The sequence below is a fragment of the Acinetobacter portensis genome (genome assembly GCF_023158935.1).
GTDB lineage: Bacteria > Pseudomonadota > Gammaproteobacteria > Pseudomonadales > Moraxellaceae > Acinetobacter > Acinetobacter faecalis.
The window spans coordinates 1,381,629-1,496,971 of the sequence record NZ_CP096120.1; the positions used below are offsets into that span (position 1 = coordinate 1,381,629).

General features: G+C 36.2%; 119 protein-coding genes, 1 other RNA gene and 3 pseudogenes (2 of these 123 cut by a window edge). 42 read left to right on the forward strand and 81 right to left on the reverse strand.

The annotated features are described in order from the left end of the window. The 5 genes from MZO21_RS06855 to tkt all read right to left on the reverse strand — a co-directional run. Positions 1-454 carry the 5' portion of a hypothetical protein gene (locus MZO21_RS06855; protein WP_154773622.1) on the reverse strand. Its footprint begins 41 nt before the window's first position, so only the first 454 of its 495 coding nucleotides appear in the window; its start codon is at positions 452-454; the stop codon falls past the left edge of the window. Positions 455-530: 76 nt separating this feature from the next. Further along, positions 531-1,739 (reverse strand): tryptophan synthase subunit beta, encoded by a 1,209-nt coding sequence (gene trpB / locus MZO21_RS06860; RefSeq protein WP_154773623.1) that lies wholly within the window; start codon positions 1,737-1,739, stop codon positions 531-533. 108 nt (positions 1,740-1,847) lie between these two features. Then, a complete protein-coding gene (locus MZO21_RS06865; RefSeq protein ID WP_248103828.1) occupies positions 1,848-3,035 on the reverse strand; it encodes a vWA domain-containing protein in 1,188 nt (395 codons plus the stop codon). A 178-nt stretch (positions 3,036-3,213) separates the two neighbouring features. Next, entirely contained in the window at positions 3,214-3,429 is a 216-nt protein-coding gene (locus tag MZO21_RS06870) for a hypothetical protein (protein ID WP_154773625.1), read from the reverse strand. Positions 3,430-3,548: 119 nt separating this feature from the next. Further along, the gene (gene tkt / locus MZO21_RS06875) at positions 3,549-5,537 is read right to left on the reverse strand and encodes a transketolase (RefSeq protein ID WP_248103831.1); all 1,989 of its coding nucleotides are present in this window, start codon (positions 5,535-5,537) and stop codon (positions 3,549-3,551) included. A 395-nt stretch (positions 5,538-5,932) separates the two neighbouring features. Between tkt and metK the strand changes: the two genes are divergently transcribed. Continuing rightward, entirely contained in the window at positions 5,933-7,099 is a 1,167-nt protein-coding gene (metK, locus tag MZO21_RS06880) for a methionine adenosyltransferase (RefSeq protein WP_154773627.1), read from the forward strand. 58 nt (positions 7,100-7,157) lie between these two features. Here the strand turns inward: metK and MZO21_RS06885 are convergent, their stop codons facing one another. Next, entirely contained in the window at positions 7,158-7,397 is a 240-nt protein-coding gene (locus MZO21_RS06885) for a hypothetical protein (RefSeq protein WP_154773628.1), read from the reverse strand. A 183-nt stretch (positions 7,398-7,580) separates the two neighbouring features. Here MZO21_RS06885 and MZO21_RS06890 point away from each other — a divergent pair, with 183 nt between their 5' ends. Then, positions 7,581-7,769, forward strand: a complete 189-nt coding sequence (locus MZO21_RS06890) for a hypothetical protein (RefSeq protein ID WP_154773741.1) — start codon at positions 7,581-7,583, stop codon at positions 7,767-7,769. On the opposite strand, the gene MZO21_RS06895 is transcribed toward MZO21_RS06890, so the two are convergent. After that, positions 7,766-8,401, reverse strand: a complete 636-nt coding sequence (locus MZO21_RS06895; protein ID WP_154773742.1) for a LysE family transporter — start codon at positions 8,399-8,401, stop codon at positions 7,766-7,768. The two genes, MZO21_RS06890 and MZO21_RS06895, sit on opposite strands and share 4 nt — an antisense overlap. A gap of 126 nt (positions 8,402-8,527) precedes the next feature. Then, positions 8,528-9,100: an FxsA family protein gene (locus tag MZO21_RS06900; RefSeq protein ID WP_154773743.1), complete on the reverse strand. Its 573-nt coding sequence runs from the start codon at positions 9,098-9,100 to the stop codon at positions 8,528-8,530. A gap of 360 nt (positions 9,101-9,460) precedes the next feature. On the opposite strand from MZO21_RS06900, the gene ruvC reads away from it, so the two are divergent. Together ruvC and MZO21_RS06910 are read left to right on the forward strand one after the other, a co-directional pair. Beyond that, the gene (gene ruvC / locus MZO21_RS06905; RefSeq protein ID WP_154773744.1) at positions 9,461-10,009 is read left to right on the forward strand and encodes a crossover junction endodeoxyribonuclease RuvC; all 549 of its coding nucleotides are present in this window, start codon (positions 9,461-9,463) and stop codon (positions 10,007-10,009) included. 148 nt (positions 10,010-10,157) lie between these two features. Continuing rightward, positions 10,158-10,697: a hypothetical protein gene (locus MZO21_RS06910; RefSeq protein WP_154773745.1), complete on the forward strand. Its 540-nt coding sequence runs from the start codon at positions 10,158-10,160 to the stop codon at positions 10,695-10,697. Between the two features lie 49 nt (positions 10,698-10,746). Here the strand turns inward: MZO21_RS06910 and MZO21_RS06915 are convergent, their stop codons facing one another. From MZO21_RS06915 to MZO21_RS06925, 3 genes are all read right to left on the reverse strand, one after another. After that, on the reverse strand, positions 10,747-11,955 hold the full coding sequence (locus tag MZO21_RS06915) for an IS256 family transposase (RefSeq protein WP_032028744.1): 1,209 nt from the start codon (positions 11,953-11,955) through the stop codon (positions 10,747-10,749). Positions 11,956-12,050: 95 nt separating this feature from the next. After that, complete coding sequence (locus MZO21_RS06920) at positions 12,051-12,383, reverse strand: hypothetical protein (protein ID WP_154773746.1); 333 nt, start codon at positions 12,381-12,383, stop codon at positions 12,051-12,053. A gap of 54 nt (positions 12,384-12,437) precedes the next feature. After that, positions 12,438-13,898, reverse strand: coding sequence for an NAD(P)H-hydrate dehydratase (locus MZO21_RS06925; RefSeq protein WP_154773747.1), 1,461 nt, complete (start codon positions 13,896-13,898; stop codon positions 12,438-12,440). A gap of 22 nt (positions 13,899-13,920) precedes the next feature. On the opposite strand from MZO21_RS06925, the gene queG reads away from it, so the two are divergent. Continuing rightward, positions 13,921-15,018: a tRNA epoxyqueuosine(34) reductase QueG gene (gene queG / locus MZO21_RS06930; RefSeq protein ID WP_248104142.1), complete on the forward strand. Its 1,098-nt coding sequence runs from the start codon at positions 13,921-13,923 to the stop codon at positions 15,016-15,018. Positions 15,019-15,323: 305 nt separating this feature from the next. Beyond that, entirely contained in the window at positions 15,324-16,313 is a 990-nt protein-coding gene (bioB, locus tag MZO21_RS06935) for a biotin synthase BioB (RefSeq protein ID WP_154773749.1), read from the forward strand. A 257-nt stretch (positions 16,314-16,570) separates the two neighbouring features. On the opposite strand, the pseudogene tnpC reads toward bioB, so the two are convergent. Beyond that, a pseudogene (tnpC, locus tag MZO21_RS06940) lies at positions 16,571-18,049 on the reverse strand (IS66 family transposase); the annotation flags it as partial. Positions 18,050-18,083: 34 nt separating this feature from the next. Here tnpC and MZO21_RS06945 point away from each other — a divergent pair. After that, the gene (locus MZO21_RS06945; RefSeq protein WP_087547287.1) at positions 18,084-18,389 is read left to right on the forward strand and encodes an IS630 transposase-related protein; all 306 of its coding nucleotides are present in this window, start codon (positions 18,084-18,086) and stop codon (positions 18,387-18,389) included. A 47-nt stretch (positions 18,390-18,436) separates the two neighbouring features. Further along, positions 18,437-18,922 (forward strand): transposase, encoded by a 486-nt coding sequence (locus MZO21_RS06950; protein WP_248129653.1) that lies wholly within the window; start codon positions 18,437-18,439, stop codon positions 18,920-18,922. Here the strand turns inward: MZO21_RS06950 and MZO21_RS15135 are convergent, their stop codons facing one another. The 3 genes from MZO21_RS15135 to MZO21_RS06965 form a co-directional block, all read right to left on the reverse strand. After that, positions 18,923-19,075: a hypothetical protein gene (locus MZO21_RS15135; protein ID WP_348984807.1), complete on the reverse strand. Its 153-nt coding sequence runs from the start codon at positions 19,073-19,075 to the stop codon at positions 18,923-18,925. Positions 19,076-19,149: 74 nt separating this feature from the next. Further along, positions 19,150-19,485 carry an IS66 family insertion sequence element accessory protein TnpB gene (gene tnpB, locus MZO21_RS06960; RefSeq protein WP_092689880.1) on the reverse strand — a complete coding sequence of 112 codons (336 nt, stop codon included), beginning with the start codon at positions 19,483-19,485 and terminating at the stop codon, positions 19,150-19,152. Next, a complete protein-coding gene (locus MZO21_RS06965; RefSeq protein WP_248129628.1) occupies positions 19,482-19,943 on the reverse strand; it encodes a transposase in 462 nt (153 codons plus the stop codon). Before MZO21_RS06965 ends, tnpB begins: the two co-directional genes overlap by 4 nt. 94 nt (positions 19,944-20,037) lie before the next feature. Between MZO21_RS06965 and MZO21_RS06970 the strand changes: the two genes are divergently transcribed. After that, positions 20,038-20,718, forward strand: a complete 681-nt coding sequence (locus MZO21_RS06970; protein ID WP_248129629.1) for a hypothetical protein — start codon at positions 20,038-20,040, stop codon at positions 20,716-20,718. A 71-nt stretch (positions 20,719-20,789) separates the two neighbouring features. Here MZO21_RS06970 and MZO21_RS06975 read toward each other — a convergent pair whose 3' ends face one another. From MZO21_RS06975 to MZO21_RS07005, 7 genes are all read right to left on the reverse strand, one after another. Further along, the gene (locus MZO21_RS06975; RefSeq protein WP_154773686.1) at positions 20,790-21,641 is read right to left on the reverse strand and encodes an AAA family ATPase; all 852 of its coding nucleotides are present in this window, start codon (positions 21,639-21,641) and stop codon (positions 20,790-20,792) included. A 22-nt stretch (positions 21,642-21,663) separates the two neighbouring features. Continuing rightward, positions 21,664-22,047 carry a hypothetical protein gene (locus tag MZO21_RS06980; RefSeq protein WP_154773685.1) on the reverse strand — a complete coding sequence of 128 codons (384 nt, stop codon included), beginning with the start codon at positions 22,045-22,047 and terminating at the stop codon, positions 21,664-21,666. A 20-nt stretch (positions 22,048-22,067) separates the two neighbouring features. Next, a complete protein-coding gene (locus MZO21_RS06985) occupies positions 22,068-22,376 on the reverse strand; it encodes a YcgL domain-containing protein (protein ID WP_154773684.1) in 309 nt (102 codons plus the stop codon). A gap of 129 nt (positions 22,377-22,505) precedes the next feature. Then, positions 22,506-23,648 (reverse strand): ribonuclease D, encoded by a 1,143-nt coding sequence (locus MZO21_RS06990; RefSeq protein ID WP_248103879.1) that lies wholly within the window; start codon positions 23,646-23,648, stop codon positions 22,506-22,508. Between the two features lie 213 nt (positions 23,649-23,861). Continuing rightward, positions 23,862-24,458, reverse strand: coding sequence for a recombination mediator RecR (gene recR / locus MZO21_RS06995; protein ID WP_248103882.1), 597 nt, complete (start codon positions 24,456-24,458; stop codon positions 23,862-23,864). A 12-nt stretch (positions 24,459-24,470) separates the two neighbouring features. Then, a complete protein-coding gene (locus MZO21_RS07000) occupies positions 24,471-24,800 on the reverse strand; it encodes a YbaB/EbfC family nucleoid-associated protein (protein ID WP_154773682.1) in 330 nt (109 codons plus the stop codon). Positions 24,801-24,819: 19 nt separating this feature from the next. Continuing rightward, positions 24,820-26,007: an O-succinylhomoserine sulfhydrylase gene (locus tag MZO21_RS07005; protein ID WP_248103885.1), complete on the reverse strand. Its 1,188-nt coding sequence runs from the start codon at positions 26,005-26,007 to the stop codon at positions 24,820-24,822. Positions 26,008-26,146: 139 nt separating this feature from the next. Between MZO21_RS07005 and MZO21_RS07010 the strand changes: the two genes are divergently transcribed. From MZO21_RS07010 to MZO21_RS07030, 5 genes are all read left to right on the forward strand, one after another. Beyond that, entirely contained in the window at positions 26,147-27,238 is a 1,092-nt protein-coding gene (locus MZO21_RS07010) for an alpha/beta fold hydrolase (protein WP_248103893.1), read from the forward strand. A gap of 9 nt (positions 27,239-27,247) precedes the next feature. Next, positions 27,248-28,120, forward strand: a complete 873-nt coding sequence (locus tag MZO21_RS07015; protein WP_154773679.1) for an NAD(P)-dependent oxidoreductase — start codon at positions 27,248-27,250, stop codon at positions 28,118-28,120. Between the two features lie 78 nt (positions 28,121-28,198). Next, on the forward strand, positions 28,199-28,468 hold the full coding sequence (locus MZO21_RS07020; RefSeq protein WP_154773678.1) for a YARHG domain-containing protein: 270 nt from the start codon (positions 28,199-28,201) through the stop codon (positions 28,466-28,468). A gap of 32 nt (positions 28,469-28,500) precedes the next feature. Continuing rightward, positions 28,501-28,914: an HIT family protein gene (locus tag MZO21_RS07025; protein ID WP_154773677.1), complete on the forward strand. Its 414-nt coding sequence runs from the start codon at positions 28,501-28,503 to the stop codon at positions 28,912-28,914. A gap of 261 nt (positions 28,915-29,175) precedes the next feature. Next, a complete protein-coding gene (locus MZO21_RS07030; RefSeq protein ID WP_248103888.1) occupies positions 29,176-30,270 on the forward strand; it encodes a porin in 1,095 nt (364 codons plus the stop codon). Between the two features lie 61 nt (positions 30,271-30,331). Here MZO21_RS07030 and MZO21_RS07035 read toward each other — a convergent pair whose 3' ends face one another. Next, entirely contained in the window at positions 30,332-30,925 is a 594-nt protein-coding gene (locus MZO21_RS07035; protein WP_248103890.1) for a YidB family protein, read from the reverse strand. 101 nt (positions 30,926-31,026) lie between these two features. Next, positions 31,027-31,497: a DUF6231 family protein gene (locus MZO21_RS07040; protein ID WP_154773674.1), complete on the reverse strand. Its 471-nt coding sequence runs from the start codon at positions 31,495-31,497 to the stop codon at positions 31,027-31,029. Between the two features lie 32 nt (positions 31,498-31,529). Between MZO21_RS07040 and MZO21_RS07045 the strand changes: the two genes are divergently transcribed. After that, on the forward strand, positions 31,530-32,402 hold the full coding sequence (locus tag MZO21_RS07045; protein WP_154773673.1) for a DUF2797 domain-containing protein: 873 nt from the start codon (positions 31,530-31,532) through the stop codon (positions 32,400-32,402). A gap of 486 nt (positions 32,403-32,888) precedes the next feature. Continuing rightward, positions 32,889-34,151 (forward strand): annotated as a pseudogene (locus MZO21_RS07050) (OprD family outer membrane porin). On the opposite strand, the gene MZO21_RS07055 reads toward MZO21_RS07050, so the two are convergent. The 4 genes from MZO21_RS07055 to MZO21_RS07070 form a co-directional block, all read right to left on the reverse strand. After that, entirely contained in the window at positions 34,148-34,633 is a 486-nt protein-coding gene (locus MZO21_RS07055) for a transposase (RefSeq protein WP_227557093.1), read from the reverse strand. The pseudogene MZO21_RS07050 and the gene MZO21_RS07055 sit on opposite strands and share 4 nt — an antisense overlap. 47 nt (positions 34,634-34,680) lie before the next feature. Then, the gene (locus MZO21_RS07060) at positions 34,681-34,986 is read right to left on the reverse strand and encodes an IS630 transposase-related protein (RefSeq protein WP_087547287.1); all 306 of its coding nucleotides are present in this window, start codon (positions 34,984-34,986) and stop codon (positions 34,681-34,683) included. Positions 34,987-35,149: 163 nt separating this feature from the next. After that, positions 35,150-37,024 (reverse strand): SurA N-terminal domain-containing protein, encoded by a 1,875-nt coding sequence (locus MZO21_RS07065; RefSeq protein WP_248102612.1) that lies wholly within the window; start codon positions 37,022-37,024, stop codon positions 35,150-35,152. 129 nt (positions 37,025-37,153) lie between these two features. Next, a complete protein-coding gene (locus MZO21_RS07070) occupies positions 37,154-37,426 on the reverse strand; it encodes an HU family DNA-binding protein (protein WP_152873538.1) in 273 nt (90 codons plus the stop codon). 821 nt (positions 37,427-38,247) lie between these two features. Between MZO21_RS07070 and MZO21_RS07075 the strand changes: the two genes are divergently transcribed. From MZO21_RS07075 to fdx, 8 genes are all read left to right on the forward strand, one after another. Beyond that, complete coding sequence (locus MZO21_RS07075) at positions 38,248-38,892, forward strand: hypothetical protein (RefSeq protein ID WP_154772902.1); 645 nt, start codon at positions 38,248-38,250, stop codon at positions 38,890-38,892. A gap of 113 nt (positions 38,893-39,005) precedes the next feature. Then, positions 39,006-39,479, forward strand: coding sequence for an Rrf2 family transcriptional regulator (locus tag MZO21_RS07080; RefSeq protein ID WP_154772903.1), 474 nt, complete (start codon positions 39,006-39,008; stop codon positions 39,477-39,479). 1 nt (position 39,480) lies between these two features. After that, the gene (locus tag MZO21_RS07085; RefSeq protein ID WP_154772904.1) at positions 39,481-40,698 is read left to right on the forward strand and encodes an IscS subfamily cysteine desulfurase; all 1,218 of its coding nucleotides are present in this window, start codon (positions 39,481-39,483) and stop codon (positions 40,696-40,698) included. 101 nt (positions 40,699-40,799) lie between these two features. Then, positions 40,800-41,186 (forward strand): Fe-S cluster assembly scaffold IscU, encoded by a 387-nt coding sequence (gene iscU, locus MZO21_RS07090; protein ID WP_154772905.1) that lies wholly within the window; start codon positions 40,800-40,802, stop codon positions 41,184-41,186. Positions 41,187-41,223: 37 nt separating this feature from the next. Continuing rightward, positions 41,224-41,544, forward strand: coding sequence for an iron-sulfur cluster assembly protein IscA (gene iscA / locus MZO21_RS07095; protein ID WP_154772906.1), 321 nt, complete (start codon positions 41,224-41,226; stop codon positions 41,542-41,544). A 98-nt stretch (positions 41,545-41,642) separates the two neighbouring features. Further along, positions 41,643-42,158, forward strand: coding sequence for a Fe-S protein assembly co-chaperone HscB (gene hscB / locus MZO21_RS07100; RefSeq protein ID WP_154772907.1), 516 nt, complete (start codon positions 41,643-41,645; stop codon positions 42,156-42,158). Positions 42,159-42,235: 77 nt separating this feature from the next. Further along, a complete protein-coding gene (gene hscA / locus MZO21_RS07105) occupies positions 42,236-44,095 on the forward strand; it encodes a Fe-S protein assembly chaperone HscA (RefSeq protein ID WP_154772908.1) in 1,860 nt (619 codons plus the stop codon). Between the two features lie 15 nt (positions 44,096-44,110). Beyond that, positions 44,111-44,449, forward strand: coding sequence for an ISC system 2Fe-2S type ferredoxin (gene fdx, locus MZO21_RS07110; protein ID WP_154772909.1), 339 nt, complete (start codon positions 44,111-44,113; stop codon positions 44,447-44,449). A 64-nt stretch (positions 44,450-44,513) separates the two neighbouring features. Here the strand turns inward: fdx and MZO21_RS07115 are convergent, their stop codons facing one another. The 6 genes from MZO21_RS07115 to MZO21_RS07140 all read right to left on the reverse strand — a co-directional run bounded on the left by MZO21_RS07115 (position 44,514) and on the right by MZO21_RS07140 (position 51,983). After that, complete coding sequence (locus MZO21_RS07115) at positions 44,514-45,962, reverse strand: adenylate/guanylate cyclase domain-containing protein (protein WP_154772910.1); 1,449 nt, start codon at positions 45,960-45,962, stop codon at positions 44,514-44,516. 56 nt (positions 45,963-46,018) lie between these two features. Then, entirely contained in the window at positions 46,019-46,453 is a 435-nt protein-coding gene (locus MZO21_RS07120) for an HIT domain-containing protein (protein WP_154772940.1), read from the reverse strand. A gap of 213 nt (positions 46,454-46,666) precedes the next feature. Next, positions 46,667-50,131 carry a transcription-repair coupling factor gene (mfd, locus tag MZO21_RS07125; RefSeq protein WP_248102615.1) on the reverse strand — a complete coding sequence of 1,155 codons (3,465 nt, stop codon included), beginning with the start codon at positions 50,129-50,131 and terminating at the stop codon, positions 46,667-46,669. Positions 50,132-50,267: 136 nt separating this feature from the next. Then, positions 50,268-50,624 carry a hypothetical protein gene (locus MZO21_RS07130; protein WP_248102618.1) on the reverse strand — a complete coding sequence of 119 codons (357 nt, stop codon included), beginning with the start codon at positions 50,622-50,624 and terminating at the stop codon, positions 50,268-50,270. Positions 50,625-50,792: 168 nt separating this feature from the next. Then, positions 50,793-51,305, reverse strand: coding sequence for a ribonuclease E activity regulator RraA (gene rraA, locus MZO21_RS07135; RefSeq protein WP_248102621.1), 513 nt, complete (start codon positions 51,303-51,305; stop codon positions 50,793-50,795). Positions 51,306-51,317: 12 nt separating this feature from the next. Continuing rightward, complete coding sequence (locus MZO21_RS07140) at positions 51,318-51,983, reverse strand: nucleoside-diphosphate sugar epimerase (protein ID WP_248102624.1); 666 nt, start codon at positions 51,981-51,983, stop codon at positions 51,318-51,320. 215 nt (positions 51,984-52,198) lie between these two features. Here MZO21_RS07140 and rpsT point away from each other — a divergent pair, with 215 nt between their 5' ends. Continuing rightward, positions 52,199-52,465 carry a 30S ribosomal protein S20 gene (rpsT, locus tag MZO21_RS07145; RefSeq protein ID WP_004696602.1) on the forward strand — a complete coding sequence of 89 codons (267 nt, stop codon included), beginning with the start codon at positions 52,199-52,201 and terminating at the stop codon, positions 52,463-52,465. Positions 52,466-52,655: 190 nt separating this feature from the next. Continuing rightward, positions 52,656-53,096, forward strand: coding sequence for a hypothetical protein (locus MZO21_RS07150; RefSeq protein WP_154772914.1), 441 nt, complete (start codon positions 52,656-52,658; stop codon positions 53,094-53,096). A gap of 42 nt (positions 53,097-53,138) precedes the next feature. On the opposite strand, the gene MZO21_RS07155 is transcribed toward MZO21_RS07150, so the two are convergent. Continuing rightward, complete coding sequence (locus MZO21_RS07155; RefSeq protein WP_154772915.1) at positions 53,139-53,888, reverse strand: histidine phosphatase family protein; 750 nt, start codon at positions 53,886-53,888, stop codon at positions 53,139-53,141. Positions 53,889-53,939: 51 nt separating this feature from the next. Then, positions 53,940-54,791 carry a 3'(2'),5'-bisphosphate nucleotidase CysQ family protein gene (locus tag MZO21_RS07160; protein WP_248102627.1) on the reverse strand — a complete coding sequence of 284 codons (852 nt, stop codon included), beginning with the start codon at positions 54,789-54,791 and terminating at the stop codon, positions 53,940-53,942. A gap of 15 nt (positions 54,792-54,806) precedes the next feature. Here MZO21_RS07160 and MZO21_RS07165 point away from each other — a divergent pair, with 15 nt between their 5' ends. From MZO21_RS07165 to MZO21_RS07180, 4 genes are all read left to right on the forward strand, one after another. Further along, positions 54,807-55,493, forward strand: coding sequence for an HAD-IA family hydrolase (locus tag MZO21_RS07165; RefSeq protein ID WP_248102630.1), 687 nt, complete (start codon positions 54,807-54,809; stop codon positions 55,491-55,493). Next, positions 55,486-55,926 (forward strand): RNA-binding S4 domain-containing protein, encoded by a 441-nt coding sequence (locus tag MZO21_RS07170; protein WP_154772918.1) that lies wholly within the window; start codon positions 55,486-55,488, stop codon positions 55,924-55,926. Before MZO21_RS07165 ends, MZO21_RS07170 begins: the two co-directional genes overlap by 8 nt. A 144-nt stretch (positions 55,927-56,070) precedes the next feature. Then, on the forward strand, positions 56,071-57,111 hold the full coding sequence (gene recA / locus MZO21_RS07175) for a recombinase RecA (protein WP_248102633.1): 1,041 nt from the start codon (positions 56,071-56,073) through the stop codon (positions 57,109-57,111). 102 nt (positions 57,112-57,213) lie between these two features. Continuing rightward, entirely contained in the window at positions 57,214-57,828 is a 615-nt protein-coding gene (locus MZO21_RS07180; RefSeq protein WP_248102636.1) for a regulatory protein RecX, read from the forward strand. Between the two features lie 64 nt (positions 57,829-57,892). Here the strand turns inward: MZO21_RS07180 and ffs are convergent. Continuing rightward, an RNA gene (ffs, locus tag MZO21_RS07185) (signal recognition particle sRNA small type) lies at positions 57,893-57,989 on the reverse strand. 279 nt (positions 57,990-58,268) lie between these two features. Between ffs and MZO21_RS07190 the strand changes: the two are divergent. Continuing rightward, positions 58,269-59,079 (forward strand): annotated as a pseudogene (locus MZO21_RS07190) (YbgF trimerization domain-containing protein). Between the two features lie 46 nt (positions 59,080-59,125). On the opposite strand, the gene lpxA reads toward MZO21_RS07190, so the two are convergent. The 12 genes from lpxA to rimO form a co-directional block, all read right to left on the reverse strand. Beyond that, the gene (gene lpxA, locus MZO21_RS07195) at positions 59,126-59,914 is read right to left on the reverse strand and encodes an acyl-ACP--UDP-N-acetylglucosamine O-acyltransferase (protein ID WP_248102639.1); all 789 of its coding nucleotides are present in this window, start codon (positions 59,912-59,914) and stop codon (positions 59,126-59,128) included. Positions 59,915-59,916: 2 nt separating this feature from the next. Then, positions 59,917-60,396 carry a 3-hydroxyacyl-ACP dehydratase FabZ gene (gene fabZ, locus MZO21_RS07200; RefSeq protein ID WP_248102663.1) on the reverse strand — a complete coding sequence of 160 codons (480 nt, stop codon included), beginning with the start codon at positions 60,394-60,396 and terminating at the stop codon, positions 59,917-59,919. Between the two features lie 5 nt (positions 60,397-60,401). Further along, complete coding sequence (gene lpxD, locus MZO21_RS07205) at positions 60,402-61,475, reverse strand: UDP-3-O-(3-hydroxymyristoyl)glucosamine N-acyltransferase (protein WP_248102642.1); 1,074 nt, start codon at positions 61,473-61,475, stop codon at positions 60,402-60,404. 3 nt (positions 61,476-61,478) lie between these two features. After that, positions 61,479-61,964, reverse strand: a complete 486-nt coding sequence (locus MZO21_RS07210) for an OmpH family outer membrane protein (protein ID WP_248102645.1) — start codon at positions 61,962-61,964, stop codon at positions 61,479-61,481. 39 nt (positions 61,965-62,003) lie between these two features. Beyond that, on the reverse strand, positions 62,004-64,430 hold the full coding sequence (gene bamA, locus MZO21_RS07215; RefSeq protein ID WP_248102648.1) for an outer membrane protein assembly factor BamA: 2,427 nt from the start codon (positions 64,428-64,430) through the stop codon (positions 62,004-62,006). Positions 64,431-64,468: 38 nt separating this feature from the next. After that, the gene (gene rseP / locus MZO21_RS07220) at positions 64,469-65,824 is read right to left on the reverse strand and encodes an RIP metalloprotease RseP (protein ID WP_154772925.1); all 1,356 of its coding nucleotides are present in this window, start codon (positions 65,822-65,824) and stop codon (positions 64,469-64,471) included. A gap of 12 nt (positions 65,825-65,836) precedes the next feature. Then, positions 65,837-67,027, reverse strand: a complete 1,191-nt coding sequence (gene ispC / locus MZO21_RS07225; protein WP_248102651.1) for a 1-deoxy-D-xylulose-5-phosphate reductoisomerase — start codon at positions 67,025-67,027, stop codon at positions 65,837-65,839. Beyond that, positions 67,028-67,852, reverse strand: coding sequence for a phosphatidate cytidylyltransferase (locus MZO21_RS07230; RefSeq protein ID WP_248102654.1), 825 nt, complete (start codon positions 67,850-67,852; stop codon positions 67,028-67,030). A gap of 3 nt (positions 67,853-67,855) precedes the next feature. After that, positions 67,856-68,608, reverse strand: coding sequence for a polyprenyl diphosphate synthase (uppS, locus tag MZO21_RS07235; protein ID WP_248102657.1), 753 nt, complete (start codon positions 68,606-68,608; stop codon positions 67,856-67,858). A gap of 4 nt (positions 68,609-68,612) precedes the next feature. Continuing rightward, positions 68,613-69,167 carry a ribosome recycling factor gene (gene frr / locus MZO21_RS07240; RefSeq protein ID WP_154772929.1) on the reverse strand — a complete coding sequence of 185 codons (555 nt, stop codon included), beginning with the start codon at positions 69,165-69,167 and terminating at the stop codon, positions 68,613-68,615. A 79-nt stretch (positions 69,168-69,246) separates the two neighbouring features. After that, on the reverse strand, positions 69,247-69,975 hold the full coding sequence (gene pyrH, locus MZO21_RS07245; protein ID WP_154772943.1) for a UMP kinase: 729 nt from the start codon (positions 69,973-69,975) through the stop codon (positions 69,247-69,249). A 48-nt stretch (positions 69,976-70,023) separates the two neighbouring features. Then, complete coding sequence (gene rimO, locus MZO21_RS07250) at positions 70,024-71,367, reverse strand: 30S ribosomal protein S12 methylthiotransferase RimO (RefSeq protein WP_154772930.1); 1,344 nt, start codon at positions 71,365-71,367, stop codon at positions 70,024-70,026. A 348-nt stretch (positions 71,368-71,715) separates the two neighbouring features. Here rimO and glnL point away from each other — a divergent pair, with 348 nt between their 5' ends. Together glnL and glnG are read left to right on the forward strand one after the other, a co-directional pair. After that, complete coding sequence (gene glnL, locus MZO21_RS07255) at positions 71,716-72,825, forward strand: nitrogen regulation protein NR(II) (RefSeq protein ID WP_154772931.1); 1,110 nt, start codon at positions 71,716-71,718, stop codon at positions 72,823-72,825. Next, positions 72,812-74,293: a nitrogen regulation protein NR(I) gene (gene glnG / locus MZO21_RS07260; protein ID WP_154772932.1), complete on the forward strand. Its 1,482-nt coding sequence runs from the start codon at positions 72,812-72,814 to the stop codon at positions 74,291-74,293. Before glnL ends, glnG begins: the two co-directional genes overlap by 14 nt. Before the next feature lie 76 nt (positions 74,294-74,369). On the opposite strand, the gene MZO21_RS07265 is transcribed toward glnG, so the two are convergent. The 3 genes from MZO21_RS07265 to MZO21_RS07275 all read right to left on the reverse strand — a co-directional run bounded on the left by MZO21_RS07265 (position 74,370) and on the right by MZO21_RS07275 (position 76,637). Continuing rightward, positions 74,370-74,699, reverse strand: a complete 330-nt coding sequence (locus MZO21_RS07265) for a hypothetical protein (RefSeq protein ID WP_154772933.1) — start codon at positions 74,697-74,699, stop codon at positions 74,370-74,372. 56 nt (positions 74,700-74,755) lie between these two features. Then, the gene (locus tag MZO21_RS07270; RefSeq protein WP_248102660.1) at positions 74,756-75,364 is read right to left on the reverse strand and encodes a carbonic anhydrase; all 609 of its coding nucleotides are present in this window, start codon (positions 75,362-75,364) and stop codon (positions 74,756-74,758) included. Positions 75,365-75,546: 182 nt separating this feature from the next. Further along, positions 75,547-76,637, reverse strand: a protein-coding gene (locus tag MZO21_RS07275; RefSeq protein ID WP_085940648.1) for an IS4-like element ISAba1 family transposase whose coding sequence is annotated in 2 segments (ribosomal slippage) — positions 75,547-76,097 and positions 76,097-76,637 — 1,092 coding nt in all. Because the reading frame shifts where the segments join, the coding sequence is not laid out codon by codon here. Positions 76,638-76,778: 141 nt separating this feature from the next. Here MZO21_RS07275 and MZO21_RS07280 point away from each other — a divergent pair. Then, a complete protein-coding gene (locus MZO21_RS07280) occupies positions 76,779-77,678 on the forward strand; it encodes a LysR substrate-binding domain-containing protein (protein ID WP_154772935.1) in 900 nt (299 codons plus the stop codon). Between the two features lie 85 nt (positions 77,679-77,763). On the opposite strand, the gene map is transcribed toward MZO21_RS07280, so the two are convergent. Next, the gene (map, locus tag MZO21_RS07285; protein WP_248104161.1) at positions 77,764-78,558 is read right to left on the reverse strand and encodes a type I methionyl aminopeptidase; all 795 of its coding nucleotides are present in this window, start codon (positions 78,556-78,558) and stop codon (positions 77,764-77,766) included. Between the two features lie 343 nt (positions 78,559-78,901). Between map and brnQ the strand changes: the two genes are divergently transcribed. The 4 genes from brnQ (at position 78,902) to MZO21_RS07305 (ending at position 83,298) form a co-directional block, all read left to right on the forward strand. After that, positions 78,902-80,194, forward strand: coding sequence for a branched-chain amino acid transport system II carrier protein (gene brnQ, locus MZO21_RS07290; RefSeq protein WP_248104163.1), 1,293 nt, complete (start codon positions 78,902-78,904; stop codon positions 80,192-80,194). Positions 80,195-80,572: 378 nt separating this feature from the next. Then, a complete protein-coding gene (locus MZO21_RS07295; RefSeq protein ID WP_154772938.1) occupies positions 80,573-80,812 on the forward strand; it encodes a hypothetical protein in 240 nt (79 codons plus the stop codon). Positions 80,813-81,000: 188 nt separating this feature from the next. Then, complete coding sequence (locus MZO21_RS07300; protein WP_248104165.1) at positions 81,001-81,873, forward strand: alpha/beta hydrolase family protein; 873 nt, start codon at positions 81,001-81,003, stop codon at positions 81,871-81,873. A 120-nt stretch (positions 81,874-81,993) separates the two neighbouring features. After that, positions 81,994-83,298 (forward strand): IS4 family transposase, encoded by a 1,305-nt coding sequence (locus tag MZO21_RS07305; RefSeq protein ID WP_248104251.1) that lies wholly within the window; start codon positions 81,994-81,996, stop codon positions 83,296-83,298. A 45-nt stretch (positions 83,299-83,343) separates the two neighbouring features. Here MZO21_RS07305 and MZO21_RS07310 read toward each other — a convergent pair whose 3' ends face one another. Continuing rightward, a complete protein-coding gene (locus MZO21_RS07310; protein ID WP_154772822.1) occupies positions 83,344-84,867 on the reverse strand; it encodes a TerC family protein in 1,524 nt (507 codons plus the stop codon). Positions 84,868-85,281: 414 nt separating this feature from the next. Between MZO21_RS07310 and MZO21_RS07315 the strand changes: the two genes are divergently transcribed. Beyond that, positions 85,282-85,746: a MarR family winged helix-turn-helix transcriptional regulator gene (locus tag MZO21_RS07315; protein ID WP_154772821.1), complete on the forward strand. Its 465-nt coding sequence runs from the start codon at positions 85,282-85,284 to the stop codon at positions 85,744-85,746. A gap of 124 nt (positions 85,747-85,870) precedes the next feature. Here MZO21_RS07315 and MZO21_RS07320 read toward each other — a convergent pair whose 3' ends face one another. The 3 genes from MZO21_RS07320 to MZO21_RS07330 all read right to left on the reverse strand — a co-directional run bounded on the left by MZO21_RS07320 (position 85,871) and on the right by MZO21_RS07330 (position 90,625). Further along, a complete protein-coding gene (locus MZO21_RS07320; RefSeq protein WP_154772820.1) occupies positions 85,871-88,033 on the reverse strand; it encodes a malate synthase G in 2,163 nt (720 codons plus the stop codon). Between the two features lie 378 nt (positions 88,034-88,411). Then, a complete protein-coding gene (gene zapE, locus MZO21_RS07325) occupies positions 88,412-89,533 on the reverse strand; it encodes a cell division protein ZapE (RefSeq protein WP_154772819.1) in 1,122 nt (373 codons plus the stop codon). Between the two features lie 87 nt (positions 89,534-89,620). Beyond that, positions 89,621-90,625 (reverse strand): AraC family transcriptional regulator, encoded by a 1,005-nt coding sequence (locus tag MZO21_RS07330; protein ID WP_154772818.1) that lies wholly within the window; start codon positions 90,623-90,625, stop codon positions 89,621-89,623. Between the two features lie 164 nt (positions 90,626-90,789). Here MZO21_RS07330 and MZO21_RS07335 point away from each other — a divergent pair, with 164 nt between their 5' ends. After that, positions 90,790-92,256: a flavin-containing monooxygenase gene (locus MZO21_RS07335; protein ID WP_321088449.1), complete on the forward strand. Its 1,467-nt coding sequence runs from the start codon at positions 90,790-90,792 to the stop codon at positions 92,254-92,256. 74 nt (positions 92,257-92,330) lie between these two features. Next, positions 92,331-93,239, forward strand: coding sequence for a lysine exporter LysO family protein (locus tag MZO21_RS07340; protein ID WP_248103030.1), 909 nt, complete (start codon positions 92,331-92,333; stop codon positions 93,237-93,239). Positions 93,240-93,327: 88 nt separating this feature from the next. Here the strand turns inward: MZO21_RS07340 and pyrF are convergent, their stop codons facing one another. From pyrF to MZO21_RS07460, 24 genes are all read right to left on the reverse strand, one after another. Then, positions 93,328-94,008, reverse strand: coding sequence for an orotidine-5'-phosphate decarboxylase (gene pyrF, locus MZO21_RS07345; protein ID WP_154772816.1), 681 nt, complete (start codon positions 94,006-94,008; stop codon positions 93,328-93,330). Positions 94,009-94,240: 232 nt separating this feature from the next. Continuing rightward, positions 94,241-94,603 (reverse strand): LapA family protein, encoded by a 363-nt coding sequence (locus tag MZO21_RS07350; protein WP_154772815.1) that lies wholly within the window; start codon positions 94,601-94,603, stop codon positions 94,241-94,243. Between the two features lie 20 nt (positions 94,604-94,623). Then, positions 94,624-94,926 (reverse strand): integration host factor subunit beta, encoded by a 303-nt coding sequence (locus MZO21_RS07355; RefSeq protein WP_154772814.1) that lies wholly within the window; start codon positions 94,924-94,926, stop codon positions 94,624-94,626. Between the two features lie 160 nt (positions 94,927-95,086). Next, positions 95,087-96,763: a 30S ribosomal protein S1 gene (gene rpsA / locus MZO21_RS07360; RefSeq protein WP_154772813.1), complete on the reverse strand. Its 1,677-nt coding sequence runs from the start codon at positions 96,761-96,763 to the stop codon at positions 95,087-95,089. Positions 96,764-96,873: 110 nt separating this feature from the next. Further along, positions 96,874-97,557: a (d)CMP kinase gene (gene cmk, locus MZO21_RS07365; protein WP_154772812.1), complete on the reverse strand. Its 684-nt coding sequence runs from the start codon at positions 97,555-97,557 to the stop codon at positions 96,874-96,876. An 18-nt stretch (positions 97,558-97,575) separates the two neighbouring features. Beyond that, the gene (locus tag MZO21_RS07370) at positions 97,576-98,007 is read right to left on the reverse strand and encodes an SRPBCC family protein (RefSeq protein WP_154772811.1); all 432 of its coding nucleotides are present in this window, start codon (positions 98,005-98,007) and stop codon (positions 97,576-97,578) included. Positions 98,008-98,063: 56 nt separating this feature from the next. After that, on the reverse strand, positions 98,064-98,573 hold the full coding sequence (gene tadA / locus MZO21_RS07375) for a tRNA adenosine(34) deaminase TadA (RefSeq protein WP_248103033.1): 510 nt from the start codon (positions 98,571-98,573) through the stop codon (positions 98,064-98,066). A gap of 3 nt (positions 98,574-98,576) precedes the next feature. Beyond that, positions 98,577-99,701: an enoyl-CoA hydratase/isomerase family protein gene (locus MZO21_RS07380; RefSeq protein ID WP_154772809.1), complete on the reverse strand. Its 1,125-nt coding sequence runs from the start codon at positions 99,699-99,701 to the stop codon at positions 98,577-98,579. Beyond that, complete coding sequence (ung, locus tag MZO21_RS07385) at positions 99,698-100,411, reverse strand: uracil-DNA glycosylase (RefSeq protein ID WP_154772808.1); 714 nt, start codon at positions 100,409-100,411, stop codon at positions 99,698-99,700. The genes MZO21_RS07380 and ung overlap by 4 nt, the downstream gene beginning before the upstream one ends. 45 nt (positions 100,412-100,456) lie before the next feature. Continuing rightward, on the reverse strand, positions 100,457-101,053 hold the full coding sequence (locus MZO21_RS07390; RefSeq protein WP_154772807.1) for a 6-pyruvoyl trahydropterin synthase family protein: 597 nt from the start codon (positions 101,051-101,053) through the stop codon (positions 100,457-100,459). A gap of 337 nt (positions 101,054-101,390) precedes the next feature. Then, on the reverse strand, positions 101,391-102,005 hold the full coding sequence (locus MZO21_RS07395) for a TetR/AcrR family transcriptional regulator (protein ID WP_154772806.1): 615 nt from the start codon (positions 102,003-102,005) through the stop codon (positions 101,391-101,393). Between the two features lie 48 nt (positions 102,006-102,053). Beyond that, positions 102,054-102,827 carry a TatD family hydrolase gene (locus MZO21_RS07400; RefSeq protein ID WP_171501277.1) on the reverse strand — a complete coding sequence of 258 codons (774 nt, stop codon included), beginning with the start codon at positions 102,825-102,827 and terminating at the stop codon, positions 102,054-102,056. Between the two features lie 24 nt (positions 102,828-102,851). Next, the gene (locus MZO21_RS07405; RefSeq protein ID WP_248103036.1) at positions 102,852-103,190 is read right to left on the reverse strand and encodes a PilZ domain-containing protein; all 339 of its coding nucleotides are present in this window, start codon (positions 103,188-103,190) and stop codon (positions 102,852-102,854) included. Between the two features lie 9 nt (positions 103,191-103,199). Further along, a complete protein-coding gene (locus tag MZO21_RS07410; protein WP_154772804.1) occupies positions 103,200-104,180 on the reverse strand; it encodes a DNA polymerase III subunit delta' in 981 nt (326 codons plus the stop codon). A 14-nt stretch (positions 104,181-104,194) separates the two neighbouring features. Further along, positions 104,195-104,956: a 3-deoxy-manno-octulosonate cytidylyltransferase gene (kdsB, locus tag MZO21_RS07415; protein ID WP_154772803.1), complete on the reverse strand. Its 762-nt coding sequence runs from the start codon at positions 104,954-104,956 to the stop codon at positions 104,195-104,197. Between the two features lie 9 nt (positions 104,957-104,965). Next, the gene (lpxK, locus tag MZO21_RS07420; RefSeq protein WP_154772802.1) at positions 104,966-105,970 is read right to left on the reverse strand and encodes a tetraacyldisaccharide 4'-kinase; all 1,005 of its coding nucleotides are present in this window, start codon (positions 105,968-105,970) and stop codon (positions 104,966-104,968) included. A 5-nt stretch (positions 105,971-105,975) separates the two neighbouring features. Next, entirely contained in the window at positions 105,976-107,700 is a 1,725-nt protein-coding gene (gene msbA / locus MZO21_RS07425) for a lipid A export permease/ATP-binding protein MsbA (protein WP_248103039.1), read from the reverse strand. Next, positions 107,700-108,122 carry an ExbD/TolR family protein gene (locus tag MZO21_RS07430; protein WP_154772801.1) on the reverse strand — a complete coding sequence of 141 codons (423 nt, stop codon included), beginning with the start codon at positions 108,120-108,122 and terminating at the stop codon, positions 107,700-107,702. The genes msbA and MZO21_RS07430 overlap by 1 nt, the downstream gene beginning before the upstream one ends. A 9-nt stretch (positions 108,123-108,131) precedes the next feature. Next, positions 108,132-108,764 carry a MotA/TolQ/ExbB proton channel family protein gene (locus MZO21_RS07435; protein ID WP_154772800.1) on the reverse strand — a complete coding sequence of 211 codons (633 nt, stop codon included), beginning with the start codon at positions 108,762-108,764 and terminating at the stop codon, positions 108,132-108,134. Positions 108,765-108,795: 31 nt separating this feature from the next. Beyond that, on the reverse strand, positions 108,796-109,683 hold the full coding sequence (locus MZO21_RS07440) for a ParB/RepB/Spo0J family partition protein (RefSeq protein WP_154772799.1): 888 nt from the start codon (positions 109,681-109,683) through the stop codon (positions 108,796-108,798). Next, positions 109,680-110,462, reverse strand: a complete 783-nt coding sequence (locus tag MZO21_RS07445; protein ID WP_154772798.1) for a ParA family protein — start codon at positions 110,460-110,462, stop codon at positions 109,680-109,682. Before MZO21_RS07445 ends, MZO21_RS07440 begins: the two co-directional genes overlap by 4 nt. A 24-nt stretch (positions 110,463-110,486) precedes the next feature. Continuing rightward, positions 110,487-111,119 (reverse strand): 16S rRNA (guanine(527)-N(7))-methyltransferase RsmG, encoded by a 633-nt coding sequence (gene rsmG, locus MZO21_RS07450; protein WP_154772797.1) that lies wholly within the window; start codon positions 111,117-111,119, stop codon positions 110,487-110,489. 85 nt (positions 111,120-111,204) lie between these two features. After that, positions 111,205-111,894, reverse strand: coding sequence for an N-acetylmuramate alpha-1-phosphate uridylyltransferase MurU (gene murU, locus MZO21_RS07455; protein WP_248103042.1), 690 nt, complete (start codon positions 111,892-111,894; stop codon positions 111,205-111,207). Further along, positions 111,895-112,908: an aminoglycoside phosphotransferase family protein gene (locus MZO21_RS07460; RefSeq protein ID WP_154772795.1), complete on the reverse strand. Its 1,014-nt coding sequence runs from the start codon at positions 112,906-112,908 to the stop codon at positions 111,895-111,897. It abuts the gene before it with no gap. A gap of 121 nt (positions 112,909-113,029) precedes the next feature. Here MZO21_RS07460 and MZO21_RS07465 point away from each other — a divergent pair, with 121 nt between their 5' ends. Beyond that, positions 113,030-115,343 carry the 5' portion of an LPS-assembly protein LptD gene (locus tag MZO21_RS07465; RefSeq protein ID WP_154772794.1) on the forward strand. 122 nt of this gene lie beyond the right edge of the window, so only the first 2,314 of its 2,436 coding nucleotides appear in the window; it begins with the start codon at positions 113,030-113,032; the stop codon falls past the right edge of the window.

The window sequence follows — 115,343 nt, forward strand, 5'->3', positions numbered from 1 at the left end:
TTTCTTCTATTTTTTTATTACTTTCAAAGCGAATCCATTTATTCCCATCCCATGCCTCAGGAAACACTCCAAATCCTAGCATGCATAATTTACTTTCTATTTCAGGATAAAAAGCAAAAATCAATAACCTATATTTTATAAAATCAGCAATATTACGACTCGTAAAATAATCTATTTCGCTTTTTGATATTTCATAAGGTTTTATAAACAACCCATAATCTTTATTGTCAGTTGTAATTAAATCATCTTCGCTTATTTTAAAATTTGCCAGAAATACACTTTTCGAAAATTTCTTAAAAGTAGCCCTTGTATCACTTGAACATGCATCATCCATAATAAAATACATATCTTTTACTTCGAAGTTGTTATCAAAATACTCAACTTCTGTATTTCCATGTAAATTTATACAATATGTAGTAAAAACCACTAAAATAACTTTTTTTAATATATCCATATTTCTTTATTCTTTTCAATAACCATAGAGACTTCAAAAAGCCCTGAACTATTCAAGGCTTTTTTCATTTTACAACTTAATTTAAACCTAATTTATCTGCAACGTAATCAGAGTCTTTATCTCCACGACCTGATACGTTAACAACAATTTTTACATCTTTAGACATTTTAGGTGCTTCACGCAAAGCCCAAGCCACGGCGTGAGAACTTTCAAGTGCAGGAACAATACCCTCTACACGTGAAAGTGTCATAAATGCATCTAAACATTCTTGGTCAGTTGCAGATGTATATTCAACACGACCCAAATCTTTCAATAAACTGTGTTGAGGTCCAACTCCTGGATAATCCAAACCTGAGGCAATTGAATGAACAGGTAAAGGCTCACCATTTTCATCTTCAAGCACATAACACGCCATACCATGAATTTGACTTGGTTTACCCAAAGTTAAAGTCGCAGAATGCATATCTGTATCTAAACCATGCCCTGCAGGTTCAACACCAACGAGCTTTACATTTGGTTCATTTAAAAATGCTGTAAATGCGCCTAATGCATTTGAACCACCACCTACACAAGCAACAACATAATCTGGGTTTGCACCAAAACGTTCATTGGTTTGAACTTTAATTTCATCACCAATAATGGCTTGGAAATCACGTACCATCATTGGAAATGGATGTGGCCCCACAACCGAACCAATTGCATAAATATAATCTTTCGGATTTTTTAAATATTCTTCAAATGCGCTATCTACAGCATCTTTTAATGTTGCTGTTCCGCGCGTTACAGAAATTAGATTTGCACCTAAAATCTTCATTTTCACAACGTTTGGATGTTCTTTTTCAATATCGACCTGCCCCATATGAATTTCACATGGAAGACCAACAAGTGCACAAGCCGTTGCTAAAGCCACCCCATGTTGACCCGCACCTGTTTCGGCAATCACTTTGGTTTTACCCATATATTTAGCAAGCAATGCTTCACCTAAACAATGGTTAATTTTATGTGCGCCTGTATGGTTTAAATCTTCACGTTTTAAATAAATTTGTGCACCACCCAATTTCTCAGATAGACGCTTTGCATGAAATAACGGGCTAGGACGACCAACATAATGAGCGAACAAATCATTCAATTCATTTTGAAATTCAGGTGTCTTGCGAATTTCTTCATAAGCAACATTAATATCATCCATGGCTTGTTTTAAATCTGGCGGAATAAATTGACCACCATAACTACCAAAAAAGCCGTCTTCATTTGGTAAAGCAATGCCATTAATTTGATGATTCATCGTATTTCCTGAAAATATGCAGTCGTTAATCATGAGTAAATTTATACTAGAATATTTTCTTTCAAATCTCTAATAAATATAACTAAAGTTATTTATAGATAAATGGAATTAACGTGCTAGATATTTCGTTAAATCTTCAATGCCTTTGAGCGTCATAGGGTACATTTTATCTTCAAATATTTGCTTAATAAGCCCAATGGTATGTGTATATTGCCAATAATTTTCTTCTTCAGGATTCAACCACGCAGTTTTGTCAAAATGTTGACGCAAACGCTTTAACCAAACATGACCTGCTTCATCATTCATATATTCAACAGAACCACCTACAGACTGTAATTCATAAGGTGCCATACTCGCATCACCTACAACAATAACGCGATAATCTTTGCCATAAGTATTAAACAAATCTAAGGTGTTCATACGAGATGATGATCGGCGAATATTATCTTTCCAAACATAGTCATATAAACAATTATGAAAATAAAAATATTCGAGTGTTTTAAATTCCGTTTTGGCTGCGCTAAATAACTTTTCACATTGGGCGATATGGGCATCCATAGATCCACCAATATCAAATAACATTAATACTTTTACACGGTTACGGCGTTCAGGCACAAGCTGCACATCTAAAATACCTTGCTTAGCTGTTTCACGAATAGTGCCATCAATATCAAGTTCTTCAGCCGCACCTTGACGTGCGAATTTACGCAAACGACGTAACGCCATTTGCATTTGGCGACTACCTAAAATTTGCTCATCATCTAAATTACGATATTGACGCTGCTCCCAAACTTTTACTGCTGAGCGTTTACGCCCCGGCCCACCAATACGCACACCTTCCGGATGATCGCCATAAGCACCAAATGGCGATGTGCCACCCGTACCAATCATACGGTTTCCACCTTGATGCTTTTTATGTTGCTCACGTAAACGCTCTTCAAGCATTTTCATAAGTTCTTCTAATGATCCTGCTTTTTTTAGTTCTTCGCGTTGTTCAGGTGTTAAATGCTTTTCTATAAGCTCTAAATCGAACCAGTCTTTTGGGAGTTTATGTACTTGGTTTAAAAGTTCATCTAGGTCAAACGTTGAAATACCATCAAAATAATCTTTCATCGCGCAGTCAAATTTATCGAAATATCGCTCATCTTTGACCATTACAAGTTTTGCAAGTTGGTAAAATTTTTCTTGATCTGCAAAAACTAAACCTTCGGCTACCGCTTTATTTAAGTCAATCAGCTCTCGTGTAGATACCGGAACACCATATTTTCTTAATGTATAAAACAGCCGTACAAACATGATGATTCTTTCCTTGTCTTCTTACGCAATGCAGATTTATATCAATTCAGAAGATCTTTTTTCTGTCATTGATCACCATTATTATTAAATCCCGAACATGAGTAAAGAATGATTGATAAACGACACTGTCACTGAATAAAAATAAAGCCTCTAAAAAGAGGCTTCCATTGCTAGATCATTAAAGCTTTTCTACCAAAATACGGTCAATTTGTTTTAAACCTGAAGTTTTTTCACGGTTTTTACGACGCACTTTAATAATTTTATCTTCATCCATATCTTGCAACAGCAATTCAACTGCAACCATTGCTTCAAGTGGTAGATCTTCGCCAATCCATTTTTGCTCACCTGCATCCATCAAAGTAACTTCATCACTGATTTGCTCATATAAACTCATCTTTCATCTCACTTTATTTGCATTGAACAATTACTTAACCCACGAAGTATAAGGTCAAAATAAAAAAATAAAAGACGCCCCAATATTGGGACGTCTTTTAAGACTGTTAATTTAAAAAATTAAGCAGTAATTTCTTTTACAGCAGCAACTACAGCTTCAGTTGTAATACCGAAGTGTTGGTATAAATCTTTCGCAGGAGCAGATTCACCGTAAGTTGTCATACCAATTACGCGACCATCTAAACCTACAAACTTCCACCAGTAGTCAACGTGCGCAGCTTCAACCGCAACACGAGCACGAATCGCAGCAGGAAGAACTTCTTCACGGTATGCAACATCTTGTTTAACAAACTCTTCAGCACACGGCATAGAAACAACACGCACACCTTCAAGTTGTGCATAAGCTTCCATTGCAAGTGATACTTCTGAACCCGTTGCAATAATAATTGCTTTTAATTCGCCTTTTTCTTTCGCAAGAACATAACCACCTTTCGCAACATCAGCAATTTGTGCATCTGTACGTGTTTGGAATGGTAAGTTTTGACGAGAGAAAATTAACGCCGTTGGACCTTCTGAACGTAACAATGCAGACTTCCAAGAAATAGAAGCTTCTACAGTGTCACATGGACGCCAAGTATTTAAGTTAGGCGTACCACGTAAAGATGCAATTTGTTCTACAGGTTGATGTGTAGGACCATCTTCACCAAGACCAATTGAGTCATGTGTATAAACATGAATTACACGTTGCTTCATAAGCGCAGACATACGTACCGCATTACGTGCATATTCCATGAACATTAAGAATGTAGCTACGTAAGGAATGAATCCACCGTGAAGCGCAACACCGTTTGCAATTGCAGTCATACCAAATTCACGTACACCGTAATGTACGTAGTTGCCCGCAGCATTATCTTGAATGCCTTGTGCACCTTTCCAAAGTGTAAGGTTTGAACCTGCTAAGTCAGCAGAGCCACCTAAAATTTCTGGAAGTTGTGGAGCAAATGCTTGAATTGCATTTTGACTCGCTTTACGAGAAGCAATAGTTTCAGCTTTTGCATTTACTTCAGCAATATAAGCATCTGCTTTTGCAACAAAGTCAGCTGGAAGTTCACCAGAAAGACGACGTTTAAGCTCAGCAGCTTCTGTTGGATATTTTGCCGCATACGTAGCAAAAGTTTCGTTCCAAGCAGCTTCAGCTTGAGTACCTTTTTCTTTTGCATCCCAAGCGCTATAAACATCAGCAGGAATAACAAATGCTTCTTCTGTCCAACCTAAAGCCTGACGCGTTAATGCAATTTCATCATTACCTAAAGGAGCACCGTGGCAATCTTCTTTACCTTGTTTATTTGGTGAACCTAAACCAATAATTGTTTTACAAATAATAATTGTTGGTTTGTTCATTTCAGCTTTCGCTTCCAAAGTTGCTGCACGTAATGCATCTGCATCGTGACCATCAACTTTAAGCACTTGCCAACCGTAAGCTAAGAAACGTTGTTCTGTATCGTCAGAGAACCAACCTTCTACTTCACCATCAATTGAAATACCGTTGTCATCGTAGTAAGCAATAAGTTTACCTAAACCTAAAGTACCCGCTAATGAACATGCTTCGTGAGAAACACCTTCCATTAAGCAACCATCACCCAAGAAACAGTAAGTGAAGTGATCAACAACTTTAATGTCATCTTTGTTGAATTGCGCAGCTAAAGTTTTTTCAGCAAGTGCAAAACCAATTGCATTTGCAATACCCTGACCTAAAGGACCTGTTGTCGTTTCAATACCAGGTGCATAACCTAATTCTGGGTGACCAGGTGTTTTAGAATGCAATTGACGGAAAGATTTTAAATCGTCAATAGAAAGATCATAACCAGTCAAATGTAACAATGCATAATGAAGCATTGAGCCATGACCATTCGACAATACAAAACGGTCGCGGTTTGCCCATTGTGGGTTTGTTGGGTTGTGACTTAAGAATTCACGCCAAACGACATCAGCGATATCAGCCATCCCCATTGGAGCGCCAGGATGTCCTGAATTTGCTTTTTGCACAGCATCCATTGCCAATACACGAATTGCATTTGCAATACGACGTTCATTAAGCGGGGTTGTCATAGGTCAGTGTCCAAGATAAATCGTTTAAAGAAGTTTAGATGAATATAAATTCAAAGATAGGTGTATTGTCTTAAAAAAACACCCTAGCGTAAAGTGCGATAGACAAGATTTATCTATTAGATACACAAAAGACTAAAAATCTATCTCATTATTTAGATAGAAGCCGAATATTCATATTTTTTTAGTATGTATTTAGCGCTCTTATATGAATAAAAATAATGATTAAATAAATTAATTGCCTCTTAATAAGTAAATATCAGCAAGACAAATAACAACATCAGTTAATTTGATGCATAAATAGGGCTATTTCCATATTTTTCGATAAGTTGAACTAGTCCATAATCCCAAGAAGTTGTACTATATTGCAACTTTAGAATTTAACTGTGTTAGGACTTATGCGCGAGTACGCTGTATTTACTTCAGAATCTGTAAGCGAAGGTCATCCTGATAAAATGGCTGACCAAATCAGTGATGCTATTCTGGATGCAATTTTAAAAGAAGACCCATATGCACGGGTTGCTTGTGAAACGCTTGTAAAAACGGGTGCTGTTGTACTTGCTGGTGAAATCACAACAACAGCAAATATCGACTTTGAAGCGATTGTTCGCAACACTGTGAATGGTATTGGTTATCACCATTCAGATCTTGGCTTCGACGGTTCTACTTGTGCCGTAATTAATATGATTGGTAAACAATCTCCTGAAATTGCTCAGGGTGTTGACCGTCAAAAACCTGAAGATCAAGGCGCTGGTGACCAAGGCTTAATGTTTGGTTACGCAAGCCGTGAAACTGACGTACTTATGCCAGCACCAATTTCATATGCGCATCGTCTTATGGAAAAGCAAGCACAACTTCGTAAGCAAGGTACTTTAGCTTGGTTACGCCCAGATGCTAAAAGCCAAGTAACGTTTGCTTATGAAAATGGTAAACCTGTTCGCTTAGATGCTGTTGTACTTTCAACTCAACACGACCCTTCTATTACTCAGTCTCAATTAAAAGAAGCTGTAATTGAAGAAATCGTGAAAAAAGTTATTCCTGCTGAAATGCTTCATGCTGGAACTAAATTCCATATCAACCCAACAGGTAAGTTCGTGATTGGCGGCCCTGTAGGTGACTGTGGTTTAACAGGTCGTAAAATTATTGTAGATACTTACGGTGGTATGGCACGTCACGGTGGTGGTGCTTTCTCTGGTAAAGATCCATCTAAAGTTGACCGCTCTGCTGCTTATGCTGGTCGCTATGTAGCAAAAAATATTGTTGCTGCAGGTCTTGCAGACAAGTGTGAAATTCAAGTGTCTTATGCAATTGGTGTTGCAGAACCTACTTCTATTTCGATCAACACTTTTAATACTGCAAAAGTATCTGAAGATTTGATTATTGCTTTAGTACGTGAACACTTCGACTTACGTCCATATGGTATTACACGTATGCTTGATCTTATTCAACCAATGTACCAACAAACTGCTGCATATGGTCACTTTGGTCGTGAAGGTTCTGATACTGCATTTACTTGGGAAAAAACAGACAAAGTTGAAGCACTGAAAGCATCTGCTGGTCTATAATCTATATAGATTACCCATAAAAAAAGCCTGCATTTATGCAGGCTTTTTTTATAACTCTTTATTTATGTTTATCGCTAATGACCTTAAAGAAACTCTCTGTCACTGGTATTTCTCTATAGTCTGTAAAATATAATTGTGTCATTTTTAAAATAACCACTAGCGCCAAACATGTGATTGAACAAAACATCCAAAAACCATAAGGACTTTTAATATTGTGTGAACCACAATTTGGACATTCTTTTTCTGATGCCATAACTGCTTGATTACAACAATTACAGCGATACTGTGTAGATAGCATAAGAACCTCCTTTATTCACTTTTTTATTTTTATTTCAAAACTTAAATATTCTGTTTTGTTATTTAACAATATTTGATTATTAATTGTGCATCAAGTCACATTTGTCGTTTTTTACATAACAACACAAAGTATATTTAGAATTCTTTAAGTGTAGAATCTCCTTTTCAACTCAAGGAGTACAACATGGTTCAATTAATTAAGAAAGGCGGTTTAAGAGAAAGAGCGAACAGAAGTCGCAAATATAAAGGCTCAGAAAATACTGAAACCACATTAAAACCCAATACCTATGAGAATACTCAAAAAAAAGAGGAAACTACTGTTCCCTCATCTTCAAATCAAGTTCAATCTTCAGAAGAAAACTCTAGTATTTAGAACATCACAAAAGCTTCATAACACAACACAATTGCAAATATTAAAAATAAAGAGCCTGATAACACATCGATATAAGCGCCTGCGCGTTGATAAGCATCTTTAATTTTTGGCTGAGATACAATCATCATTAACAATGTAAAGGTAATAAAAGTTTGTATTGGAATAATGAAAGCCAATTGTGTTTTTAGATATTCTCCTGCATTAGCACTTAGTGCTAAAGAAAATACGCTACTGAAATAAATTAAAGTTTTAGGATTAGCAAGATTGGTAAATAAACCTAATAAAAAATAATTTTCTTTCGTCTTTTCTACAACAACTTCATCATCAGCTTGCACCTTGCTCTTTAAAGCAGAAATACCACCTTTCAACATTGCCCAGCCCATTTTGGCTAAAAATAGACTCCCAACAAACATTAAAACTTGTTGAATCCAAGGAAATTGTTGGGTTAATACTGTAAAGCCAAGTAGTGTTAAAACCACCCAAACCACAATACCTACAGAAATACCTAAAATAATTTTTAAGGTATTCGTACGCGTTGTAGATGCCGAACTTTTTGCAATGAGCAAAACATCAGGTCCTGGGCTTAATTGAGCAACAAAGTGAAGTAAACAAATGGTTAATAACAAAGACATAAATCAAACTAATTTTTAAAATTTAAGCGATTATACCTTTAGGTACATATTTTTACGCTACTATTCAAACTCAAAAACATAAAAAAAGCCGAGACATTTTTCTCGGCTTTTAGAAGATAAAATCTTTTACTTAGGATTAACATCTTTCATTTCAATTTTTTTCGCATCAGGCGTAATTTCACGCGCTTCACCATCAATAATCGTAGAGTCGCGACCACCTTGATGATTTTGCATGTCTTGCATTTGACGCATCATATCTGCAAATGGATTTTGACCTTGAGCACCGCCCATGCCATTCATATCGCCCATCATGCCACCCATCATTTTATTCATCATGGCTTGTTGACGTTTCATCATAGCGTTCATCATTGCTTGTTTAAAAATATTTTGAACACCAGGAATTAGAATAAGTACTGCTATTACATCGGTAATTAGACCAGGAATTAACAATAAAAATCCTGCAATAATTTTAGGTAAGTTTCCTGTTAAAGCAGGATCACCACCCATCTGCCCCATTTGCATTTGTTGCATTTGAGGCATAACCCCTGCCGAATACTTACGAATCATATTCAAGCCAATGAAGAATGCAGCAATATACCAAAAGAACACATACCACATGCTACCAACAAGGTCGCCTACGCCAATCCATACAAAAACTTCTAGAATTAAGCCTGCTAATACAATAAGAAATAATTTCATGAAAATTAATCTGATCTCAATAAAATAAATAAAGTTTACCGACCAACTGCTTAACTACTATCAAGCTTTTTGATGCGTTTCTATAACAATATGGGCATTCTATAATTTTTAAAGGGTTTAAAAAAAATAGCTGAAAAATTTAAAAACAAAGTCTGTTTTAAACAATTTAGATTCAAAACAGGATATGAATATAAATGAAAAATAAGCATGATTAAATCGAATATCTAACTATATAGCCAAATAATAGAAGAATTCGTTCAAAGTCTAAGCTTAATCACAAGCTTTCAGCAAAATACATACCATATTCATCTGCCTTATTATAATATTCATCTTACACCCTCAAGAAATTCTTATAAATTCATGGCATTAATTATTGGTATTGACCCAGGTTCTCGCCTTACAGGCTACGGCATTATTGAACATGAAGGCTCAAAGCTTCGTTTTGTAGATGCAGGAACTATTCGTACTGAAACAGCAGAAATGCCTGAACGCTTAAAACGAATTTTTGCGGGAATTGACCGCATTGTGAAATTTCACGGCCCCACGGAAGCAGCTGTAGAGCAAGTATTTATGGCACAAAACCCAGATTCTGCTTTAAAGCTTGGTCAAGCTCGAGGTGCTGCAATTGCTGCACTAACCAATTTAGATTTAAACGTTGCAGAATATACCGCACGACAAATTAAACAATCTGTCGTTGGTTATGGCGCAGCAGATAAAGACCAAGTCCAAATGATGGTCATGAAACTACTAAATTTAAGCATTAAGCCTCAACAAGATGCTGCCGATGCCTTAGCCGCTGCAATTTGTCATGCACACGCATCGGGAAGCATGAGTAAACTTGCTGTTTTAAATGCGCTTGGTGTAGGTATGGCACGTGGACGTAGCCGAGGTACGAGTCGTCGTAGATAATAGTTTTAAGTTATAAATAGCCTTTATTCTTTTAAAGTTAAAGGCTAAAAAATCATTGAAAAATAAAGTAATAATTCACTTACATTAAAAACTGATAGCATAAACACTCAAACATAAAAAAAATATTAAGCACATAAGGATATATAAAATGAAGTTTTACATTCTTTTCGGGGCACTTCTTTTTTCAAATTATTCCTTTTCAGGAATTTATCTTCAAAATTATGAAGCACCAAGAACAATAAAATACGGGGTAAATACTATTGTCTTTATGGAACCTAAAAAAGATGCTTGTTCACAAAAAATGTGCGTTGTCGTAACACCAAAATGGAATTCTGTAGAACCTAAAAAACTTCAATTGAGAAATCATGTTGCACAAATACATGTCAATATTAGTTCTGCTTCTATACTTATAGATGGACAAGAAATTATTTTAAATACAGAAAATGACACAATTTTAAGTGAAAATTTAGATGGAACCAATAAATTAAGTATGCAAAATCACTATGCAAACTTTGACATTATTGAACGAATTATGAATGCTCAAGATGCAATACTAAAAATACGTACTGCCAATGGAGAAACTGAATCTAGAATAAAAAGCAAAGGCAGTTTAAGTATACAAGGTGAAGTTTTCGAAGCATTTAAAAGTTCTGTAAAGGCAGAAAAACAAAAGTTAGGTATTGAATAAAGAAATTCTCGAGCCTGTAAATAATTTTGTGTAATTGCTTTTCATAAATTTAAAGGTGATTGCTTAAGCGGTCACCGAATTCAATAATAAAGCGGCTCATGGCTAAACGCCAGTCGCGAATAGGCATATTCCACTTTTTAGACGCTGCATCAATTGCCAGGTAAATCACTTTACGTACAGAATCATCCGTTGGAAAGACTTTACGCTTTTTGATCGCCTGACGTATTACGCTGTTTAATGATTCGATCGCATTGGTGGTATAGATGGCTTTGCGTATCTCGGCTGGATAAGCAAAGAAGGTATTTAGATTCTCCCAGTGTGTACGCCAGCTTTTGCTGATCTGTGGGTACTTGTCATCCCATGTTTGGGCGAATTGATCCAAGGCCATCAAGGCTGCCTCTTCAGTAGGTGACTGATAAACGGCTTTTAAATCCTGAGTGACGGCCTTGTAATCTTTCCATGATACGTATTTCAAGCTGTTACGCAGCATATGGATAATGCACAGCTGGATATGGGTTTGCGGGTATACGCTGTTAATGGCATCAGGAAAGCCTTTTAGTCCATCCACACAGGCGATCAGAATATCCTGCAACCCTCGGTTTTTAAGCTCAGTCAGGACATTCAGCCAGAACTTTGCACCTTCATTCTCAGCCATCCACATGCCGAGCAGTTCTTTCTGTCCATCAAGATTAATGCCTAAGGCAAGGAATACAGCCTTGTTGATAACACTGCCATTATGACGGACTTTAACTACAATACAGTCCATATAGACGATGGGATAGAGTGCATCCAGCGGACGGTTTTGCCATTCAGCGACTTGCTCCTTAACAGCATCAGTCACCTTGGAAATAAGCGTTGGCGATACATCAGCATCGTACATTTCTTTGAAAGTAGCCACGATTTCACGGGTAGTCATGCCTTTGGCATAAAGGGATAGAATTTGGCTATCCATTTGCGTGATACGAGTCTGATTCTTTTTAATTAGCTGTGGCTCAAATGTGCCATCACGATCTCGTGGTGTGGTGATCTCAATCTCACCATCATCGCTCAGCACGGTCTTACTGGAATAACCGTTACGAGCATTTGAACCGTTCTTACGAGCATTCTTTTCATGTCCGAGATGTTCGGTAAGTTCGGCATTGAGAGCCGTTTCAACAGTGAGTTTAGTCAACAATCGGGTGAATTGATTGAGATCGTCTTCTGTTTTGATTCCTTTAGCAAATTCTGCTGCAAGGTCTTTTAGTTTTTGTTCGTTCATCATGTTGCCTGACTCCGTTGTGAATATGAACATAGCAAATTCAGGCAATTACACAATTTAATTTACAGTCTCAAATTCTCTGGTTTCTGAAACACCTAAAGATTTAAATGTTGTGCAAAATCTTTCTTCATTTCACGTAATGATGGCTGCTTTGAATAAGTTGCTATTAATGTTCTTCCGCTAAAACGTATATTTTTTTGTTGATTTGGATCAATACGAATAAACACTAATTCTTCAAATTCATTTCGATGATTCATCTCACAAATAATAATAGCGCTACTTCTTTCTATAACAGAAAATTTCGGAAATGCCTCTTGAATAATTTGCTTAAATGATTTGTTTTTAGATGAAATATCATCTTTTTGTGTATACATGACCAGTGCAATACACATCAACACAACCACAGCAACAATTACATATTTATCCATTTCAGCCTCTAATTCTAATTATTTAATTGTAATGTAATTACATCAAAATTACTTTTAATTATTAATTACTTTATATATCGCTTTAGACATCTCAAAAGCTTGTAACCCACGCATTCCATCTTTAGCCAATTCATCACCTGCAATCGCATGTAACGTGACAATATCATGCAGCGCAATTTCTTCATCAAATTGTGCTTTCAAACTTGCAGCTAAACCAGACAAAATATCCCCCATTCCACCAGTTCCCATTCCTGCATTGCCTGCTGTACAAATCCAAAGTTCATTATTTTCTAAAATTAAACTACCAGAACCTTTCAATAACCATTGCCCGTTGTATTTTTCTTTTAATGAATGAATTGTTTTAATTCGATCACTTTCAATATCTGCAACCTGACAATTTAAAAGCTTAGCAGCCTCTCCAGGATGTGGCGTTAAAAAAACTCTTTCATTCATTTGTCGTGGATTTTTTGCTAAATACCATAAAGCGTCGGCATCTAATACAACATGCAAATTAGATTTTAAAATAAGATCAAACCAAGCTTGATATTGCGTTTTCGCCCATTCATCACGACCTAAACCCATACCAAAACATACAGCATCAACCTGATTCAAAATTGCTTCTATATCTTGCTTATTCAGCTGATTAATATCTTTAAGCATGATATTGGGCGCACGTGACAATATAGCCACGTGATGATTTTTATGACAGACAACCGTTACTTTTCCTGCACCTGCTGCAAAAGCAGATTCAGCCGCCATAATTACAGCACCACCCATTTCTGCATGCCCACCAACGACCAATACATGACCATAACTACCTTTATGACCGAAAGCTTTTCGAGTTGGTAATGTAATATTTGTTGGTGCTAATTGTGCCACTGCATGAAGTTCTGAATCTTTTGGAATTAATGAAATAGTTTCGATTACACCTGTATATTCTTTTGCTTTTCCAGTGAATAATCCCGCTTTTAAAGCTAAAACAGTAAAGGTGTAATCTGCTTTAACTGCACACGGTAAAGGTTGTCCTGTATTTGCTTGCAAACCACTTGGAATATCAATTGCGACTTTTAAAGCCTTATGTTCATTAATGTTATAAATAACATTTTGCCACTTTTCATCTAATTCACGGTTTAATCCAATACCAAATAATGCATCTACAACACAGTCATATTTTTTTTGAAAATTAAAACCTGAAACTATTTTTATATTTTCTTCTTGTGTTTCTTTATGCGCACTCTGTAAATCTTGTGAAGTCCCTAATTCAGCAGCATAAATATCAACAGTAAAACCATGTTGCTTTAAATATTTTGCAAGCAAATAACCATCACCAGCATTATTTCCCTGCCCACAACACACCGCAATATTTGAAATATTATGTTCTTTAAATAAAGCAATAAGACGCTGTAAAACTGACCAAGCAACCTGTTGCATTAAGCCATACGAACTATTTTGATGAGCAAACCAACGCTGTTCCCATGCTTGTATATCGTAGCTATGATAAACTTGCTGATGCATTGTTATTCCCTCTTATTTCATTATGACATCATCCACACTCAGTCAAAAAATTCCTGTCAATCAACAGGATCCTGAAGCGCTTAAAGCATGGATTAAAGCTCAAGCTTTAGAATTAGGCTTTGCTGATTGTGTCATTGCACGTCCAGATGCTCAAGAGGAATTACCACGTTTACAAGAATATTTAGACCGTGGTTATCATGCAGATATGCATTTTTTAGCAGAAAATTTAGAAAAACGAGCCAATCCAACACTTTTAGTGCCAAATACCAAAAGCATTATTTGCGTGCGTATGAACTATTTGGTCGAATCACCCAAACCGCGTTATGTACCAGATGAACCAAACACTGCAATTATTGCGCGTTATGCACGTGGGCGTGATTATCATAAAACCATGCGTGGTCGTTTAAAAACTTTAGCTTCTCGTATTCGTGAAAAAGTGGGCGATTTTGAATCTAGACCTTTTGCAGATTCTGCGCCCGTATTTGAAAAATCTTTAGCAGAAAATGCAGGCATGGGATGGACAGGAAAACACACCCTGCTTATTCATAAAAAATCAGGTTCATTTTTTGTTTTAGGTGAATTATTTACATCCCTCGAACTTCCTTTCGATAGCCCGACAACTAAACACTGTGGGTCTTGTACAGCATGTATTGATATTTGCCCAACTCAAGCAATTGTTGAGCCTTATATGCTTGATGCGCGTAAATGTATTGCTTATCTTACCATTGAATTTCAAGGTATTATTCCTGAAGAGTTACGTCGTGGAATAGGAAACAGAGTATTTGGATGTGATGATTGTCAACTTATTTGTCCTTGGAATGGCTTTGCCAAAACAACTCCAATTGAAGACTTTCACCCTCGACATGGTTTAGATCAAGCATCGCTCCTTGATTTATGGCAATGGAGCGAAGAAACATTTTTAGCCAAAACTGAAGGTAGTCCGCTACGAAGAACAGGCTATCAAAGCTTCATGCGAAATATTGCAATTGGCTTAGGTAATGCTCCGTTTAATAGTGCAATTATCAAAAGTTTGGAACAAAATAAATTACTACATGATGACATTGTGCAAGTCCATATTGATTGGGCAATTCAAGAACAACTCAAAAAATGTCAGTATTAAGATTAAATTATTAACTTATTCTAATGATTTTATCTTGCAAATTTTAATTTCCAATTCATTACAAAATTTGCAAAATAGAATCATCTTAGTTGCACATTCAGCACAATATACAAAAACACAAAATAAAACTTTGCGACCAATTAACCAATAAAACACCAAAGATTGCAAGTAAATATACGATCATATATTTATCTTAAAAGTGCTTTTATAATCTGTAATGTTTGCAGAATTTTGAAATTTTATGCCTTTGCGTTCATATAATTTTCTGTATGATTAATGAAGATAAAATAATCATGGAAATTATGATGACAATTCGTAATGATTGGACGCGCGACGAAATACAGGAATTATATAACCAACCTTTTCTAGATTTGGTTTTTCAAGCACAGCAAATTCATCGCCAAAATTTTCCAGCAAACACTGTTCAGGTCAGTACATTACTTTCCATAAAAACAGGAAAATGCCCAGAAGATTGTAAATATTGCTCTCAATCTGCGCATTATGATTCAAAATTAGAAGCTGAAAAACGCATTGCTGTAAGCAAGGTTATTGAAGAAGCCAAACAAGCTTTAGATGCAGGTTCTACTCGTTTTTGCATGGGTGCTGCTTGGCGCAATCCGCATGAACGTGATATGCCTTATGTTTTAGAAATGGTTCAAGAAGTTAAAGCTTTAGGTTTAGAAACGTGTATGACGTTGGGTATGCTAAATCAATCTCAAGCAGAGCGTTTAAAAGATGCAGGCTTAGATTATTACAATCATAACTTAGATACATCTCGTGAATATTACTCAAATATTATTAGTACTCGCACTTTTGATGACCGATTAACGACTCTCGATTTTGTTCGTAGTTCTGGTATGAAAGTTTGCAGTGGCGGTATTGTTGGTTTAGGTGAAAATACCAAAGATCGTATTGGTTTATTACATGAACTTGCAACTTTACCAATTCAGCCCGAATCTGTACCAATTAATATGTTAGTTCCTATTGAAGGTACGCCTCTTGCAGATGTTGAAAAACTTGATGTTACCGAATGGATTCGTTGTATTGCTGTTGCGCGTATTATTATGCCAAAAAGCTATATTCGTTTATCAGCAGGTCGTGAATCTCTTTCTGACTCAGATCAAGCTTTGGCATTTATGGCGGGTGCAAATTCATTATTCTCTGGTGAAAAACTTTTAACCACACCAAATGCGGGTAAAGGTAAAGATAAGCTATTGTTTGAAAAATTGGGCATCAATATTGAAAAAGCTAAACCAACTGCAAAAGAATTAAGCATAGATGCAATGTCTGCTTAATGCTTTTTCACTAATATTGTGTTCTAATATGCTCAGTTTGAGATGAGCCTCTTACAGTATATAAGCTCGATCTTATATACGACTAGCCCCTAACCATGGGGCTTTTTATTGTCTTTAAAATATTAACTTAAAGTTAAGCAGCATAAATCTGACGTAATATTAAAAATAGAAAACCTCTATAATTGAGTCTTGTATCAATTGGAATGATATTGAGGGTTGATGGAAAGTAAGCATCCGCTGAACCCCATTACTATGTTTTAACGAGGTTCAGGTTTCCAACGATGAGGTAGCAAATCCTCAATTTCTGTGACTTTATGGGTGGGTAGTCTTTTCAGCACATCACTTAAATAGGCATACGGATCCAGCCCATTCAGTTTTGCTGACTGGATTAAAGTCATGATATTGGCCGCTCGTTGACCACTGCGCAGCGAACCTGCAAATAACCAGTTCTTGCGCCCCAACGCCCAGGGACGCATCTGATTCTCGACCCAATTATTGCAAATCGGTAGATTGCCATCATCCAGATAACGGCTTAAGGCTTCCCAACGCTTCAGAGTGTAATTGATAGCCTTGGCAATTGGAGAACTCGACGGCACCGTCAGATAATGTTGGTTGAGCCATTCATAGAGTTGTTGCATCACCGGTTGACTATGCTGTTGTCGGTATTCGCGGCGGTGTTGCGCTGTACCATCCGTCTTTTTCCTGAGTTCTGCTTCTATGGCATACAGTCTCTGAATCATCAGTAATGCCTGTTCAGCGACCTGACTTTTTTTGGTCACATGCAGTTCATGAAATTTACGACGGGCATGTGCCATGCAGCCCACCTCAATGACTTTACCTGATCTAAAGCGTGCTTTGTAGCCACTGTAATCATCACAGACTAAATGACCTTGCCAATCTTTTAGAAAGGCTTCGGCATGTTCACCAGAGCGACTGTCTTGAAAGTCATAAATCACGGCTTGAACTGGATTATATTGGGTTGTTGCATAAGCCCAGACATAACCTTTCTTCGGTTTTTTATCTTTATCATCCATCCGCATGATGGTGACGGGTGTTTCATCTGCATGAATCACCGCTTGCTGTAGGATCACCTTTCTTAATGCATCGGTTAGGCGTTCTAACTCTACACCACAGCGACCAATCCAGTCAGATAAGGTTGATCTGGACAGATCAACACCTGCGCGTAGAAAGATCTGGCGCTGACGGTACAGCGGTAAATGATCTGCATACTTCGATACCAGTACATGGCTAAGCAGTTCAGGTGAAGCAATGCCTTTATCAATCACATAGGCTTGCATCGCTTGCTGAGTCAGAGTGTCACACTGATCACAGACCCATTTACCACGCACATGCTGTTCCTTATAGAACTGTGCCGGTCTGAAATTCAGTTTTTCACTGACATCTTCACCGATACGACGCAAGGTACAGCCACAACTGCATTGTGTTGATTCAGGTTCATGCTCAATACGGAGGGTGTGTAGATGATCTGGCAACAGCCGACGTTTAGGTTTGTTGACTGGGGCTTTCTGTGCAGCTGCATTGGTTTTATCTGCATTCAGTCGTTCCAGTTCCAGATCAACCGCTGCAATATCTTCTTCAACCGCTTCATCCCAGAGATGGATTTGTTTTGCGGTTAGATGTTCGTTTTTACTGCCGAATTTATGCTGTTTAAATAGTGCAAGCTCATGCTCGTATTTTTGGTTGAGAATAGAAAGGTGTTGAACTTGAGCATCTATAGCCAAATCCTAAAAACTATAGAACAATAGAGATATGGGATATTCAAAAGATTTTAAAGACAAAGTCATAGAAATTATGATTCGAGATGAAATGTCTGTGCGAAAAGCAGCACAGCATTTTAACATCTGTATACAGACAATTCAGAACTGGAAAAAGTCCACTACAAACAAACCTATTCCTGGCCGTCCAGCTAAAATTAGCAGAGAGCAAATATTGAAGGATGTTGAACAATATCCTGATGATTATCAGTATGAGCGAGCTGAACGTTTAGGAGTAAGCACTCATGCGGTATTTAATGCGTTACATGCCGCAGGAATATCGCGTAAAAAAAGACGTTAAAGCATCCTAAAGCAGATCAAAATCAACGTCAGCAATTTCAAAATCTCATAGAGTGTTTAGAAGGGAAATTGCCTCTGATTTACATAGATGAAAGTGGTTTTCAAAGTGAAAGTACCAGAACTCATAGTTATAGCCTTCAAGGAACACGTGCTGAAGGTAAATTTAACTGGCAGTTGAAGAATTGCAGTAATGTGATCGGTGCAATCATTGAAAATAGATTGCTGACAGTTGGTGTGTTTAATTGTTCAGTGAACACAGAAGTATTTGAATGTTGGATTGAACAGGATTTATTACCTAAGTTGAAAGAAAGCAGTGTTTTGATTATGGACAATGCGACCTTTCACAAAGGGAAAAGATTTCAGGAGTTGGTACGTTGTGCGGGCCATTACATTGTGTGGCTTCCTAGATATAGTCCAGATTTAAATCCAATAGAAAATATGTGGTCGCGAGTCAAGGCGATTCGAAATAAGTTTAGAGTTAAAGATATTGATAAATTATTTAAAGATTACTGTAATGATTTATTTAGTATTTAGCTATAATTGCTTATTTGATACTTCAAGATGCTGAACTTTGGCATCTAATTGTTGTTTATCTTCTGCGAGTTGTTGATGCTGCAGCGCCAACTGCCGGGTAAATTCCAGCAGTTGTTCATGGGTCAGTTGGCTTAAATCAGGCAGCATTTTCATGACCGCAGTATGGCTGAGATCATGAATATGTGTAAATAAAACGTTTGGAGAATAGCAGAATGGATGAGCCTGGTTTAGAGCATAGTCACCACCTGCTGTCGTCCAATGCGCTGCCAGGGCAAACCCTGGATCAGTGCCTGTAACTGCTCCGGGCTGAGGGCCACGGTTTCACCCTGGTGAACCTGAGCCCAGTGAAATTTGCCCTGTTCCAACCGTCGGGCACACAGCCAGATTCCCAGTCCATCATGCACCAGCACTTTCATACGATGACCACGTTTATTACAGAACAGGTAAGCGCAGTGTGGTTTGATGTAGCCAAAGGCTCTCAGCACCTGAGCCATGGCAGTATCCATACCTGCACGCATATCCATCGGCTGGGTAGAGAGCCAGATTTCATCGATACGGATCATTTGATCAAGCCCTGAATTAAAGGCAGTAATTCCTTTGCTGATTCCACCGGCCAGTCGATCTCGATCATCTGATCCCTTGCGGAACCTTGTTCCTTATGCAATGGAATCCTGATATGAGCGACAGCATTCTTCTCCGGCACAGGTGGTGGAGGTGTTTCTTGTTTAGTTGCGTCAGGTGGCAGAGGTGCTTCTTGTCTGACTGGCGTCGGGTGAAGAATGACGGGAAGAAAGTCGGTCTGTGGAATGGGTGGGCTTTTTAATGCCGGGACCATTGATCTGGACTGGCGAATCCATTTATGCAGCAGATTGGCATTGACCTGATGTTGCATTGCCACCTTGGCCACCGATGTGTCTGGCTGCAGGCAAAGCTCGACCAGGTGCTGTTTAAACTCAGCTGCGAAGATTCTGCGGGTTCTTTCTGTCGTTTGTTCAGTGTCTATAAAAGTGTCTAAGGCCATAAACATAATGTCCATTTATAATAAATAATGGACACTATCGGGATATTGAGCAGATAAGAAAAGTGGGGTTCAGCGGACGCTTACGATGGAAAAGATGAAAGATATTCAAGAAAAAATTAAAAGTGTTATTGGCTGTGCTGTTGCCTTGATATTAACTCTAATTGTTTCATCGATTATTTACTTAGGATGTAATGAAAGTGATGGGGCTATTATAAATTCCTTGTCATTCATAGGGAATTATGTTGGTGCTATAACAACGTTGATTGCTGCTTATATTGCTTCATTACTATATAACGATTGGCGGAAGCCAATTATTTTAGAAAAAATATCAATTGAACAGAAAGATATATATTTATTAAGTCGTAAAATGAAGAGAAATGTTGATGCTTTATTACTATTTTTACGAACTCAATCACCACCTCCACTCACAGGCCTAAATAATGGTGACGAGTTCTCACTCAAATATCAGTTTTTAGTCAACAATATTTTAGATGATATAGATGACCTTTCAGGATTAGTAAAGCGTTATAAATTACACATCAATCCACAATTTAAAAACTCTGAAATACACTTAAATCAAATAGATAAATATATGAATTCAACCCAACAAGCTTACGAATTATTAGCTAATCCAAATCCTATCCTAGGCTATATCGAATCTTACCAACAGGTTAAAAAGGCATATGACAATAAAAATATAGAAAAACTAGCCATTAATATTATTAAGAATTTACCAGATGAACTCGCTGATTATTATTCAAAGCTAATCTCCTAACAATAAACTCCACCTATTAAATAAGAGAACAAAAACCCACGATAAACGTGGGTTTTTTCACAACTAAAATTTTAACGTCTTGCCATAAAAGCCAAACGCTCAAGTAATTGCACATCTTGCTCATTCTTAATTAATGCACCATACAACGGCGGAATAGACTTCGTTTTATCTGTATTACGTAAAATATCTTCAGGCATATCATCTGCCATAAGTAAACTTAACCAATCAATTAATTCAGAAGTCGAAGGCGGTTTCTTCAAACCCGGAACCTTGCGTAACTGAAAGAAAATTTGTAAGGCTTCATTCACCAATGTCGCTGAAATATTCTTGAAATGCACATCAATAATTTCACGCATTGTTTCCTCATTTGGAAACTCAATATAGTGAAAGAAACAACGGCGTAAGAATGCATCTGGCAATTCTTTTTCATTATTTGAAGTAATAATTACAATTGGACGTTGAGTCGCAGTAATCGTCTCCCCTGTTTCATACACATAAAACGACATCTTATCAAGTTCATGCAACAAGTCATTCGGGAACTCAATATCCGCTTTATCAATTTCATCAATTAATAAAACACAGCGCTCTTCACTGGTAAAAGCTTCCCAAAGTTTACCCGGCTTAATGTAGTTTTTAATATCGTAAACACGATCATCACCCAACTGACTATCACGCAAACGTGAAACAGCATCATATTCGTACAAACCTTGCTGAGCTTTAGTTGTAGACTTAATGTGCCAAGTCATAAGCTTTAAACCAAGGCTTGCCGCAACTTGCTCTGCAAGCAGAGTTTTTCCTGTTCCCGGCTCACCTTTTACTAAAAGTGGCTTTTGTAAGCTACGTGCAGCCTTAACAGCAAGTTTTAAGCTATCTGTAGCAATATATTGATCTGTGCCTGAAAATTGTTGCGTATCAACCGACATGACGAAACCTTATTTTTTTAATTTAAAGTGGCGAATTCTTTTTACTATTTTCTAATGAAACTTTGTTTGCTGTGTATTTGGTCCATAAAAACCCAATAATAGCACCCAAGCCAATTACAAATAAAATAAGCGATGCATTTGATAAAACCAACGGTGTATTTTTGGTTAATACTCCAAACACAATACCGAAAAATGCAGGCGCAATAGATGCATTATTACCATCCGATGCTGTTGGTGTTAGCAAAATAGCAAACACCACAATCCAACTTATACCACCTAAAAGTTTAGGCAGTCTAATTGCAATTCCATACCAGCATGCCAAAACAAGTACACTGCCAAGCAAATACACAGTTATAGCAATAGTATCTTCAGGAATTGCGTCCAACATAGAAAGAAAATTATCCATAACACAACTCCTGAATTAAATTAAGCACCACGTAAGCCTTCAGGTGCAACAGCATTTGGATTAATTAATCCTTCTGGTGGCACTTGAATAAAGAAACCTTTCGTTTCAATAGAATCAATTACATGCAAAACATTTACACGTGCAAGTTTGCGAGATTCACTCAATTCTAAATCCATAACGAACGTCGCACGACCAAATGCGCCACGCATTGCTTCTGGCAAAACTTCTAAAGGATCTATAACTTCAGCTTCGTTTTCACTTACTTCAGGACGAGCAATGTAAAGATACATTTCATCTTTTTTGCTAGATTTGTAGATTGAACACAACATATTCGAATTAATACCCTTTTTACGCACAGTAAAGCATACAACAAAAAAAAGACCGATACATTAACCATTATTAACGCATCAGTCTAGATTTTATATAAATGACATGAGTTTGAACAGTTTGCGTATGTTTTATACAGAAACTTTCATTTGAGTTGATAAATAATCGACATCATTATGAAGTAGGTTCAATAATGGCTTCGTCAATAAATCATATCTCCATCCCAATAAGTAACTTGGGAGATCTTGTTCATCATTTTTAAACACAATATGTTGATACAGCGCATTAAACCATTTCTTACGCAACAACACCTCTTTAGGAATTGTTGTTTCTAAAGATACACGATCAATTATGGCATCTAATTTATCTGAAACTTCTTTAGAAGAATGACGAATTGGGCGCGCCATACGCAATGGCCATTCATCTTGTGGCGGTAAAAAGTTCAACAAATCGATGATTGTTTTACCATGCTCACGAATAATATTCGGACGAATTTGCTTAATATTCGACAACAAAAAATTGTTTTTAGGATTGTTTTCAACCAAATCAATCATTGTTGCATTTTTCAAAATGAAACTACGTGGTTGATTTAAGGCTTTCGCAATTTGTTCGCGCCACACTGCCAAATGCTGTAATTGCATAAGTTGTCGACGTGAATGTCTGTAATTACCAATTTCCGCATAAAGCAATTCTGTCGGAACATCCGTACCAATTTCTTTGGTTAAATTACGACAATCTTCCAATGCAAAAGAAAGAATATCTTTAAATTTAAGCTCTGCCTGAATTTTGTCTGAAAGCTGCATAATGTAAAGCACATCATTCGCAGCATAGTTTAACTGTTCTGTGGTTAGCGGTCTTGCAAGCCAATCTGAACGTGTCTGACCTTTATCAATATCAATATCTAAAACTGTTTTTAATGCATTTTGATAACTAACTTGTAAACCATGTCCTAAAAAAGACATACCCACTTGAGTATCAAAAACATTATCTAAATTTTTGTTTTGCGCATAATGATAAATTAAATCAATATCTTCGCTACATGCATGGAAGATGTTTTGTTTTGCGTTAAATAATTTATTCCAAAAATCGGAAAGTTCTAATGCTGTTCCATCTAGTAAATAAACTTTACCTTCTACATTTATTTGAAAAACACCAAGTTTTGGCCACAAGGTATCTACTTTAATAAATTCAGTATCAAGTCCGTAAGTGTTGCATTGACTCATCAATGTTAAAACATTTTCAAAGTCTTTTTGTTGTTGAATAAATTGGAACATAAAGACGAGATTTAGCTATAGATTCTCTTCGTCGTATTGTAAACAATAAATATAATTTAGCTATATTAAAATTAGCGGAAAATCGTATTTTTCTTGTTAATTAACATGATTTTTCACGTTTTTAAACTTAAGTTATATTCTAAATATCTTAATAAAATAACCTTTCATACCAATTATTATATTTTGACCTTAATGAAATAAACTTCGTAAAGCTTATTTCATTTGCATACGATTATGAACAGCTTGGCTCAGTGTATGGCTATCTACATATTCAAGTTCGCCACCTTGCGGTACGCCTTGTGCAATACGCGTCATATGCACGGGTAAATGCTTTGTCGCTTCTACCAAATAATGTGCTGTTGCCTGACCTTCAACCGTTGCATTGGTTGCAAGAATCACTTCTTTTACTTTGCCATCACTCAATCTTTGAACTAAAAATGGAATGCCAATTTCATCAGGACCTATACCATCCAGTGGCGACAAATGCCCACCCAAAACATGATATTTCCCTCTAAAACTTCCACTTTGTTCAATTGCCATAACATCTGCAGGAGACTCAACCACACACAATAAATGCTCTTCTCTTTCATGAGATACACAAATATTGCAAATTTCATCTTCCGTTAAAGAATGACAAATAGAGCATTCGTGAATATAGCTTGTAGCTTCATTCAACGCATGTGCCAAACCTACTGCACCCTCTTTATTTTTCATAATAAGGTGTAATGCCATACGTTGAGCCGACTTTGGCCCAACGCTTGGCAAAATACGTAGTGCTTGTACAAGTTGATCAAAACGATCACTAAACACTTAGGCTATTCCTTAGAACAAGCCAGCTAAGCCTGGTGGTAAACCCATACCAGAATTCGCAGCTTTCATTTTTTCTTCAGAAACAGCTTCTGCTTGACGAGCAGCATCATTCATTGCAGCAGCAATTAAGTCTTCAATCATATCTGGATCATCTTGAAGAAGTTCTGGATTAATCTCGATGCGCTTAACCACGTTACGGCAAGTCATTGTTACTTTAACTAAGCCACCGCCAGCCTCTGCATGAACTTCAGTTTGGGCAAGTTCTTCTTTTGCCTTTTTCATGTTGTTCGCGACTTCTTTTTGCATGCGCTGTGCTTGCTGCATTAACATATTTACGTTCATAAAAAACTCCGAACAAATCTTAAATTAAATCTAAACCACGACTAATGTCGCCAATAATATCATCAATATCTTCTAAACCAACAGATACACGAATTAAACCTTCACTAATTCCTGCTGCAACTTTTGCTTCAGCAGACATTCTGCCATGAGAAGTTGTTGCTGGATGGGTAATTGTAGATTTCGTATCGCCTAGGTTACTCGTGATTGATAAGAAACGTGTGTTATCAATAACTGTCCATGCACCTGCACGCTCACCTTTCACAACAAAAGACACAACACCACCAAAACCTGATTGCTGTTTCTTGGCTAATTCATGACCTGGATGGTTTGGTAAACCTGCGTAATATACTTTTTCTACTTTAGGATGTGCATCTAACCACTCTGCAAGCTTTTGTGCACCTGCACAGTGTGCTTTCATACGTAAGCTAAGTGTTTCTAAACCTTTTAAGAAAATCCATGCATTAAATGGACTTAAGGAATTACCTAGTGTACGAATTACACCTGTAATTTCTTCCATTAATTTAGCGCTACCCACAACAGCACCGCCTAATGCACGACCTTGACCATCAATATATTTAGTCGATGAGTAAATCACAAGGTCAGCACCAAATTTAATTGGTCGCTGTAATACAGGCGTACAGAATGTATTGTCTACTGCAAACAACGCACCATGTGCATGAGCAATATCTGCAATTGCTTGTAAATCACCCACCTGAGCCAATGGATTTGATGGTGTTTCAATAAATAATAAACGTGTATTTGGACGAATTGCTTGTTTCCAAGCGTCTAAATCACCTAAGTCTACAAAGGTAACGTCTACGCCAAATTTAATGACATATTTCTCAAATAAAGAAAGAATTGAACCAAATACAGCGCGTGAACAAATAACATGATCACCCGACTTTAAATAAGCCAAAGTAACTGCATGTACGCCCGCCATACCCGAACTTGTTGCAACAGCAGCATCAGCACCATCTAAAACAGCCAAACGCTTTTCAAAAGCCTGAACTGTTGGATTGGTATAACGTGAATATGTATTGCCTTCAATTTCACCCGAGAACTTAGCAGCAGCATCTGCTGCGCTTTCGCAAACAAAAGATGACGTTAAGAAAATTGGTTCGCTATGCTCGCCTTCTGCAGTACGATTATGCCCAGTGCGAATTGCTAAAGTTTCTAATTGATATTGACTGTCGTCTTGTTGGCTCATTTCAATTACTCAGTCTGTAGACTGCCTTGGTAAACAATTGCCAACATTTTGAGCGTCTAAGGTATTTATGGTCAAGGTATAATATTGAAAAATTGTTTAGTCTTCGTTCAAATCGGTAGCGCTTGTGACAGATTCTTCTATGAAATCATTAAAACTAATTCTCGAAAATCAAAGTGGAAAATTAAAGAATCTCTCTATTCGCCTGCTTAATCGAAAATCTTTAGTTCAATCTGAACAAACACCGTATGAAATTATTACGGCTTATAAGAATACTCAAATTCGTTATTACGCTTCTGAAAATAGAAAATACCAAGAACCTTTAGTTTTTATTCCACCTTTGGCAGTCAATACTGCTATTTATGACTTACATCCTTATAGATCTTTAATTCAATACTTCCAAAATCAAGGCTTCGATATTTACTTATTACAATGGGATCGTTTCAATTACAGCCATCATGCATTTAATTTTTTATATTTTATTGATGATTTAATTCCAAATTGCATTAAACAGATTCAAACACATGCAAACTCTCAGCAAATTTCGCTACACGGATGGAGTATGGGTGGTGTATTTGTCACGCTTTATACGGCGCTTTATCAGCCAAAATTTGTTAAAAATTTAATTGTTTTAGGAAGTCCTATAAATTCCCACACATCAGGAAAAATTGGAAAACTATTTGAGCTTAGTCATCAATTTATAAATAAAAAACCTAAACTACAAAACCTATTCACAAAAGAAAATATTCCAACTAAGTATATTCATACGCCCGGTTTTATTAATTCAATTGGATTTAAACTCATTAACCCAAAATCTTGGCTAGACAGTAAAGTTCAACTTTTTAAAAACTTAGATAGCATTCAATTTATGCATGAACATGCAACAATGTCCGAGTTTTTAAATCATATGATTGATTACCCCGGTGGCGTAAATAAAGACATGATTTTAAACTTATGGTTAAAAAATCCACTCAAAAATGGACATATACAGTTAGAGAATAAGTTCATCGAATTAAAAAATATAGACTGCTCTGTCTTTGTTGGCGCAGGAGACAACGATCAAATTGTTTCAGCAGAAGCTGCAAAGCCTTTAATTGAATTGACAAATAGTCAAGATGTCACGTTTACTCTTATTCCTGGTGGGCATTTAGGGTTAATGTCTAGTCAAAAAAGTGCTGAACAATTTTGGCCAATACTGTTCAATTGGCTCGCACTTAGATCTACACAATTATAGGGAAACATCATGATTCAATCAGTTGCATTTATTGGTTTAGGCGCTATGGGCTACAGAATGGCGGCGCATCTTCCTAAGCATTTCGATACGGTTTATGTTTGGAACAGAAACTTCGAAAAAGCCAAGCAACACTCAATTGAATATGGCACTCAAGCTGTAGATTTAAAACAAGCGGTTCAAGCCGATATTATTTTTTCATGCCTACCTACAAGTAAAGATGTTGAAAACTTAATTGCAGGTTTAGAGTTAAAAGCAGGATCAATTTGGGTAGATTGCACAAGTGGCGTACCAGAATCTGCGAAGCAACTTGCAGAACAATTAAAACTTCAACTGGTTTCATTTTTAGATGCGCCTGTTAGCGGACAAACCATTGGTGCAGAAAATGCCACACTCACTGTTATGATTGGTGGCGATGAAACGGCATTTAATCAAGCATTACCGGCAATACAAGCATTTGGTAAACTTATTAAACACGTCGGTGCATCGGGTGCAGGTTTTGCTGTAAAAGCGGTAAATAACATGCTTCTAGCGGTAAATTTATGGTCTGTAGCAGAAGGCTTTACAACACTTAAAGCACACGGTGTAGATTTAACTGAAGCTTTAGATTGTATTAATGCATCTAGCGGTAAAAGTGGTGTGACTGAAAATGTACTATCTCAACGCATTTTAAATAGAAGCTTCCCTTTAACCTTTGCCTTACCATTGCTTGCAAAAGACACTGGTATTGCTTTAAATTTAGCCCAAGATGTGAAATTACCTACTCCAATTTTGAGCTTAACTCAAAATCTTATACAAACAGCAAACCTAACTGCTGAAGCAGATGCAGACTTTTCTGCTGCTGTAAAATTGTATGAATCTTGGAGTAAAATTACAATTAGCTAAAGTCCTGCCATTGATTAATACACATCATACGTATTATTTTGATGTGTATTAACTTAAGCAATAACCAAGGATACTCTTATGAAAAAGTTAACTATTGCTATAATTGCAAGTCTTACAACTTTAATTGGAGTAAATACTGCTTTTGCTTCTGAACAAGAATGTAAAAAACTGAAAAGTGATTCTGATGTGATTTATGCATCTAAAGGTTTCTGCTTTAAAGATCCTGAAGCTAAAACACGCTTTAATAATAATGCCGATTGTTATACAGATAAGCCAAAATTTTCTGATGTAGAACAAAGAAAGCTTGACGCCATCAAGGATCGTCAGAAAGAATTGAATTGTAAATAATTACATTCGCCATATTCAATCAAGGAGTCCACATGGCTTACGATGACCAAAATATTTTTGCAAGAATTCTTCGCGGTGAATTACCTGCCATTAAAGTTTATGAAGATGAACAGGTTCTTGCATTTATGGACATTATGCCTCAAGCAGATGGTCATACATTGGTTATTCCTAAATCACCAGCAGTAACCTTGTTAGATTTAGCCCCAGAAGCAGCAGCCTATACTATTCAAGTTGTACAAAAAATTGCGAAAGCAATTGAAAAAGGCTTAGATGCAAAAGGCATTGTACTAATGCAACTTTCAGGTGCTTCAGCAGGTCAAACTGTTCCTCATGTTCATTTTCATTTAATTCCAAGCTCTGTTCATGAACTTGGAAAACATGCACTCGAAATGGGCGATCAAGAAAAAATTAAAGCGTTTGCTGAAAAAATTAAAGCTGCACTTTAAGCATTCATAAATTAAAAAAAGAGCTTTTAGAGCTCTTTTTTTACATCTAAATATTTAATTTTAATAGATTATTCAACCAATTAAAAAATTAAAAACCCAAATATCAAATTATCCATTTTTAATATTTTTGCAATAAATCCTTAATCTTACTGACTTATTTGTCATCAATACTGAGCACCAAGGAAGGCAGTAGATACATAAAGCTACGCCTACTCACGAATTTCAAAATCGCTTAACAAAAAGATAGTATTGGAGTTACAAATGAAAAAGACACTTTGCGCATTAGCAGTTGGGGCAACAATTTTAACACCAGTAATGGCAGCAGCTGCAGACGTACAAGTTTATGGTCGTGCTCATGTTTCTTTAGATTACCTAGATGATGGTAAAGATTATAACGAAGCAAACCTATCATCAAACTCTTCACGCTTAGGCTTTAAAGTTAATCAAAAAGTAAATGATGACTTAAATGTTTTCGCACAAATTGAACAAGAAATTAATTTTTCAAGCGGTGGTAACGATTCTAAAGGCGTTGATTTTGCCACTCGTGATACCTTTGTTGGTTTAAAAAGTGATAGCTATGGTCAAGTACGTGTAGGTCGTTTTGACAGTCCATTTAAAGTTGCTCGTGGTCCAGTAAACTTCTTTGGCGATCAATTAGGTGATATTCGAAATGTAACCCGTGCCGGTGATATGCGTTTTGATGAACGTAATGCCAACACAATTGAATATAAATCACCAAAGTTTGGTGGTGGATTTAACGTAATTGCGGCTATGTCACTTCATGATGGTGTGTATGATACAAAACAAGATCCAGGTGAGACAAATGCCGATGGTACATTTGATGGTACAGGTAAAAACAAAAATAAAACCTATGATCTTGCTGTAACTTATAAAAATGGTCCTATCGACATTGCTACAGCATACGAAAAATATCAATCTAATGCTGATAGTAAAGGTGAACGTGATGCTTTCCGCGTTGCGGCTGCATACAACATTACAAGTGATTTAAAACTTGGTGGCTTATATCAACTTTCTAAACATGACAATGATGTAAAAAACCCTGACGTACAAGTATATGGCGTAGCTGGTGAATATAAACTTTCATCAAAAACTGCTTTACGTGGTCAATACTTACTACGTGATGTAGATACTAGCGATGCGAATGCAAGTCTTATTGCTGTAGGCGTAGAACACAAACTTGATTCTGCTGTACGTGTATATGCAAACCTTGCAACAGTACTGAATGACAAAGGTTCTAAGTTGACTCCTTGGCAGCAAGGTCGTAGCACTGATATTTCAGGCGTATCAGGCGAAGACTCTACTGGGTTATCTTTAGGTTTCCGTTACGACTTCTAAGTCAAAACCAAACCCATAAAAAAAACACGCAATTGCGTGTTTTTTTTATTTTGAATATAAATTATTTTTTCAGAAAACCTGAAACTAGATTCATTACGTTAGCAATATCTGAGTTTGCTTCTGTACTACTGGTTTGTTCACCTTGCGGTGTAAGCGAATCAATAATTTGCGGTAAAACTGTAGAAATCGCACTCAGTACATCTTGCTTAGGCGCTTGTGCTTGCTGTGCAACTTGCTCAATTTCAGCATCTGAGAATAAGCTTTGAATTTGTTGCGGATCTACAGCTGCATTATCACCCTCACCTGTAGAAACCCAATCTTCAACCTGACTTGTTAAGCCCTGTCCTTTTAAGCTATCCAAAGCACCCTGCAAACCACCTTGTTTTTGAACCCAAGCTAAAACTAATGGAAGTACAGCAATGAGTAACTGAGAACCACCACCAGCATTAGAACCTTGAGATTGACCACCAAACTGACCTAAAACAGAACCAAGTATTCCACCTAAACCACCTGCATTAGATTGCTGAGATTGACCACCTAATTGACCAAGCACTGAACCTAGAATACCACCAAAACCACTATCCTGATTTTGCTGTTGACCACCGCCAAGTGCTTGTTTAGCTAAAATTTCTACAATGTTATTTAAGTTTGTCATTTTTAGTTATTCCATAATATGTGCATATCTAGGATACCTCGAAAATAGAAAAATCACCTACCTTCTTCGCTAAAATTTACAAACTCTTTAATATAAACAACTTACCAACGAAATTTATCCCAATTTTCAGGGTTTGCCCAAAATTTAGAGTTAAACCAATCGGGTACATGCTTATACGTTAAAATATTAAATTGCCATAAAGCAAAATCTTGATCATGTGTATTTTGATCTATCAGTTGCGTTAAACCTAAAGCCCTTAAAAGTGATTCATCCTGTAATTTACTCACCACCACCAATCTTTTCGCCATTAAATCTCGAAGTTTCACAATTAACTGAGATTTTTGCTGTACATCCAAATTTGAAGCTTCATCTGTATTAAATAATACAAATGCCAAATCATAACGCTGTGTAAATGGCAGATTTAAAAAGTCAGATACGCTAAAATAAGACCATTGAATTGATTGATTAAGATTGTATTGCTCTAGATTTTGACCAATACAAATTGCAGTATGAACTGGCTGTTCTTTAGATAAATCGTCTAGCATTGAAGTGATGACGTTAAGTTCAGCCATAACTGCTTCCTGTTATTAAAGTGAGTATCTTCATGGAATTACAAGGCATTTGCCACAAAATGCACGCTGGCCTCAAGGATGTTAGTTTAACTGATCATCAGACTCACAAGGCAAATGTTGAATATAAATTTATTTTAGATCGCACAGAATTTGATCTTCCATTTAGTTTGGGTCAAGAAGTTGAAATTGAAGCAACAGGAAATATTTACTGTATTTCTTGCGGAACAAAAACATCTAAGTCATTTTCACAAGGTCATTGCTTTAAATGCTTTAAAACCAAGGCTTCTTGCGATATGTGCATTATGAAACCTGAAACGTGTCACTATCATCTTGGAACTTGTCGTGAAGAAAGCTTTGCACAAGAAGTTTGTTTTCAGCCACATATTGTTTATTTAGCAAATTCAAGCGCACTCAAAATTGGTATTACACGCTTAGGACAAATGCCAACACGCTGGTTAGATCAAGGCGCTACGCAAGCCTTACCTATTATGAAAGTTGGTTCACGTCGCCTTTCAGGTCAGCTAGAAGTCATGTTTGGTACACAGGTCGCTGACAAAACAGATTGGCGCAAACTTCTTAAAGGTGAAGCAGAACCTTTAGACCTTATTCAAGTACGAGATGAACTTTTAATTGAGTTTGAACCGCAAATTGAAACGATTCGTGATGAGTTCAGCATGAGTTTAGACTTCAACGAAAATGTTGAAATTCTAGAAGATGAACTTCCTCGTGAATTTATTTACCCTGTAGATTGTTATCCTGAAAAAATTAAATCGCATAATTTAGATAAAACCCCAATTATTCGAGGCAAGCTTCAAGGCATTAAAGGTCAATATTTAATTTTAGATACTGGTGTTATTAATATTCGTAAATACACAGGTTATGAATTAAAAGTTCGCTCTGAATAAAGCCAAATTCAATACAATTAAACCGATACATCACTGTAGATGTGTCGGTTTTTATCTTTCTAAAGCTTAGACTTCACTACAAACATAAAACTTATGTATTTTGAATAAATTTTAGTTACACAAACATCACATTTAGCATTTTGATTTCAACTTAAATAAATACAATAAAAATAATACTTTATAAATTTATATATTGAATGTTTTATTCAATTTAAAAAATAACTTAGAAAAAATTTATCTCCACATTTACAGCATTATTATCAAAAAATCACATTAAAAATAAAGCTCGAATATACAAGCCCACAATACAACGGACAAGAATCTACACGAAAAACCCATTAAAGCTACACATATTTGAAATATCGAATCATGTATTAAATATTACATCTGCTCTAAAGCCGATAGTTTCAAAACTAATTCCAAAGCAACAGGATGTTGCCTAGAAAGCATCAATCAAATGTCTTCTCTATTTAAAAGGTTCTTTTAATGCAAAAATCAACCAAAATTCTTTTTGCAACACTCATTCCCACCCTGCTCATTTCAAATACTTATGCTAGCGAACAAAGTGATGCAAAAGGTTTTGTAGAAGATGCAACAGGCTCAGTTTTATTTCGTACAGGATTAAACACCCGCGACAAGAAAAATGGCAAAACAGATCAGAATTCCTCAGGTCAAAGTGCAATCTTTAAATTAGATTCGGGCTTCACTCAAGGAACTATAGGTTTTGGTGTGGGTATTCTTGCCGATGGAGGTTTTAAAATTGGTGACAATGCACATGCAGGAACAGATATGATTCCTGCGGAAAACGATGGTGCAACAGACCAATTTGGTAATGTTACCCCTCGTGACCATTGGATTCGAGGTGGTGGATATGTAAAAGCGCGTATATCTAACACAACGCTTACCTATGGAACGCAAACCGTCAACTAACCTGTATTTGCCAGCAACTTAGGACGCATTGCACCTGAGTATTATGAAGGCGTTTCTATTACAAGCCACGAAATAGAAAACCTCGAATTAACAGTAGGTAAATACACAAAGAATGTTCGCGCAAGTCAGGTCAACTCCGATGCAAACAAGTTGGATAAAGCCATAACTTGGGGTGCAAAATACAAAGTTAATGATCAACTAAATGCATCTTATTATGGCTTAGATATTAAAGATCGACTAAAACGACATTATGTAAATACAAACTTTACACAGCCTTTAAATGAAAATAGCTCTTTAGTTTACGATTTCAATGCTTATCACACAAAATGGGACCCTGAAGGTAATACATACTCAGAAACAACCAACGATAAAAATAATCGTTCGAACTCTATTTGGGCATTTTCTACAACCTACAACACAGGTCCACACTCTGTAATGTTGGCTTATCAACAAAATACAGGAAATACGGGTTACGACTACAACAACAATGCCGATGGTGGCGGAAGCATTGTATTACCTAACTCATATTTATCTGACTTTGCGGGTGCTGGTGAAAAATCTGTCAATCTTCAATATAGCTTCGACTTTGGTGCTTTAGATATTCCAGGGCTAACTTGGACAACTGCCTATGCATACGGCTGGGATATTGATGTTGCCAATGCAGATCGCACGCAACTCATTACAGACAACGCCAAAGAAAGTGAATTTTTCAACCAAATTAAATACACCGTACAGTCTGGTTTTGCAAAAGATGTAAGCTTTAGAGCACGAAACTACATTTACCGTGCAGATGCAGCATATCGTGACAACTATAGCTAAATACTAAATAAATCATTACAGTAATCTTTAAATAATTTATCAATATCTTTAACTCTAAACTTATTTCGAATCGCCTTGACTCGCGACCACATATTTTCTATTGGATTTAAATCTGGACTATATCTAGGAAGCCACACAATGTAATGGCCCGCACAACGTACCAACTCCTGAAGTCTTTTCCCTTTGTGAAAGGTCGCATTGTCCATAATCAAAACACTGCTTTCTTTCAACTTAGGTAATAAATCCTGTTCAATCCAACATTCAAATACTTCTGTGTTCACTGAACAATTAAACACACCAACTGTCAGCAATCTATTTTCAATGATTGCACCGATCACATTACTGCAATTCTTCAACTGCCAGTTAAATTTACCTTCAGCACGTGTTCCTTGAAGGCTATAACTATGAGTTCTGGTACTTTCACTTTGAAAACCACTTTCATCTATGTAAATCAGAGGCAATTTCCCTTCTAAACACTCTATGAGATTTTGAAATTGCTGACGTTGATTTTGATCTGCTTTAGGATGCTTTAACGTCTTTTTTTACGCGATATTCCTGCGGCATGTAACGCATTAAATACCGCATGAGTGCTTACTCCTAAACGTTCAGCTCGCTCATACTGATAATCATCAGGATATTGTTCAACATCCTTCAATATTTGCTCTCTGCTAATTTTAGCTGGACGGCCAGGAATAGGTTTGTTTGTAGTGGACTTTTTCCAGTTCTGAATTGTCTGTATACAGATGTTAAAATGCTGTGCTGCTTTTCGCACAGACATTTCATCTCGAATCATAATTTCTATGACTTTGTCTTTAAAATCTTTTGAATATCCCATATCTCTATTGTTCTATAGTTTTTAGGATTTGGCTATACATGCCTAATATTGATGAATGGCGTGTCTTCTTAGATATTCCAATCAAACTTTTCTAATTTTTTATTCTTACATAAAAAAACTCGGATACTAGATCCGAGTTTTTTATTACATCAAGATTTATTTATTACTTAATTTTAGCTTTAGATTTTAAATAAGCCGTATAAGCATCTAACTCTTGCTGAGCGCGAAGTTGTTGATACAGCTTAGATACTTCTTGAACTTGTTCAGCAGGTAATCCTGTAGCTAATGGATCTTCAACTTTAGATACAGCAACCACAACCATTTCATTTGGTAGCTGCGCTGTCGTTGCAGACCACATGCCTTCTTTAGGTGCTGTTAGACTAAAAGCAGCACGCTCAATAGGACGTTTTAACAAGCCATCTGCACGAGCAAATGTAACAGCATTTTCAAACCTAATACCACTTTCAGCTACAACAGCAGAAGCTGGTTTCGTTTTAAAATCATCTAATGCTTTTTGAATTTTAACTTTTGCAGCAGCATACGCTTTTTGCTCAATCAATTTAGCTTTTACACGAGGTGTCGCATCTTTTAAGCTCTGAACACCACTTGCGTGATAATCACGTACTTTTACCCAAACAACATCACCGTTTGCAAGCTGAATACTACTTGTTGCATTACGATCACCATTTTTCACCTCGTCATTAAATAACTTAGATTTAACACTGTGATCACTAAATACAGCATGTTGCGAACCTAAAGTGAAGTTCTTAACAGACTCAACTTTTGCAGTTTTTACTTCTTGAGCAACAACATCTAAAGAGTCGCTACCCACAACCATTTCATTTAAACCATTTACAGCATCGGCAAATGAATTTTGTGTTTTTGCAATTTTTAATTCAGCAGCTAAACGTTCTTTTTGGCTTTCAAAACTTGGAATATCAATGCTTGGTGATTGTGTTTGGATAACTTCATAACCAAATTGTGTTTTAACTGGTTTAGAAATTTCACCTGTTTTAAGCGTAGATACTGTTTTATCAAATTCTTCGCCAAACAAGCCTTTATCGTAAGCCGCTAATTGACCACCGCTGTTTTTAGAGGTTGTATCATCAGAATACTTTTTAGCAACATCTGCAAAAGATGCACCGTTATTTAATTCTGCATACGCAGCATCAATTAACTTTTTCGCCTCTGCATCTGTTTTACCATCTGTAGTGACTAAAATATGTTTAATCACTGGTTCAACTTTTGCTTTTTCAGCTTCAGCAAATTTTTGATAAGCTTGTTGTAAATCTGCATCGTTAATCACAACTTCTTTCTGACCAAACATTGTTGGTGTTACTAGAATATAGTCTGCATCCACACTCGAAATTTGCTTGAATTGTTGCGTATTTTTATTGTAATAATCTTCAATTTCTTGCGCTGTTACAGTGATATTTTTTTTGTAATCGTCAAGTTTAATGCTTGCCAAATGTAGCGTACGCTTTTCAGTTTGCAAATCTACAATTTGTTTAATATCTACTTTACTAACTAAAGCATAATCAGAAACTGAAGCTGTTAAGTTTTTCAAAGCATGGTCTTGACGAATATTCATAATAAACGACTGACTGTTTGGGAAACCTTGCGAACGTAAATAGTTTGCAAATAATTCTTCAGAAAACTGACCATCTTTTTGAAAACTTGGTTGTTGCGCAATCATCTGTTCAATTTGAACATCACTTAAAGCAATACCTAATTTTTCAGCTTGTTGTAATAGTAATGTACGAGCAACAAGCATATCTAAGGCTTTATTTTTAATGAAAGACTGATTTAAAAGCGTTTCGTCGCCATTAGTATATTGTAAGTATTGTTGTTGAAACGATTTCGTCAGCGCTTCTAGTTCTTTTTCAGAAATATCTTGACCATTTATCGATTGAACTGAATCTTTAGAACCACCACCACTAAAATATCCTTCAATACCCACAAGCGCTAAAGGGGTCAAAAACAAAACGAGCAATACTTTGCCCAACCATCCTTTAATAACTTTACGAAACGATTCCATAAGTATTCCAAATTTTATTTATGCGCGATTTTAACCGAAAAACAATCACGAATGAATGCATACATGTAGTAATTTATAATGAATCATAAAAAAACGCGCCGTAGCGCGCTTTTTCAGATTTATAAAAGATTATGCAACAGAATCTTTTAAACCTTTACCAGCTTTGAAGCTTGGCACTTTGCTTGCTTTAATTTGTAAAGTAGCGCCAGTTTGTGGATTACGGCCCGTACGTGCAGCACGTTCTTTCACAGCGAAAGTACCAAAACCAACTAGAGTAACAGTGTCACCCTTTTTTAGAGCTTCTGAAATTGAAGCAATTGTCGCGTCTAAGGCTTTACCTGCATCAGTCTTAGACAATCCCCCTTTTTCTGCAATCGCATCAATTAATTCTGATTTATTCATGAAGATTAAGTCCTCTTAATTCGTTTATTTAAGGTACAAAAGTTTAATTTGAATTACCGTAATGCCTTTATAGCAATGGTTTAAGTGTAAAAGCAATACTTCATACACCGTTTTATGCAAAATAAGTTGTAAAAAAACGATAAAAAAAGCGTGAAACAGTTAAATCTATTTCATTTTTCCGTGATGTGTTCTTTTATTTCCCTATTTTCTTCTAACAAAGAATCCACTTTGTTGATTAATTCTAATACGATTTCCCCCAAATGGTGAAGATCTTTTATTGAAATTAGCCTAAATTTATTCAAAGCACGATTTATACTTTAGTCGAGCAATTTTTCAACTTTATCATTCCTTTTTAAAACCAAATTTTCTAACCTAAATAAACCTCATAAACGTTATATATTGTAATTTAAGCAGTTTTTCATTTAAGCTATTCATAAAATTATACTCATGAGTCAAACAACTCATTTTGCACTTTGTTTTGACTTAGAAAAATACTTAATTTTAATCATCAAATTTATATTTTGCTCTTCTTAATATCTAATTATGACTTTCCTATCATCCTTAATTTAATAGACTTTTCACCTGTTATTCTTTACTTTTCAAACTAGATTAAAAATTAAAACTTACTAAATTCATATCAAAATTAACTCAACTCTTTGAGACGAAATATTAGGATCAATCTTAAATTTAAACTATAGAAACAAAATTAGTGCTTGATCCTTTGCTAAAACTGTTTTACAAAGCAACATTCTACGTATTATTTAATATGTCCTTAACTTATCAATTTATAGGGCATACTTGCTTCAAAGGAAATAATTTACATGAGCGAATCGCAACAAAGATCAAATGAAACACATTTGTTGCTGAATACAGTTCTCATTATTTTGGAAACTATATTTACACTGGTACTTAAACATGACCGTGTTATTGCACTACAAGCAAAAAAATTCGTAGAGAATAAAGTTTCTATTAAAATTAATAGCTATATCCCCTTTTTTGATATCTATGTTCAATTTAATGAGCACGGCATTCTTTTTGACTTAAAAGCACCTACACAAGCGGTTGATCTAGATGTTCGAACATCATTGATGGATCTCATTAAAATCTTTTTACTGGGCAATAAACGTAGCATTAAAGCCATGAGAATTGATGGTGATGTTACCCTTAAAGATGAATTTAAAGATTTACTTTTACTTTTTAATGCACCAAAAATCTTGTCAGATTGGCAAAACTGGCTAAAAGAACCTATAGATGAGCAAAATATTGAAACTTCTAAGAAAAGAATTGCACCTCTTTTAGATAAAATTGATCAGCAACGCTCTAAAATTAATAGTCTACAAGTTGACATTAAACAACATAAAAACCGCTTGCGTCGCATTCAAAAAAATCAAAAGAGATTAAATATATTATTTATTACCATTATTGTGCTTTTATCTACTTTATTAGTGTATAATATACTCGCATAATTATTAGAAAAAACACTCCTACTTTTAATCATTTTAATAACTTAAAAAAACTTGACTATTTTAGTCAGGATTCATAAAATTAGCGTATCTAGTCTAACCATGTGTATCGAATCATGCGCTTAACCACTCGCGGTCGCTACGCAGTGACTGCTCTTCTTGATTTAGCTTTGCAGCCAACTGAACAAACGATCACTCTTGCTGAAATTGCATCTCGTCAATCTATTTCTGTGGCTTACCTTGAACAATTGTTCGCTAAATTAAAGCGTCACGGCTTAGTTTCAAGTATCCGCGGTGCTAATGGTGGTTACCACCTTGCGCGTAGTGCTGATGAGATTACTATGTTAGCTATCATCGAAGCCGTAAACGAAGCTGTTGATGCAACTCGTTGTGACCATAAAGGCAACTGCCAAAATGGTGCAATGTGCTTAACACATGATTTATGGCAAGAACTCTCCCATCACATTGCCGATTATCTAGCAAAAATCACGCTTGCTGATCTTGTAGCTCGAGACAACGTTCAAACCGTTGCAATTCGCCAAAACTCAGCTTCTTTTGATTCAGACCTACTATCGGTTACAGGTATTTGACATGAAACGTCCAATTTATCTAGATTACGCAGCAACAACTCCTGTTGACCCTCAAGTTGCAGAGCGCATGATGGAGTGTCTAACTTTTGATGGCACTTTTGGTAATGCGGCTTCTCGTTCTCATGCCTACGGTTGGCAAGCAGAAGAAAAAATTGAATATGCACGTGAGCAAGTTGCAAATCTAATTAAAGCAGACCCACGTGAAATCGTTTGGACTTCAGGTGCAACTGAATCTGATAACCTTGCACTTAAAGGTGTTGCTCAGTTCTATGCATCTAAAGGCAAACATATCGTTACAAGTAAAATTGAACATAAAGCAATTTTAGACACTTGCCGTGAGTTAGAAGAAGAAGGCTTCGAAATTACCTATATCGAGCCACAACCAAAAACAGGTTTAATTACACCTGAAATGGTTGAAGCTGCTATTCGTCCAGATACAATTCTTGTTTCTCTTATGATGGTAAACAACGAAATTGGTACTGTGACTGATGTTGCTGCAATTGGTGAAATCACACGTGCTAAGAAAATTTTCTTCCACGTAGATGCTGCTCAAGCTGCTGGTAAGGTAGAAATCGATCTTTCTACAATGAAAATTGATTTAATGAGCTTCTCTGCTCACAAAATTTACGGACCTAAAGGTATTGGCGCACTATTTGTTCGTCGTAGCCCACGTGTTCGTCTTAAAGCTCAAATTCATGGTGGCGGTCATGAACGTGGTATGCGTTCTGGTACTTTAGCAACTCACCAAATTGTTGGTATGGGTGAAGCTTTTGAACTTGCTGGTAAAAACCTAGCATCTGAACAAGCACGTATTCGTGTTTTACGTGACAAACTTTGGAATGGCTTCCAAGATTTAGAACAAGTGTTCTTAAATGGTCACCCAACTCAAAGCGTTGCGAACTATTTAAATGCGAGCTTCAATTTTGTTGAAGGCGAATCTTTAATGATGTCATTAAAAGATGCTGCTGTATCTTCAGGCTCTGCATGTACATCGGCAACTTTAGAACCATCTTATGTACTTCGTGCATTAGGTCTTTCAGACGAACTAGCGCATAGCTCAATTCGTTTTAGCTTTGGTAAATACACTACTGAAGAAGACATTGATCAGGTTCTTGAAGTAACTAAGGCTGCTGTTCAAAAACTACGTGATCTTTCACCTCTTTGGGATATGTACAAAGATGGTATCGATCTTTCAACTGTTGAATGGGCTGAGCATTAATTCACCCCAAATGAGATAACTTAACTTTAAGTTATCTCATTGATTAACGTAATTTCATCCCCATTAAATATTTGGCTGACCCCGAGTTTTGGAGACGCGTCATGGCTTATAGCGAAAAAGTAATTGATCATTACGAAAACCCTCGTAATGTTGGTGTTTTAGACAAAAACGCTGAAAATGTTGGTACTGGTATGGTTGGTGCACCAGCTTGTGGTGACGTAATGCGCTTACAAATCCAAGTTGATGACAACGGTGTAATTGAAGAAGCACGTTTCAAAACTTATGGCTGTGGTTCTGCAATTGCTTCTAGCTCTCTTGTAACAGAGTGGCTAAAAGGTAAAACACTAGACCAAGCTCAAGAAATTAAGAACATTGATATTGCAACTGAACTTGCTTTACCACCAGTGAAAGTACACTGCTCTGTTTTAGCTGAAGATGCAATTAAAGCTGCTGTAGAAGACTACCGTAGCAAAAAAGCAAAAGCTTAATTATTTTGCGTATTGAACAAAGTATCACGGAGTTTTCATGATCAACTTAACTGAAAATGCGGCTGCTCACATCAGCAATTACCTGAAAAATCGTGGTAAAGGTGAAGGCATTCGCGTTGGTGTGAAAACTTCAGGCTGTTCAGGTTTGGCTTATGTACTCGAGTTTGTAGATGAAGTCGATACACATGACCAAATGTTTGTTCAGCATGGCGTAAATGTATTCGTTGACCCGAAAAGCTTGGTTTATCTTGATGGTATGGAGATGGACTATGTTAAAAATGGCTTAAATGAAGGTTTCGAATTCAACAACCCAAATAAGAAAGGCGAATGTGGCTGTGGTGAATCTTTCACAGTTTAATATTTAGTTGCTTTTTAACGTATTAAAACAGTGTCCAACACTGTTTTAATCGTATTTAATCTATATGATTTTCAAATTTATCGTGGACACAATTTCCCATGAATCATTTTGAGTTGTTCAATCTTCCAGTTGTTCTTGATATTAATTTAGACGTTTTAAAAGCTGAATTTTTAAAACTTCAACAACAATATCATCCAGATAAAGCTGAAGATAAAGATCAAGCACTGATTAAATCGAGCGAAATCAACCAAGCTTACAAAGCGTTATTAAATGTAGATAGCCGCGCTGCTTATTTACTTAGCTTAAAAAAGCAAGATTATCATTTAGATCAATCTATTGGTGATTTTGAGTTTCTTCAGTCTGCTTTAGAAATTCGTGAACAACTTGATGAAGCCCACTCTGCCGATGATCTTCAATCTCTAAAAAAAGAAGTTCAACAGTGGATTGATGGCTTAGTTCGTGAGTTTAAAATTGACTACGATGATGAAGATTGGGCTGAAGCACGCGATACTGTTCGTAAATTACGCTTCTTTCAAAAAGTTTTAGCAGACATCAACAAAGCTGAAGATCGCTTCTTAGATGATGAAGACTTCGACTTAGATGATGAGTTTTAATCCTTAATTTTTAGGATTTTTACTTCCGCTTTAATTATTCAAATTTTTAACTTTTAACGTGCAAAGGATGTAACACAATGGCTCTCTTGCAAATTGCAGAACCAGGTCAATCAAGTGCACCGCATGAACACCGAATTGCGATTGGTATCGATTTAGGTACAACACATTCATTGGTAGCAACGGTTCTTTCAGGTAAAGCCAAAGTGCTCAACGATGAACAAGGCCGTGTGTTACTTCCATCTATCGTGCATTATGCGAATCAAACAACGTATTTTGGCGATGAAGCAAAACCCTTTTTAACGACAGATCCTAAAAATACAATTACATCTGTAAAACGTTTTATGGGTCGTTCAAAAGTAGATATTAAGTTCCAACACCCTTACACACTTTTGGGTGAAGACAATCAAATGCCTGCATTTGAAACTGCTCAAGGTCATAAAACACCTGTTGAAATTTCAGCTGAAATTTTAAAACAACTGAAAGACCGTGCAGAATCTAGCTTAGGTAACCCAATTAACGGTGCTGTAATTACAGTTCCTGCTTATTTTGATGAAGCTCAACGCCAAGCAACACGCGATGCTGCACAGCTTGCTGGTTTAAATGTTTTACGTTTATTAAATGAGCCTACTGCTGCTGCGGTTGCTTATGGCTTAGACCAAGAAGCAAACCTAGAACAAAATCAAAACTATGTGATTTATGATTTAGGTGGCGGTACATTTGACGTTTCAATTTTACGTTTCTCACAAGGCGTGTTTGAAGTTTTAGCTACAGGCGGACATACAGCGCTCGGTGGCGATGACTTAGATCGCCTTATTGTGAAATGGGCAAAAAAACAGCTCAATATTGAAACTTTAGACGATTCTGAATACGCACATGCAATTGTATCTGCACGCAAAGCAAAAGAAGCTTTAACAGATCAAGAATCTGCAAAGTTAGAACTTGCCGATCAAGCGTTAATTTTAGATCGCCCAACATTTGAAGAAATTATTAAAGTCGCTTTAGACAAAACTATTAGCGTTTGCAAACGTGTAATGCGCGATGCAAAACTTGATTTAGATGATATTCAGAATGTTGTATTAGTGGGTGGCTCTACCCGCTCGTATGCAGTTCAAAAAGCAGTTCGTGAAGTCTTTAATCAAGAACCTCTTTGCACAATAAATCCAGATGAAGTTGTTGCAATTGGTGCATCAATTACAGCAAACCAACTCATTGGTAACTCTAAAGACGGCTCTTTGCTTTTAGATGTAACACCACTATCTCTTGGTTTAGAAACCATGGGCGGATTGGTTGAACGTTTAATTTCACGTAATACCGCTATTCCTGTTGCACGTCGTCAAGAGTTTACAACCTATCAAGATGGTCAAACTGCCATGTTGATTCACGTGGTTCAAGGCGAACGTGACTTGGTTGAACATTGCCGTAGTTTAGGTCGTTTCATACTTCGTGGTATTCCACCAATGACTGCAGGTCAAGCACGCATTGAAGTGACTTACCAAGTTGATGCTGATGGTTTGTTGAGTGTATCTGCTAAAGAAACAACTTCAGGCGTTCAAGCACAAATTGATATCAAACCATCTTATGGTTTATCTGATACAGATATGGAGCGCTTGCTTGTAGATGGTTTCAAGTTTGCTGAAGAAGATAAAAATCTTCGCCACCTACAAGAAACTAAAGTTGAAGCAAAACGTGAACTAGAAGCACTTGAACAAGCTTTAAAAGTAGATGCTCACCTTTTAACAAGCGAACAACTTAACCAACTAAATGTCGCAAAACAGCATTTAGAAACACAACTTGAAACATCAGAAATTAAAGCTATTGAAGATTCGGTTGAACAGCTTAAAATACATAGTGATGCATTTGCTGCTGCCCGCATGAATCAACATATTGATGCTGCTTTAAAAGGCACTAAGCTTGATGACTGGTCAAACTCAAACTAATTTAAGGTAAAGAATATGCCACGTATTAAAGTTCTTCCTCATGCGCAAATTTGCCCAGAAGGTGCTGAGTTTGAAGTTGAAGAAAATGCCAATCTTTGCGAAAGCTTGCTAAAAAATGGGATTAAAATTGAGCATGCTTGCGATATGTCAGCAGCATGCACAACTTGCCACGTTGTTGTACGCAAAGGCTTCGATGGCTTAGAAGAAATGAATGATGTAGAAGCTGACTTGCTAGATCGTGCTTGGGGCTTACAACCCGATTCACGTTTATCTTGCCAAGTTAAAGTTGTTGATGAAGATTTAGAAGTTGAAATTCCTAAATACACAATCAACCATGCTTCTGAAAATCACTAAGTAATTTTCATTAAAAAACCACGCAGAAGCGTGGTTTTTTTATTTCTAAATAAAGTTTAAAACTCTATTCTTCAACAATTACTTCATCTGCCAAACGAAGTTTCACAATACCTTGTGAGTTTGTTAAAGCTTGTTGAACTTGAATACGTTTAATCATTTTTTCCAAAACTTGAATAAGTTTTGAATATTCAAAATTTTGTACTTCATCAAAGTTTAATAACAAATGGAAACCTTTATATTCATAATCAAACCATTGCTGATATTCGGTAAGATCTGATTTATATTTTTCCATGATCTGCCAAGTTTGCACAGGCTCCTGAATACCTTTTAATGAAATAGGAGCTCTTGGTGCACATAAATAGCTACTTTTCACCAAATTATATGTACTTTCCGACACTAAAATTTCATCTACTTCGGCAGCACTTTGTAAACGCGCAGCTAAGTTAGCATCACGCCCAACAATGGTATAAGCCATTCGGTATGCAGCGCCATAATTACCTACGTGACAATATCCTGTACTAATACCCATGCGAATATGTAACGCTGGATAGCCCATTTTAATCCAACGTTCACGTAATAATTTCATTTGCTGACGCATTGCAATTGCCATTTCTACGCATATTTTGGCATCCTGCTCTGCACCTTGAGAGTTTGGATCACCAAAGAAGATAAGAATGGCATCTCCCATAAACTTATCGACAGTAGCTTCATAATGCTTTGCAATTTCAGTCATATGACTCAAATAGTCATTTAAAACGAATGCTAAATCATCTGGAATTAGTGTTTCTGAAAGCTCCGTAAAACCTTGAATATCTGAAAAGAAAATGGTCATTTTCTTACGCTTATATTCAATTTTAGCTTCTGACTCACCTTTCATAATCGATTGCCACAACTGTAAAGGCGCATAACGACTTAGCTGATTCGCAAACTCCATATAACGGTGCATTTGAGAATAATAATATTCTTGTTTTGCAACTGCCATTTTTACACGGCGAATTTGATAAATTGATCCCATTCCAAAAAAACCAATAACACACAAAAATGCAAGAATGGTTAATTCGTTGCTGGTTTGTTGAAAATAAGGACCAAAACCAAATAAAAAGATATTAGATAAATAGAATATGACTATGCCAAAAAGCCCAGATATCGCAATAATTACAAATGGAATTTTTACATTAATAACTGTATATAAAAGCGAAACCAAAGCCAAAAAAGTTAGCACGATATTCAAATGAATTGCAGAAAGTGTAACGGCAACAATTGCGATATCAATTAGAAAAAAAACATTACGCCTTACACGTGAACTATTATATTTATATTCAAGCCATTGGCTTAATTTAGGGGTAAAAATTAGAAGAAGCGTTAAAAAAATCGGGATGTACAGCTGGTATGTTGTCTCAGGATAAGTAAAGTGATAGACAACAAGAATTAGTGCAAGACTACTATATCCCACAATCCTATGTAGATATTCAAATTGCTTTGGATCTCTGTCCATCCAACTGTCTAATGACAAATCCTTTCTCCCCAAGGATTAAAGCCACGACATTACCCGTGGCTTAATAGAATCGATCAGTCCATTCTCCAGTCAAATGGCATTTCACCTTGACCACGTAGAGCAAGCATTAATGTCTGACGCATATGCGCAAGCACTTCATTGCTATAAGGAACTGCTTGTGAGCCCCAAACTGGTTTAGGCCAAGCCACATCATTTTGGTAACGAACAACGTGATGAAAATGCAACTGAGGAACAACGTTCCCAAGTGCAGCAACATTCATTTTGTCCGCACGAAATACGCGTGATAATTGACTAGATAACCAACTAGATTCACGTAAAAATTGTTCTTGATCTGCCTGACTAAGTTCGTATAGTTCAGTAATCCCTGGCACACGTGGAATCAAAATAAGCCAAGGAAATTGCATATCATTCATTAAACGACATGTTGATAACGGAAAGTCGCCGACAAAAAAAGTGTCTTGAGCAAGTTGTGGATGCAAACTAAACATATCTTTATTAATGATGCAAATTAGAATGATGGTTAATACTATCACATCCCAATGGGTGTGAATATTCTATATAGCGTGTTTCAATACAAATATCAGTTCATTTGTTTTGAACTCGGTCATATATTCATATTTAATATTTTATCTCTAAAAATACAAGTATCTATTGAAAATAATACAAATTTTATGACCGATGACATTTTTATCTTTAACGTATTAAGATGCTTTTAGCCCAGCAATTAAATGATTCAAAAGATCATTTATAAACTGTAAGCGTTTTGTGTAATCTTCAAGCATTACCATGACTTTCAAACGCTGCCCACCATCCATTCTGTAATAAGTAGGTTGCTTTTGCATCATTTGAATAATACTCATAGCCTGTACAGGTGTGTCTGGAGAAAACTCGATATGTCCACCATTACCACCAATATCTACTTTTGTAATACCCAAAGTTTCAGCTTTTAAACGTATTTGATGCACAGCAAATAATTGCTTAACCGATTGTGGCGGAATACCAAAGCGATCAATTAATTCCATACGAATATTATCGAGTTTTTCTTGTGTATCTGTATTACTAATGCGCTTATAGAACAACAAGCGTTGATGCACATCTCCCAAATAATCATCTGGTATTAGAGCAGGCATATGCAGATTAATTTCAGCAGTTAATGACAATGGCGCATCAAAGTTTGGCGTTTTACCTTTTTGAATGGCTTTAGTCGCCTTTTCAAGCATTTCCATATACAAGCTATAACCAATAGCTTGCATAGAACCACTTTGTTGTTCACCAAGTAATTCACCTGCACCACGAATTTCTAAATCTTCCGTTGCAAGCATAAAGCCTGCACCTAAGGTTGATGCACGCTGAATTGCGTCTAAGCGTTTCTCTGCATCACCTTTAAGACCTTTAATTGATGGTACTAGCAAATATGCATAAGCTTGATGATGCGAACGCCCTACACGACCACGAAGTTGATGTAATTGCGCCAAACCAAGTTTATCTGCACGTTCAATAATAATGGTATTGGCACTTGGAACATCAATTCCTGTTTCAATAATAGTTGAACAAACAAGTACGTTATATTCTTTGTGATAGAACTGTTGCATCACTTGCTCAAGTTCTCGTTCACGCATTTGACCATGTGCCACAGCCACACGTGCTTCTGGCACTAAATCACGAATATTTTCTGCTGTACGTTCAATGGTATCTACTTCGTTATGTAAGAAATACACCTGACCGCCACGTAATAATTCACGTAAAATCGCTTCTTTAACAGAATCGCCTGTATGTTCTTGCACAAAAGTTTTTACTGCCAAACGTCTCGCAGGTGGCGTTGCAATAATAGATAAATCACGCATTCCACTAAATGCCATATTTAAGGTTCGTGGAATTGGTGTAGCCGTTAAAGTCAGCATATCAACATCGGCACGCATGGCTTTAATACGTTCTTTATCACGTACACCAAAACGATGTTCCTCATCAACAATCATTAAACCTAAGTTTTTAAATTGAATGTTTTCCTGCAATATTTTGTGCGTACCAATCACAATATCAACTTTGCCATCGGCTAAATCTTCAATGGTTTTGTTATGTGTTTTTGTTGAACCAAAACGTGAAAGCACTTCTATGCGTACAGGCCAATCTGCAAAACGATCTTTAAAAGATTCATAATGCTGTTGTGCTAGTAACGTGGTTGGAACAAGCACCGCAACTTGCTTATTGTTTTGAACTGCGACAAAAGCAGCACGCATTGCCACCTCTGTTTTACCAAAGCCAACATCACCACACACCAATCGATCCATTGGCTTGGCAAGTTGCATATCATAAAGCGTCGCTTCAATCGCATTTGCTTGATCTAGCGTTTCTTCATAGGCAAAGCCTGAGGCAAATTGCATATAAAGCTTTTCATCACGTTCAAAACCAAAACCAGGTTTAGATTGACGACGTGCTTGAATATGTAAAAGCTCTGCAGCAACATCATGAATTTGTTCTAGAGCTTTACGTTTGGCTTTTGACCATGCATCTGTACCTAACTTATGTAAAGGCGCTAAGTCTGGGTCACCACCACTATAACGACTAATTAAATGCAAATTAGTTACAGGCACATAAACTTTGGCAGCATCAGCATAATCGAGCTGTAAAAACTCATGATCTTGATCATCAATACTTAAGGTAATTAAACCTGCATAACGCCCTACGCCATAATCGATATGAACCACAGGTGCGCCAATACTTAGTTCAGTTAAACTTCGAACCAAGAACTCTTCAGAAACCTCTTGCTGACGTTTACGACGACGTTGAACAACACGATGTTCATACAATTGATTTTCAGAAATAACGCTGAGTTGTCCTGAAATTACCAAACCACGATCTAAAGGTGCACTTGTAATTGCAATAGACTGCAACGATGTCTGAAATTGTTCAAACGTATCTACATTTGGAATATCCCCCAAAGATGCACGCAATGCATCTTTTAGCGTTTCACGTCGACCTGCACTTTCCGCCACAATTAAGACAGGATAAGTTGCATCATCTACATATTTTTTTACCGCAGCAAAAGGCTTTTCTTGTTTAGGATCTACAGCTAAACGAGGTGGAATTTCTGTATTTAAATTGGTAACGCCTGCTTTTTCATCAAATACTTCTTCCGATGCAACAATACGACCAAAACTATTAATTTGCTCTAACACCTGATTTGGCTGTAAAAATAATTGGTCAGGTGGCAAAATTGGCTGATCTGCATTGTGACGACGATCTTCATAACGACGAAAAATATCTTTCCAATAATTGGTTAATTCATCATCTAAATACAAATCTGTAATGACAATGCCATTCTTTGGTAAGTAAGATAACAGTGTACTTTGGCTTTCCATGTCTTTTTGTTCAAAAAACAATGGGAAATAATATTCCAAACCTGGCGATGCAATTCCCTCTAAAGCATCTTGATAAATTGGATTTCGTTTTGGATTAGCAGATGGGAAAGCCTCTGCATAACGATCTCTAAATATCGAACGACCTTCCTTAAGCGGAAATTCTTTTGCAGGTAAAACTATAAATTCTTTTAATGCTTCTGTTGTACGCTGTGTTTCAGGATCAAAGAATTTTAGACTTTCAATTTCATCATCAAACAAATCTATACGAATGGGTGCATTCTGCCCCGAAGCATATATATCCATAATGCTTCCACGAACAGCAAATTCACCATGATCATATACGGTATCTACAAGGTGATAACCTGCTTGAATAAGTCTTATTTTTTGTTTTTCTAAGTCAAACTTTTGCCCAATTTTAATATCAAAATGTTCACCTAAAACCCATGTGGTTGGTGCAACACGTTGCGCTAAAGTTGTTGCCGAAATAAGTAAAATGCCCTGCGTAGGCATATTCGATAAAATAGATAAACGCTCTGACACAATATCTTGATGTGGAGATAAACGGTCATATGGCAAAATTTCCCAATCTGGGAAAATAGTCGGTTTTATGCCATAAAACTCGAGTTCGCTTTCAAGTTGCCCCAAATGCTGATTATTACGTGCGACAAGAATAAATAGTTGCTTATTTTGCTTGCTGATTTCTTTGAAAAGTAATGCTGCAGCAGAACCTTGTAAATTACCTATCCAGCGTTTTTCACCTATTTTAAGGCGTTGCAAATTGAGTTGAGCTATTTCTTGTTGGAACATTTATCTGACTTTTTAAGTTAAACAACGTGGGCATATCTTAACACGATGCTTTTTTGCTTTAGATGAATTTTTATAGACAAAGCTTAATAAAAAGGCTCATATTTCTATAAGCCTTTTTAGCAACATTTAGATGCACTTACTTTTTATCTCTTAAAAAGTTTCGATAATATTCATTGAGTAATTTAACCATCTGTTTAAACTCAGTTAAATTTTTTTGTGTATTCCCTAAACGCGCAACAAAATTTTGAGATGCAATTTCCAAGTCTATCTTTTCATTAATAATCATGCCTGCATCATAAAGTGCTTTGAGATCATCAAATTTTTTCAATCTACGATTCGACAAATATTCTAAGCGTTCCGACCATTCATTGATGATGACACCATCTATAACAAAGCCCTGCTCGGTATTATATTCAATATGATTTTCTTTTAGAAAAATCTGCTCAGGTGTTTCTTTATCACTTTTGAAAAAATCGGCAATTTTATTTAGCATTTCAACTCAAACTTCATACAGCACACTGCTTTATATCTTATTCCGCTAAATACATTTAAGCGACTTATTTATAACTCCCTCAATAGACATAAAAAATGACGAACTATTGAAGTTCGTCATTTAAAATTCTGAATTAAGTATAACTAGGCAAATGTCTAAACCTGTAAATTAAAGATCAACTAGCTTTGTTTTAGATACAACAATTCCATTATTATCTGCATACACAAAGTCACCTGAATTGAAGCTTACATTTCCAAAAGAAATTTCAATCTCAACTTCACCTACACCTTTACGGTTACTCTTTTGTGGAATAGCTGCCAAAGCATGTACACCTAAATCAAGCTCAGCAATTGCATCTACATCACGTACACAACCATAAATAATCACACCATTCCAATGATTTTTTACAGCAGACTCTGCAATCATATCGCCAATTAAGGCACAGCGCATAGATGCCCCACCATCTACAACTAAAACCTTGCCTGTTCCATCTGTTGCCAGCAACTCTTTTACACGAGAGTTATCTTCAAAACATTTGACTGTGACCACTTCGCCTCCAAATGTTTTTCGCGCACCATAACTTTTAAAAAACTTACCATCTAAAGATGGAATCACCACTTGAATGTCTAAGTCAGGATGATCATCCAATAAATCACAAGTTACGAATGCTACATTTGACACAGCAATACCCTTTTATTTAATTTGATGTATCGCTAAATTATCATAAATTTTTAATTTTTCGGTCTGATAACACGCAGCCTCGACCATAGTATAAGCCACCTGTTCCGATGTTACGGGTTTATATTTAAAAGTATTTGGAACTAAATGCGAAAATTTTAAATATAACTTTTGAGTGAAATCTTCCAAAGTTCGCTGTTCATCTCGATGCCCCAATAATAATGAAGGCTGAATAATTGAAACTTTTGAAAGCGCTAAACTTTGAATATATTGCTCCAATTGACCTTTCACTTGGTTATAAAAAAATTTGGATTGAGCATTTGCACCCAAAGCACTAATGAGCAAATAGTGAGTTTCAGTATTTTGAAATAATTTTGCAAAATGTGCATTCATTTCGAAATCAATTTGATAAAAGTTCTCTTTAGAACCTGCCTTTTTAATTGTGGTACCTAAGCAACTAAATGCATGTGTATATTCTTCAATATTTACTCTATTGAGTAAAAAAAAGTCGTTCAACACAATTTGATGCACTTTTTTTAATTTTTTTAGCTCTTCATTTTCACTGCGAACAATTGCTGTTATTTTGTCACATCTTTTCGATTCATTGAGCAGATAAAGCAAACGCTTTCCCACCAAACCTGTTGCACCTATGACGATTGCACTTTTTATAGAGTTGATCATTTTAAAAGCAAACCTATTTAATATTCCTTAATATAATGCTTTATTTGCCATTTTTCTTCATCTAAAATGTAGTCAAACCAAGTCAAGACTTGACTTAACTGCATTATTTAATCAAAATATGGCACTTGTTTACGGGCTGGTGATCATTCTTCTGGAGATGGTTTTCAGATGCAATTTCAGCCCGCCCAGACCAATCTAATTCAAGGAGTGCACGAGTGGCAAACTCTGCTCAAGCTAAAAAACGTGCTCGTCAAAACGTTAAAGCACGTAAACACAACGCAAGCTTGCGTTCTATGGTTCGTACTTACATCAAACGTACAGTAGCTGCTATTGCTGCTGGCGACTATGCTGTTGCATCTGAAGCGTACAAAACTGCTGTACCTGTGATCGACCGTATGGCTGATAAAGGTATCATCCATAAAAACAAAGCTGCTCGTCATAAGAGCCGTTTAAACGCACAAGTTAAAGCATTAGCTAACTAATTTGTTGCAGTAAAAAAAGCCCTTTTAGGGCTTTTTTTATGTCTGTTGATTTATAAATACCACTCATATTTCCAAATAATTCGTATAAAAATTATTCCTATGAATAAAACAATCCCATAATAAAATTATGGTATTATTTTTTAGTCGTTATACACCATATAAGCAGTATTTCTTAAATTGGGACAACACAATGATTAATAAATTTCTACCAACGCTCGAAAAATTCCAAGAAACAGAAAATCAATACATTGAATATTTTAATTCAAAAGGCGTAACTGACATTATAGGAAAAGTCATTTCCAACATGAAAGGTACGGCAGAAATTCAAGCCTCTCAAGGTGTAGACTCATGGTTAGGTTATGGGGTTTACTTACCCGCTATAGAGCGAATCTTTGCCCTGCACGAAGGCGAAACCGAAGAGGAGTTTTATTCACGCACCAAATACCCTAAAGATGTTGTTTACGCCTACACAATTCCAGATCACGACATTGCAACACTCATCGCTGCCGATAAATACAATCGTATGCACCAACAAAGTATTCCTGTAAATACGTATGTTTGGCCTTTAAATGATGATGGTTTCACAATCAACTTATTAAAATTTGAAAATCGATTAAAAGCAAAAATCTAATATAAAAAAACCAGTTATTCTTTTGAGTAACTGGTTTTAAAATTACAAATGAATTAGCTCATTTCTTGTTTCAAAATCACGAATATCAAGCTCATGTATTTCCCCGCGCCAAATCCATTTCAGCTTAGACTCTAAAAATACATCGCCCTCAAACCAAACAAATAAGCCTTCCATCATTTTCGGCCAATCTTCTTTGGTTACTACAGAACGCCCAGATATTACCGCCAAAATTGCAGCTAAAATTGTGTCATGACTCACAGCCAAACTTAATCCATTTCTTTGTTCAGGATGCGTATTGTAAATAAGCTCCAAGACATCTACCGCACCATTAATTGGCTTTTTCATTCCCGGTAAAGCATTATTCACAAAGCTATTAATAAAGCCCAATGCACCTTGCTCTTTAAAATATGGCCCTGCTTGCTTAATATCTAAAACAAAGCTTCCCGGTTCTACCAATAAACCTTGTTCTATAATTTCAATATGATGTGTATGTGATATTTGACCCGTATCATCTGCGCCTTGAATCATTAATGCAGCAGTATCAATGCAACGCTGAATTGGGCTAGAAATACAATGCTGAATTGATCGATCCGTATTATCTATTAAATAACTGCCCCAAGCTTCAGCTAAGTCCCGCCCCTGATTGGTCAATTGCAGGTCGTATCCTGCCAAGCCTTTACCAGCAGCTTCTTCTCGAATTGAATGACGTGTAAACAAAGTTACAGGCACATTGGTATCGGGCAACAAATCAATTGCCCTTAACATGCTTGTCGGAAGAAGATCTAATGCCATAATAAAAACATTGCAAATATTTACTCCACTATAGCATGAAGGAATATTTGCTCAATGCTTACTAGCCATAAGTTCTAGTGCTTGAAGTGCTAGATTTTTCATATATTCATTCTTATATGCAATAAACCCACCATTTAACAATGTATCTCTTTGATTATATAGAAATGATTTTCCTTGAAGATTAACCAATCCACCACCAATACGCTCAAGCAAACACTGCCCCGCACTCGTATCCCATTCACAGGTAGGATGAAATCTTGGGTAAATATTAACTTTATCTTCAAGTATCATGCAAAACTTATAAGCACTTCCTGCTTTAAATTCCGAATACTCGGTTAACTCAGACATTGCTTGTAAATATTGCTCATATTTTGGCTTTTTTTGACTACTTTGACTTAAGCCAATTTTAATTTTCGAGTCATCATCACTCTTTGAATAAATTGACCATTGGTGAGTTTCTATTTCGTATTTAAGTGGCAAACCTTCTTCAGGCGCAATATACAAAATATCTCCACAAGGAATCGCAAGTACCGCAAAAGTCGTGTGTTCACCTTCAATCAAACTTAAATTAATGGTGAATTCAGGACGTTTATGTAAAAACTCCTTCGTACCATCTAGCGGATCTAACATCCAAAACTTTTGCCAATTTTGTCGTGTTAAATGATCACCTTCTTCCGAAAGCAAAGGCAAAGTTGATATTTCAGCCAATGCAGATGTCAAAAAACTGTTCACACGATAATCTGCCTGTGTTACAGGGGATTCATCTTGTTTTTTCTCTATATTAAAAGCCAAACCAGCACAATATTGTTGATATTCTTCTCGCAAAATTTCACACGCTTGTGTCAGAATGGGAACAAGCTGCAAAGTCAAACTGTCTTGCGGTGCTGTTGTAGGCTTAAACATAGATTACCTTTAAATATGTCAAATCACTCTAAAAAACCAACAATCATTTTCGACATGGACGGAACTTTACTCGACCTTGCTTATGATGATTTTATTTGGAATCACCTATTACCTATTCGTTATGCAGAAACGCATCAATGCACAATAGAACAAAGTAAAAATACGCTTTATGATTTTTACCAAGAACATAATCATACGCTAAATTGGTACTCTTCACGCTTTTGGACAGCAAAAGTTGGTGTGGATGTTTTAGCTATGCAAATAGAATATAAAGATAAAGTCAAAAAACGTGAAGGCTGTTTAGAACTTCTCAATTATTTAAAAGATAATGATTATCCTATTTGGTTAGCCACCAATGCCGATGCAGCAGGCTTAAAATTTAAATTAGAAAAAACACATCTCGCAAAATATTTTGATGTAATTGTAAGCTCTGAAACCATTGGTCACGCCAAAGAATTTATCCAGTTTTGGGAAATACTAGCTAAACAGCATCCATTTGACGCTGAAACAAGTTATTTTATAGATGACACTGAAAAAGTGCTAAGTGGTGCAAAAAAATTCGGTATTAAAAATTTATTTAGCATTGCACAACCATCTTCCGATAATGCACCACGCACGGAATTTGCATATCCTATGTTAAATAATTTAACTGACTTAATTGAACACTTAGAACAAGCCGAGGAACGTGAAAAATATGCGTAAATCGAATCTAGCACCAGATGCTGTCGGCATGCGTGTTGATAAATGGCTTTGGGCTGCTCGTTTCTTTAAAACACGCTCTATTGCTAAACACGCAATTGAAGGTGGTAAAGTCCACCAAAATGGTGAGCGCGTAAAAGTATCTCGTGAAATTCGTGTTGGAATGGAACTCACCATTCAGCAAGGAATAGAAAAAAAATCTGTAATTGTAAAAGCACTTTCTGATGTTCGTGGCCCTGCACCAGTTGCACAATTACTTTATGAAGAAACAGAAGTAAGTATTGCACGTAGAGATTTGATTAACACCCAAAGAAAGATGCATAATCTAGCTCGACCTGATCACCGACCAAGTAAAAAAGACCGTAGGGATATCAGCAAGTTCAAACAAGAAAATGATCAACAATTCGACCAATCTTGGTCTTATCATGATGATTGATAGATGCGTCATATTGTGTCGTACACAGTATGATTTCAATAGAACATAAGTAAACTTTCTGTCACTATAGTCAGGTGGAAATCGATTTAATGAAATACATCCACTTGAGTATATTGTTTAGTGACATCGTATTGAGGTTATAAGATGGATGAGAATAAAGGTAAAGCGCTGAATGCTGCACTTAGCCAAATTGAAAAACAATTTGGTAAGAACACAATTATGCGTTTGGGTGATAATGCTGTACAAGCTGTAGAAGCAATCTCAACAGGTTCTTTGACTCTTGATATCGCACTTGGTATTGGCGGCTTACCTAAAGGTCGTATCGTAGAAATCTACGGTCCAGAATCTTCAGGTAAAACAACAATGACATTACAAGCGATTGCTGAATGTCAAAAAGCTGGTGGTACATGTGCTTTCATCGATGCAGAACATGCACTTGATCCGCAATATGCACGTAAACTTGGCGTAGATATCGACAATTTACTTGTTTCTCAACCAGATAACGGTGAACAAGCGCTTGAAATTGCAGATATGCTTGTTCGCTCTGGCGCAATCGACATGATCGTTGTCGATTCTGTAGCTGCACTTACTCCTCGTGCGGAAATTGAAGGCGAAATGGGCGACTCTCACATGGGTCTACAAGCGCGTTTAATGAGCCAAGCGCTACGTAAAATTACAGGTAATGCAAAGCGTTCTAACTGTATGGTGATCTTCATTAACCAAATTCGTATGAAAATTGGTGTAATGTTTGGTAGCCCAGAAACAACAACTGGTGGTAACGCACTAAAATTCTATGCTTCTGTACGTCTTGATATCCGTCGTGTTGGTCAAGTAAAAGAAGGTGATGAAATTGTTGGTTCTGAAACAAAAGTTAAAGTTGTTAAGAACAAAATGGCTCCTCCTTTCCGTGAAGCATTATTCCAAATTCTTTATGGTAAAGGCGTAAACCATCTTGGTGAACTTATCGACCTTGCTGTTCAACAAGAAATTGTTCAAAAAGCAGGTGCTTGGTATTCATATCAAGGCGACAAAATTGGTCAAGGTAAAAACAACACTATTCGCTACTTAGAAGAACATAAAGAATTAGCCGCAACAATTGAAAAATTAGTTCGCGATCAACTTCTTACACTAGGTACTGTTGTAGAAGATACAGATGAGCAAGAACCTGATCTTTTAGATGCTTAATTCAGCATTTATATCATTTTAAGAATCAATACAGAGCGCCCTTCGGGGCGTTTTGTTATTATGTTTATATAACTTTTAGCAATGTATTCAACTGGGAAAATCATGTCAGACGCAAAGTTTAACAAACTGCTCGATTATGAAACCTTAAAACAGCAATTTGGTGATGATGAAGATAAAGCTCAAACATCATCTACAACTTCTGCTTTGGTTTTTAATCCTGAAGAGCGTCTTTTTGACCACTCCACTCAAGAAACTAAAAAACCAGGCTTAACAGGCTCTCGCTTGCGTTCTTATGCATTTGCTGTACTTACCCGTAAAGAATACTCGAAAGCTGAACTCATCGAGAAACTAGCGCTATATGCAGACAATAGAGATGAAGTTCTAAAACTTGTAGATGAGCTATCTAAAGAAAACTACCAAAGCGACCAGCGTGTTGCTGAAATTATGCTTTCAAGCCAAAAGCGTAAAGGCAAAGGTCCCAATCAAATTAAAATGAAGCTTAAAAATAAAAAAATTGATGCTTCGCTAATTGCAGATGAATTAAAAGAAACAAATTGGGTTCAACAAGCATACGAACTAAAAGTTAAAAAATACGGAACAGACGTAAGTAAAGATCCAAAAATCAAAGCCAAGCAAATACGATTTTTGATGTATCGAGGGTTTGAAATGGATGCAATTATTAAAGCAATTAGCAGAAAGCCAAATGATTTTGAATAAAATAGAACTGAAAGTTTAGATAAATAGAGAAAATTAAATATTTTTATTATAAAACTGGTGGCAACCCTACCAGCAAGACTTCGGCACATCATTATTCTGTTACCGTTGCTACCTTCCGGTCCTGGCGGGGTTCACAGAGAACAATTGCGAAGTAACCGGCAGGGCTACCATTGCAAGGACAGAGTATAGAGATTTTTAATGAACTTGCAAGCATGCAAAGTTAATTTTCAGCAATGATTCATCCAATTGATTATTAATAAAACAAAATAATTATTTATTCACTTTATCTTCAATATTCTTCGCTAAACTCAATATCGCTTAAATAACGTAACTTTGTAAAAGCATATTGCAATTCACTGTACAGACGTTTTAAATATCTCTATCAAATAAATCTTTGGTTATGTGTTTTAACCAATACTGCAATCTAAAATGGACATCATATTATGCTAAAAAAGCATACTCTATTTACAATAACATTGCTCTGCTCTGCTCCACTTTATGCAATTCCTATTGAATCTCGTGGACTAAGTCAGGATGCTGGAAATTATGTAGCAGCAACAGCTCCTGCAATTAATGTATCAAATTCACCTAATGATAATACTGCTACAACGCCAATGAACGTAAATTGGCAACTTATGCAAAAAGCAGATCGTTTAGAAAATGAGTTACGTAGTTTACGTGGAAAAATGGAAGAACAAGATAACGAAATTGCACAATTAAAACACGATTTACAAAATCGTTATACAGATTTAGACCAACGATTAGAACTACTTCAAGAAAAAGTTGATCCGGATTCTGTTACAAAGCCAGAGGAGGATAACCAACAGGATAATCCACCCAGTACAAGCTAAGGTAGTTACACCTAATTCCAATAATGTGACAACCTCTAGTGCTGATAAAACTGCGTATACCGTTGCATTAGAAGCCTATAAACAAGGCGGTGCTAAAAAAGCAATTGCGCCAATGCAGGCATTTGTAAAGACCCACCCAAATAGCATTTATATTAGTAATGCATATTTTTGGTTAGCAGAATTTAATTTAGGGATTGATCCTGCAAATTATACTGAAGCTAAAAAGAACTTTGAGATTGTTGCAAACAAATATCCAAACTCATCAAAAGCTTCTAGTGCATTATATCGACTTCATAGCATTGCGCTTAATGTTGATAAAAACACAGCTTTAGCGAATAAATACAAAACTCAAATTTTATCTAAGTATCCAAAATCCGAAGAAGCAGGTTTTCTTAAGTAATAAAAAAGACACCATTTGGTGTCTTTTTTATTTTTAAACAAATTTCTTAACGAACAATACCACGCTTAGATTGCTCAACAGAATCAATTAAACGCTGAACCTCAGGTACGGTTGGTAGAATTTCATTACGAATTTTATCAACAGCTTCTGTTGTGGTTAAACCTGTTTTATAAATCAGTTTAAATGCCTCACGAAGTCCTTGAATCACTTCCTTCGACCATCCTTTACGACGCATTCCCTCAACATTCATTGCTGATGCATGCGCAGGATTTCCCGAAACCATAACATAAGCAGGAACATCTTTAAGAATTAATGATGCACCGCCAACCATGCTATAAGAATCGATTTTACAAAACTGATGAATACCAGAGTTACCACCAATTACAACAAAATCACCAACATGCACATGTCCTGCAACACCTACATTATTCGCAAAAATATTGTTATTACCCACTACACAATCATGCGCAATGTGAGTATTCACCATAAGTAAATTATGGCTACCAACTTTTGTTAGGCTATTATCTTGTACCGTGCCACGATGCAAGCTGCAATGCTCACGAATCGTATTATGATCGCCAATTTCTAGCCAAGTTTCTTCGCCAGCATATTTTAAATCTTGGCAAACTTCTCCAATACTTGCGAATTGAAAAATTTCATTATTTTTTCCAATACGAGTATATCCACCAACAACAACGTGTGAGTGTAGCTTTGTGCCTGAGCCAATGCTAACTTTAGGGCCAATAATACAATATGGTCCTATTTGCACATCTGCTGCAATTTCAGCGGATGGATCAATAATAGCCGTTGGGTGAATAAATTCGTTATTACTCATGCCTACCCTGTTCTTTGGTGTGAAATAATGATTTCTGCAGCTGCAGCAACAATGCCGTCAACCGAAGCAGTACAATGATACTTGTAAATGCCACGTTTTTGCATTACTAATTCAGATTTTAATACAAGTTGGTCACCTGCAACCACCTGTTTTTTAAATCTTACTTTTTCTGCACCAGCAAATAGGAACAAAGAACCTGGTTTTGGCTTCTCGCCATTCATTACAAAGCCTAAAACACCTGAAACTTGTGCGAGCGCTTCAACAATCAGCACACCTGGCATAATTGGATATTCAGGAAAATGCCCTTGAAAAAACTCTTCATTAATTGTGACATTTTTATAGCCAACAATTGAGTTTTCAGTAATTTCTGTCACACGATCGACAAGTAAAAAAGGATATCTGTGTGGTAGATATTCACGAATTACATTAATGTTCATTGGTAATGTCGGGATCGTGAATGTTGTAGTATTAGACTCTGTCATCATAATTATTTACGCAATTTAAATGTTGATTCAAGGGATTCAATTTGTGATTGCATATGATCAAGTCGTTTGACCAGTTGGGTCAATGGCACATCTGCTAATTGTTTAAAGCGAACAGCGGCTTTTTTCCAAGCATTTGTTTCCATAAGCGCAGTACCTGAAGAATATGTACCTGCCTTAGAAATATTATTTGTCACCATTGACATTCCAGTGATTGTCACATTATCGGTTATATTAATGTGACCAACAATACCAACAGCGCCTGCAAGGACACAGTTTTTGCCAATTGTTGTACTTCCAGCAATACCACATTTTGCAGCAATTGCCGTATTTGCACCAATTTTTACATTGTGAGCAACTTGCACAAGGTTATCAATAATCACACCATTTTCTAAAATAGTGTCATCTAAAGCACCCCGATCAATACTACAATTTGATCCAATGCGAACATCATCACCAACAATAACTGAACCTAATTGTACAATTCGATGCCATTTTCCTTGATATGGAGCAAAGCCAAAACCTTCTCCACCAACTACCGTATTTGCATGAATACGAACACGATGACCAATTTTACATGCACCTGTTAAAGTTACATGAGAATCAATAAAACAATTTTTACCTACTTCAACAAAATCATCAATTTTCACATGAGAATTGATAATTGAGTCATCTCCAACAACACAATTTTCACCAATCACAACATAATGACCAATATATGCTGTTTCTGAAACAATTGCTGATGGATGAATCTGCGCAGTATTTTCAATACCACGCTCAATTTGTTTACGCTCAAATACATGCGTAAGTATCGCAAAGGCAAGATATGGGCTATCGACAACTAAGAAATTAGAGTGATATCCCTCAAGCAGGTCTTTATATTCCTGAGTCACAATAAGTGCCCCAGCTTTAGACTCTTTCGCCTGATTGATGTATTTCTCACCATTTACGAATGCAAGTTGCTTTTCATTGGCCTTTTCAAGGCTAGCCAAACCCAATAATTCAAGATCGGCTTGCCCAAAAAACTTCGCTTGTACTTGCTTAGCAAGAGCATCTAAGCGATAAAATTGATGATTCATAAATTATTTAATTGCATTAACCTTTTGAATGATTTTATCAGTTAAATCGGCACTTGAATCAGATGCAAGTACTGAATTTTTATTTAAAACCAAATCTAATTTATTTTCTTTACGTAATTGTTCAGCAGCAGTTTTTACACGAGTTTCAAATGCTGTGTTTGTTGCCTGCATTGTAGTTTGCACTTTAGACTGAACTTGCTGTTGCAACGTATTAACTTGAGCAGCTTTTGTATCAAAGTCTTTTTTCAGTTTATCAACTTCAGCTTGGCTTTTAGCAGCATTCCCTTTTTGCTGAATACCTGCTAAATCTTTCTGAAGTTGTTCAATTTGGGTTGTTTGTGGCTTAATTGATTGTTGTAAAGCACTTTGCTGTTGCTTTAAATAAGCACTACCTTGAACAACTTTATCAATATCAACAATACCGTAATCTGCCGCTTGTACTGCTGTAAAAGCTAAACCAGTAGCCAATGCTAATAATACTTTTTTCATTTTATAAAATCCTAATTAATATAAGGAGACTAGCCGTACTTAGAAAGTACGACCAATTTCAAATTGAATATTCTTCGTTTCATCACCTGGTTTATCATTCAACGGGAATGCATAGCTAAGTGATAATGGGCCAATCATCGTAATCCATGTAAAGCCAACACCTACGCTATAACGCATATTACCCATATCAAAACCATTGTTATCTTTACAGAATTTTTTATCATCTGCTGACTGAGGGACATCACATTGTGTATCAAAAACTTGTGCGCCTTCAGCAAAAATAACAGGTCTAAATTGGCGTGCCCAATCCCCTTTAAATGGAACAGGCAACGCAAGCTCAGTACCAAACTGGACTAGAGCATTACCACCAACCTCTTCTTCATTTTTGTAATTAGTTGATGAGTTATTAACACTTGGGTATTTCGGCCCTAGAGTACTATTGTCATAACCACGAACTGAACCATAACCACCTGCATAGAAGTTTTTATAGAATGGTAAATCATTACCATAACCTAACTTACCATAGCCACGGATGACAAAATCCTTACCTAAAGGGTAGAAAGCTTGAGCATCATAAGTTAATTTTTGGTATTCAACGTCACTACCTGGAACCGCAATTTCAGCATTCACACGATGTGAAGTACCTGATGTTGGAAAAAGCGGGCGGTTTAATGTGTTATACGACCAACCTAAGTTTAAGTTGAATGTTAAGAAATCACCTTGAAACTCCGTCGCAGAACATCCTGGAGTTTCCCTAGGACAAGTCGTACTCCAACCTGTCGGTTTACCACCATTTGCTAACAAATAATCACGAATATAGGTCGATACATAAGCGCCTGTAGTCACTTCTGTATTATCAATGTTTAAACCCATACTTACGCTTTGGTTTTCATCAATTGGATAACCAAAAGTTAAACCTCCACCAAAACTATCTGTTACATAGTTATTAACGTTGTAATCATCATCTAGCTTAGTTTTACGGTAGTACATGTTATAACCACGACGCACACCATCAATAGTGAAGTACGGATCTGTAACACTCAGGTTGTAATAATCTTGTGTTTGCGAACGAGATAAATCAATTGCAACACTATTACCTGTACCAAAGAAGTTTGTTTGACTTAAACCAGCTTGGTAAGTCATACCACCACTTTGAGAGAAACCAACAGCCAGTGTACTTGTACCTGAATGTTGTTCTTCAACAGCAACGTTTAAATCGACTTGGTCAGGTGAACCTGGTACACGCTCAGGTTTTACATCAACAGTTTTGAAATAACCAGTACGCTCTAAACGTACTTTAGATAAATCAATTTTTTCATTACTTGCTAATGCACCTTCCATTTGACGCATTTCACGACGTAATACCTGATCATCAGTTTTTGAGTTACCTGTGAAGTTAATACGACGCACAGTTACTTTTTGACCTGGATTGATATAGTAGTTTAAGCCTACTTGTTTTGATTCATTATCAATTTCAGGTACAACGTTAACTTCTGCATAGTAGTAACCAGCATTACCATATTTACGTAATAGTAACTGCTTAACGTTATTTACTTTTTCTTGTGAGTAAATATCACCATCTTTATAGATTTGTAGCGTTTTTAATTCATCAGTAGAATAAAGTGCATCACCTAAGAATTTAGTTTCAGCAAATTTGAATTGATCACCTTCATCAACAGAAACTTCAACAAAGATATTTTTCTTATCTTCACTAATATTTAAATTAGAATTGTTGATATTAAAGTTGATATAACCTTTGTTTAAATATAAAGCACGAAGAGATTCTAAGCTTGCTGCCATTTTTTCACGTGCATAGCGATCGTTACGAGTAACAATCGAACTCCAGCCGCTTTCTTTAATTGCAAATGCTTGCTTAATGTCACTATCTTTAAATACTGTATTACCAATAAGGTTGATATCTACAACTTTAGCCGCTTTACCTTCAGCAAATTCTACCGTTAAATCTACACGGTTATTTGGACGTGGCGTGCTAATCACTTTTACAGTTGCTTCATAGCGACCTTGCTGCATGTATTGCTGTGCAAGTTCTGATTCAAGCGTTTGAATTGCAGATTTTTTAAGAACTTCGCCCTCTGCAACACCCATCTTCTTTAAGCCTTCTTGCAAAGCTTCTTTTGGAATGAGTTTATTGCCTTTAAATTCTACTTTAGAAATAATTGGGCGTTCTACAACACGATAAACAAGCACATCATTTTCATTTGAAGCTTTAATATCATCGAATAGCCCAGATGCATATAAGGCACGAATTGAGTCTGCAATAACAGCGTCACTTGCACGATCTCCGCTGCTTACAGGAATCAAGCCATAAACATTGGCTGGCAATAAGCGAACAAGTCCATCTATTTTTATATCACGAACGACAAAATCATTTGCTGCATATACTTGTTGTGCTGAAGCCATCGCACTAATCAGTGCTAAAGGCATAAAGAGGTTTTTGTGATGCATGCCAGTATTTTCCAATGTTAATTTATATCATCTACGTTTTATAAACGCATAAAGTCGTTAAATAACGCCAAGAGCATCATGCTCCCTAGCAATACCATACCAATTTTCAAACCAACTATTTGTATTTGTTCAGAAACCGGTTTTCCACGGATTAGTTCTATAAAATAATAAACTAAATGTCCACCATCAAGCATAGGAATTGGTAATAAATTTAATATACCAAGGCTTACACTCATAAGTGCCATAAATGAAATGAACGTTTGCCACCCCATTTCAGCACTCTGTCCAGCAACTTTCGCAATGGTAATTGGACCAGATAAGTTATCTAAACCAATTAAACCACGAACCATTTTAACAATCGAGTTTAAAATCATCCCTGAAATCTGACCTGTTTTATCAACAGCCATGGTCAGCGCTTCTATAGGCGAATATTGAATCGTTTGTTTATATTCAGCAGGTACTGTAACCTTTCCTGGATCACTTTGTACACCAAGCACACCAGAAAAATTCCCCATGTTATCCCGTTTACCCTGAGGCATTACCTCAAGTTGTACCAATTTATTCTGTCTTAATACATCAATTTTTAGTAATTTTTCTGGTGATGCTTGTACAACTCGCACAACATCAAACCAATCATTCATTTTTACGCTATCAATTGCAACAATCTTGTCGCCAACTTTCATACCTTGACGAATTGCAGCACCATCATCACTCAATTTCGTAATAACCGCCGCAATATGTGGGCGATATGGTGTAAAGCCCAAAGCATCTAACGGCGATTGACTTTGATCTTTTAAAAAATGCTCAATTGGAAGTTTGAAATTCTGAACTTGTCCTGCACGCTCTGCATCGATACTAATAACACCCGTTTCACCTACACGATCAACAAGTGCAAAGTTAAGTTTCTCCCATGAAGAAACCGATATACCATCAATTGCAGTAATTTTATCACCCACTTGCATTTGTACTGTTGCAGCAGGTGAATTTGGTACAACACTACCAACTCGAGTATTTAACTGTTCTTGAGATGGAAGAAATAAAATCCAAAATAAAACAACAGCAAAAGCTAAATTAATAAGCGGTCCAGCAGCAACAATTGCAATTCTTTTCCATGGACTTTGTCTATTAAAAGCTTTAGGCAAATCTTCTTCTGCAACATTACCCTCGCGCTCATCTAACATTTTGACGTAGCCACCTAAAGGCAATGCAGATAATTGGTATTGAATACCCGATTTTTTAGATGTCCACTTTAGAAGTGTTGGGCCAAAACCAATTGAGTAAACTAGAACTTTAACGCCTAACTTTCGTGCGACAAAATAATGACCAAATTCATGAATCGCAATTAAAGGTCCAAGTAATAAAATGGCTGCAATAATGATAAAAATAACACTCATTTTACTACCCCGTTAATGACCAATTACAAACTGCTCAGCAACTATACGAGCTTTTTGATCAATTTGTAAAATTGTTTCAATTGATTCTGCTGGCGCATTTGCAATGCTATTTAATGTCCGATCTACAATTTGATGTATTTCAGTAAATTTTATTTTATTTTTCAAAAATGCAGCCACAGCTATCTCATTTGCTGCATTTAAAATAGTGGGGGCAAGACCACCAACCTTCATCGCTTGTCTTGCCAAATTTAGCGCAGGAAAACGACTTATATCTGGTTCTTGAAAATTCAACTGATTATTCACAAATAAATTCAGTGGTGGCACATGTGTCTGAATACGCTCTGGCCATGCTAAAGCATGAGCAATAGGCGTACACATATCAGGATTACCCATTTGTGCCAAAGTTGAACCATCCACATACTGAACCAATGAATGAATAATACTTTGTGGATGAATTACAACTGTAACAAATTGTTCTTCTATCGCAAATAAATGACATGCTTCAATAAGCTCCAACCCTTTATTCATTAAGGTTGCAGAATCTACAGATATTTTTTGCCCCATAGACCAATTTGGATGCTTACATGCTTGTGCAGGTGTTACCGCTTCTAACTGTTCAATTGTATGATTTAAAAAAGGTCCACCTGAAGCGGTGAGTAGAATTTGAGAAACCCCCTGCTTGGGTTTTCCATTACGCTCAGCTTGCAAATAGTTTGGCGGTAAACTTTGAAAAATAGCATTGTGTTCAGAATCCACAGGTAAAAGTAAAGCATTAGATTCACGTGCTGTTTGCATCATGATATCACCCGACATCACCAATGCTTCTTTATTTGCAAGCAACACACGCTTACCTGCTTTTACAGCAGCTAAAGTTGGCATTAAACCTGCAGCGCCAACAATTGCAGCCATCACTACATCTACAGATGAATGTTCCGCAACAGCAACTAGACCCGCTTCATCTGCTAAAATTTCAATATGATTTAGCTTTTGAGCATTTAATTTTTGTTTTAATTCATCAACTTTTTGCGAAGGTACAACCACAACTTTTGGACTAAACTGTTTGCATATTTGAACAAGTTCATCAATTCGGCTGTACGCTGTAACAGCAAAAACTGAATATTGATCTGGATGCTGTTCGAGTATTTTTAACGTACTTTGACCAATTGAACCTGTAACACCTAATATACAAACAGTTTGAGACATTTATAAATCTACGCCAATAAGTTTTAAAACATACATACCTACTGCAAATACTGGTGCAGCAGCAAGTAAAGAGTCAATACGATCTAACACACCACCATGACCCGGTAAAATTCGACCTGAATCTTTAATACCTGCTCGGCGTTTAATCATAGACTCTAACAAATCACCCAATACCGAACTAAATACAGTAATGATTGAAAGAATTAAAAATAGAATGTGTTGTGCAATCGTCAAATCTAAATAAACTGCTTCAACCACAATAATAATTACAGCTGAAACAAATACACCACCAAATAAACCTTCAATAGATTTATTTGGACTAACATGCGGTGCAAGTTTACGCTTACCTAATTTACGCCCTACAAAATATGCACCACTATCTGCACCCCATACCAATAAGAAGAGGTACATGAGCCACCAAGGTGAGCTATCCCATACCGAGAAAATTGCGGTAACTGCAGCAGAAATGAGTACAAAACCAATAAAATTTAATGAAAAATTATACCAGCCATCATACTCAGGATAAGACTTCACCCAATAAATGCTTAATATCCAAATAAAAATTGATGCTATCCATAGCAACAGTGCAATTTCACTGTAGTAGAGAGCAAGAGTCGAAAGTGCTGCTGTAACAATACCAAAGCCCCAAGCAAGTGGTTTAATTACATTTACTGAGCGCTTTGGCATAAGCTTAAACCACTCATACCCAGCAACCCCAGCAGCAACAATCATCAGCATAAGCATTGGATAGTGTGATTGCGTTGCAAACATACAACTCAAAACCACAGCAACCAAAACTAATGCGGTAATAATCCGCTCTAACATGTATTAATTCTCAATATTCTTTTGTTTAACTTGCTCTGATGTTTTACCAAAACGACGTTCACGACTTACAAATTCAGCAATCGCGAGATCAAACTCTTCGACAGTAAATTCAGGCCATAATGTTTTGGTGAAATACAATTCAGCATATGCTGCTTGCCACAATAAGAAATTAGATAAACGATAATCACCGCCTGTGCGAATGAGTAAATCCACCGCAGGCAAATCACTTAAACTCACATACTGACCAAATAGGTCTGCATCAATGTCATTTATTTTTAATTTTTCATTTTGAACATCTAAGGCAATCTGCTTTGCAGCTTGCGCCATATCCCACATACCACCATAACTAATCGCAATAGTTAAAGTCATACTGTCGAACTTAGCAGTCCTTTCTTCAGCTTGCAACATAAGGTCACGCAATTTTGGAGATAAACGAGAGCGATCTCCTATAAAACGTAATGCAATGTTGAATTCCTCCATCCGAGGTATTTGCTCAAGAATTGTGTCTTCCAACAACTGCATGAGTAAATCCACCTCAAATTGAGGACGGTTCCAATTTTCACTCGAAAAAGCAAAAACGGTGAGTGCCTTAATATTTCTTTTACGGCAATGCTCAACAATTGGGTCTAGGACATTTTTACCTTCACGGTGTCCACTACCTGTATCCAATTGATTTTTTTTTGCAAAACGATTGTTGCCGTCCATAATGACGGCAACATGTTTCGGAAGATATAAACAGTCTTCAACTAGGGTCATTTAATTAGACCTTCATTAATTCTGCTTCTTTCGCAGCTAAGCGTGAATCTACTTCTGCTACGAATTTATCTGTCATTTTTTGAACGTCATCACCCGCACGGCGCTCATCATCTTCAGAAATTTCTTTTTCTTTCAACAATGCTTTTACATCACCCAAAATATCACGACGAATGTTACGTAGAGCAACTTTTGCATGTTCAGCTTCTGCACGTGCAACTTTCTGCATGTCTTTACGTGTTTCTGCAGTTAATGCTGGAAGTGGTACACGAATCGCATCTGCTGTAATTGGGTTTAAGCCCAAGTCAGATTCACGGATTGCTTTATCAATTGCTGAAACCATTGTACGTTCAAATGGTTGAACCAATAATGTACGTGAATCTTCCACACCCACATTAGCAACTTGGTTCAAAGGTACGTCTGAACCATAATAAGGCACCATTACACCATTTAGAATTGATGGATGCGCGCGACCTGTACGCACTTTAGCGAAACCTTGTTCTAAAGACTCAAGCGTCTTATGCATGCGTTGTTCGCCGTCTTTTTTAAGATCGTTAATCATATGATCTTCCTTACTAAATTCTTCAAAGATGTAATTTAAAAATAGCTTGTAGTATAAAGAGCTTTCAGGCTCACGTACATTAGTTAGTAACGTGAGTACCTTCTTTTTCGCCCATTACAACCGAGAGTAGAGAACCAGATTTATTCATATCGAACACTTGAAGTGGTACATTATGATCACGACATAAGCAAATTGCTGTTAAATCCATCACACCTAGTTTCTCATCTAACACTTGGTCAAATGTTAAAGCGTCGTATTTAACTGCATCTTCGTATTTACTTGGATCTTTGTTATATACGCCATCAACTTTTGTCGCTTTCAAGATTAAATTGGCTTCAATCTCAATACCACGTAAACATGCAGCTGTATCTGTTGTAAAGAACGGATTACCCGTACCCGCAACAAATACACATACTTCGCCTTGTGTTAAATGACGAATTGCATCACGGCTTGAATACTGTTCAACAACAGCACCAATTGGCAAAGCAGACATTAAACGTGTTTTGATGTTACGGCGTACCAATGCATCACGTAATGCTAAACCATTCATTACAGTTGCAAGCATACCCATTTGATCGCCAGTTACACGACCAACTAAACCATCTTTTTGCAATTGGCTACCACGGTATAAATTACCACCACCAACAACAATACCAACTTGCACACCTAAACCAACCAAGTGAGCAATTGATAATGACATTTGATCGAGCACTTGTGCATCGATACCCATATCTTTATTACCAGCAAGTGCTTCACCTGATAGCTTTAATAAGATACGTTCATAACGTGGTTTTTTTGAATCCAACATCATAAAAAGCTCCAATTCTCTACAAACTATTTTTTATATATTTAACTTTTAAGCAGATTTGACGCGAATCAATTTAGCAAACAAATCGTATTCGTCTGCATCTGTAATTTCGACTTCAAGTAAATCACCTGCTTTGATTTGTGATTTGTCGATATCTTCAACGAACACATTACCATCAATTTCAGGTGCATCGGCATAAGAACGCGCGACAGCAACTGGGAATTCTTCTTCCAAATCATCTACAAGTACAGTCATAGTTTGACCAATACGTTTTTGAAGTTTAGCTGCTGAAATTTCTTGCTGAACTTGCATGAAACGCTCATAACGCTCTTGTTTGATTTCTTCAGGCACGTGATCTGGTAAGTCGTTTGCCGTTGCACCTTCTACAGGTGAATAGGTAAAGCACCCCACTCGATCTAATTGTGCTACTTTCAACCAATCCAATAACATTTGGAAATCTTCTTCAGTTTCACCTGGGAAGCCCACAACAAATGTTGAACGAAGAACAAGATCAGGGCATTTTTCACGCCAAACTTTTAAACGATCTAAAGTATTTTCACTATGAGCAGGTCGCTTCATAAGCTTCAATATTTTTGGACTTGCATGTTGGAATGGAATATCCAAGTAAGGCAAAATTTTACCTTGTGCCATTAAATCAATAACAGCATCTACGTGTGGATATGGGTATACATAATGTAAACGAACCCAAATACCCAACCGACCTAAAGCTTCACACATGTCGAAGAATTTAGTCTTAACAGGCTGACCATTCCAGAAATCTAGTTTGTATTTAGTATCTAAACCATAAGCTGAAGTATCTTGGGAGATAACTAATACTTCTTTTACACCTGCATTTTTCAATGCTTGTGCTTCGCTTAATACAGAACCAACAGGACGAGAAACCAAATCACCACGCATACTTGGAATAATACAGAACGTACAACGATGGTTGCAGCCTTCTGAAATTTTCAAATAAGCATAATGTTTTGGCGTAAGACGAATACCTTGCTCTGGAACTAAATCAATAAATGGATTGTGTTTTGGTGGCTCAGGCACATATTCGTGCACAGCTTCCATCACTTCTTGATATGCCGCCGCACCTGTCACTTTCAATACATTTGGATGCATTTGGCGAATTTTGTCTTCGTCTTTACCTAAACAGCCCGTCACAATAACACGACCATTTGCGCTCATGGCTTCGCCAATTGCGTCTAAAGACTCTTGTACTGCAGATTCAATAAAACCACAGGTATTTACAACAACTAAATCCGCACCGTCATAATCTGACGCTACATCATAACCTTCAGTCTTCAACTGAGTTAAAATTCGTTCGGAATCTACCAATGCCTTAGGACAACCTAAAGAAACAAAACCGACTTTGGGGGATTTCATGAATCTGCGCTCCACTAGAATGCGCATATTGTATGTCTTTTCTAAAGAGAAAAATAGTTATAAAGCCTACTCTTTACATGTCGCACCAAAATACAGCCATAAAAATAAGCATATAACGACACATGCACCATAATTGTGCAACCACTATTTACATTAGTTTCTCTATCCGCTATATCTCTTTAGATTAGAACAATTTCAGGGCAATTTTGCTTTTATAGCAACAAATTATGCCCTTTTTGAATAAGTTGGCGCAGATGTTGCAATCATTTGGCTCAACTTATGTTCTTTATTCAAAATTATTGCTTTACGAAGATGCTTATGCGTTATTCAAATAGGATTTTATAACAAATGGATCAAGACTCAACGATCGACTATCGTTTGTTGGTAGACAACTTGGCAACAGCCATTCTACTTGTCGACAGTAATCTTAATATTTTTTATCTCAATTCATCTTGCGAAGCTTTGTTTGATATTAGTTTATTGCGTGCGGTGGGTCAGCCTGTTCTGAATTTATTGCATGTTCCTAGCGATGAGTTTAATACAGAAGAAGCTTTAAATAACTCAATGCGTACAGGGCAACCTTATACACGTCGTGAAGCAACAATTAGTGTGAATTTCAAAGATATTCATGTCGATTATTCTGTATCTCAACTAAATTACGCAAAAAGTTATCATCCTTTGCTTTTAATTGAGTTAAACCCAATTGATCGAATGTTAAAAATTTCAAAAGAAGAAAACTTAATTCAGCAACATCAAGTGGCACGTCAGCTTATACGTGGTGTTGCACATGAAATTAAAAATCCGCTTGCAGGAATTCGCGGTGCGACTCAATTATTGGCGCGCAGTTTAAACGATCCACAATACGCAGAATTTACTGACATTATTATTAATGAAGTTGATCGTTTACGTACACTTGCAGATAGCATGTTAGGTTCGCGTCTTTTACCAAGTTATGAACTTACAAATGTACATGAGCCTTTAGAACGTGTTCGCTCGCTTATTGCCAATCAAACCAAAAAGAAAATTAAAATTACACGTGATTACGACCTTTCATTACCTGAAGTATTTGCAGATCGAGATCAACTGATTCAGGTCATGCTGAATATTGGCGCAAATGCGGTACAAGCAATCACAGAAAATAAAGAGTTCTTTGTCGATCATCAGCCTGAACTTATTTTTAGAACAAGAATTCAACGCTTAGTTACGATCAACAGCGTATTAAACAGATCTGCTGTTCGTATTGACATTGAAGATAACGGGCCTGGTGTACCTGAAGATATTTTAGAATCTGTGTTTTATCCATTAGTTACAGGACGTGCTAAAGGTACAGGTCTTGGTTTAAGTATTGCGCAAAACATAATGCACCAACATAACGGAATGATTGAATGCCAATCAGTTCCTGGAAAAACAATTTTTAGCTTATATTTACCTTGGGAGTCGAATCATGTCGCGAAATAAAATATGGGTAATTGATGACGATCGCGCCATGCGCTGGGTACTAGAAAAAACATTTAGAGAAGAAGGTTTCGATGTTACCAGTTTCGAAGAAGCTCAATCGGCTTTAGATCAACTCACATTAGAAGCACCTGATGTCATTTTAACTGACATACGTATGCCGGGTATTGACGGTCTTACTTTCTTAGGAAAAGTAAAAGCAAACTTCCCCGACCTTCCTGTCATTATTATGACGGCGCATTCAGATTTAGAGTCTGCTGTTTCAAGCTATCAAACGGGTGCTTTTGAATATCTTCCAAAACCTTTTGATATTGATGAAGCTTTGGCTTTAGTCAATCGTGCAATTTTGCATATTACTAAATTACAGCAACAAGAATCTGCAAAAACAGCTCCACCTATTCAGTCCACTGAAATTATTGGTGAATCTCCTGCAATGCAGGAAGTTTTCCGAGCGATTGGTCGTTTATCTCAGTCTCACATTACGGTTTTAATTAATGGTGAATCTGGAACAGGTAAAGAGCTTGTGGCACATGCGCTTCATCGCCACTCTCCACGTAGTAGCAAGCCATTTATTGCTTTAAACATGGCGGCTATTCCAAAAGACCTCATTGAAACTGAGTTATTTGGACATGAAAAAGGCGCATTTACAGGTGCAAATACACAACGTCAAGGTCGTTTCGAACAAGCTAATGGAGGCACACTATTTTTAGATGAAATTGGTGATATGCCATTTGAAACGCAAACACGTTTACTTCGTGTTTTAGCAGATGGTGAGTTCTACCGTGTAGGTGGACATATTCCTGTTAAAGTTGATGTTCGAATTGTTGCAGCAACACACCAAGACTTAGAAAAATTAGTGCATGATGGACGTTTCCGTGAAGACTTATATCACCGCCTAAATGTGATTCGCATTCACATTCCAAAACTTGCACATCGTAGTGAAGATATTCCAATGCTTGCACAACATTTTCTTGCTCGCGCAGGCAAAGAACTTGGTGTAAGCCCGAAAATCTTACGTCAAGAAACGCAAGAATATATTCAAAAACTACCTTGGCCGGGTAACGTTCGACAACTTGAAAATACCTGTCGTTGGTTAACTGTCATGATTACAGGTCGTGAAGTTTATCCTGAAGACTTACCTTCTGAACTTAAACAAATTCCATTAAGCAAAATACCTGAAGGTGAAATTCCTCCAAATATTGAACGCATCACCATTCATCATTGGGATGAATTACTTGGTCAATGGGCAGGACAAAAACTTCAAAATGGTGAAATGAAGATTTTAGACATTGCGATTCCAATGTTTGAACGCTCACTGATTAATGCCGCTCTACAACAAACACGTGGTCGTAAACGCCATGCCGCTGAACTTTTAGGTTGGGGGCGAAATACACTTACACGCAAACTAAAAGAATTGGGCATGGATACTGTAGATGATGAAGTTGAAGAAGAAATTGAAACACCTAATTAACTACAAAGTCTAAAAATAAAAAAGCTCCTTTATGGAGCTTTTTTATTACATTCTTTTAATACAGAATGACTAAAACTTAAACCTGAATAAAACCAACATATCGAGAAAGGTTTTGAGCGCCCAAATCACTTCGATAAATCAGATAATTTGGATAACTTGTTTGAGTTAATTCTTCAAACATATTGAGCTGATCATCATGTGCATGAATTTCATCAACACTACGTGACATACTTTGCTCAAACTCATCAGAAATATATTCAAAGCCTAAATCCATTGCAATAAACAATACATGTTCACACGGCTGAACATATTGCTCTTCAGACCAATCAACTACAGCATGCTGACAATGTGGACATACAATATTATCTATTGCAGTAATATCGGTTTGAATAAGTTGATAAGCCATTTTCGCCACAGTAGAAATTAATATATGCAATATTATAAAAGAATAAGCACAAAAACTTAATCAAAGAATTCTACAACAGCACTTTCCATATTAAATTTCGCTGCCACAATTTTTAAATCTCCGCTATCTACACGTTGCTTTAAGAATGAAGAATCTTCACATAATTCACTCACAATATTCACAGCATTTTCTTTAATTGCTAAAGTTGAAATTTCATCTAACGCTGCTGTTTTGTTATTTTCATAAACTTCAATAACAGTCGGTTTAATATCATCAACAATTTGCTGTAAATTTTCAGGTAAAACTTTATTCGGATCACGACATGCATTAATCGTTGATGCGATTGCACCACAATCACTGTGCCCCAATACAACCACAAGTGGAATATCATACTGCTTAACAGCATATTCAATACTGCCTATTTGCGAAGGCTTAGCAATATTCCCCGCCACACGAATCACAAAAATATCACCAATACCTTGTGAAAAAATCTGTTCTGGCAACACACGTGAATCTGCACAACTTAAAATTACAGCAATTGGCTTTTGATCAGCTTGCATAATCTGCTGAGCATCTTGAAAGCTTTGAACAGCAATAGTACCTGAACTAAATTTTCGGTTGCCCTCAATTAAAATTGCTAGTGTTTGATCTGCTGTGTAATGCATCTTAAATATCACAAATAAAGGAGAACAGGCATATTAATGAGTTATAAATCATGCAACAAATAAAACTATTTAAAACATACTAATTTAAAACATAATTTTTCAGTTTTATTACATTTAGCTTATTAATAAATCATTAAAAATTTAATAAATTTACTAATTTAAAACTCTGTACACGACAAATTTCACAGAACCCTTATCCTATCAGGATTCTGCTTTCTTAAAATTGCCAAAATTTCCTTAAACTCTTCTTTTTTCCCAAAACCAATTAAACGCTGAATCGCCATTTGAACATAGTCTAAACCATAGCGAAATAAACTCATTGAGAGTCGTCCATGCTTCTTTATTTTTATCGCTTTTTTTTGATTATGTTGCCATTCACCCGTTAAGTAACACCAACAGAAGCTTATAGCTAACACCGCAATCAATTTTTTCACTCGTCTAGGGTCTGTCAAGCGCGTATTTTCAAGATTAAACCCGCGTCCTTTGAGACAACTGAATAAGGTTTCAATTTCCCAGCGTAATGCATAATCCTGAATAGCATTGGCATTAAACTGAGGAGAAACGACGAGTAAAAGCTCTCCATTTTCTAACTGTAGTGCACTTATATATAGTTTCACCCGACCAACCAAAATCCGTCGTTTACGACATTCAATTTGACCAACTTTAAGATGGCGAAATAAATCACTAATTTTATGATTCTTTCCTAAATGATTGGTGACAATGAAGTTTTTTTAACACGAATGCAGAAGTTGATGTCTTGTTCAATTAACCATGTAAACCACTGCTCACCGATAAACTCTCTGTCTGCGAACACATTCACAATACGGTCTTTACCAAAAATGGCTATAAAGCGTTGAATCAAAGCAATACGCTCTTTCGTATCTGAATTTCCACGTTTATTAAGCAATGTCCAAAGGATAGGTATCGCTATTCCACGATAAACGATTGCGAGCATCAGGATATTAATATTTCGTTTTCCCCATTTCCAATTGGTTCTATCTAAAGTCAGTTGCACTTGGTCGAATGAAAACATATTGAAAATCAACTGAGAAATTTGACGATAATCAAAATACTGACCTGCAAAGAAGCGCTGCATACGTCGATAAAATGATTGTGGTAAACACTTGATGGGCAAGGCTTTAGATGCAGAAGAAAGATTACATGTTTGCTTTAAAATAATCACAAGCATGATGAGCGCAAAGCACTTTAAATGTGACTTGTTCCATTTTAGAGATTTGTTTAAGATAAGATATAACTCATTGAGATGTGTCATAGTATTCGTCGTTAGAAAACAATTATTGTGACATTATTTCAATGAGTTATCTATTTTTGTCGTGTACAGAGAATTTAAAATTGACTTTATAGAACAATAAAAATTTAATAGGCTTATTGTTGCATAAAGAGAATATTAAAAATGCTCACAGATTTAGATGATTTTTTTTGCTTTGCTATGGTCGTAGAACACGGTGGATTTAGCGCGGCTGAAAGAGCAACCGATATTCCAAAATCTAAACTAAGTCGCAGGGTTTACAATCTTGAAGAGCGTTTAGGTGTTCGTCTTATTCAACGAAGTTCACGGCATTTTGCTGTTACTGACATTGGCATGAATATTTATCGCCATGCTCAAGTCATGCTTAATGCAGCACAAGCAGCACACGACTTAGTTGACCATTTAAGCACTCAACCACGTGGTGTTATTAAAATTAGTGTTCCTGTCACTATCGCACAAAATGAAATGGCAAAAATCTTGCCAAATTTCCTCAAAAAGTATCCTGAAATTAAACTACAAATGATGGTAACAAACCGCAGAGTAGATATTGTAAATGAAGGATTTGATATTGCTTTACGCGTGCGCTCAAGTTTAGATGATGATCCTAGTTTAGTACTGCGTCGCTTCGCCAATATTGAACAACATTTATTTGCAACCCAAGCTTATTTAAATCAATTTGGGGAACTAAAAACACCTGAAGATTTAGCACAACATCAAATTTTAAGCATGGCTGATGAGCATGTAGATCAATACATTACCGTGCATAACAACCAAAATGAGCAAAAAAAAATTAAAGTAAACCCAACCATTATGGGTTCAGATTTACTCATGCTTGCACAGCTCACTAGTCAAAATTGTGGTGTCGCTTTATTGCCAGATACGATTGCAAATGACTATTTACAAAGCGGGAAACTTGTTCGTGTATTACCAGACTGGAAAGCTCAACATGGTATTTTCCATGCAGTTTATCCTTCTAAGCGTGGCTTGCTACCTGCTGTTCGTGTATTCATTGATTATTTAGTTGAACAATTAAGTAAACACTAAATCACTCAAGCTAATTTAAGAATCTAAGAAATAAAAAGCCCATAAATATCATGGGCTTTTTACATTACTATTATAATTTTATCTGTTAAATTTCAGGATACGAACCCACACCTTCAGGCCATGGCGTCAATAACTCAAAACCTGTCTCAGTCACAGCAACCATATGCTCCCATTGAGCAGACAATGATTTATCTTTGGTCACAACCGTCCAACCATCTTTAAGCTCTTTAATTCCTGCTTTACCCGCATTAATCATTGGCTCAATAGTAAAGACCATTCCTTTTTTAAGCACCATGCCCTGACCTGCTTTTCCATAATGCAGAACACTTGGCTGTTCATGATACGTTGTACCAATGCCATGCCCGCAATACTCACGCACAACCGTATAACCATCTCTATGCGCAACAGATTGAATTGCAAATCCAATATCACCTAAAGTTGCACCAGGTTTAACCGCATGAATACCTGCAACCATTGCTTCATAAGTGGTATCACATAATTTTTTAGCCGCAGGCGAAACATCACCCACATAATACATACGACTGGTATCGCCAAAGTAGCCATCTTTAATAATAGCAACATCAATATTAACAATATCACCATCTTGTAAAACTTTTGTTGAAGATGGAATACCATGACAAACGACTTCGTTTACAGAAATACAGGTTGTTTTTGTATAACCATAATAGCCCACGTTTGCAGGTGTGACTTGTAAGGTGTTTACAATAAAATCATTACAAATATCATCTAAATATTCAGTTGTGACACCAGGCTTTACGTATTCTCCTATCATCGCTAAAACTTGTGCAGCAAGCCTTCCAGAAATACGCAACTTTTCTATATCTTGCTCAGTTTTAATTTTAACAGCGGAAGCTCGCATTTCTTTATGTCCAAAATTATATAAATATTTATTATAAACCTTTTAAATAAGCATGTAAGGGCTCGCTCCATTTTACAAATACCTATCAAGGTTGATTTTTTGAACACTTAACCAATTTTTACAAAAAAATTAAATTATACTTATTTGTAATGTTTTTCTTAATTATATTCAAATGCACTTAATTAATACTTTAAAATCATAACTATAAATTGAATGATTTTTTATTTATAGTTTAATTTTAAATTTCACATATTCAAAATACCCATATACCGTCATTTTTCGATTAGAAAATAAGACTTTATTGCTCTAAAATCGCCATTTTTCTTAAAAACCTATCTCTTCCATGACGAATTTACGTACACGGGATATTATTGCTTTAGGTTTTATGACTTTTGCACTATTTATCGGTGCAGGCAATATTATCTTTCCACCTATTGTGGCTCAACAAGCTGGTGAACACGTTTGGTTAGCTGCTTTTGGTTTCTTAATCACTGCTGTTGGCTTACCTGTTATTACAATTATTGCTTTATCTCGTGTAGAAGGCTCAATTCAAAAACTAAGCTCACCGCTTGGTAAAGTAGCAAGTTTAATTCTGACAATTTCTTGTTATCTTGCTGTTGGACCATTATTTGCTACACCACGTACTGCAACAGTTTCATATGAAATTGGCTTCTCTTCTTATTTTGGTACAAGCGCTTCAAGCCTACTAATTTACAGTGCAATTTATTTTTCACTCGTAACGCTTGTTTCGCTATACCCAAATAAAATTTTAGATACGATTGGTTATTTCTTATCACCATTAAAAATCTTATCTTTAGCTATTTTAGGTATTGCTGCATGCTTTATTCCAACAGGTAGCATTTCTCCTGCAATTGGTAACTATGTAAATAGCCCAGTTTCGGAAGGTTTTGTAAATGGTTACTTAACCATGGATACTTTGGGCGCATTGGTGTTTGGTATTGTGATTATTAATGCAATCCGTTCACGTGGTGTAACTGATGCAAAACTAACTACTCGCTACGCTATTATTGCCAGCTTAATTTCTGCTATTGGCTTAACATTAGTTTATTTAAGCTTATTTAAACTAGGCTTAGGTAGTCATGATGTTGCTGCAAATGCTGCCAATGGCGCGGTAATTTTACATGCTTATGTACAACACGCATTTGGTGACTTTGGTTCAATTTTCCTAAGTGGCATGATCTTTATTGCATGTATGGTAACTGCAATTGGCCTTACCTGTGCTTGTGCTGAATACTTCTCACAAATTACCAAACTTAGCTACAAAAAATGGGTATTCCTTTTAGTTGGCTTCTCTTTTGTTATTTCAAACCTTGGTTTAACAAAATTAATTGCTTTCTCTGTACCTGTATTAAGTGCAATTTATCCACCTGCTATTGTGGTTATTCTTCTTGGATTCTGCTGGAAGTTCTTCAACAATCCATCACGCGTAATTACACCAGTAACAGCAGTAGCTTTAGTTTTCGGTATTGTTGATGGTTTAAAAGTTGCCGGATTAGAAAAATTCCTTCCTGACGCTATTACACATTTACCTTTAAGCGCACAAAACCTAGCATGGCTAATTCCATCGTTATGTGTATTGGTTATTTGTATTGTGATCGACAAAGTTAAAAAATAAGCAATTTTAACTCTTGTTCTAAAAATGGTGTTTTACCCAAATACTATTTTTCATGTAACCAATAATTGTCTCGTTTTACCCAAACAGGCATTTATTGTTTATAGATCACAATCCAAATCATCCATTAAAGCCAAAAACCAATACTTTAATCTAATAGATATGGCTAAATTTTAAGCTTAGATTTATAAATATATAGTTGATTATGTGTACTTATTGAATAAAAAGTGAGTTTTTATTGTCATTTTACAATTTAATAGATATTTATTGTTTAAATAGCACGATCAACCATTGAAATAGCTTGAAATACAGCGTACAACTAATAACTAAATAACCAATTAGAATACTATGAATTAATTAAAACCCGAAGGAGGGATAGAGATGTTATCGCTACACTTCAATAAAGAAGTTTTCACTAATACTATGAAAACCAAGCATATAGTGACTTATGTAAGCACAACTTTAGCTATTATGATTATGCTCACTATTTATGGTTTTATTCAAGGTAACCTAAAACCAGAACTCTTTGTTTATGCTTTTGTTATGTCAATTGCTTTTGCAATTTGGAATCTTGTCGATCACCAATGCCGTAAAACTGAAAAATATAAAGCTTTAGACTAGAAGGTGGATGCTAGACATCCATCTTCAAAGTCAGAATAAAAATAAGAACTCACTCAACATAAAAAATCATATCTCTTTTAATTTTAAAAAAATCTAATTATTGACCTCGTGGTCAAAAATATCACTGAATATCTTTATAGAATTTCTGTACATTACTTATAATTCATAACATTCAATGATGACTTCTTATGAGCACATGTGAAAATATTCAAATAGAATGCAAAGATCGTTATATTTTATCGGGACAGTTTTACTCTTCCCAAAAAAACACAAATCACAAATACCCTATTCTTATTTGCCCTGCTACAGGTATCACAAAAGGCTTTTATCATTCCTTTGCACAATGGTTAAGCGAACAAGGCTATAACGTGCTTAGTTTTGACTTTAGAGGTATTGGAGATTCTCTTCACGGTCGAATTCAAGATTCAAAAGCAAGTATTGTGCAATGGGGACAATTAGATATTCCTGCTGCAATTGAAACACTTTTAGCTAAAACCAAATCGAGCAAAGTTATTATTTTAGGACATAGTGCGGGCGGGCAACTTTTGGGTATTACGCCAAACTATGAAAAAGTTGCTAAAGTTGTTGCTGTGGCAGGCTCTACAGGACATATAAAAGGCTTAAAAGGACGTACAAAAATTCTTGCACCTATTATGTTTAAAGGCATTTTTCCTTTAGCAAGATTTACACTTGGTTATGGCCCAACCAATATGATTGGCATGGGTGAAAACTTACCTAGAGATGTTGCAAAACAATGGGCACAATTTTGTAGCAAACCTGGATATATTCTTAATGCGATTGGAAACTCAGTCAATATTACAGATAATTTTCATGAAAAAATCACAACACCCATTACAGCAATTTGGGCTTCAGATGATGAAATTGCAACTGAAGAAAATGTTAAAGATCTCCTTCGCTTATACCCAAATAGCCAAACCAATTTAATTAGACTCAATCCTCAAACATATAATCATAAAGCGATTGGTCACATGCTCATGTTTAAAAGATCACATCAAAATTTATGGTCAATTATTGAAAATGAGCTAAACATAAATGAATAAGTAAACTTTTTTCTTATCTTTTTACATACAAAAAAGCCCCACTTATGTGTAATGCCAGTCAGTTAAGCAAAAAAAGTTAAAATGCTGTAAAAAGAGCGTATGTAAATACGCTCTTTTTTTATGAATTTATCTCAGAATCTAGATTTAACATTAAAACAAACCCTACCTTCACTTTCACAATTCAGTGAATTGATTGATTTAAACTGGATTGAAGATTGCTTAAACCAAACAGGTAAAGCATCAATTCGAAAAAGAAAACTGCCTGCTGAACATGTTGTTTGGCTGGTGATCGGACTTGCTCTATTTCGAAATCAGCCGATTTGGTATGTGGTTCAACAATTGCAACTTGTTTTCGGTACGGCAGAATACTGTGTACCGAGTGCATCCGTACAAGCAAGACAGCGCTTAGGATTAGAACCCATGAGTGCTTTATTTTCGACATTAAGTCAGGCATGGTTTAAAGACTCACAACAACAATATAGCAACTTTCACGGTCTATGCGTTTGTGCTGTAGATGGTGTGGTTTGGTCTATGCCTCATACAGAAGAAAACTTTAAGCACTTTGGTTCATCCAAAGGCAAAACAGCAGCTGCCCCTTACCCACAAGTCAGAGCGACTTGCCTAGTGAATACCAATACACATGAAATGATTGATGCCCAAATTGGCAGTATGGATCAAGGTGAATTAACCTTAGCCAGTCAATTAAAAGCACCAGTTCGCAGTATTACCCTATTTGATCGTGCTTACTTCTCTGCTGATTTTTTAGTGAGTTGGCAATCTCAGGCAGAAGAGAGTCATTGGTTGATGCGAGCAAAGGACAACCTGCGTTATGAAGTGATTCATCATAATGCGGCCCATGACTTTCAGATCAAAATGCCTGTTTCAGCAAGAGCAAAAAAGATAAATCCGTCATTGGGTGACTATTGGGAAGCACGTTTAATTGAAGTTGAATATGCAGGGAAAATAAGATGTTACATTACATCATTAACAGATTCTAAAGTTTATCCATTCAAAGACCTTGCAATGCTTTATATCCAGCGTTGGGAAATAGAAATGTGTTATCGGGAAATTAAAAGTGATTTACAGGATGCAAGGATTTTAAGAAGCAAACAACCTGATTTGGTCTATCAAGAATTGTGGGGGGTATTTATTGCATATAATATCTTAAGAAGACAGATGAGGTTTATCGCTGAACATGCAAAGGTGAGTCCTTTAAGGATCAGTTTCCATATTGCATCCATGAGTATTATCAATATCTTAAGGCACACACCTTTAGAATCAGCAGGAAACCTACCCAAACATTTAGCGCAATTATTTGAACAATCTAAAATATTTGTATTACCTGAAAAAAGGCAAAGGCAATGTCCGCGAGTAGTGAAAATTAAAGCACAAAAATATCCAAGAAAATGCCAGTCAATTTCTTAACTGACTGGCATTACCACTTATGTGAGGCTTTTTTTCAATTTCTTATTAGTGACGAATAATCACGGTCTTAATTCGATTCGAATCCATTTCAGTAACTTCAAAGTGAATACCTTGGTATTTCAACTCTGTACCTACCTCAACTTCACCGTCAACCTTTTCAAGAATTAAGCCAGCAACACTAATGTAGCCCGCATCTTCTTCAACAAGATCCAACATTCCCAACTCAAGTTCAAGTTGGTAAACATCTAGCATACCACTTGCCTTCCAAGTCGTATCATCCAACTTCACTAAATCAAGTTGTTCATCGGCATCTGGGAATTCACCCGCAATCGCTTCAAAAACATCAAGTGGAGATACTAAACCTTGTACAACACCAAACTCATCACTTACAAGAACCAATGAACCTTTTGATGTACGTAAAGTATTAATTGCATCAATCACTTTCATTTTTTCAAAAATGTAGATTGGACGATGACGTTTAATCAAGTCTTTTAACTGCTCTTGATCATCCACAACATCTAGCAATTCTTTCGCACGAACAACACTGAGAACCTTATCTAAACTACCGCGACAAACTGGGAATAAGCTATGTGGCACAGATAGAATTTTTTCACGAATTTCTTCTGGACTATCATCTAAATTCACCCAAGAAATTTGACTTCTTGGCGTCATAATAGAAGCAACAGAACGCTCAGCAAGTGTTAATACACCACCAATCATATAACGCTCTTCGTCTGCAAAAGTATCTTTCGCTTCACTTACCTGACCATCAGCATCTTGAGTTGCAACTTGTCCACCCATCAATTTTAAAATTGAATCTGCTGTACGATGACGCAGTGGGATTTTAGACTCATGCTTAACAACATTTCGCTTAGAGAACTGGTTGAATGCTTCAATTAAAATAGCAACACCAATACCTGAGTAAATGTATCCTTTAGGAATATGGAAGCCAAAACCTTCAGCAATTAAGCTAATACCAATAAGTAAAAGGAAGCTTAAACAAAGAATAACAACTGTAGGATGTCTGTTTACAAATAATGTAAGTGGCTTAGATGCAATTAACATCACGATAACCGCAATTGTAACAGCTGCCATCATTACATAGATATTATCTACCATACCAATAGCAGTAATTACAGAATCGAGTGAGAAAACAGCATCAAGCACAACAATTTGCGCAACAACCATACCAAAACCAGCATAAACCACTTCTGACGTTGACTTAACTTCTAGTTTACCTTCAATTTTTTCATGTAATTCTGTGACAGCTTTGTACACCAAGAATAATCCACCAAACAACAGAATTAAATCTCGCCCTGAGAAGGACAAGTCTGCAAATTCCACAATTGGTTTTGTTAAGGTAACGAGCCATGCAATAACAGAAAGAAGCCCCAAGCGCATAATTAACGCTAAAGAAAGACCAATAATACGCGCTTTATCACGTTGTTCTGGTGGAAGTTTTTCTGCCAAAATAGCAATAAAAACTAAATTATCAATACCAAGAACGATTTCCAAAATTATTAGAGTTATTAAACCAACCCAAATTCCCGGATCTAATAGAAACTCCATTAGCAAATTACTCCGGTATGGTTAGCTGGAAATTGCATATTAAGACCTGCGCACTGCGAGGGATCCATGTTTTTAAACCTTTTCAACGATAATTAACTCTATTATGCATAAAGTTTGATATTTGTAATTTATTTTTTTTAATATTTTGTAAATCATTGATACTTTAAGAGATAAGAACTAACCTTATGATTAAATATTTAGTAATAAAGAAAGTAAAAAATAACACTTTCACCACAAATTAAAATATATTTTTTTTCAGCGAAAACATGCATTAAATTCAACACACTAATATATAAGGTTATTTGTTAATTATATATTTTAATAAACTATTGCAAAAGGTGAGAAATTTCACATAAAATATTAAATGTTCAGATATTAAAAACTACAAAACAATTCAAATATAAAGGCAACATCATGAGCAAAAAATATTCAAAATTTTTACCATCATCAGAAGATTTTACAATAGAACAATTTCCATATTATTGGATCGCACAGGTTTACTCTAAACAAGTAAATCAAGTGGATCATGCATTAAAAAAGTATGGTTTAGATAACTCACGTCGTCGTATTCTAATGGCTTTAAAATCTAATCCTAATGCAAGTGTTTCTGATCTTTCAGATATGGTTGTATCTAAAATGTCGACAACAACTAAAATTGTTTATCGTTTAAAAGATGAAGGTTTAGTACATACTTATTCATGTGAAGATGATGCTCGTATCACTCGTGTAATTCTTACAGAAAAAGGGATTGAAATGACCGATAAAATTAACGACTTAACATCTGTTGTTTTAGAGCAATCATTTGATGGATTAACACCACTACAAATTGAAAAGATGATGGAATGTTTACGCCATATTTTTAAAAACTTATCTCGCTAATTTTAAAATTAATTACAATTGTTAATTAAATCTCCTTAATTTCAAATAATTTCTAAAACTTGACTTTAGTATATCTCGAACATAAAAAAGCCTCTTACGAGGCTTTTTTATCTATCAAATGAAATTAATCACCTGTGTAACCTTTTAACTTTAAACGCGCTGCATGTAAAAGTGGCTCTGTGTAACCAGATGGTTGCTCCCCGCCCTCAAACACTAAATCATACGCAGCTTGGTAGGCATAACCATTAAAGTTTGGCGCCATTGGTGTATATAGTGGATCATTCGCATTTTGCTCATCCACAATTTTAGCCATACGTTGCATTACTTCTTCAACCTGCTCTTTCGTAACCACACCGTGACGCAACCAGTTTGCTACATGCTGTGAAGAAATACGTAAAGTTGCACGGTCTTCCATTAAACCAACGTTGTTGATGTCTGGAACTTTAGAACAACCTACGCCTAAATCTACCCAGCGAACCACATAACCTAAAATACCTTGAAGATTGTTTTCAAGTTCTTTTGTTTTTTCTTCCGCAGTCCAGTTTGTATTGGTAGCCAATGGTGGCGTTAACAAATCATCTAAAGAAAGTGCTTCTGTTTCTAGCAATTCTTTTTGACGTTCAGAAACATTACATTGATGGTAGTGAATTGCGTGAATTACAGCACCAGATGGTGATGGAACCCATGCACAGCTTGCACCCGCTTCAGGATGTTCAATTTTAGTATTGTACATATCTAAAAGCATATCTGGTTTTGGCCACATGCCTTTACCAATTTGTGCTTTACCACTTAAACCAGCCTGAAGACCAATCATTACGTTACGATTTTCGTAAGCTGGGAACCAAGTTTGAGCTTTAACTTCTGTCTTACGAACAAATGGACCAGCTTCCATAAAGGTATGAATTTCATCACCTGTACGATCCATAAAACCTGTATTAATAAAGATCGTACGATCTTTTGCAGCAGCAATACAGTTTTTCAAGTTTACAGATGTACGACGCTCTTCATCCATAATACCGATTTTTAATGTTTTAGCAGGTAAACCAAGTGCTTGCTCTGAACGCTCGAATAATTCAACCGCGAACGCAACTTCTTCTGGACCATGCATTTTTGGCTTAACGATATACATAGAACCTTTACGTGAGTTTCTATTTTCGTTTTCGCCTTTAATATCTGCAAAAGTTAATAATGGAGTAATTAACGCATCCATAATACCTTCGTAGATTTCAGCACCATCTACAAGAATCGCAGGGTTTGTCATTAAATGACCAACATTACGAAGAAGCATTAATGAGCGACCATGAAGCTTCGTTACACCACCGCTTAAATCTGTATAAGTACGATCTTTATTTAGTGTACGTGTAACTGTTTTGCCGTTCTTTTCAATAGATTCAGACAAAGTACCTTTCATTAAGCCTAACCAGTTACGGTAGCCTTCTACTTTCTCTTCCGCATCGACAGCTGCAATAGAATCTTCTAAATCTTGAATTGTTGTTACCGCAGCTTCAAGAACAAGATCTTTTACGCCAGCAGCATCTGCTTGACCAATTGGGCTTGTTGCATCAACTTCAACAATTACATGCAAACCATTATTCAATAGAATAATTTCTTTTGGTGCAGATGCATCACCATTAAAGCCAACAAACTGAGCTTCGTTTGCTAAAGTTGTTGTTGAGCCATCTTTTAACGATACAGCTAATTTTTTACCATCAACAGCATATTGAGTCACATCTGCATGTGAGCCAGTTGCTAATGGGAAAGTTTCATTTAAGAAGTTTTTAGCGAAAGCGATAACTTTCTCGCCACGAACAGGGTTATAGCCTTTACCTTTTTCCGCACCACCATCTTCTGGAATTACGTCAAAACCGTAAAGTGCATCGTATAAAGAACCCCAACGTGCATTTGCTGCATTTAAGCAGTAGCGTGCATTACGCACAGGTACAACAAGTTGTGAACCTGCTAAAACTGCAATTTCTTCATCTACATTTTCAGTTGTAATTTGAAAATCTTCTACTTCTGGTAATAAGTAGCCAATTTCAGTTAAGAAAGCTTTGTAAGCTCCTAATTCAAATTTGTTATTACGGTGCCATTCATCAATTTTAGCTTGAATGTCATCGCGCTTTGCAAGCAATGCTTTATTTTTAGGACTTAGATCAACGACAACTTGTTCAAAGTTTTTCCAGTAAGTTTCACTGTTTAAACCAGAACCTGGTAATGCTTCATTTTCGATAAAATCGTAGAGTTCTTTAGCAATTGCTAACTTGCCTTTTTGAATACGTGCAGTCATTGTCTTTCCTGATATTGCTACTTTTTATACAAGAGTTTCTAGTATACCCATTTATACTTTAGTGAATAGCATTATCACATTGCGAAATAATCATCATTTATTATCAAATAGATACCTTTATTTTAAATAAATTACTTGATTAAAAATGCAACAATATTATTCTCCTGAATACTCTTTTATAATGTATAAATTTTCTTTATGACGAAATTAGACTTAAGTTCAGATTTTTGTTTTAAAACTATACAAAGTCTAGGGTTCATTAAACTAAATGAACAAAGATTAAGCCATGAATAACCATTCTTGTCGACCACTTCAACAAAAATATACAATAAAAAAGCATCCAGATTGGATGCTTTTTTAATCTACTTTTAATATATCTTAAAGCTGCTTATGTGCAGTATTTAGGTACTCATCTGATTGCATTTCTAATAAACGTGAACGCGTGCGTTCAATTTCAAAGGCTAATTTTTCACCATTATATAAATCAATAATAGAATCTTCAGACGTTAAGATGAGTTTTACACCACGATCATAGAATTCATCAACCAAATAAATGAAGCGTCGCGTTCCTTCAGACAATACATCATTCAAATGCGGAACATTACTTACTAGAACAGTATTGTAGACATTCGCAATTTCAATAAAATCGGCTGGGCTACGTGGTTTCAAGCAAAGTTCAGAGTATTCACACCACAATACATCTTCAGTATGACTAATTGTTTCAACTGTACGGCTATTAATAATAATTGGTTCTTGCGACTGAGCTTGTGTTTGCGTTAAGGCAGAGAAACGCTGAGCCATCCATAAATTATGTTCATGTGTTAATGGTGATTTAAACAATTGAGCCTGTTTCAATACGCGTAAACGATAATCCACCCCTGCATCCACATTCAAAATAACGCAGTTTATTTTTACCAATTCAATTGTTGGAATAAAACGATCTCGATGGATACCATTTTTGTATAAGCCATCTGGTGCAATATTTGATGTCGCAATTAAGGTAACACCGCGCGCGAATAATTTTTGGAACAAATCGCTTAGAATCATTGCATCCGTAACGTTTGATACAAAAAATTCATCGAAACAAATCACCACAGCATCTTTATAAATTTGGTCTGCAACCAAGTCCAATGGGTTTCTTTGCCCTGAAAGCTTATTTAGCTCTTTATGAACATGTTGCATAAAATGGTGAAAATGCATGCGTGTTTTTCTACGAAATGGAACAGAATCGTAGAATTGATCCATTAGCCATGTTTTACCACGTCCTACACCACCCCACATATACACACCTTTAGGTGGTACTTGTTTTCTAAAGCGACGAAATGCTTTTTTAGATGCTTTATAACGTTGGATTAATTCCTGCCAAACTCGATCTAACTCATGCACAGCTTGAGCTTGAGCTTCATCAGGCATAAATTGCCCAGATGATATTGCTTTGGCATATCGTTCTGCGGGTGACATTGGATTAAATGCTGTATTTGTTGAGTTTAAATCTGACATATTTTTCAAGGCTAATTTGGGGGCTGATGGATTATAACGAAGATTCTCATGTATTTTATATAACACTTTTGCATAAATTTACTTAGGCTATTTATATTGCCGTGGGCTGTAACCAAACCATCTTTTAAAAGCATGATTAAATGCCGCAGGTTCAGAATAACCAAGTAAATGTGCAATTGTTTCAATCGAATATTCCTGATACTCAATTAACGTAAGTGCTTTTTGTTTAATGACATCTTCACGAATTTGTTTATAACTTGTTTGCATTTGGCATAACTGATGACGCAAAGTACGTTCAGGTATTTTTAATGCTTTAGAGGTTTCAGCCATGCTTGGTATTGTACCCTGCTGAAGCTCTAAATAGTCTTTAACACGTTGTATAAGCGATGGATTATTATCAACTTCCCTTAAACGCATCAATTCATTTTCACATTTTTGTTCATATGCCTTGAATGAAATAGGATCGGCAGACATAATTTTCTTATGCAGTATCTCTCGATCGAAATAGAACATCGCCTGTTCAGAATTAAAGGCTATCTCATCTCCAAACACATCTGTATACATTTGCTTTAATTCAGGATTTTCTGGAAAATTAAATGGCAAACTGACCTGAATTGAAGGCAACTCTACATCCATTATATTAAATAAATCCAAAATAAAACGATAAGTACCTGAAACTTCACAATGTGCTAAGAAACAACCTAACTGTGTATCCAAATTTAAAGGCTTAAGGCGTAAAGCAATCTTATTTTCAAAATACTGAACATCTAAATGTCCATTTAAATGCGTTAAGCGACTATATTCCACACCTTTTTCAAGCACTTTTTCAATATTGTCACTCGCAACAAGTAACATAAGCAAAGGACCATGACCCGCCAAGGAATATTGTTGACCTATAATTAAACCTTGCTCAGGTGCAATCCCCTCACCCAATGCAGCTAAAACACTTTGCTCCAAACTTGGATGAATGATTGAACTTGGATCTAACGCCTTTTCATTTAAACCAATTCTTTCTAGTTTTTGGTCGACATTAATCCCTGCTTTACGCATTCCCTGGATTAAATACAACAAACTAAGAATTGATCTTTTCATGTAAAAACAAAATTAGGGCTTTTGTATTTTTTACTCTATTTCCTTTATCTTTCATATTGCCGAAACTATCAATTTTTATGCCATTAAGATCATATGACATTCACATCAATTTCATTTATGCTAAAAATGAACAATTAATGCACTTATAAATAAAGGAATATCGTGTGATTAATAGAACAAAAATTGCAATTATTGGTTCTGGCTTTGGCGGAATCGCGATGGCCATTCGACTAATTCAAAGTAATATTCATGACTTTATTATTCTAGAAAAAGCCAATGATGTTGGTGGTACATGGCGCGAAAACCAGTATCCTGGAGCAGCTTGCGACGTACAATCACACATGTATTCACTTTCTTTTGCACCAAAAGCAGATTGGTCTAGAAGATATGCCGAAGCACCTGAAATTTATGCTTATATTCAGAATGTCGTAACAAAATTCGATTTAAAGAAATATGGTCAATTCAATACAGAAGTTTTAGCTGCAAAATACAGTGAAGATGAATGTGAATGGCACTTAACATTAAATAATAATGAAACACTTATTGCACAATTTGTTGTTTTTGCTTCAGGTCCATTACACGTACCCCAAATTCCACCAATCAAAGGATTAGAAAAGTTTAAAGGTGAAATTTTCCATTCTGCAAAATGGAATCATCAGTACGATTTAACTGACAAAAAAGTTGCATCAATTGGTACAGGTGGAAGTGCTATTCAATACATTCCTGAAATTGCAGACAAAGTAAATCACCTCTATGTTTTTCAGCGTACAGCCGCTTGGGTTATTCCACGTGATGACAGAAAATATTTAAATATCGAAAAAACATTATTTAAAAAATTCGATTGGATTAGAAAGTTACATCGAGCGCGTTTATATTGGTCTAATGAATCTCGTGTTGTCCCCATTGTTAAACCACATGTTATGAAATATGCGCAGAAACTTGCTAAAGCATATTTAAAATATCAAGTTAAAGATCCCAAAATCGCGGATAAACTTGTTCCTGATTATATTATGGGATGCAAACGCATCTTAATTTCAAACAAGTATTACCCTACTTTTAACAAAGAAAATGTTGAACTTATTACAGATAAAATTCAAGAGATTACATCTAATAGCATCATTACTCATGATGGAAAAGAACATGAAATTGATTGTTTAATATTTGGTACAGGTTTTATTACAGATCCACGCATATATCTAAAAAACTTCGAATGTCTTGGTGAAAATAGCCAAACACTTCAAAATGCATGGAAAGATGGTGCAGAAAGTTATTTTGGAATTTGTACAAAAGGTTTTCCAAATTTATTTCAACTACTAGGACCAAATACCCTGCTCGCACATAATTCAGTTATTTTTATGATTGAAGCGCAAGTTGAATATATTCTACAAGCTCTAGAAATGACTAAAATCACGAATAGCGATGCGCTTGTCATTAAAGATGAAGCTCAAGATGCCTTTAATAGAAAACTTGAAAAATTATTTAATAATACAATTTGGCAATCTGGATGTGTTAGTTGGTATCAACAAGATGGCGGTAAAAATTTCGCTTTATGGCCAACTTATACATGGAAATATAAGCAGGAAATACAAAAAATCAAACAAAGTCATTATCGTCTTCTGTATAAAAAATAATTTTGTGTAATTGATGAGCACAAATTAATTTTAAGTCTGCATAATAGACAGGTATTTTTTAGCTACCCTTTTTTATGCAATCTATTTGGCTCATCACACAATTATTCATTTGTTTATCTCTTGGCTTTTTATGTGCACACCGCATACCAAAACTTATAGAGAAAATTTCATTTAAAATTTTACCCTACTTTTCCTACATTTTACTTTTTGTAATTGCCTTTGAATTTGCACAAGTTATTGAAACAATTTCACATCCACAACTTATATTAAAAAATGCAATTGTACTTTCCTTAAATACAACTTTGGGTGCATTCATATGCTGCTACCTTATTTTTAAACTCGTTGGATATACATCAACTCACGGAAAAGTCTCCTTAGATTTATTCTTAAAATCATTACTGAATATTAGTTATGCACTTATTACATTGGCTGCTGGCTATTTCAGCGCATCACTCTTACAAAGCATAGATCAAATCATCCATTTAAATTCGTGGTATTTACTGCTTATTTTTATGTTCTTAATTGGCTTAGATTTAGCATACTCCCCACTCGATAAATCTTGGATGAATTGGAAGATATTACTCGTTCCAATTGGGGCAATTATTGGCTCATTATTAGGTGCTTGTTTCAGTATTCTAATTATTCAAAATATTGCGTTAAAAGATTTGATTATGCTTTCTCAAGGTTATGGATTTTACTCCATGACAGGCATTGTGATTACAGAATTACGTAATGCAGAACTAGGAGGCATTGCACTAATGAATGATTTATTTAGAGAAATTATTGCAATTTTATTGATGTACACATTAGGTTGGAAATATCCAAGATCTGCCATTGCATCTGCGGGTGCAACCTCAATGGATGCAACACTACCTATGGTGAAACAAGCGTGCGGTAATAATTTCATTCCTCATGCAATGGTTAGTGGTTTTATTCTTTCTATTCTTGCACCAATTGCGGTAAGTGTATTGGCAGCGATTTAATTTTTAAAAGCATATTTAATCTCCCTGAATCCCTCTTATATAAAGAGGGATTTCTCCTCTCTTTATAAAGGAAGTTTTGAAGGGATGACTACAACGTTGCTAAAATATCTTTTAAAGTCTGACCAGGGTTTTCAGATTTAGTAATCGGACGGCCAATAACTAAATGTGTAGAACCATCAAGCATTGCTTGTTTAGGTGTCACAATACGCTTTTGATCATCTGCATTTGATCCTTCAGGGCGAATACCTGGAGTTACCAAAGCAAAATCTTTACCTAAAGTTTCACGTAACATTTTAGCTTCTTGTGCTGAACACACCACACCATCTAAGCCACTATCTTTAGTTAAAGACGCAAGACGTTTTACCTGTTCAAATGGTTCAATATCTAAACCAATATCTTTAAGATCTTCACGCCCCATAGATGTCAAAACAGTTACTGCAATTAATTGCGTGTTGTAATTACCTGCTTTTAAACGCTCTACGCAAGTTTCCATCATCTTACGACCACCAGAAGCGTGCACATTCACCATCCAAACACCCATATCTGCGGCAGCACATACAGCTTGAGCAGTTGTATTTGGAATGTCATGGAATTTTAAATCTAGAAAAACTTCAAAATTCAAATCATGTAAAGCTTTTACAACACCTGAACCTTCATGTGTAAATAACTCTTTACCAACTTTTACTCGACACAATGCAGGATCTAACTGCTCTGCCATTTTTAATGCGTCATATTGGCTTTTAGCATCTAATGCAACAATGATACTCAAGAGATTTACCTATCGTTCAGACAAAAAGAAAGTACATTATAAGGCTTATTCACTATTGAACAAAAGAATTAAAAGTGAAGATATATGAAGCAATTAATTTTAATTACACTTCTTTATAAAATTACACACATAAAAAAACACCCTACAGATTACTAAGGGTGTTTGATTAATTTCAATAAAATCTCATTATTCCATTTTAAAATGAAATAATGTCAAATTTTAGGTTACAACATTAAAGTCCAGTTGGGCGATCATCACTATGAATGTCCAAAACTGTCTTTTCATGTCGTTTATTGGCTGCAGCTTCTGCGGCTGCCAGTTGAGCAGTTTGAATCTGCTCTTTACGAAGATAATCTATGTCTTTACGTAAGCGTTTAATTTCCCAGCTTTTTTGGAATACTCGGAAAATTTGAACACCAAGCAATAATCCCAAAACAATACCCATAGATAGCGTTAGTAATAACAACAATCCTAAGCGCATTGCCGGTACTTGCGTAAACAATAAATCTACAGATAGTTCAGTACTATTTTGCAGAACAATTGCCAACGAATAGCCAAATAGTATAAGTAAAACTACAACTAATACGTAGCGCATAAATACCCCGTTAAATATTATTATTGTGCAGATTCATTCACTGCATCACGCAACGCTTTACCTGGCTTAAAGTGAGGTACAGCCTTAGCTGCAACTTCTACTGACTTACCAGTTTTAGGGTTACGACCAACACGTGGCTCACGGTGATGTAATGCGAAACTGCCAAAACCACGAATTTCAATTCGATCGTCTGAAGATAAAGATGCAATCATTTGATCGATCATTATTTTAACAGCTTCTTCCACCAAAGGCTCTGCCAAATGTGGGTTTTTAAGAGAAATACGTTCTATTAAGTCAGACTTATTAAGTGCTTCGCTAGTCATCTACGACCTCTTTAATTATCAAGCTACTTTAGCATACCTATGATAATAACCTGTTTAAATACAAAACGGTAGCGTAATAAGTTAATACTACGCTACCGTTTATTGTATTTGTGTAAAAAGTATTAATTAATTTACATTAATAATACCTTTAAACGAATACTTAGTTGCCCATTTGAGCTTTGATCAAATCACCAATAGTCTTAGGACCATTGTCAGAGCCAGTCGCTGCAGTTTTCAAGTTTGCAACAGCTTCTTTCTCTTCAGCTTCGTCTTTCGCTTTGATAGACAAGTTGATAGCACGTGACTTACGGTCAACGTTGATGATTTTAGCTTCTACTTCTTGACCAACTTCAAGGAACTTAGTTGCATCTTCAACGCGATCACGGTTGATTTCAGATGCTTTAAGAGTCGCTTCAACTTCGTCAGCTAACTTAATAGTAGCGCCTTTAGCATCAACAGCAGTTACAGTACCTTTAACCAATGCACCACGTTCGTTAGTAACTAAGAAGTCATTGAACGGATCGTTGTTCATTTGTTTGATACCAAGGCTAATACGGTTGCCGTCAGCATCTACAGATAAGATAACCGCTTCAACAGTGTCACCTTTCTTGTAACGACGGATAGCTTCTTCGCCTTGTTCGTTCCAAGAAATATCAGATAAGTGAACTAAACCATCGATACCGCCAGGTAAACCGATGAAGATACCGAAGTCAGTGATTGACTTGATAGTACCTGAAACTTTTTCGCCTTTATCATGGTTTTTAGAGAACTCTTCCCATGGGTTAGCACGAGTTTGTTTAATACCAAGAGAAATACGACGACGTTCTTCATCAACTTCAAGAACCATAACATCAACTTCGTCACCAATCTGAACTACTTTAGATGGGTGGATGTTTTTGTTAGTGTGATCCATTTCTGAAACGTGTACTAAACCTTCAACGCCTTCAGCGATTTCTGCGAAACAGCCGTAGTCAGTTAAGTTAGTTACGCGAGCTTTAACGATAGAACCTTTAGGGTAACGGTTCATGATCGCTAACCATGGATCTTCGCCTAATTGCTTAAGACCTAAAGATACGCGGTTACGTTCTTTGTCAAACTTAAGTACTTTAACAGTAACTTCTTGACCAACTTCAACAACTTCTGAAGGATGCTTGATGCGTTTCCAAGCCATATCAGTGATGTGAAGAAGACCGTCGATACCGCCAAGGTCAACGAATGCGCCGTAATCAGTAAGGTTCTTGATAGTACCTGTAACTGTTTGACCTTCTTCAAGCTGAGCAAGAAGAGCTTCACGGTCAGCTGAAGATTCAGCTTCCATAACAGCACGACGAGATACAACAACGTTGTTACGTTTAGCATCAAGTTTGATTACTTTAAACTCTAACTCTTTACCTTCTAAGTGAGTAGTATCACGAATAGGACGAGTATCAACTAAAGAACCTGGAAGGAATGCACGTACTGGACCGATGTCAACAGTGAAACCGCCTTTAACTTTACCAGAGATAACACCAGTAACGATTTCGCCGTCTTCAAAGATTTTTTCAAGTTTAGTCCAAGTTTCAGCGCGTTTAGCTTTTTCGCGTGAAAGAACTGTTTGACCCATACCGTTGTCAAGAGCTTCAACAACAACGTCTACAGTGTCGCCAACTTGAACTTCAAGTTCACGTTGTTCATTTAAGAATTCAGCACGGTCAACAACGCCTTCAGATTTAAGGCCAGTGTCAACAGTTACCCAGTCAGAGTCGATGCTTACTACAACGCCTTGGATGACAGCACCCTTTTCAACGTTAAAGTTTAATTCGCTTTCTTCAAAGAGGGCTGCAAAAGATTCGGTCATGATATACCTGATAAAGTCAGCGGTCTTGGATCAGACAAGGCCGGTTTAATTAAGCATCTACATAGTCCATATAAGACTGATCAAGCTATGCGTTTGCTGATAATATTAAGTTATTTGGCTAACTGCTGATCTACATAAGTAGTCATCAGCTTAAATACTTCATCAATATTCAATTCAGAACTATCAATGATGTACGCATCATCGGCGGGCTTGAGTGGAGCGACTTCTCGCTCCATATCTCGTTTATCGCGAGCGATGATATTAGCTAAAATGTCGCTTATTTTAACATCTAGCCCCATAGCCTGCAACTGATTTACACGTCGCTCGGCTCTAGACTGAGCAGAAGCAGTCAAATATATTTTTGCTTGAGCTTCTGGAAAGATAGAAGTTGCCATATCTCGACCATCTGCAACAAGTCCTGGTGCTTGTGCAAAATTACGCTGACGTTGTAGCAATGCAGCTCTAAACTCTGGTACTGCTGCCACTTTAGATGCAAAAGCCCCTACTTCTTCTGTACGAATTTCTTGGGATACATCTTCATTATCTAAAAGAACTTTTATGCCTTGCTCTGTCGTTAAAAATTGAATATTTAATTGTGACGCGATGTGTACGCATTGCTCTAATTGCGTATCCAATTGATCAAGCAACTGCTTATTTCGTAATGACAATCCAAGTAAACGATAAAGCGCACCTGAATCTAGAAGATGAAATTGATAATGTTCAGCAAGTTTTGCTGCAAGCGTGCCCTTGCCTGAACCACTTGGACCATCAATCGTAATAATTTGAACTGTCATTGCATTTCCGTTTTTAACTTATACAGTTTTAGCGAGTTTGGAGAAACCTAGTTTAATCCCAGATTTTAGTTGTGCAAGAATTAATTTACTCACAAATGGTAATCTCATTTGTAATTCAATAGTGTAATTTACACGGGTGATGCGTTCCTCAATCACTTCAAATGTGATAATTCCAATATGATGTTTTACTAGTGGATTTTTAATAATTTTATATTCAATGCGCTCATTGGGTAACAATAAAGTAATTTGCTCTTGCAAAGGCTTAACCTTACCCAGCCCCAATTTCCGAATAGATCCAACTCCATCGGGAAGATTTACATCTAATGCATCTTTTATACGTTCAACTTGAATAGGTGCAAATGCGACATTGTAAGTATCATGTTTTGACAACAACTCAAATATTTGTTCGATTGGTGCGTTAAAATCTTTTGTAATTAATATTGAATCCATAACAACACCCTCTCAAATAATAATTGAAATCTGTCTTGTAAAAAAAATGTGAGTTATTATGTTTTATTTGCTTCTTTTTCTAAATTCTTTAAATGTCGTTTTTGTTCTCGACGCATTTTAAAAAAAGCAGATAATTGAGCAGAACACTCATCAGCCAAACACCCTGCTTCAAATTCAAAAACATGATTGTAATAACCACTATTTAATAGTTGACGCGCACTTTGCAAAGAACCCGCTTTGGGTTCAGTTGCTGCAAAAACAACACGTTGAATACGAGAATGAATTAAAGCACCCACACACATTGTGCATGGTTCAAGCGTAACATAAAGCGTTGCATCTTCAGGCAATCGATAATTTTTAATCTGTTCACAAGCTTGTCGGATTGCAACAATTTCAGCATGCGCAGTCGGATCATTTAAAGAAATAGGGGCATTAAAGCCAGAACCAATAATTTGATTTTGGCTGACAATAATAGCACCTACGGGAATTTCCCCAATTGAAGCAGCTTGTGCAGCCTGCGCTATCGCCTGCTGCATCCAATATTCATCTGTAAACTTTTCAGACATAAATTAGCTAATTACACCGTAATGTTTCAGCAAAATATTCCAACTTTCAATTGTTGTTACAGGCGGATGTTCACCCAAAATTCCTTTTAGAGATAAATCTGTACCTTTGTACCAATCCGGTGATAAATCTTTATCGACCAAACGTGCACGCACGCCTTCAACGAAGTCTGGATGACGAATTTTCCAATCTGAAATTTGACGCTCTAGTTCGAATACTTCATTCCAAGAATGAATTTTCTTGCCCCATTGCCACAATAACCACGTTAATGCAGCCGTTGTTGGCGAGCCTTTTTGCAAGTTTTCACTTGCTTGACGTAACCAATCACTTCGCGCATCACTTAAACCAATAATTGATTCGTAGTCATGTTCAAAATTAACACCACGACAAACACTTTGAATCACATCTAAAGAATTTTGTAATGGACCAGGACCTACAGGTCTATGCATGCTATTCAATGTGTCATCAATTGCACGGAAATCACCTGCTGGGTAATGACTCCAATCGATGTTTACTACTTTATTTAATACTGAGTCACGCTGAGCATCACAAATATGCGTTGCCCAACCAATACCGTATGCACCAGCAGCAGTCATAATTGACCCTGTTAAACCCGTAAACAAACCAATCGCACCACGATCTGCCAAGAAGCGAGTTCCACCTACATCTGGATATAGACCAATATTAATTTCAGGCATTGCTAAACGAGAATATGGTGTTACTAAACGAAATGGTGCAGCCATAAACAGACCTAAACCACCACCCATCACATAACCTTCACCCCAAACTAAAACTGGCTTTGCATAGTTATGAAGCAATAAATCGAGCGCATATTCTTGTTCAAAAAACTTATTTGCAGTTTCAACTTCGTCGTTAATTACAAGCTGACGTAGTTTACGAACATCCCCACCTGCACAAAATGCTTTTGGTGTCGTTGAATCCAACCAAATTGCTTTAACCTTATCATCTGTATGAAAGTCTTGAAAAACTTCCAACAATGCTGTCGCAATAGACTCGTCTAAAGCATGTAAAGATTTTGGTCGATTTAATCGAACAATACGCCACCCATTCGTTGCTTCTTCAACAATTAAATCGGGATGATAATTTTTTGCTATAGGAGAATAAGTCATGCGTCCAGCTGCCAATCTATAGGCTCAATGCCATTTTGTTTAAGATAATTATTTGTTTTTGAAAACGCTTTACAACCAAAAAAACCACCTCGGTTTGCTGCCAATGGAGATGGATGTGCAGCTTTTAATACCAAATGCTTATTTTGATCGATTCGTTGTCCCTTACGTTGCGCATATGCTCCCCATAAAATGAAAACAATATGCTCGCGCTGTTCATTTAAAACATCAATCACATGATCTGTAAAGTCTTCCCAGCCACGTTTTTGATGCGACGTTGGTTGTCCTGCTTCCACCGTCAATACACTATTTAAGAGCAGTACACCTTGTTCTGCCCAACGACTTAAATCACCATGTTTTGAAATAGGCACTTCTAAGTCTTTATTTAATTCATGAAAAATATTACGCAAAGATGGCGGTAATGCAAGCCCTCTTTGTACAGAAAAGCTTAATCCGTGTGCTTGATTTGGCCCATGATAAGGATCTTGACCTAAAATAACGACTTTTACATTGGGTAAAGGTGTTGTATTTAAAGCATTAAAAATTAAATGACTTGGCGGATAAACTACTTTTTCCGCTTTTTTTTCTTGAATTAAAAAATCTTTTAACTCATCCATTTTAGGACTAAGCAAAAACTCACTTAAACCATCTTTCCAACTTGCTTCCAACTGCACTTTTTCTAACTTCGCAAGTTGTAGATCTGTTAAAGGCATACTTCTTCCCTAATTCCTAAAATAACGTCCAAATTTTATAAATAATTACAGTTTTACTTGTAAATCAACTGTTGGATTTTGGAACTTAACTCCATTTTTCAGCTTTTCATACATTGCTGAATCTGCCCACTCAGCTTGAATTTGCTCAGAGAATTCAATTTGATTTAATGCAAGTACACCCATTTGCTCGTTGCTAATATCTTCTGCAAAACTTTGCGCATAACCTGTATCTGTTTCATGAACAATCACAGAATACACCTCAACATCACCCTCACCATTTTGAGTTTCTGTTGATGCTAAAACTTGTTGTGCTAAATAGAAAAAAATACGTGAAAATTGTTCCGCAGATGGCGATACAGGTAAAGACACCCAACGTGCACTAAATGTTTTACACGCTTGAATATATTCTTGGCTGTCATGTTCCCAAAAACAAATTGCGTGATCAAAAGAGTCGATTAAATCTTTAATCACACCTTTGAGCAAACCAAAGTCATATACCATTTGACCATGGTCTAATTTCGTAGCTTTAAGCAACAACTCAACCTTATAACTATGGCCGTGTATAGAACGCTTACAACGATCTGACGTGCAATTACGTACAACGTGGGCGTTTTCAAACTTAAATAACTTACGAATAATCATATGTCGTGATAGATACAATATTAGTGGGGATTGATTCGATTATAATGCAAAAATTCTATTACAAACATTAATTTTATAGTTCATTGTGATAGGGAAAACACATCATCGTTATTTTGGATAAATTTCAGCTCAAGAATTATCTCAACACTTTATAATTTAGGTGTTTAACTACTTTTCAAAAGTTTTTTATTATTCAAAATTAGTCTTTAATATCATTAAATAAAACCACAATTTATTACTTTTAAACCTCAAAACTGTATCTTTTAAACTAAAAAAGAAGACTCCAACTTATTAAAATGAATATTCAAATAAGTTGAAATCTTCCTCAAATTTATTTTTAAATTACAGCATCTAAAGGTCTAGATTGCTTAGGAATTGCCAAAGCTTGATCGATGTACGCAACACGTAATGTATCGCGAGATCCTAAATAACGCTGATAGAAACTTGAATTCAATATTGCAGCAGCACCATGTGTTAATCCCCAAATTGAAGCTAAATAATCACGTACAGGCATCGTGCTTTTAATTGATTCCAAATAGCTTTCCGTCATACGAATAATAATGCGTAACCGTTGCTTGCGAATTTGATACAACTCTGTAAATAAATGATTTACACCTACACCAGTCGTCGACAATCTTTCTTCAATTTGGTGAAATAAAACCGTTCTTTCTGGATGATGTAAATGATGCAACATAAAGAATGCCAAATGCTCTGGGAATGCTTTTTCTGCGTCCTTGATCATTTCTAATAGCATATTTTCATTGCGAATAATGAGCATCATATAAAGCTCATCTTTGCTTTGAAAATGTTTATAAAGCGTACCTTTGGCTAAATCTAATTCAGCCGCGAGAGCATCAAGCGTCATGCCCGATTCGCCATTTTCAAGAAGTAATTGTTCTGCTACTTGAAAAATCAAGGTTTCTCTTGCTCTAAACTGAGCCTGACGATCCATCTTCACCTTATAAACTCTCTTTTGCTTTTATCCATCTAATGATGGCATTTATTTCATATTTAGGAGGTTTTCAAAATTTTTCGTTGTTATGAAAGCCATCTCTTCAAGCGACTTATCATATACGTCACTTAAGGCTTTGGCTACATAAGGAACGTACTTTGGCTCATTAGACTTTCCTCTATAAGGCATAGGTGCCAAATAAGGACTATCTGTTTCTATTAATACGCGATCTAGTGGAACTTGTTTTGCAACATCGCGTAAATCTTGCGCATTTTTAAACGATACAATACCTGAAAAGGAAACATAGTATCCGCAATCTAAAACAGCTTTTGCAGTTTCCCAATCTTCAGTAAAACAATGCAAAATACCATGTGTCGATTTTTCTGCACGGATAATATCAATCGTATCGTGCTTTGCAGAACGCGTATGAACAACAACTGGCTTTTTCACACTTTGAGATGCGTGAATATGTCGAGCAAAACATTCTTTCTGTTCTGCAACAAATTCTGTGCTGTGGAAATAATCTAAACCTGTTTCACCAATTGCCCAAACTTTTTCTGCTTGTGCAAGTTCAATTAAGTATTCGGTGGTTGCTCGCGCCATAACAGCAGGATCTTCACAAGGATGAACACCCACTGTATAACCCACATCTGCATGACGAGCAGCAATTTCTGCAAGTGCAATATGATCATCTAAGTCGACAGAGATACCCATAAACTTTGATACACCCGCTTCACGGGCTTGTGCCAATGCCAAATCTAACTGACCGTCATAAGGCGTTAAATCAAGCATAGTTAAATGGCAATGAGTATCTACAAACACGATGATTTCCTAAAGTACACTGAATTACATAGTGTAACTATTACGGCCTGCCGCTTTAACCCCTGCTAGCAATTTTTCTGCTTCAGACTTGTAAAAAATACCTTTTTCACCTGTTAACTGAATACCAAAACCCTGTAATTTGATTCCATTTTGCTTATGTGAAATCCAAATCACCTTACCTGTAAGTGGAATTTTTTGAGATTGATCTGGTAAAGTTGCCAAAACAAAAACCTCTTCCCCCATTCTTACAGGCTGTTTTGATGGAATAAATAATCCACCACCTACAACATACGGCATATAACTTTGATAAAGCGTGTCTTTATCTAAAATATTTGCTTGGATAATACCGCCACGTGGTTGCATATTCTTCCCCTAAATATTCATCAATTTGATACAAAGTTGGTCAACAACCAAATTTCCTTGTACGTTCTGCTGAATCAGTTTTTTTGCTTGTTGTAACTCTGAATATATCGTAAATAATGCTTCGAGTGAATATTGTTCAGCCAAAACATTGAAATCTATATCTATATTTTTAACGTGTTGATCTAGTTTCACACAAATTAAGTCTGCCAATAAATATTCAAACATTTGTGTAAAATCTGAAAAACTCAGCTCTTTATTCCACTTACTTGAAATAGCCATTGGCATATTTTTTTGAATAACTAACTTTTGCCAATCTTGAATAAACAAACTACGTTTACCCACCCAATCTTTTTCTGCTAATTCCAAAGCAAATAATGGCATTTGATTGGACAAATTGAGCAAAAGCGGAATTTGTGAATGAAACTCTTCAGCCAAATGTTCAAATAAAAAGTGTGCTGCTTGATTATGATCAATTCGATCTAAAGCAAAATGTTGTAATCGACTTCGAATGGTTGCAGGTAATTTTAAATAATGATCTGCCAACAAAATAAGAATGGTACGTTCACCCGGCTCTTCTAGAGTTTTAAGAAGCGCATTTGAAGAAGCAATGTTTAATGCTTCGGCAGGCTCAATCACAATAACACGCCAACCATCTACAGTTTGCTGAACAAATGGCTGTAAGTCTCGTACCTTTTCAATTTTAATTTTAGCATTTTGTTTTTTATTATCTTCATCTGTTGAAATATACACGTAATTAGGATGTGTATCTGCTTTCAACCAAAGACAACTCCCACATGTACCACAAGGTTCATTTTTTTCGTGCCTATTTAAACAAAGTACCCATGCAAGAAACTGTTGAGCAAATGCTTCTTTACCACAGCCTTTTTTGCCATAAAAAAGTAAGCCATGACCAATTTTAGGAAAGCGTGATGTTAAGTTTTCCCAAACTTGTTGTTGCCATGGATACACTTGCCCACGCTGTTCTTGCATGTTAAATCCCTAAATTATAGAAAAGCAGAAACATCCATCGCATTTAAACGATCTAAATCTTCTTGAGTATCCACGCCCGGTGGTAAATTTGCTTCAGCTACCGCAATCGCAATTTTATGACCATTTTCCAAAACACGTAACTGCTCAAGGCTTTCTAAACGCTCTAAAACACCCACATCCCAAGTTACATATTCTTTTAAAAGTTGCACACGATATGCATATAAACCTAAATGACGAAACGCTTGATCATGTAATTTTTGTTCAGCAACTTTAGCACCATCACGATCATAAGGAATGGTTGCTCGGCTAAAATATAAAGCCTGATTCTGCTTAGACATCACCACTTTTACAATGCTGTCACGTTTAAACTCTTCAAGATGAAAAATTGGCTCGCAAAGTGTCGACATAGAACTTGTAGGCTGATCTACCAATAATTGCGAAACTTGTTTTACCAATTTTGCAGGTAAAAGCGGCTCATCACCTTGTACATTGACAATAATATCATCGCTCGCCCAACCTTTAATACGTGCAACTTCACTTAAACGATCTGTACCTGATGGATGATCTTTTGATGTAATAACGACATCTACGCCATCTGCACGACAAATTTCTGCAATGCGCTCATCGTCTGTTGCTACACATAAATCATCAAACCCTTCGACTTTTTTTGCCTGATCTACAACACGTAAAATCATCGGTCGACCATGAATTTCCAATAATGGCTTCCCTGGTAAACGAGAGCTTGCAAAGCGTGCAGGAATAACGATGTGTTTCATATACAAACCTTAATGAATTTGAATGCCTAATTTTTTAAGTTGATTATTTAACAATGTATAACATGGCTGACTTAATACAGCTTCTACAGGAACAACCCAAATTTCACGTTTAAAATCCGGATATTTCTTCAAAAGTGGTAATAATTTAACAGCATCTTTTTCTGTTGTGATAATTGGGTTTGCATCTTCAAATTGTAAATCTTGAATTTCATAATCGTGATGATCTGGAAATTCGTGACATTGAAACTGATTCACACCAAGTGATTGCAATGTCTTATAAAAGCGTTGCGGATAGCCAATTCCAACCACTGCGTAATAATCAAGCATTGGATCGAAAAATACGTCTTTATCCATATTCAATAAATACGGAATTGATACTTCCAAATGCATATTTAAATCAGACTTTGGCTGAGCTGCATGCTCAATAACAGTAGCTGTATTTAAACGACTTTTAGGCTCACGAAGATATCCTTCAGGCAATATTTTTTCATTACCTAAACCTCGATTATTGTCTAAAACAATCCATTCCAATTGACGATTTAGCGCATAGTGCTGCAAACCATCGTCACTAATAATCAAATCTAAATTGTGTTTAGCTAACAATAGTTCAATATTTTTTTGTCGATTTGCACCAACCACCATTGGCACACCTGTGGACTGAACAATCAAACAGGGCTCATCACCAACATCATTCGGTTCAGAATTAATATCAACATATGCTGGAAAAGGACCTTTCCCACCATAGCCTCGACTAATCACACCAACTCGCACACCTATAGATTCTAAATAAGCTACCAAGTGAATAAGTAAAGGGGTTTTACCACTGCCACCTACCGTAATATTACCAATAACCATGACAGGTATAGGTGCGGTATAAGATGATTTCACCCCAGCTTGGTACAGTTTATGATTAAGTAAAGAAATAGAGCGATATAAAAGAGAAAGTGGTCGGAACACAATTAACCACTTGGCTTGTTTATTCCAAGCATCCTGAATAAATTGTGCAACCGACATTTGACTTATTCCTCAAAATTACGTTGATGTAATTGGAAATATGTTCCTTTCTTAGCGAGCAACTCTTGATGTGTGCCACTTTCCAGAATTCGACCTTGATCCATTACAACAATCACGTCTGCATTTTCAATGGTAGATAAACGATGTGCAATGACAATTGTAGTTCGGTCCTGCATGGCAGCATCAAAAGCTTGCTGAATAAAATGCTCAGATTCATTATCTAGCGCACTTGTTGCTTCATCTAGAATTAGAATAGGCGCATTTTTCAAAATAGCACGTGCAATTGCGATTCGTTGACGTTGTCCACCAGATAAGTTTAAGCCCTGTGCACCAAGCTCAGTGTCATAGCCATTTGGCAATTGCATAATGAAATCATGTGCATATGCAGCTTTTGCAGCAGCAATCACATCTTCATCACTTGCACCTTCAAGTTGTCCATACGCAATATTTTCACGAACAGTACGGTTAAATAATACAACTTGTTGGCTCACCATAGAAATTTGAGTTCGTAAACTCGTTAAATCAATCTCTTTAATATCAATACTATCAAGCTTTAAGCTACCCGATGATATTTCTTGATAACGAACAAGTAAGTTTACTAATGACGATTTCCCTGCACCAGAACGCCCAACAAGAGCGACCGTTTGACCTGCTTTAATATTGAGGGTGAAATCTTTAATAGCTTCATGTCCATCGGCATATTGCATATTGACATGATCAAACTGCACATTACCTTTTAATTCAGGTTTTAAAGTTCCTTGATTATGCTCTTCTTCCATATCAAGTAATTCAAAAACTGAGTGTGCAGCAGCTAAACCACGTTGTAATTTTTCGTTTACTTCGGTTAAAGCTTTAATTGGTTTACTCAACATCCCAGCTGCCGTAATATAAGCAACAAATTCACCTGCAGAAATATCACGTAAAATTTCTGGTCTTAAAGCAATCCAAATAATAACAGCCATTGACATTGCCATACACAATTGAACAACTGGACTGTTTAATTGTGCAATAGCTGTCATTTTTAAGCCACGACGCAAGTTTTCCAATGAGTGTTTCTTAAAGCGCTCTTGTTCGGCTGGCTGACCACCAAAGCCTTTTACAATCACATTACCACTCACTGTTTCTTGTACAACATGGTTTACATCACCCATTGTGTTTTGCACAAGAATAGATAATTTACGCATACGCTTACCCGCTTTACGGATAAGTAATCCAATTAGTGGAGCAAAAATTAAAATACATAAAGTTAAACGCCAATTGGTATAAATTAAGAAACCCAATAAACCAATTGTAATTAAGCCTTGCTGAACCACTGTTCGCAGTGATTCTGTTGTTGCAGCAGTAAGCTGTTCAACGTTAAACATAATTTTAGCAGTGATATGACCGCTACTATTATCTAAAAAATACTGTGCCGGTAGACGTAAAATTTTTGCAAAAACTTCCTGTCTAACATTAAATACTAAATGTCGAGAAATCACTGCTGTATAGTAACCACCGATGTATTGCCCAACGCCTCGAAAGAAGATCAGAGCAACAACAAGCAATGGAAAAATCGTAGTGAAATGAGTATCTCTGTGCTGAATGGCATTAATAATTTTTTCTAATAATTTTGCCACAGCAACTTCTGTTGATGCGCTAATGGTAAAACCAATAAACACAACAATAGCAGTCCCCCAAAATGGGACTAAATATTTAAGTAATCGACGATAAACCTGAAGATCTGGCTTCACTAATAACCTCGGGTTGGTACTTTTGTACTAATGTTAATATTAACAAAACCGAGCTGACCTGCAACATCCATCACACGTATGACATCTTGATGTGCTGCTTTAGCATCGGCAGCAATAACAAACATTAAATCTCGACGATCATTCGAAACCTGTTTGATTGCTGTGTTTAAATCTGCCACTTCATTGGTAGAAAGTGCCTGACCATTCACAGAATAATGACCTGAAGCATCAACAACAACTTCAATTTTGTGATCATATTGTTTTGGTGGTACACCTTGTGCATCAGGCAGCGTTAAATTCATACGGCTCATTTGGTTAAATGTTGTAGATAACAACAAAAAAACCAATATAAACAACAAGCAATCAATCATTGGCGTTAAATTGATATGAATATCTTCAACCTGTGAACGCTTAAATTTCATAGCTTCACCTTAATCTGCCAAATGAGAATCTTCATGCTTGGTTTTTTCAACAAAAAGACCTGCATGAAATAGTGTTGCCTGTTGTTCTAATTCTGCAATAAATTCTTGTACAAGTCGCTGGAAATAGCGATAGGCAAACAAAGCAGGAATTGCAATCAGCATACCAGCAGCAGTGGTAATCAATGCTTTTGATATTCCTGGAATCATTAATGTTGGATTACTATTTGTACCTAAATCAATAACCAAGAAAGATTCAATAATACCTAAAACAGTACCTAATAAACCTAATAATGGCGCAACAGCACTTAACGTTCCTAAAAAGTTAATATTCTTTTCTAGATAGCCAATTTCTTGAGATGCAGTTGCTTCCATTTGCGCACGCACATATTCAGGCGAATGGTTTTTACTTTGATAGCCCGATATGAAAATACGACCTAATGGACTATTTTTTAAAGTTGCTGATTGCTTTAATTGCTGCACAATCGTATCTGTACTTTGACCAACTTTAAGTAAAATGGCTTCGGGTAAAATTATCGATTTTTTTAAGCGAATAAAACGTTCAATTGAAATAGCGACTGTAAAAATTGAACACAATACCAAAGGCAGCATCAACCAACCGCCCGCTTTAACTAATTCCCACATTTGATTTTCCCCAATAAATCAAAAACATTCACTATTTAGATAAACAGATATTCAAAATACCATCTAACTCATCTAATGAATGATAACTAATAACAAGCTTCCCCTTACCTTGCTTGTTATAGTCAATTTTTACATCTGCACTAAAACGCTCAGACAACTGCTGAGACAATTGTTGAATATCATACGAAACTTCTTGTTTCGGCTTTTCAACTTTTGGTGTATTTAGTTCACGAACCAATTGTTCTGTTTGACGTACAGATAAGCTTTTTTCAATGACAGTTTCTGCAACTTTTAACTGATCTTTTGCTTTTAACGTTAGAATTGCACGCGCATGCCCCATATCAAGCAAGCCTTGTTGCATAAAGTCTTTTACAGAATCCGCAAGTGACAATAAACGCAATAAGTTACTCACTGTTGTACGCGCTTTACCAACCGTTTCCGCAATTTCTTGATGACTTAAACCAAACTCATCATGGAAGCGTTGTAACGCCATTGCTTGATCAATTGGATTTAAATCTTGACGCTGAATGTTTTCAATTAAAGCGAGAGCAATTGCAACTTGGTCTGTTAATTCACGAACAAGTGCAGGAACTTGTGTTAACCCTGCAAGTTGTGCTGCACGCCAACGACGTTCACCTGCAATAATTTCATAGGGATGTTTTTCATCTTCTGTAGGTCGAATAACAATAGGTTGCATCACACCATGTTTTTCAATAGATGCTGCTAACTCTTGTAAATCTTGCTCATTAATATAACGACGTGGTTGATATTCACCACGCTTCAATAAATGAACATCAATTTGTTTTAGCTGACCATAATCGATCGCTTGAGCTTCAAGTTGCAATTTTTCTTTTTGGATTGACCCAAGTAAGGCATCCAAACCACGACCCTTAGCTAATCCGCGTTTTTTTGTGGTCATGCTTTACTTCCTTTTTTAACTTTGCTTTTCTTTAACATCTCAGCTGCAAGATTTAAATATGCAACCGCACCCTTTGAACTTTTTTCGAAATAAATAATTGGTAAACCGTGTGCTGGTGCTTCCGCCAAACGAATATTACGCGGAATTACAGTATCGTATAGTTTTTTCCCAAAATATTGTGATAATTCTTCAGACACATCTTTGGTTAATGCGCTACGTGCGTCATACATTGTACGTAATACGCCAATGATTTCTAATTCTGGATTAAGTGCTTGCTGAATACGGTCAATCGTTTGTGTTAAATCTGCCAAACCTTCCAAAGCGTAATATTCACATTGCATTGGAATTAAAACACCATGAACCGCTGCAAGTGCATTCACAGTAATTAAGCTTAAACTTGGCGCACAATCGACAATAATATAATCAAAAGCGCTTTCAACTTCTTTTAGCGCATTACGTAAAATAAATTCGCGCCCATCTTGTTCTGCAATTGCAAGTTCTACACCTGCTAAATCACGATTTGCACCTAAAACTTTATAGCCAACTTCAGACTTAGCAATTGCTGTTTCAATTGGTACTTCACCCAATAAAACATCAGTTACTGAATACAGCAAATCATTTTTTTGAACACCAGAACCCATTGTAGCGTTACCTTGTGAATCCATATCCACAAGGAGTACACGTTTTTTTAATACCGCTAAAGAAGCTGCTAAATTTACCGCAGTCGTGGTTTTCCCTACGCCACCTTTTTGGTTCGCAATCGCAATAATTTGTGCCATAAGTTTCCCCAATCCTTTGAAAAATTAAATTTGCTTTAAAATCAATAAATGACGTTGCTCATCTAAACGTGGCACTTTTAGTTCAATAATGTCACAACTAAATTGATCTTTTAAGGCAATAATTTCTTCTTCTGGAATTAAACCTTTCATAGAAGCAATAATACTTTGCTCATGCATAAATGGTTTAGAAGCAGCTACGAAGTCTGTAAGCGATGCAAATGCACGGCTTGTAATGACATCAAACTTACCTAATTCTTCAATACTTTCTTCATTTTCTACGCGAGTTTGAACCGCAATCACATTTTGTAATTTTAAATCTGCAATAAATTGTTTTAAGAAACGAATTTTTTTACCGTTCGAATCTAAAAGTACGCATTGGCGTTCAGGCTGACATAACGCAACAATCATACCCGGCATACCACCACCCGTACCAATATCGAGTAAGCGACCCTGTGGTAAATCTTTTAAAATACTTAAACTGTCTAAAAGATGTTTAACCAGCATTTCTTTTGGGTCACGAATTGCCGTTAAGTTATATGCTTTATTCCACAATACCAAAGCATCTTGGTATTTAAGTAATAAATTTAAAGCTTCTTCGCTTAGCTCCAAACCTAAAGCCTGACTACCTTGCTTCAATTCTTGATAAAACGTATGCATATGAAATAACAACTCGATTAAATTAAGTGGAAGTATACCGATTTATACCAATAGACACAGTATTATGTGCTTAGTGAATATTCAGTTAAGCAAAAACACCTTCTCTAATTTGCAAGTCTAGGGCGGTTAAACGCTCTGGCGTACCAACATCAACCCATACTGCTTGCATTTTTTTAGCAGAAATTTGCCCTTTTAGCATGGCTTCTTTTAAAAGTGGTGCAAGCGGACGTTTACCCTGCTCTAAACCATCAAACATTTTAGGATGAATCACTGAAATTCCGCTAAAAGTCAGATTCTCACCCTCAACTTCTTGATCTAAGGTATAAGCACGTCCATCTTTTAAAGTGAAATCACCTTTTGGATGTTGCGTTGGATTTTCAACTAAAATTAAATGCGCCAAATCATCTTGTAAATTTACGCTGAGTAAATCTGTAAAATCAAATGTTGTCCAAACATCACCATTCACCAAAATAAATGGTTCATCGCCTAATAGTTGCAAAGCATTGATAATTCCGCCCGCAGTTTCCAAACCTTCTTCTTCACGTGTCCAAAGAATATTTACACCAAACTGAGAACCATTACCTAAAGTACCAATCAGCACATCTGCTAACCAAGCACTATTAATAACAATGTCAGTGACACCAATATTTTTCAGTTTTTCAATATGCCAAACAATGAGTGGCTTAGAACCCACTTCAAGCAATGGTTTTGGTTTATAAAGGGTCAATGGACGCATGCGATTACCTAATCCTGCGGCCAAAATCATCGCTTTCATTTATGCAACAACCTCATATTTGCCATATTTTTCTTCAAATTTAGGCATTACTTTTTCTTCGATGTACTGCATAAATGGCTTAAGCTCATCATATGCTTTACTTTCTTCAATTAAATACCACATTACACGCGGTAAATCTTTCAAATATCCAGATTTTCCATCACGTTCAAATAAACGTACAAAAATACCTAAAATTTTAAGATGACGCTGAATCGCCATAAAATCTGCATCTTTCTTGAATTGATCAAAATCACGATCTTCTTTAGATGCTTCTGGCAGCATGTCGTAAAACAATTTAAACCACGAATAAACACGGTCTGCATTCCATTGCACGTATGCATCACGTGTAATCGAAATAAGGTCATAAGTATCTGCACCAATCACAGCATCTTGAAAGTCGATCACACCAAGGTCTGTTTCACCCTCAACTTTCATTAAGTTACGACTATGATAATCACGATGCACAATCACTTGCGGTTGAGCTACAGCGGCATTCGCTAAAATTGCAAAAGTTCGCTTAATGAGTGCAAGTTCATCTGAAGTTGGTTTAATTTGTAGTGATGGCAACATCCAATCTGTAAGCAATTCCATTTCAGAAATTAACTTTTCATACGAATATTCAGGAAAGCTTCCTATTCCATCAATTTGTTGTAATTGGATTAACTGTTTAAAACTTTGTTCATAATAGAGATCTACAGTTTCGTCATTTAATAATGTAGAAAGCAGGATATCTCCAAAGTCTTCTAACAGTAAGAAGCCTTGCGTTAAATCTTTTGAAATAATTTGCGGTACTCGCACCCCATTTTCATGGAAAAACTCATCTATTGTCACAAAAGGTGCACAATCTTCTTTATCAGGTGGTGCATCCATGAGCATAAATGATTTATTATTAAAATGGATTCGTGCATAACGACGGAAACTTGCATCGCCTGCTAAATAATTAATTTCAAATTTATCTGAACCGAGTACAGATGTAATCCATGATTGTATCAATTGTTCGCGTTGTATATTCATTTGCAATAAATTCTAAGACAGGCAGAGTTTTTTGAAGTATTAAGTGTAGCCACTTATAGACTTTTTCTCTATGATGCGACAATAATTAATTGCGATTAAGCATTCTTGGTTAATGAGACAAATGAAGCATCACTTTAAATTTAATCCTTTAGCGACTGCGATCTTAACCCTTTTATGTGGCAGTACTGTCACAAGTTATGCTTCATCAGCAGATAGCACATCATCTACGACAAATGAACAATTAAAAACTGCAATAAAAGACGTTTATCCAGGTCAACAATTTTTTGAACAGTATTATGTAGATAAATCTGCACCTGAAGCACAGCAAAGACTTGGTGGCAAACCAAGCTCGTCTTTTTGTCAAGGTACTTGGATCACACCTATAACACCAGGTACTAAAACTGGTAATTCAACTACAGATAGTTCTGTTGTGACAGCCGATTATGGACACTACAATCCAAATGGTGATTCTATATTAGAAGGCAATGTTGTTATTGAACAACAAGGTCGCATCATTAATGCCAACCAAGTAACCATTGATAAAACACAAACTTTTGCCCATGCAAAAGGTAATGTGCAAATGGCGCAAGGTGGCTTGCTTTCTCAAAGTGATGAAATTAACTACAACTTAAAAACCCAAGAAGGTGATTTAAGTAATAGTTTGTATATTGAAGAAACTCAGCATGCTCATGGTAGCGCTGAAAAAATTTCAAGAACATCTAATAATATCACTGTGCTCAATAATGCAAGTTATACAACTTGCCCGCCTAATGAAGCACCAACTTGGAATATTAAAGCCAAAGAAATTAAAATTAACCAAGAAACAGGGCGTGGTGAAACCAAGGGTACAAAACTGTACGTAAAAAATGTACCAGTTATGGCTGTACCTTATTTCAACTTCCCTATTGATGATCGTCGTACCACTGGTATTTTGACACCTAGTTTTGGTTTTACCAACAATGGTGGCTTAGAACTTGGCGTTCCTGTTTATTTAAACCTTGCACCAAATTACGATGCAACCATTACACCTCGCTACATTAGTGATCGTGGTGCAATGTTTAATGGTGAATTCCGTTATTTAACAGAAAATTTTGGTTCTGGTTTAGTTAGCGGTGGCTTTTTAGGTTCAGATAAAGAATATAGCAATGAAGATCGTAAAGAGTTTCATTTTGAACATTTCTGGCAAATTAACAAACAGTTCTCTACTCAAGCTGAATATAACTATGCTTCAGATAAAGACTACTTCTCAGATTTAAATAACAACCCTGATGCTCGTACAGACTTAAACTTACGTCGCGCTTGGGAGTTGAATTACAACCACGGTATTCCTGGCTTAAAGGCAAAACTTAAAGTAGAGGATTTCCAAACATTGGATCCTACAGTTAAAGATAAAGATCGCCCTTATGCCCGCTTACCACAATTTTTATTAAACTATAAAACGGGCAATCCTCAAGGTTTCCAAGTTGAGTTTAATAACGATACCGCTTATTTCCAAAAAGACATTTCTGACTTTTCAGAAGTAGCTCAGCCAAGTGGCACACGTATTTATAATGACTTTACTGTTCGCTACAACTACAGTAATCAATGGTCTTATATTCGCCCTGCTGCATCTATTCGAAATATCAATACATTCTTCGATGAAGACACAAAAGATCGAAGTAACACAACAGAAAATATTTCTGTAACAGTACCTCAATTCACTTTAGATGCAGGGCTCCTTTTTGAAAAAGAAGGTAAGTATTTACAAACACTTTCACCACGTGCTTTTTACGCTTATGCACCATATAAAGATCAATTAGGCAATCCAAACTTCGATTCTGTATCAGCATCTATTGGTTATGATCAATTATTTAGCTCTAAACGCTTTTATGGTCATGACCGTTTAGAAGACAATAACTTTGCATCTTTAGGTGTAAGTTACAGCTTATTTGATGAAGTCGGCTTAGAACGCTTACGTGCAAGTGTTGGTCAAAGCTTCTTCTTTGAAGATCGTCGTGTAATTTTAAATAATAAATACGATGAATTTGATACCCAAAAACGTACAGGTCCAATTGTTAGCCTTTCTAGCCAAATTACGCAAAATTTAAGTGTAAATGCAAATGGTTCATGGCTTTCTAATGGTGATAGCTCTCAATACAACATCAACACATTCTACGGTACAGACAACGGTCAACTTTATAGCTTAGGTTATATTTACCGCGCAGATCTAACTGACCGACAAAATGCTTATGATCAAATTGCTGCCTCTTTCGTACAACCAATTCATAACAATTGGCGAATTTTAGGTCACGCACAATACGATATTGATAATCGTGTTACTCGTGATTTACTTTTAGGGATTAATTACGAATCGTGCTGTTGGGGCATTTCTGTATATGGTCGCTCATACTACAATGACTTAGACAATGTAAACTCACCAGATGTTAAAGCTAATC

Coding starts and splice junctions, on each gene's coding strand:
- MZO21_RS07390 (WP_154772807.1), bottom strand. CDS start 101,053: ATGATTATTCGTAAGTTATTTAAGTTTGAAAACGCCCACGTTGTACGT.
- MZO21_RS07165 (WP_248102630.1), top strand. CDS start 54,807: ATGTCAAATCACTCTAAAAAACCAACAATCATTTTCGACATGGACGGA.
- MZO21_RS07025 (WP_154773677.1), top strand. CDS start 28,501: ATGGCTTACGATGACCAAAATATTTTTGCAAGAATTCTTCGCGGTGAA.
- MZO21_RS07155 (WP_154772915.1), bottom strand. CDS start 53,888: ATGGCATTAGATCTTCTTCCGACAAGCATGTTAAGGGCAATTGATTTG.
- uppS (WP_248102657.1), bottom strand. CDS start 68,608: ATGACCCTAGTTGAAGACTGTTTATATCTTCCGAAACATGTTGCCGTC.
- MZO21_RS06900 (WP_154773743.1), bottom strand. CDS start 9,100: ATGAAATTATTTCTTATTGTATTAGCAGGCTTAATTCTAGAAGTTTTT.
- MZO21_RS07355 (WP_154772814.1), bottom strand. CDS start 94,926: ATGACTAGCGAAGCACTTAATAAGTCTGACTTAATAGAACGTATTTCT.
- MZO21_RS07040 (WP_154773674.1), bottom strand. CDS start 31,497: ATGGCTGAACTTAACGTCATCACTTCAATGCTAGACGATTTATCTAAA.
- MZO21_RS07005 (WP_248103885.1), bottom strand. CDS start 26,007: ATGAGCCAACAAGACGACAGTCAATATCAATTAGAAACTTTAGCAATT.
- kdsB (WP_154772803.1), bottom strand. CDS start 104,956: ATGAAACACATCGTTATTCCTGCACGCTTTGCAAGCTCTCGTTTACCA.
- tadA (WP_248103033.1), bottom strand. CDS start 98,573: ATGTCTGAAAAGTTTACAGATGAATATTGGATGCAGCAGGCGATAGCG.
- MZO21_RS06990 (WP_248103879.1), bottom strand. CDS start 23,648: ATGTTCCAATTTATTCAACAACAAAAAGACTTTGAAAATGTTTTAACA.
- MZO21_RS06975 (WP_154773686.1), bottom strand. CDS start 21,641: ATGTCGGTTGATACGCAACAATTTTCAGGCACAGATCAATATATTGCT.
- fabZ (WP_248102663.1), bottom strand. CDS start 60,396: ATGACAGAGTCTAATACTACAACATTCACGATCCCGACATTACCAATG.
- bioB (WP_154773749.1), top strand. CDS start 15,324: ATGACAATTCGTAATGATTGGACGCGCGACGAAATACAGGAATTATAT.
- MZO21_RS06965 (WP_248129628.1), bottom strand. CDS start 19,943: ATGGCCTTAGACACTTTTATAGACACTGAACAAACGACAGAAAGAACC.
- queG (WP_248104142.1), top strand. CDS start 13,921: ATGACATCATCCACACTCAGTCAAAAAATTCCTGTCAATCAACAGGAT.
- glnG (WP_154772932.1), top strand. CDS start 72,812: ATGTCGCGAAATAAAATATGGGTAATTGATGACGATCGCGCCATGCGC.
- lpxA (WP_248102639.1), bottom strand. CDS start 59,914: ATGAGTAATAACGAATTTATTCACCCAACGGCTATTATTGATCCATCC.
- MZO21_RS07080 (WP_154772903.1), top strand. CDS start 39,006: ATGCGCTTAACCACTCGCGGTCGCTACGCAGTGACTGCTCTTCTTGAT.
- MZO21_RS07310 (WP_154772822.1), bottom strand. CDS start 84,867: ATGGAGTTTCTATTAGATCCGGGAATTTGGGTTGGTTTAATAACTCTA.
- MZO21_RS07010 (WP_248103893.1), top strand. CDS start 26,147: ATGAAATCATTAAAACTAATTCTCGAAAATCAAAGTGGAAAATTAAAG.
- MZO21_RS07340 (WP_248103030.1), top strand. CDS start 92,331: ATGCAATCTATTTGGCTCATCACACAATTATTCATTTGTTTATCTCTT.
- MZO21_RS07460 (WP_154772795.1), bottom strand. CDS start 112,908: ATGAATATACAACGCGAACAATTGATACAATCATGGATTACATCTGTA.
- MZO21_RS07320 (WP_154772820.1), bottom strand. CDS start 88,033: ATGACTGCACGTATTCAAAAAGGCAAGTTAGCAATTGCTAAAGAACTC.
- tkt (WP_248103831.1), bottom strand. CDS start 5,537: ATGACAACCCCGCTTAATGAACGTCGTATTGCAAATGCAATTCGTGTA.
- MZO21_RS07065 (WP_248102612.1), bottom strand. CDS start 37,024: ATGGAATCGTTTCGTAAAGTTATTAAAGGATGGTTGGGCAAAGTATTG.
- MZO21_RS07440 (WP_154772799.1), bottom strand. CDS start 109,683: ATGACCACAAAAAAACGCGGATTAGCTAAGGGTCGTGGTTTGGATGCC.
- ung (WP_154772808.1), bottom strand. CDS start 100,411: ATGCCTTTAACAGATCTACAACTTGCGAAGTTAGAAAAAGTGCAGTTG.
- MZO21_RS07120 (WP_154772940.1), bottom strand. CDS start 46,453: ATGTTTAGTTTGCATCCACAACTTGCTCAAGACACTTTTTTTGTCGGC.
- MZO21_RS07170 (WP_154772918.1), top strand. CDS start 55,486: ATGCGTAAATCGAATCTAGCACCAGATGCTGTCGGCATGCGTGTTGAT.
- MZO21_RS06890 (WP_154773741.1), top strand. CDS start 7,581: ATGGTTCAATTAATTAAGAAAGGCGGTTTAAGAGAAAGAGCGAACAGA.
- MZO21_RS07160 (WP_248102627.1), bottom strand. CDS start 54,791: ATGTTTAAGCCTACAACAGCACCGCAAGACAGTTTGACTTTGCAGCTT.
- MZO21_RS06920 (WP_154773746.1), bottom strand. CDS start 12,383: ATGGATAAATATGTAATTGTTGCTGTGGTTGTGTTGATGTGTATTGCA.
- trpB (WP_154773623.1), bottom strand. CDS start 1,739: ATGAATCATCAAATTAATGGCATTGCTTTACCAAATGAAGACGGCTTT.
- MZO21_RS06970 (WP_248129629.1), top strand. CDS start 20,038: ATGAAAGATATTCAAGAAAAAATTAAAAGTGTTATTGGCTGTGCTGTT.
- MZO21_RS07075 (WP_154772902.1), top strand. CDS start 38,248: ATGAGCGAATCGCAACAAAGATCAAATGAAACACATTTGTTGCTGAAT.
- MZO21_RS07020 (WP_154773678.1), top strand. CDS start 28,199: ATGAAAAAGTTAACTATTGCTATAATTGCAAGTCTTACAACTTTAATT.
- MZO21_RS07030 (WP_248103888.1), top strand. CDS start 29,176: ATGAAAAAGACACTTTGCGCATTAGCAGTTGGGGCAACAATTTTAACA.
- MZO21_RS06925 (WP_154773747.1), bottom strand. CDS start 13,898: ATGCATCAGCAAGTTTATCATAGCTACGATATACAAGCATGGGAACAG.
- bamA (WP_248102648.1), bottom strand. CDS start 64,430: ATGCATCACAAAAACCTCTTTATGCCTTTAGCACTGATTAGTGCGATG.
- glnL (WP_154772931.1), top strand. CDS start 71,716: ATGGATCAAGACTCAACGATCGACTATCGTTTGTTGGTAGACAACTTG.
- MZO21_RS07300 (WP_248104165.1), top strand. CDS start 81,001: ATGAGCACATGTGAAAATATTCAAATAGAATGCAAAGATCGTTATATT.
- zapE (WP_154772819.1), bottom strand. CDS start 89,533: ATGTCAGATTTAAACTCAACAAATACAGCATTTAATCCAATGTCACCC.
- MZO21_RS07070 (WP_152873538.1), bottom strand. CDS start 37,426: ATGAATAAATCAGAATTAATTGATGCGATTGCAGAAAAAGGGGGATTG.
- MZO21_RS07265 (WP_154772933.1), bottom strand. CDS start 74,699: ATGGCTTATCAACTTATTCAAACCGATATTACTGCAATAGATAATATT.
- MZO21_RS07130 (WP_248102618.1), bottom strand. CDS start 50,624: ATGCTAAATAAAATTGCCGATTTTTTCAAAAGTGATAAAGAAACACCT.
- murU (WP_248103042.1), bottom strand. CDS start 111,894: ATGAAAGCGATGATTTTGGCCGCAGGATTAGGTAATCGCATGCGTCCA.
- MZO21_RS15135 (WP_348984807.1), bottom strand. CDS start 19,075: ATGAAAATGCTGCCTGATTTAAGCCAACTGACCCATGAACAACTGCTG.
- MZO21_RS06865 (WP_248103828.1), bottom strand. CDS start 3,035: ATGTTTGTACGGCTGTTTTATACATTAAGAAAATATGGTGTTCCGGTA.
- MZO21_RS07370 (WP_154772811.1), bottom strand. CDS start 98,007: ATGGATTCAATATTAATTACAAAAGATTTTAACGCACCAATCGAACAA.
- frr (WP_154772929.1), bottom strand. CDS start 69,167: ATGATTAACGATCTTAAAAAAGACGGCGAACAACGCATGCATAAGACG.
- ispC (WP_248102651.1), bottom strand. CDS start 67,027: ATGTCTCAAACTGTTTGTATATTAGGTGTTACAGGTTCAATTGGTCAA.
- MZO21_RS07045 (WP_154773673.1), top strand. CDS start 31,530: ATGGAATTACAAGGCATTTGCCACAAAATGCACGCTGGCCTCAAGGAT.
- MZO21_RS07405 (WP_248103036.1), bottom strand. CDS start 103,190: ATGCAACCACGTGGCGGTATTATCCAAGCAAATATTTTAGATAAAGAC.
- MZO21_RS07330 (WP_154772818.1), bottom strand. CDS start 90,625: ATGAAAAGATCAATTCTTAGTTTGTTGTATTTAATCCAGGGAATGCGT.
- cmk (WP_154772812.1), bottom strand. CDS start 97,557: ATGACAGTTCAAATTATTACGATTGATGGTCCAAGTGGTTCAGGCAAG.
- MZO21_RS07435 (WP_154772800.1), bottom strand. CDS start 108,764: ATGTGGGAATTAGTTAAAGCGGGCGGTTGGTTGATGCTGCCTTTGGTA.
- MZO21_RS07060 (WP_087547287.1), bottom strand. CDS start 34,986: ATGGGATATTCAAAAGATTTTAAAGACAAAGTCATAGAAATTATGATT.
- MZO21_RS07085 (WP_154772904.1), top strand. CDS start 39,481: ATGAAACGTCCAATTTATCTAGATTACGCAGCAACAACTCCTGTTGAC.
- MZO21_RS06895 (WP_154773742.1), bottom strand. CDS start 8,401: ATGTCTTTGTTATTAACCATTTGTTTACTTCACTTTGTTGCTCAATTA.
- brnQ (WP_248104163.1), top strand. CDS start 78,902: ATGACGAATTTACGTACACGGGATATTATTGCTTTAGGTTTTATGACT.
- MZO21_RS07230 (WP_248102654.1), bottom strand. CDS start 67,852: ATGTTAGAGCGGATTATTACCGCATTAGTTTTGGTTGCTGTGGTTTTG.
- recA (WP_248102633.1), top strand. CDS start 56,071: ATGGATGAGAATAAAGGTAAAGCGCTGAATGCTGCACTTAGCCAAATT.
- MZO21_RS06870 (WP_154773625.1), bottom strand. CDS start 3,429: ATGAGTTTATATGAGCAAATCAGTGATGAAGTTACTTTGATGGATGCA.
- hscB (WP_154772907.1), top strand. CDS start 41,643: ATGAATCATTTTGAGTTGTTCAATCTTCCAGTTGTTCTTGATATTAAT.
- map (WP_248104161.1), bottom strand. CDS start 78,558: ATGCGAGCTTCCGCTGTTAAAATTAAAACTGAGCAAGATATAGAAAAG.
- MZO21_RS07315 (WP_154772821.1), top strand. CDS start 85,282: ATGAGCAAAAAATATTCAAAATTTTTACCATCATCAGAAGATTTTACA.
- MZO21_RS07270 (WP_248102660.1), bottom strand. CDS start 75,364: ATGCATTACACAGCAGATCAAACACTAGCAATTTTAATTGAGGGCAAC.
- MZO21_RS07410 (WP_154772804.1), bottom strand. CDS start 104,180: ATGCAAGAACAGCGTGGGCAAGTGTATCCATGGCAACAACAAGTTTGG.
- MZO21_RS07430 (WP_154772801.1), bottom strand. CDS start 108,122: ATGAAATTTAAGCGTTCACAGGTTGAAGATATTCATATCAATTTAACG.
- rseP (WP_154772925.1), bottom strand. CDS start 65,824: ATGAGTGTTATTTTTATCATTATTGCAGCCATTTTATTACTTGGACCT.
- mfd (WP_248102615.1), bottom strand. CDS start 50,131: ATGTTCCAACAAGAAATAGCTCAACTCAATTTGCAACGCCTTAAAATA.
- MZO21_RS07180 (WP_248102636.1), top strand. CDS start 57,214: ATGTCAGACGCAAAGTTTAACAAACTGCTCGATTATGAAACCTTAAAA.
- MZO21_RS06945 (WP_087547287.1), top strand. CDS start 18,084: ATGGGATATTCAAAAGATTTTAAAGACAAAGTCATAGAAATTATGATT.
- rpsA (WP_154772813.1), bottom strand. CDS start 96,763: ATGACCGAATCTTTTGCAGCCCTCTTTGAAGAAAGCGAATTAAACTTT.
- MZO21_RS07295 (WP_154772938.1), top strand. CDS start 80,573: ATGTTATCGCTACACTTCAATAAAGAAGTTTTCACTAATACTATGAAA.
- ruvC (WP_154773744.1), top strand. CDS start 9,461: ATGGCATTAATTATTGGTATTGACCCAGGTTCTCGCCTTACAGGCTAC.
- rsmG (WP_154772797.1), bottom strand. CDS start 111,119: ATGCATACGTTTTATCAAGAATTGAAGCAAGGTAGTCAGGCTTTAGGT.
- MZO21_RS06885 (WP_154773628.1), bottom strand. CDS start 7,397: ATGCTATCTACACAGTATCGCTGTAATTGTTGTAATCAAGCAGTTATG.
- MZO21_RS07445 (WP_154772798.1), bottom strand. CDS start 110,462: ATGGCACAAATTATTGCGATTGCGAACCAAAAAGGTGGCGTAGGGAAA.
- MZO21_RS07380 (WP_154772809.1), bottom strand. CDS start 99,701: ATGACTTATTCTCCTATAGCAAAAAATTATCATCCCGATTTAATTGTT.
- fdx (WP_154772909.1), top strand. CDS start 44,111: ATGCCACGTATTAAAGTTCTTCCTCATGCGCAAATTTGCCCAGAAGGT.
- tnpB (WP_092689880.1), bottom strand. CDS start 19,485: ATGATCCGTATCGATGAAATCTGGCTCTCTACCCAGCCGATGGATATG.
- metK (WP_154773627.1), top strand. CDS start 5,933: ATGCGCGAGTACGCTGTATTTACTTCAGAATCTGTAAGCGAAGGTCAT.
- MZO21_RS06910 (WP_154773745.1), top strand. CDS start 10,158: ATGAAGTTTTACATTCTTTTCGGGGCACTTCTTTTTTCAAATTATTCC.
- lpxD (WP_248102642.1), bottom strand. CDS start 61,475: ATGAATCATCAATTTTATCGCTTAGATGCTCTTGCTAAGCAAGTACAA.
- MZO21_RS07015 (WP_154773679.1), top strand. CDS start 27,248: ATGATTCAATCAGTTGCATTTATTGGTTTAGGCGCTATGGGCTACAGA.
- MZO21_RS07305 (WP_248104251.1), top strand. CDS start 81,994: ATGAATTTATCTCAGAATCTAGATTTAACATTAAAACAAACCCTACCT.
- MZO21_RS07210 (WP_248102645.1), bottom strand. CDS start 61,964: ATGAAAAAAGTATTATTAGCATTGGCTACTGGTTTAGCTTTTACAGCA.
- iscA (WP_154772906.1), top strand. CDS start 41,224: ATGATCAACTTAACTGAAAATGCGGCTGCTCACATCAGCAATTACCTG.
- rimO (WP_154772930.1), bottom strand. CDS start 71,367: ATGAAATCCCCCAAAGTCGGTTTTGTTTCTTTAGGTTGTCCTAAGGCA.
- pyrH (WP_154772943.1), bottom strand. CDS start 69,975: ATGTTGGATTCAAAAAAACCACGTTATGAACGTATCTTATTAAAGCTA.
- MZO21_RS07395 (WP_154772806.1), bottom strand. CDS start 102,005: ATGGATCGTCAGGCTCAGTTTAGAGCAAGAGAAACCTTGATTTTTCAA.
- MZO21_RS07035 (WP_248103890.1), bottom strand. CDS start 30,925: ATGACAAACTTAAATAACATTGTAGAAATTTTAGCTAAACAAGCACTT.
- MZO21_RS07000 (WP_154773682.1), bottom strand. CDS start 24,800: ATGAACGTAAATATGTTAATGCAGCAAGCACAGCGCATGCAAAAAGAA.
- MZO21_RS07150 (WP_154772914.1), top strand. CDS start 52,656: ATGATTAATAAATTTCTACCAACGCTCGAAAAATTCCAAGAAACAGAA.
- iscU (WP_154772905.1), top strand. CDS start 40,800: ATGGCTTATAGCGAAAAAGTAATTGATCATTACGAAAACCCTCGTAAT.
- MZO21_RS07140 (WP_248102624.1), bottom strand. CDS start 51,983: ATGATCAACTCTATAAAAAGTGCAATCGTCATAGGTGCAACAGGTTTG.
- MZO21_RS06915 (WP_032028744.1), bottom strand. CDS start 11,955: ATGAACGAACAAAAACTAAAAGACCTTGCAGCAGAATTTGCTAAAGGA.
- MZO21_RS07350 (WP_154772815.1), bottom strand. CDS start 94,603: ATGCGCTACGTATTAGTTGTAGTTTTACTTATACTATTTGGCTATTCG.
- hscA (WP_154772908.1), top strand. CDS start 42,236: ATGGCTCTCTTGCAAATTGCAGAACCAGGTCAATCAAGTGCACCGCAT.
- MZO21_RS06985 (WP_154773684.1), bottom strand. CDS start 22,376: ATGTTGTGTTCAATCTACAAATCTAGCAAAAAAGATGAAATGTATCTT.
- MZO21_RS07280 (WP_154772935.1), top strand. CDS start 76,779: ATGCTCACAGATTTAGATGATTTTTTTTGCTTTGCTATGGTCGTAGAA.
- lpxK (WP_154772802.1), bottom strand. CDS start 105,970: ATGTCGGTTGCACAATTTATTCAGGATGCTTGGAATAAACAAGCCAAG.
- MZO21_RS06980 (WP_154773685.1), bottom strand. CDS start 22,047: ATGGATAATTTTCTTTCTATGTTGGACGCAATTCCTGAAGATACTATT.